Origin of the sequence: Streptomyces sp. WZ-12 (assembly GCF_028898845.1) — a bacterium.
Taxonomy (GTDB): Bacteria; Actinomycetota; Actinomycetes; order Streptomycetales; family Streptomycetaceae; genus Streptomyces.
The window spans coordinates 5025450-5137217 of sequence record NZ_CP118574.1 but is presented as its reverse complement, the minus strand read 5'-3'; the positions used below and the strand labels follow the sequence as shown (position 1 = coordinate 5137217).

114 protein-coding genes and 4 tRNA genes (1 of these 118 cut by a window edge) are annotated in these 111768 nt (G+C 70.9%); 18 read left to right on the top strand and 100 right to left on the bottom strand.

Translation table 11 applies throughout. From position 1 onward, the window contains the following. Positions 1–193: 193 nt before the first annotated feature. Both PV796_RS22325 and PV796_RS22320 read left to right on the top strand, forming a co-directional pair. Positions 194–1627, top strand: a complete 1434-nt coding sequence (locus tag PV796_RS22325) for an FtsW/RodA/SpoVE family cell cycle protein (protein ID WP_274919179.1) — start codon at positions 194–196, stop codon at positions 1625–1627. Between the two features lie 77 nt (positions 1628–1704). Further along, complete coding sequence (locus PV796_RS22320; RefSeq protein WP_274915106.1) at positions 1705–2892, top strand: class I SAM-dependent methyltransferase; 1188 nt, start codon at positions 1705–1707, stop codon at positions 2890–2892. A 16-nt stretch (positions 2893–2908) separates the two neighbouring features. Here the strand turns inward: PV796_RS22320 and PV796_RS22315 are convergent, their stop codons facing one another. The 4 genes from PV796_RS22315 to tsaB form a co-directional block, all read right to left on the bottom strand. Continuing rightward, positions 2909–3256 (bottom strand): hypothetical protein, encoded by a 348-nt coding sequence (locus PV796_RS22315; protein WP_376566815.1) that lies wholly within the window; start codon positions 3254–3256, stop codon positions 2909–2911. 117 nt (positions 3257–3373) lie between these two features. Further along, positions 3374–4513, bottom strand: a complete 1140-nt coding sequence (gene tsaD / locus PV796_RS22310; protein WP_274915104.1) for a tRNA (adenosine(37)-N6)-threonylcarbamoyltransferase complex transferase subunit TsaD — start codon at positions 4511–4513, stop codon at positions 3374–3376. A 2-nt stretch (positions 4514–4515) separates the two neighbouring features. Beyond that, on the bottom strand, positions 4516–5043 hold the full coding sequence (locus PV796_RS22305) for a GNAT family N-acetyltransferase (RefSeq protein ID WP_274919178.1): 528 nt from the start codon (positions 5041–5043) through the stop codon (positions 4516–4518). 50 nt (positions 5044–5093) lie between these two features. Beyond that, positions 5094–5753 carry a tRNA (adenosine(37)-N6)-threonylcarbamoyltransferase complex dimerization subunit type 1 TsaB gene (gene tsaB, locus PV796_RS22300; protein WP_274915103.1) on the bottom strand — a complete coding sequence of 220 codons (660 nt, stop codon included), beginning with the start codon at positions 5751–5753 and terminating at the stop codon, positions 5094–5096. Between the two features lie 120 nt (positions 5754–5873). On the opposite strand from tsaB, the gene PV796_RS22295 reads away from it, so the two are divergent. After that, positions 5874–6452 (top strand): hypothetical protein, encoded by a 579-nt coding sequence (locus PV796_RS22295; protein ID WP_274915102.1) that lies wholly within the window; start codon positions 5874–5876, stop codon positions 6450–6452. 73 nt (positions 6453–6525) lie between these two features. On the opposite strand, the gene PV796_RS22290 is transcribed toward PV796_RS22295, so the two are convergent. From PV796_RS22290 to glmS, 7 genes are all read right to left on the bottom strand, one after another. Further along, positions 6526–6768: a hypothetical protein gene (locus tag PV796_RS22290; protein ID WP_274915100.1), complete on the bottom strand. Its 243-nt coding sequence runs from the start codon at positions 6766–6768 to the stop codon at positions 6526–6528. 178 nt (positions 6769–6946) lie between these two features. Next, positions 6947–7483, bottom strand: coding sequence for a tRNA (adenosine(37)-N6)-threonylcarbamoyltransferase complex ATPase subunit type 1 TsaE (gene tsaE, locus PV796_RS22285; protein ID WP_274915099.1), 537 nt, complete (start codon positions 7481–7483; stop codon positions 6947–6949). Positions 7484–7540: 57 nt separating this feature from the next. Then, on the bottom strand, positions 7541–8848 hold the full coding sequence (locus PV796_RS22280) for an alpha/beta fold hydrolase (RefSeq protein WP_274915098.1): 1308 nt from the start codon (positions 8846–8848) through the stop codon (positions 7541–7543). Next, positions 8845–10044, bottom strand: a complete 1200-nt coding sequence (gene alr, locus PV796_RS22275; RefSeq protein ID WP_274915096.1) for an alanine racemase — start codon at positions 10042–10044, stop codon at positions 8845–8847. Before alr ends, PV796_RS22280 begins: the two co-directional genes overlap by 4 nt. Positions 10045–10232: 188 nt before the next feature. After that, positions 10233–11672: an NAD(P)H-hydrate dehydratase gene (locus tag PV796_RS22270; RefSeq protein ID WP_274915095.1), complete on the bottom strand. Its 1440-nt coding sequence runs from the start codon at positions 11670–11672 to the stop codon at positions 10233–10235. A gap of 71 nt (positions 11673–11743) precedes the next feature. Continuing rightward, positions 11744–12115: a holo-ACP synthase gene (locus PV796_RS22265; RefSeq protein WP_274919177.1), complete on the bottom strand. Its 372-nt coding sequence runs from the start codon at positions 12113–12115 to the stop codon at positions 11744–11746. Position 12116: 1 nt separating this feature from the next. Next, a complete protein-coding gene (gene glmS / locus PV796_RS22260) occupies positions 12117–13964 on the bottom strand; it encodes a glutamine--fructose-6-phosphate transaminase (isomerizing) (protein WP_274915094.1) in 1848 nt (615 codons plus the stop codon). A gap of 186 nt (positions 13965–14150) precedes the next feature. Here glmS and coaA point away from each other — a divergent pair, with 186 nt between their 5' ends. Then, entirely contained in the window at positions 14151–15146 is a 996-nt protein-coding gene (gene coaA, locus PV796_RS22255) for a type I pantothenate kinase (protein WP_274915093.1), read from the top strand. A gap of 68 nt (positions 15147–15214) precedes the next feature. Here coaA and glmM read toward each other — a convergent pair whose 3' ends face one another. The 3 genes from glmM to rplM all read right to left on the bottom strand — a co-directional run bounded on the left by glmM (position 15215) and on the right by rplM (position 17698). Then, on the bottom strand, positions 15215–16573 hold the full coding sequence (gene glmM, locus PV796_RS22250) for a phosphoglucosamine mutase (RefSeq protein ID WP_274915092.1): 1359 nt from the start codon (positions 16571–16573) through the stop codon (positions 15215–15217). Positions 16574–16700: 127 nt separating this feature from the next. Next, a complete protein-coding gene (rpsI, locus tag PV796_RS22245) occupies positions 16701–17210 on the bottom strand; it encodes a 30S ribosomal protein S9 (protein WP_274915091.1) in 510 nt (169 codons plus the stop codon). A gap of 44 nt (positions 17211–17254) precedes the next feature. Next, positions 17255–17698 carry a 50S ribosomal protein L13 gene (gene rplM, locus PV796_RS22240; protein ID WP_018538735.1) on the bottom strand — a complete coding sequence of 148 codons (444 nt, stop codon included), beginning with the start codon at positions 17696–17698 and terminating at the stop codon, positions 17255–17257. A gap of 405 nt (positions 17699–18103) precedes the next feature. On the opposite strand from rplM, the gene PV796_RS22235 reads away from it, so the two are divergent. Beyond that, complete coding sequence (locus PV796_RS22235) at positions 18104–18964, top strand: hypothetical protein (protein WP_274915090.1); 861 nt, start codon at positions 18104–18106, stop codon at positions 18962–18964. Between the two features lie 49 nt (positions 18965–19013). On the opposite strand, the gene truA is transcribed toward PV796_RS22235, so the two are convergent. The 47 genes from truA to PV796_RS22000 form a co-directional block, all read right to left on the bottom strand. Beyond that, entirely contained in the window at positions 19014–19865 is an 852-nt protein-coding gene (gene truA / locus PV796_RS22230) for a tRNA pseudouridine(38-40) synthase TruA (protein WP_274915089.1), read from the bottom strand. 84 nt (positions 19866–19949) lie between these two features. After that, entirely contained in the window at positions 19950–20408 is a 459-nt protein-coding gene (rplQ, locus tag PV796_RS22225) for a 50S ribosomal protein L17 (RefSeq protein ID WP_274915088.1), read from the bottom strand. A 209-nt stretch (positions 20409–20617) separates the two neighbouring features. Beyond that, positions 20618–21640, bottom strand: coding sequence for a DNA-directed RNA polymerase subunit alpha (locus tag PV796_RS22220; RefSeq protein ID WP_274915087.1), 1023 nt, complete (start codon positions 21638–21640; stop codon positions 20618–20620). Positions 21641–21748: 108 nt separating this feature from the next. Then, positions 21749–22375: a 30S ribosomal protein S4 gene (rpsD, locus tag PV796_RS22215; RefSeq protein WP_274915086.1), complete on the bottom strand. Its 627-nt coding sequence runs from the start codon at positions 22373–22375 to the stop codon at positions 21749–21751. A 27-nt stretch (positions 22376–22402) separates the two neighbouring features. Beyond that, a complete protein-coding gene (gene rpsK / locus PV796_RS22210) occupies positions 22403–22807 on the bottom strand; it encodes a 30S ribosomal protein S11 (RefSeq protein WP_004571845.1) in 405 nt (134 codons plus the stop codon). 64 nt (positions 22808–22871) lie between these two features. Next, positions 22872–23252 carry a 30S ribosomal protein S13 gene (rpsM, locus tag PV796_RS22205; protein ID WP_018538741.1) on the bottom strand — a complete coding sequence of 127 codons (381 nt, stop codon included), beginning with the start codon at positions 23250–23252 and terminating at the stop codon, positions 22872–22874. 198 nt (positions 23253–23450) lie between these two features. Beyond that, positions 23451–23564 (bottom strand): 50S ribosomal protein L36, encoded by a 114-nt coding sequence (gene rpmJ, locus PV796_RS22200; protein ID WP_003956441.1) that lies wholly within the window; start codon positions 23562–23564, stop codon positions 23451–23453. Positions 23565–23623: 59 nt separating this feature from the next. Further along, positions 23624–23845, bottom strand: a complete 222-nt coding sequence (gene infA / locus PV796_RS22195; protein WP_003956442.1) for a translation initiation factor IF-1 — start codon at positions 23843–23845, stop codon at positions 23624–23626. 173 nt (positions 23846–24018) lie between these two features. After that, a complete protein-coding gene (map, locus tag PV796_RS22190) occupies positions 24019–24855 on the bottom strand; it encodes a type I methionyl aminopeptidase (RefSeq protein WP_274915085.1) in 837 nt (278 codons plus the stop codon). Positions 24856–24960: 105 nt separating this feature from the next. Beyond that, entirely contained in the window at positions 24961–25614 is a 654-nt protein-coding gene (locus tag PV796_RS22185) for an adenylate kinase (protein ID WP_274915084.1), read from the bottom strand. Further along, positions 25614–26927, bottom strand: a complete 1314-nt coding sequence (gene secY / locus PV796_RS22180; protein WP_274915083.1) for a preprotein translocase subunit SecY — start codon at positions 26925–26927, stop codon at positions 25614–25616. Before secY ends, PV796_RS22185 begins: the two co-directional genes overlap by 1 nt. A gap of 225 nt (positions 26928–27152) precedes the next feature. After that, entirely contained in the window at positions 27153–27608 is a 456-nt protein-coding gene (gene rplO / locus PV796_RS22175) for a 50S ribosomal protein L15 (protein ID WP_274915082.1), read from the bottom strand. A 1-nt stretch (position 27609) separates the two neighbouring features. After that, a complete protein-coding gene (gene rpmD / locus PV796_RS22170) occupies positions 27610–27789 on the bottom strand; it encodes a 50S ribosomal protein L30 (RefSeq protein WP_274915081.1) in 180 nt (59 codons plus the stop codon). Next, a complete protein-coding gene (gene rpsE / locus PV796_RS22165; RefSeq protein ID WP_274915080.1) occupies positions 27789–28391 on the bottom strand; it encodes a 30S ribosomal protein S5 in 603 nt (200 codons plus the stop codon). Before rpsE ends, rpmD begins: the two co-directional genes overlap by 1 nt. A 47-nt stretch (positions 28392–28438) precedes the next feature. Next, a complete protein-coding gene (gene rplR, locus PV796_RS22160; RefSeq protein WP_274915078.1) occupies positions 28439–28822 on the bottom strand; it encodes a 50S ribosomal protein L18 in 384 nt (127 codons plus the stop codon). Between the two features lie 3 nt (positions 28823–28825). Further along, positions 28826–29365, bottom strand: a complete 540-nt coding sequence (gene rplF, locus PV796_RS22155; RefSeq protein ID WP_274915077.1) for a 50S ribosomal protein L6 — start codon at positions 29363–29365, stop codon at positions 28826–28828. A 21-nt stretch (positions 29366–29386) separates the two neighbouring features. After that, complete coding sequence (gene rpsH / locus PV796_RS22150) at positions 29387–29785, bottom strand: 30S ribosomal protein S8 (RefSeq protein WP_274915076.1); 399 nt, start codon at positions 29783–29785, stop codon at positions 29387–29389. Positions 29786–30025: 240 nt separating this feature from the next. Beyond that, positions 30026–30211, bottom strand: a complete 186-nt coding sequence (locus PV796_RS22145) for a type Z 30S ribosomal protein S14 (RefSeq protein ID WP_003956452.1) — start codon at positions 30209–30211, stop codon at positions 30026–30028. 5 nt (positions 30212–30216) lie between these two features. Next, positions 30217–30777 (bottom strand): 50S ribosomal protein L5, encoded by a 561-nt coding sequence (gene rplE, locus PV796_RS22140; protein ID WP_274915075.1) that lies wholly within the window; start codon positions 30775–30777, stop codon positions 30217–30219. Next, entirely contained in the window at positions 30777–31100 is a 324-nt protein-coding gene (gene rplX, locus PV796_RS22135; RefSeq protein ID WP_274915074.1) for a 50S ribosomal protein L24, read from the bottom strand. Before rplX ends, rplE begins: the two co-directional genes overlap by 1 nt. 3 nt (positions 31101–31103) lie before the next feature. Further along, positions 31104–31472, bottom strand: coding sequence for a 50S ribosomal protein L14 (gene rplN, locus PV796_RS22130; protein ID WP_003974257.1), 369 nt, complete (start codon positions 31470–31472; stop codon positions 31104–31106). 100 nt (positions 31473–31572) lie between these two features. Next, positions 31573–31857 (bottom strand): 30S ribosomal protein S17, encoded by a 285-nt coding sequence (gene rpsQ / locus PV796_RS22125; protein ID WP_274915073.1) that lies wholly within the window; start codon positions 31855–31857, stop codon positions 31573–31575. After that, the gene (gene rpmC / locus PV796_RS22120) at positions 31857–32081 is read right to left on the bottom strand and encodes a 50S ribosomal protein L29 (RefSeq protein WP_046927445.1); all 225 of its coding nucleotides are present in this window, start codon (positions 32079–32081) and stop codon (positions 31857–31859) included. Before rpmC ends, rpsQ begins: the two co-directional genes overlap by 1 nt. Further along, the gene (rplP, locus tag PV796_RS22115) at positions 32081–32500 is read right to left on the bottom strand and encodes a 50S ribosomal protein L16 (RefSeq protein ID WP_016571059.1); all 420 of its coding nucleotides are present in this window, start codon (positions 32498–32500) and stop codon (positions 32081–32083) included. The genes rpmC and rplP overlap by 1 nt, the downstream gene beginning before the upstream one ends. A 5-nt stretch (positions 32501–32505) precedes the next feature. Further along, entirely contained in the window at positions 32506–33330 is an 825-nt protein-coding gene (gene rpsC / locus PV796_RS22110) for a 30S ribosomal protein S3 (RefSeq protein ID WP_189300222.1), read from the bottom strand. Further along, complete coding sequence (rplV, locus tag PV796_RS22105; RefSeq protein ID WP_004571827.1) at positions 33330–33677, bottom strand: 50S ribosomal protein L22; 348 nt, start codon at positions 33675–33677, stop codon at positions 33330–33332. Before rplV ends, rpsC begins: the two co-directional genes overlap by 1 nt. A 44-nt stretch (positions 33678–33721) precedes the next feature. Continuing rightward, positions 33722–34003: a 30S ribosomal protein S19 gene (rpsS, locus tag PV796_RS22100; protein WP_004571826.1), complete on the bottom strand. Its 282-nt coding sequence runs from the start codon at positions 34001–34003 to the stop codon at positions 33722–33724. Between the two features lie 12 nt (positions 34004–34015). Beyond that, positions 34016–34852, bottom strand: a complete 837-nt coding sequence (rplB, locus tag PV796_RS22095; RefSeq protein ID WP_016571056.1) for a 50S ribosomal protein L2 — start codon at positions 34850–34852, stop codon at positions 34016–34018. A 39-nt stretch (positions 34853–34891) separates the two neighbouring features. Next, positions 34892–35215: a 50S ribosomal protein L23 gene (gene rplW / locus PV796_RS22090; protein ID WP_274915072.1), complete on the bottom strand. Its 324-nt coding sequence runs from the start codon at positions 35213–35215 to the stop codon at positions 34892–34894. Then, positions 35215–35865: a 50S ribosomal protein L4 gene (gene rplD / locus PV796_RS22085; RefSeq protein WP_274915070.1), complete on the bottom strand. Its 651-nt coding sequence runs from the start codon at positions 35863–35865 to the stop codon at positions 35215–35217. Before rplD ends, rplW begins: the two co-directional genes overlap by 1 nt. Positions 35866–35873: 8 nt before the next feature. After that, positions 35874–36518: a 50S ribosomal protein L3 gene (gene rplC, locus PV796_RS22080; RefSeq protein WP_016571053.1), complete on the bottom strand. Its 645-nt coding sequence runs from the start codon at positions 36516–36518 to the stop codon at positions 35874–35876. Positions 36519–36532: 14 nt separating this feature from the next. After that, on the bottom strand, positions 36533–36841 hold the full coding sequence (gene rpsJ / locus PV796_RS22075) for a 30S ribosomal protein S10 (RefSeq protein WP_003948644.1): 309 nt from the start codon (positions 36839–36841) through the stop codon (positions 36533–36535). 423 nt (positions 36842–37264) lie between these two features. After that, the gene (gene tuf, locus PV796_RS22070; RefSeq protein WP_274915069.1) at positions 37265–38458 is read right to left on the bottom strand and encodes an elongation factor Tu; all 1194 of its coding nucleotides are present in this window, start codon (positions 38456–38458) and stop codon (positions 37265–37267) included. 157 nt (positions 38459–38615) lie between these two features. Beyond that, positions 38616–40736: an elongation factor G gene (fusA, locus tag PV796_RS22065; protein WP_274915068.1), complete on the bottom strand. Its 2121-nt coding sequence runs from the start codon at positions 40734–40736 to the stop codon at positions 38616–38618. Between the two features lie 39 nt (positions 40737–40775). Then, positions 40776–41246, bottom strand: a complete 471-nt coding sequence (gene rpsG / locus PV796_RS22060) for a 30S ribosomal protein S7 (RefSeq protein ID WP_018538761.1) — start codon at positions 41244–41246, stop codon at positions 40776–40778. A gap of 2 nt (positions 41247–41248) precedes the next feature. Beyond that, a complete protein-coding gene (gene rpsL / locus PV796_RS22055) occupies positions 41249–41620 on the bottom strand; it encodes a 30S ribosomal protein S12 (RefSeq protein ID WP_003948652.1) in 372 nt (123 codons plus the stop codon). Positions 41621–41966: 346 nt separating this feature from the next. Further along, positions 41967–42446 (bottom strand): DUF1707 and DUF4190 domain-containing protein, encoded by a 480-nt coding sequence (locus tag PV796_RS22050; RefSeq protein ID WP_274915064.1) that lies wholly within the window; start codon positions 42444–42446, stop codon positions 41967–41969. A 202-nt stretch (positions 42447–42648) separates the two neighbouring features. Then, positions 42649–46548, bottom strand: coding sequence for a DNA-directed RNA polymerase subunit beta' (locus PV796_RS22045; RefSeq protein WP_274915063.1), 3900 nt, complete (start codon positions 46546–46548; stop codon positions 42649–42651). A 98-nt stretch (positions 46549–46646) separates the two neighbouring features. Then, complete coding sequence (gene rpoB / locus PV796_RS22040; RefSeq protein WP_274915062.1) at positions 46647–50132, bottom strand: DNA-directed RNA polymerase subunit beta; 3486 nt, start codon at positions 50130–50132, stop codon at positions 46647–46649. A gap of 628 nt (positions 50133–50760) precedes the next feature. Then, positions 50761–51147, bottom strand: coding sequence for a 50S ribosomal protein L7/L12 (gene rplL / locus PV796_RS22035; RefSeq protein ID WP_274915061.1), 387 nt, complete (start codon positions 51145–51147; stop codon positions 50761–50763). Between the two features lie 118 nt (positions 51148–51265). Further along, positions 51266–51796 carry a 50S ribosomal protein L10 gene (rplJ, locus tag PV796_RS22030; protein ID WP_274915060.1) on the bottom strand — a complete coding sequence of 177 codons (531 nt, stop codon included), beginning with the start codon at positions 51794–51796 and terminating at the stop codon, positions 51266–51268. A gap of 361 nt (positions 51797–52157) precedes the next feature. Further along, positions 52158–52970 (bottom strand): hypothetical protein, encoded by an 813-nt coding sequence (locus PV796_RS22025; RefSeq protein WP_274919175.1) that lies wholly within the window; start codon positions 52968–52970, stop codon positions 52158–52160. 213 nt (positions 52971–53183) lie between these two features. Then, positions 53184–53900 (bottom strand): 50S ribosomal protein L1, encoded by a 717-nt coding sequence (gene rplA / locus PV796_RS22020; RefSeq protein ID WP_274915059.1) that lies wholly within the window; start codon positions 53898–53900, stop codon positions 53184–53186. A gap of 82 nt (positions 53901–53982) precedes the next feature. Then, positions 53983–54417 (bottom strand): 50S ribosomal protein L11, encoded by a 435-nt coding sequence (gene rplK / locus PV796_RS22015; RefSeq protein ID WP_016571043.1) that lies wholly within the window; start codon positions 54415–54417, stop codon positions 53983–53985. Positions 54418–54582: 165 nt separating this feature from the next. Further along, a complete protein-coding gene (gene nusG / locus PV796_RS22010) occupies positions 54583–55467 on the bottom strand; it encodes a transcription termination/antitermination protein NusG (RefSeq protein WP_274915058.1) in 885 nt (294 codons plus the stop codon). A gap of 71 nt (positions 55468–55538) precedes the next feature. Continuing rightward, positions 55539–55835, bottom strand: coding sequence for a preprotein translocase subunit SecE (gene secE, locus PV796_RS22005; protein ID WP_274915056.1), 297 nt, complete (start codon positions 55833–55835; stop codon positions 55539–55541). Between the two features lie 107 nt (positions 55836–55942). After that, positions 55943–56015 (bottom strand) — tRNA-Trp (locus PV796_RS22000). A 182-nt stretch (positions 56016–56197) separates the two neighbouring features. Here PV796_RS22000 and PV796_RS21995 point away from each other — a divergent pair. Further along, positions 56198–57433 carry a pyridoxal phosphate-dependent aminotransferase gene (locus tag PV796_RS21995; protein WP_274915054.1) on the top strand — a complete coding sequence of 412 codons (1236 nt, stop codon included), beginning with the start codon at positions 56198–56200 and terminating at the stop codon, positions 57431–57433. Between the two features lie 134 nt (positions 57434–57567). Then, positions 57568–58596: an adenosine deaminase gene (locus PV796_RS21990; RefSeq protein ID WP_274915052.1), complete on the top strand. Its 1029-nt coding sequence runs from the start codon at positions 57568–57570 to the stop codon at positions 58594–58596. Positions 58597–58623: 27 nt separating this feature from the next. Here PV796_RS21990 and PV796_RS21985 read toward each other — a convergent pair whose 3' ends face one another. The 6 genes from PV796_RS21985 to PV796_RS21960 form a co-directional block, all read right to left on the bottom strand. Next, positions 58624–59688: a UDP-N-acetylmuramate dehydrogenase gene (locus PV796_RS21985; RefSeq protein WP_274915050.1), complete on the bottom strand. Its 1065-nt coding sequence runs from the start codon at positions 59686–59688 to the stop codon at positions 58624–58626. A 58-nt stretch (positions 59689–59746) separates the two neighbouring features. Next, on the bottom strand, positions 59747–60181 hold the full coding sequence (locus PV796_RS21980; protein WP_274915049.1) for a MaoC family dehydratase: 435 nt from the start codon (positions 60179–60181) through the stop codon (positions 59747–59749). Position 60182: 1 nt separating this feature from the next. Next, positions 60183–60638, bottom strand: coding sequence for a MaoC family dehydratase N-terminal domain-containing protein (locus PV796_RS21975; RefSeq protein ID WP_274915047.1), 456 nt, complete (start codon positions 60636–60638; stop codon positions 60183–60185). A gap of 85 nt (positions 60639–60723) precedes the next feature. Continuing rightward, the gene (gene rpmG / locus PV796_RS21970; protein WP_006604855.1) at positions 60724–60888 is read right to left on the bottom strand and encodes a 50S ribosomal protein L33; all 165 of its coding nucleotides are present in this window, start codon (positions 60886–60888) and stop codon (positions 60724–60726) included. Between the two features lie 88 nt (positions 60889–60976). Continuing rightward, a tRNA-Met gene (locus tag PV796_RS21965) sits at positions 60977–61049 on the bottom strand. Positions 61050–61096: 47 nt separating this feature from the next. Beyond that, a tRNA-Thr gene (locus tag PV796_RS21960) sits at positions 61097–61169 on the bottom strand. Positions 61170–61351: 182 nt separating this feature from the next. On the opposite strand from PV796_RS21960, the gene PV796_RS21955 reads away from it, so the two are divergent. After that, positions 61352–62605 carry an amidohydrolase family protein gene (locus tag PV796_RS21955; RefSeq protein ID WP_274915044.1) on the top strand — a complete coding sequence of 418 codons (1254 nt, stop codon included), beginning with the start codon at positions 61352–61354 and terminating at the stop codon, positions 62603–62605. A 71-nt stretch (positions 62606–62676) separates the two neighbouring features. Then, the gene (locus PV796_RS21950) at positions 62677–63339 is read left to right on the top strand and encodes an SDR family oxidoreductase (protein WP_274915043.1); all 663 of its coding nucleotides are present in this window, start codon (positions 62677–62679) and stop codon (positions 63337–63339) included. A gap of 416 nt (positions 63340–63755) precedes the next feature. On the opposite strand, the gene PV796_RS21945 is transcribed toward PV796_RS21950, so the two are convergent. Beyond that, a tRNA-Tyr gene (locus PV796_RS21945) sits at positions 63756–63837 on the bottom strand. Between the two features lie 189 nt (positions 63838–64026). Here PV796_RS21945 and PV796_RS21940 point away from each other — a divergent pair. Further along, complete coding sequence (locus PV796_RS21940) at positions 64027–64515, top strand: YajQ family cyclic di-GMP-binding protein (RefSeq protein WP_274915042.1); 489 nt, start codon at positions 64027–64029, stop codon at positions 64513–64515. 165 nt (positions 64516–64680) lie between these two features. Here PV796_RS21940 and PV796_RS21935 read toward each other — a convergent pair whose 3' ends face one another. The 15 genes from PV796_RS21935 to PV796_RS21865 all read right to left on the bottom strand — a co-directional run bounded on the left by PV796_RS21935 (position 64681) and on the right by PV796_RS21865 (position 80140). Beyond that, positions 64681–65298, bottom strand: a complete 618-nt coding sequence (locus PV796_RS21935) for a hypothetical protein (protein ID WP_274915041.1) — start codon at positions 65296–65298, stop codon at positions 64681–64683. Positions 65299–65415: 117 nt separating this feature from the next. Further along, positions 65416–65808: a YccF domain-containing protein gene (locus PV796_RS21930; protein ID WP_274915040.1), complete on the bottom strand. Its 393-nt coding sequence runs from the start codon at positions 65806–65808 to the stop codon at positions 65416–65418. 118 nt (positions 65809–65926) lie between these two features. After that, a complete protein-coding gene (gene htpX, locus PV796_RS21925; RefSeq protein WP_274915039.1) occupies positions 65927–66793 on the bottom strand; it encodes a zinc metalloprotease HtpX in 867 nt (288 codons plus the stop codon). A 224-nt stretch (positions 66794–67017) separates the two neighbouring features. Continuing rightward, positions 67018–68541, bottom strand: a complete 1524-nt coding sequence (locus tag PV796_RS21920; RefSeq protein WP_274915038.1) for an NADH-quinone oxidoreductase subunit N — start codon at positions 68539–68541, stop codon at positions 67018–67020. Continuing rightward, positions 68541–70184: a complex I subunit 4 family protein gene (locus PV796_RS21915; RefSeq protein ID WP_274919173.1), complete on the bottom strand. Its 1644-nt coding sequence runs from the start codon at positions 70182–70184 to the stop codon at positions 68541–68543. Before PV796_RS21915 ends, PV796_RS21920 begins: the two co-directional genes overlap by 1 nt. Before the next feature lie 17 nt (positions 70185–70201). Continuing rightward, entirely contained in the window at positions 70202–72283 is a 2082-nt protein-coding gene (locus PV796_RS21910; RefSeq protein ID WP_274915037.1) for an NADH-quinone oxidoreductase subunit 5 family protein, read from the bottom strand. After that, positions 72280–72657, bottom strand: coding sequence for an NADH-quinone oxidoreductase subunit NuoK (gene nuoK, locus PV796_RS21905; protein WP_274915036.1), 378 nt, complete (start codon positions 72655–72657; stop codon positions 72280–72282). The genes PV796_RS21910 and nuoK (PV796_RS21905) overlap by 4 nt, the downstream gene beginning before the upstream one ends. After that, entirely contained in the window at positions 72657–73247 is a 591-nt protein-coding gene (locus tag PV796_RS21900) for an NADH-quinone oxidoreductase subunit J family protein (protein WP_274915035.1), read from the bottom strand. The genes nuoK (PV796_RS21905) and PV796_RS21900 overlap by 1 nt, the downstream gene beginning before the upstream one ends. After that, complete coding sequence (locus PV796_RS21895; RefSeq protein WP_274915034.1) at positions 73244–73828, bottom strand: NuoI/complex I 23 kDa subunit family protein; 585 nt, start codon at positions 73826–73828, stop codon at positions 73244–73246. The genes PV796_RS21900 and PV796_RS21895 overlap by 4 nt, the downstream gene beginning before the upstream one ends. A gap of 2 nt (positions 73829–73830) precedes the next feature. Then, on the bottom strand, positions 73831–74796 hold the full coding sequence (locus PV796_RS21890; protein ID WP_274915032.1) for a complex I subunit 1/NuoH family protein: 966 nt from the start codon (positions 74794–74796) through the stop codon (positions 73831–73833). Next, on the bottom strand, positions 74793–75962 hold the full coding sequence (locus PV796_RS21885; protein ID WP_274915031.1) for an NADH-quinone oxidoreductase subunit C: 1170 nt from the start codon (positions 75960–75962) through the stop codon (positions 74793–74795). The genes PV796_RS21890 and PV796_RS21885 overlap by 4 nt, the downstream gene beginning before the upstream one ends. Next, positions 75959–76609 carry an NADH-quinone oxidoreductase subunit B gene (locus tag PV796_RS21880; RefSeq protein ID WP_274915030.1) on the bottom strand — a complete coding sequence of 217 codons (651 nt, stop codon included), beginning with the start codon at positions 76607–76609 and terminating at the stop codon, positions 75959–75961. The genes PV796_RS21885 and PV796_RS21880 overlap by 4 nt, the downstream gene beginning before the upstream one ends. Then, positions 76600–77001 (bottom strand): NADH-quinone oxidoreductase subunit A, encoded by a 402-nt coding sequence (locus PV796_RS21875; RefSeq protein ID WP_274915029.1) that lies wholly within the window; start codon positions 76999–77001, stop codon positions 76600–76602. Before PV796_RS21875 ends, PV796_RS21880 begins: the two co-directional genes overlap by 10 nt. A 261-nt stretch (positions 77002–77262) precedes the next feature. Further along, complete coding sequence (locus PV796_RS21870) at positions 77263–78870, bottom strand: hypothetical protein (RefSeq protein WP_274915027.1); 1608 nt, start codon at positions 78868–78870, stop codon at positions 77263–77265. A 148-nt stretch (positions 78871–79018) separates the two neighbouring features. Continuing rightward, complete coding sequence (locus tag PV796_RS21865; protein ID WP_274915026.1) at positions 79019–80140, bottom strand: secretion protein snm4; 1122 nt, start codon at positions 80138–80140, stop codon at positions 79019–79021. 147 nt (positions 80141–80287) lie between these two features. Here PV796_RS21865 and PV796_RS21860 point away from each other — a divergent pair, with 147 nt between their 5' ends. The 6 genes from PV796_RS21860 to rarD all read left to right on the top strand — a co-directional run bounded on the left by PV796_RS21860 (position 80288) and on the right by rarD (position 88500). Further along, the gene (locus PV796_RS21860) at positions 80288–81508 is read left to right on the top strand and encodes a sensor histidine kinase (RefSeq protein ID WP_274915025.1); all 1221 of its coding nucleotides are present in this window, start codon (positions 80288–80290) and stop codon (positions 81506–81508) included. A gap of 175 nt (positions 81509–81683) precedes the next feature. After that, positions 81684–83063, top strand: a complete 1380-nt coding sequence (locus tag PV796_RS21855; RefSeq protein ID WP_274915024.1) for a sensor histidine kinase — start codon at positions 81684–81686, stop codon at positions 83061–83063. A 187-nt stretch (positions 83064–83250) separates the two neighbouring features. Then, positions 83251–83910, top strand: coding sequence for a response regulator transcription factor (locus PV796_RS21850; RefSeq protein WP_342456964.1), 660 nt, complete (start codon positions 83251–83253; stop codon positions 83908–83910). 305 nt (positions 83911–84215) lie between these two features. Next, the gene (locus tag PV796_RS21845) at positions 84216–86168 is read left to right on the top strand and encodes a 2-oxoacid:acceptor oxidoreductase subunit alpha (RefSeq protein WP_274915023.1); all 1953 of its coding nucleotides are present in this window, start codon (positions 84216–84218) and stop codon (positions 86166–86168) included. After that, positions 86161–87255 (top strand): 2-oxoacid:ferredoxin oxidoreductase subunit beta, encoded by a 1095-nt coding sequence (locus PV796_RS21840; protein WP_274915022.1) that lies wholly within the window; start codon positions 86161–86163, stop codon positions 87253–87255. Before PV796_RS21845 ends, PV796_RS21840 begins: the two co-directional genes overlap by 8 nt. Positions 87256–87474: 219 nt before the next feature. After that, positions 87475–88500 carry an EamA family transporter RarD gene (rarD, locus tag PV796_RS21835; protein ID WP_274915020.1) on the top strand — a complete coding sequence of 342 codons (1026 nt, stop codon included), beginning with the start codon at positions 87475–87477 and terminating at the stop codon, positions 88498–88500. 46 nt (positions 88501–88546) lie between these two features. Here rarD and PV796_RS21830 read toward each other — a convergent pair whose 3' ends face one another. From PV796_RS21830 to PV796_RS21815, 4 genes are all read right to left on the bottom strand, one after another. Then, positions 88547–89491 (bottom strand): ABC transporter permease, encoded by a 945-nt coding sequence (locus PV796_RS21830; RefSeq protein WP_446750616.1) that lies wholly within the window; start codon positions 89489–89491, stop codon positions 88547–88549. Next, the gene (locus PV796_RS21825) at positions 89478–90515 is read right to left on the bottom strand and encodes an ABC transporter ATP-binding protein (protein WP_274915018.1); all 1038 of its coding nucleotides are present in this window, start codon (positions 90513–90515) and stop codon (positions 89478–89480) included. The genes PV796_RS21830 and PV796_RS21825 overlap by 14 nt, the downstream gene beginning before the upstream one ends. 163 nt (positions 90516–90678) lie before the next feature. Next, positions 90679–91926: a LolA family protein gene (locus tag PV796_RS21820; RefSeq protein WP_274915016.1), complete on the bottom strand. Its 1248-nt coding sequence runs from the start codon at positions 91924–91926 to the stop codon at positions 90679–90681. Positions 91927–92256: 330 nt separating this feature from the next. Continuing rightward, positions 92257–93270 carry a polyprenyl synthetase family protein gene (locus PV796_RS21815; RefSeq protein ID WP_274915015.1) on the bottom strand — a complete coding sequence of 338 codons (1014 nt, stop codon included), beginning with the start codon at positions 93268–93270 and terminating at the stop codon, positions 92257–92259. A gap of 854 nt (positions 93271–94124) precedes the next feature. Between PV796_RS21815 and fahA the strand changes: the two genes are divergently transcribed. Together fahA and PV796_RS21805 are read left to right on the top strand one after the other, a co-directional pair. Next, positions 94125–95342 carry a fumarylacetoacetase gene (gene fahA, locus PV796_RS21810; protein WP_274915014.1) on the top strand — a complete coding sequence of 406 codons (1218 nt, stop codon included), beginning with the start codon at positions 94125–94127 and terminating at the stop codon, positions 95340–95342. Positions 95343–95530: 188 nt separating this feature from the next. Continuing rightward, positions 95531–96019, top strand: coding sequence for a hypothetical protein (locus PV796_RS21805; RefSeq protein ID WP_274915013.1), 489 nt, complete (start codon positions 95531–95533; stop codon positions 96017–96019). Between the two features lie 90 nt (positions 96020–96109). Here the strand turns inward: PV796_RS21805 and nuoN are convergent, their stop codons facing one another. The 13 genes in view from nuoN to PV796_RS21740 are tightly spaced (at most 13 nt apart) and all read right to left on the bottom strand, a layout consistent with a single transcriptional unit that may run on beyond the window. Further along, entirely contained in the window at positions 96110–97762 is a 1653-nt protein-coding gene (gene nuoN / locus PV796_RS21800; protein ID WP_274915011.1) for an NADH-quinone oxidoreductase subunit NuoN, read from the bottom strand. Further along, a complete protein-coding gene (locus PV796_RS21795) occupies positions 97759–99447 on the bottom strand; it encodes an NADH-quinone oxidoreductase subunit M (RefSeq protein WP_274915009.1) in 1689 nt (562 codons plus the stop codon). The genes nuoN and PV796_RS21795 overlap by 4 nt, the downstream gene beginning before the upstream one ends. A gap of 3 nt (positions 99448–99450) precedes the next feature. Beyond that, positions 99451–101334: an NADH-quinone oxidoreductase subunit L gene (nuoL, locus tag PV796_RS21790; RefSeq protein ID WP_274915008.1), complete on the bottom strand. Its 1884-nt coding sequence runs from the start codon at positions 101332–101334 to the stop codon at positions 99451–99453. A gap of 13 nt (positions 101335–101347) precedes the next feature. Continuing rightward, complete coding sequence (gene nuoK / locus PV796_RS21785) at positions 101348–101647, bottom strand: NADH-quinone oxidoreductase subunit NuoK (RefSeq protein WP_016573026.1); 300 nt, start codon at positions 101645–101647, stop codon at positions 101348–101350. Further along, on the bottom strand, positions 101644–102507 hold the full coding sequence (locus PV796_RS21780) for an NADH-quinone oxidoreductase subunit J (RefSeq protein ID WP_274915005.1): 864 nt from the start codon (positions 102505–102507) through the stop codon (positions 101644–101646). Before PV796_RS21780 ends, nuoK (PV796_RS21785) begins: the two co-directional genes overlap by 4 nt. Continuing rightward, positions 102504–103109: an NADH-quinone oxidoreductase subunit NuoI gene (gene nuoI / locus PV796_RS21775; RefSeq protein ID WP_274915003.1), complete on the bottom strand. Its 606-nt coding sequence runs from the start codon at positions 103107–103109 to the stop codon at positions 102504–102506. Before nuoI ends, PV796_RS21780 begins: the two co-directional genes overlap by 4 nt. Then, complete coding sequence (gene nuoH / locus PV796_RS21770; protein ID WP_274915002.1) at positions 103102–104487, bottom strand: NADH-quinone oxidoreductase subunit NuoH; 1386 nt, start codon at positions 104485–104487, stop codon at positions 103102–103104. The genes nuoI and nuoH overlap by 8 nt, the downstream gene beginning before the upstream one ends. Further along, positions 104484–107063 (bottom strand): NADH-quinone oxidoreductase subunit G, encoded by a 2580-nt coding sequence (locus tag PV796_RS21765; RefSeq protein ID WP_274915001.1) that lies wholly within the window; start codon positions 107061–107063, stop codon positions 104484–104486. Before PV796_RS21765 ends, nuoH begins: the two co-directional genes overlap by 4 nt. After that, positions 107060–108442 (bottom strand): NADH-quinone oxidoreductase subunit NuoF, encoded by a 1383-nt coding sequence (gene nuoF / locus PV796_RS21760; RefSeq protein ID WP_274915000.1) that lies wholly within the window; start codon positions 108440–108442, stop codon positions 107060–107062. The genes PV796_RS21765 and nuoF overlap by 4 nt, the downstream gene beginning before the upstream one ends. After that, on the bottom strand, positions 108442–109287 hold the full coding sequence (nuoE, locus tag PV796_RS21755; RefSeq protein WP_446750615.1) for an NADH-quinone oxidoreductase subunit NuoE: 846 nt from the start codon (positions 109285–109287) through the stop codon (positions 108442–108444). Before nuoE ends, nuoF begins: the two co-directional genes overlap by 1 nt. Then, positions 109284–110618, bottom strand: coding sequence for an NADH-quinone oxidoreductase subunit D (locus PV796_RS21750; protein WP_274914999.1), 1335 nt, complete (start codon positions 110616–110618; stop codon positions 109284–109286). The genes nuoE and PV796_RS21750 overlap by 4 nt, the downstream gene beginning before the upstream one ends. Then, positions 110618–111409, bottom strand: a complete 792-nt coding sequence (locus PV796_RS21745; protein ID WP_274914998.1) for an NADH-quinone oxidoreductase subunit C — start codon at positions 111407–111409, stop codon at positions 110618–110620. Before PV796_RS21745 ends, PV796_RS21750 begins: the two co-directional genes overlap by 1 nt. After that, positions 111406–111768: the 3' portion of a NuoB/complex I 20 kDa subunit family protein gene (locus tag PV796_RS21740; RefSeq protein WP_274914997.1), read on the bottom strand. 228 nt of this gene lie beyond the right edge of the window; 363 of the gene's 591 nt are visible here — the last part of the coding sequence; the start codon falls outside the window, past its right edge — the gene reads right to left on this strand; its stop codon occupies positions 111406–111408. Before PV796_RS21740 ends, PV796_RS21745 begins: the two co-directional genes overlap by 4 nt.

The window sequence follows — 111768 nt, the reverse complement described above, 5'->3', positions numbered from 1 at the left end:
TGGAGTCGGACACACCTTCCCGCTCGGCCGCAACCAGGCCCGTGGCTGCCCCGTCTTGTCCCCGGGACCGCTGACACCGGGCCGCGACCCGGCCGCCCTGCGGCCCTGACCCATCGATGGCGGAGGAACCGTGCGTGGACTGACCAGCGCTCCCCGGGATTCCGGGGGACCGGAGAGCGACGCCGAACGCACCATGACGTTCGCCGCGCTGGCCCAGGCCCCGAACCGTCGGCGGACTGAGGCCTGGCTGCTGGGCTTTGTGGTGCTCATCACCGTCTTCGGCTACGCCTACACCGAGTTGTCCATGAAGGGGCAGCTCCCCGGCGGGCTGGCCGGCTTCGCGGTGAGCATGTTCTTCATCGCGCTGGTGCCGCACCTGGTCGTCCGCCGGTTCGCGCCGCGCGCCGATCCGCTGATCCTGCCGTTGGCGACCATGCTGACCGGGATCGGGCTGGTGCTGCTGCACCGGCTGGACATCACCTACGCGGAGAAACCCCGGCTGAAGATCGCGCAGGCGGCGACCGGGCAACTGGTGTGGACAGTGATCGGGGTCGCGGTCTGCATCGTGATCCTGATGGTGCTGCGCGATCACCGGTTCCTGCAGCGCTACATCTATCTGACGATGGCCGTCGCGCTGGTGCTGTTGATGGCGCCGGCGTTCTTCGGCGCTGACCAGTTCGGCGCCAAGCGCTGGATCATGGTCGGGCCGCTGTCGATGCAGCCCGGCGAGTTCGTGAAGATCATGATCGTGGTGTTCTTCGCGGGCTATCTCACCGTGAACCGCGATGCGTTGGCGCTGTCCGGGCGCCGGGTGATGGGCATGCAGTTGCCGCCGGGCCGGCAGCTCGGGCCGATTTTCACGATCTGGGTGATCAGCCTGCTGGTGCTGGTCTTCGAGCGCGACCTGGGCACCTCGCTGATCTTCTTCGGCGTCTTCGTGATCATGCTCTACATGGCCACCGAGCGCACCAGTTGGGTGGTCTGCGGTCTGCTGATGGCCGTGGTCGGCGCCGCCGTCGTCGGCTCGACCGAGCCGCACGTCAAGGGCCGTGTGATGGCCTGGCTGCACCCGATGGACATCTTCCTGCCGGAGAACAAGCGACCGCCGGGCCTGATCTCCGACCAGGCCGCCCAGGCACTGTTCAGCTTCGGCAGCGGCGGCATCGGCGGCACCGGGCTGGGCCAGGGCCACCCCGAGCTGATCGGCTTCGCCGGCAACAGCGACTTCATCCTCACCACCGTCGGCGAGGAGCTGGGCCTGGCCGGGGTGATGGCCGTGCTGCTGCTCTACGGGCTGCTGGCCCAGCGCGGCCTGCGGGTGGGCCTGACCGCCCGCGACCCGTTCGGCAAGCTGCTGGCCGTCGGCCTCGCCGGTGCGCTGCTGCTCCAGGTCTTCGTCGTCACCGGCGGCGTCACCGGGCTGATCCCGCTGACCGGTAAGGCCCTGCCGTTCCTCGCCAAGGGCGGTTCGTCACTGGTCGCGAACTGGGTGATGGTGGCGTTGCTGCTACGGGTCAGCGACAGCGCCCAGCGGCGCCGGGAGCCGGTCCGTCCGGCCCCGGAGCGGCCGGACGCGGACGCCACCCAACGGGTGCCGCGGATCACCGGGAACGAATCCGGGGCCTGACGACGCCAGGACCGCCCCCGTGCCGGCCCGCGGACCATCCGCGGGCCGACGCGGGCGCGTGGCCCACAATGGTGCCGATGACCGACCTCGACACCTTCTCCGCACTGCTCGCCCCCGAGGGGCAGCAACTCCTGGCCGCGCTGCGGGACTACGACCCGGCGGACGAGCTGGCCACCGCCACCCGGCTCCGCCGCGACCACCCCGCCCCGCTGGTCTCCGCCGCGCTCGGGCAGGCCCGGCTGCGGCAGCGGGCGGCCGCGAAGTTCGGCGCGGACGCCGCGCTGATGTACTTCACGCCCAACGGGGTCGAGCAGTCCACCCGCGCCCCGGTGGCCGCCCACCGCGCCGCCCGGCTCAGCGCGCTGGGCGTGCGGACCCTGGCGGACCTGTGCTGCGGGATCGGCGGCGACGCGCTGGCGCTGGCCCGGGCCGGGGTCCGGGTGCTGGCCGTGGACCGCGACCCGCTGGCCTGCGCGGCGGCCCGGGCCAACGCCGAGGCGCTGGGGCTGGCGGACCGGATCGAGGTGCGGTGCGCGGACGTCACGGAGGTCGACACCGCCGGGTACGACGCGGTGTTCGTGGACCCGGCGCGGCGCACCAAGGCCCGCGGCGGCCGTGTCTTCGACCCGGAGGCGTACTCGCCGCCGCTGTCCTGGGCGGTCGGGGCGGCCCGCACGGCGCCGTTCGCGGCGTTGAAGATCGCGCCCGGGGTGCCGCACGAGGCGCTGCCCGAGGACGCCGAGACGGAGTGGATCTCCGACGCGGGGGACGTGAAGGAGGCCGTCCTGTGGTTCGGCACCGGCCGGGGCGGCGCCCGCCGCGCCACCCTGCTGCCCGCCGGGGACTCCCTGGTCGGCGCTGGTCTGCCTGATCCCGCGCCGGGGACGGTCGGCGGCTGGCTCTACGAGCCGGACGGCGCGGTCATCCGCGCCCACCTGGTCGCGGACGTCGCCGAGCAGGTCGGCGGCCGGCTGATCGACCCGACGATCGCCTACGTGACCGCGGACCACCTGGTGCCGACGCCGTACGCGACCGCCTACGCGGTCACCGACGTGCTGCCGTTCAACGTCAAGAAGCTCAAGGCGCTGCTGCGGGAGCGCGGGGTGGGCGTCGCGGTGATCAAGAAGCGCGGGTCCGCGGTGGAGCCCGAGGAGCTGCGCCGGAAGCTCAAGTTGGCCGGGCCGCACTCCTGCACGGTCTTCCTCACCCGCGTCGCCGGGGCGCCCACGATGCTGCTGGGGCACCCGGCGGCCGAGGGCGCCTGACCGACCGGCGGCCCGCTCAGACCAGGTCGGTCAACTCCTCGGCGTAGACCCGGGAGAGCGGCTGCGGGCCCACGTACTGCTGGCAGCTGCACTGCCGGGCCTCGTAGCGGACGGGCTTCTTCTCGGCGTCCCAGGCGACGGCGGACTCGACCGTCTCGTGGCAGCGGCCCTGCTTGTCGTGCTTGGCGAGGTGGTGCTCGCAGCCGCACACCGGGACGGGCGGCTGGTCCGCGGCCTCCAGGGCCAGGCGGTCCTCGCGCCGGGCCTCGATGAGGGCCAACTTCCGCTGGTGCCGGGTCTTCAGCGCCGTGCGGACCGTGTTGCGGGCCGCGCCCGCGGCGTAGACCGCCGGTCCGGCCAGCATGAAGAGATACCACCAGTTCACCGCGCGCCCCCGCTTCCCCGTGCGTGACCCGGGCGCTTCCCCCGCGCCCGGCCACCAGGATACGGGCCGCGCCGGGGCCCAACGGGCGCCGGACGCCTACGAGTACAGGTTGTCCTTGCTCAACTCGTGGAAGTGGTCGTGGTCATGGGCGTGCCCGTGGCTGTGACCGTGGTCGTGGCCGTCCGGGGCCGGGACGTGGGTCTCGGTGACCGGCAGCGAGGAGTCCGCGGAGAGCTCCCAGGCGGAGGCCGGGCGGTTGCGGGCCACCATCTCGGCGCCCAGGGCCGCGACCATCGCCCCGTTGTCGGTGCACAACTTGGGCCGCGGCACCCGCAGTCGGATGCCGGCGTCCTCGCAGCGGCGCTCGGCCATCGCCCGCAGGCGGGAGTTGGCCGCCACCCCGCCGCCGATCATCAGGTGGTCCACGCCGTTGTCCTTGCAGGCCCGCACGGCCTTACGGGTCAGCACGTCGACGACCGCCTCCTGGAACGACGCCGAGACGTCCGCCACCGGGACCTCCTCCCCGGCCGCCCGCTTGGCCTCGATCCAGCGGGCCACCGCGGTCTTCAGGCCGGAGAAGGAGAAGTCGTAGCGCGGGTCGCGGGGGCCGGTCAGCCCGCGCGGGAAGCGGATCGCCTCCGGGTCGCCCTCGCGCGCGTAGCGGTCGATGACCGGGCCGCCGGGGAAGCCGAGGTGGAGCACCCGCGCCACCTTGTCGAACGCCTCGCCGGCCGCGTCGTCGATGGTCGAGCCGAGCGGGCGGACGTCGGAGGTGATGTCCGGGGCCAGCAGCAGCGAGGAGTGGCCGCCGCTGACCAGCAGCGCCATCGTCGGCTCCGGCAGCGGGCCGTGCTCCAGCTGGTCGACGCAGATGTGCGAGGCGAGGTGGTTGACGCCGTAGAGCGGCTTGCCCAGCGCGTAGGCGTACGCCTTGGCGGCCGAGACGCCCACCAGCAGCGCGCCGGCCAGGCCGGGGCCCGCGGTGACCGCGATGCCGTCCAGGTCGGAGGGGGCCACCCCGGCCTCCTTCAGGGCGCGCTGGATGGTGGGAACCATCGCCTCCAGGTGCGCGCGGGAGGCCACCTCGGGCACCACCCCGCCGAAGCGGGCGTGCTCGTCGACGCTGGAGGCGACCGCGTCGGCGAGCAGGGTGTGACCGCGGACGATGCCGACGCCGGTCTCGTCGCAGGAGGTCTCGATGCCGAGGACGAGCGGTCCGCCGCGGGAGTCAGCCATGTTCACGTTCCTTGTACGGAGGGTGCTTCGGAGGAGGTCTGGGAGGGGCGGCGCATCACCAGTGCGTCGACGTTGCCGGGTTGGTAGTAGCCGCGGCGGAAGCCGATCGGCTCGAAGCCGAAGCGCTCGTAGAGGCGCTGGGCGCGGGCGTTGTCGACCCGCACCTCCAGCAGCACCTCGTGGCACTCGAAGGCGGTGGCGGCGCCCAGCAGCGCGGCCAGCAGCCGGCCGCCGAGTCCGGTGCCCCACTGGTCGCGGGCGGTGGCGATGGTCTGGACGTCGCCGGTGCCGTCGATCGCGGCCAGACCGCCGTAGCCGACGATCCGGCCCGCCCGCCCGTCGCCCGGCAACCGCCCCTCAACGATGCCGCTGCGCGGCGGCGCCTCCACTTCGGCGACGAGATAGCGGCGGGTGGCCAACGGGCCGCGGGCGTGGGCGAGTTCGGACCAGAACATCCCCGGTGACCAGGCGTCCTCGGGGAACAGGTCGCGCTCCAGCTCCAGTACGCCGGCCAGGTCCCACCACCGCATCTCCCGCAGGGTGGCGGGGGATGCGGTCACGGTCGCGTCCGCGGGACCGCTCACTTCGGGGTGACCACCTTGTAGTTGGCGGGCACCTGGGCGTCGGGGCGGCGCAGGTACAGCGGGCGCGGCGGCAGCAGCTCCTCGCCGGCGGCCAGCTTGGCGGCGGCCAGTTCGGCGAGCGCGGCGGCGGACTGGTGCGCGGGGCCGTCCCGGTGGACGCCGGTGAAGACGGTGTCGTAGAGCAGCGCGCCGGCGCCGACGGCCGGGACGCCGGCGACCTGCTCGGCGATGTCGGCGGGGCGGTCGACGGCGGGCTCGGTCAGCCGGGTCCGGGCGTCCGCGAAGCGGGCCCAGTAGACCTCCTTGCGGCGGGCGTCGGTGGCCACGACGAACGGCTCGGTCAGGCCCGAGGCGTGGGCGATGCCGTCCAGCGAGCACAGGCCGTGAACGGGCACGTCCAGCGCCGCCCCGAAGGTGGTGGCGGTCACCAGCCCCACCCGCAGCCCGGTGTACGGGCCGGGGCCCACGCCGACGACGATGTCGGTGACCTCGGCCAGCTTGTGCCCGGCCTCGGCCAGCACCCGGTCGACGGTCGGCAACAGCAGTTCGCCGTGCCGGCGTGCGTCCACTTCGCCGGCGGCGGCGAGGGTGCGGGAGCCGTCGTGGAGCGCGACGGTGACGGCGGGGGTGGCGGTGTCAAGAGCTAGCAGCAGCACGCCTTAAAGACTACGGCGCGGCGGGCGGTGCCCGTTCCGGTGCTACCGTCGGTCCCCAGTCAGCCCAAGCCCACAGCCTGCCCGTTCGCGGGCGGGAGCGTACGGAAAGGTGGCACCGCGGTGCCCGCTAAGAGCAGCACGATCGTCACCGGTCTCACCGCGGCCGCCCTGGTCGTGATCGGCCTGCTCGGCTACCAGGCGTCCGCCGCCGCGTCCGGCCCGCTCGCTCCGGTACGGGGCGACGCGAAGGCCGCCGCCCACCAGCCGGCCGCCACCGACCAGCACGACAAGAAGGACAAGCCGCCGGCCCCGGCGCCCGTTCCGGAGCAGTCCGGCACCGGCAAGCGCGTGGTCTACGCGCTGGGCGCCAAGCGGGTCTGGCTGGTCGGCGCGGACGGCACCGCGCAGCGGACGTTCGCGGTCGCGCCGAGCGCGGTGAGCCCGACGCCGGGGACGTACCCGGTCACCTCGCGGTCGGTGAGCGTGACCGGCTCGGACGGGGTGGCGATCGAGCACGTGGTGCGGTTCGCGGCCGTGAACGGCGTGGTCATCGGCTTCAGCGCGGCGGTCGACGGCTCGACGCCCGCGCCGACCGGCCCGAACGCGAAGAAGACCGGCGGCATCCGGGAGTCGCGCGAGGACGGCGCGGCGCTGTGGGACTTCGCGCTGCGCGGCGTGCGGGTCGTCGTCGTTCCCTAGCCGCTCGCTCAGGGGCCGCGTCCGCCGACGCGGCCGGCCGCCTTGCGGGCCCCGCTCGCTTCGCCCCTACGGACTACGCGGCGTCGCGCCCCGGAGTAGACGGGGCGGACGCCTGCCCAGCGCTTTCCCCCACATCGTGCCGTTCGCCCGCTTTTTCCTTTTCTGCGCGCGGCCCCTCCGCGACGTCCGGCGGCGTGGAGACGGCGGTGGCCGCGGCGCAGGCCGCGAGCAGTTCGTTCATCGTCGGCGCCGCGCGGCGCGCCTCCTGCTCGGCGCGCCCGGCCGCCGGGGTGGGGGCGGACTGGTGGGGGGACATGGACGCCTCCCGGGCTCCTGGGGCAAGCGACTGGGGTCAGGCTCTACTTAGGCACACCTAACCAGGGCTCTCACACCCATGTGACCATGCCCGGCACCCGCCGCGCAACATCTTGCCGACGGCTTGTCGGAAACTACCGGGCCGGCTGGCCCGATCAAACGCCCTTCGGGCCCGCCCGTCAGCAGGTCTCCAGCTCGGGAAGGCCGGCGTCCGCCCAGCGCGCGCCGATCCCGGTGACCGTCACCTCGCGGACGTCGTCCACGTCCTCCTCCGGGTGCCCCACCAGCCCACCGGGAGCGTCAGCGCCCACGGCCCGCCCGATGACGACGTGCAGCCGGTCCTCCGACAGCTCCTCGACCTTGCCGTCGCCCCACTCGACGACCACCACCGACTCCGGCAACGAGACGTCGAGGTCCAGGTCCTCCATCTCGTCCAGGCCACCGCCGAGCCGGTACGCGTCGACGTGCACCAGCGCCGGGCCACCGGTGAGCGACGGGTGCACCCGGGCGATGACGAAGGTCGGCGAGGTCACGGCACCCCGCACGCCCAGGGCCTCGCCCAGGCCGCGGGTGAGCGTCGTCTTCCCCGCGCCCAGCTCGCCGGTGAGCAGCACCAGATCGCCGGGGCGCAGCAGCGGCGCCAACCGGCGGCCCAACTCCTGCATCTGCTCGGGGGACTTGACGGTTACGCGGGCAGTAGCGGCAGTGGTGCTCATGCCGCAAATGGTACGGCCCGGACGGGGCGGGGGTCCCGCGTCCGGGCCGGCGGCGCCCTAGGCCCGCGCCGAGCGTGACCTGCGGGCCGCCGCGCCCGCCCGCTCCACCAGGGCCACCAGGTGGTCGTTGACCAGCTCGGGCCGCTCCAGCATCACCAGGTGCCCGGCGTCCGGCACGCACACCAGCTCGGCGTCGGGCAGCACCTCGGCGATGGTCCGGCTGTGCTCGGCCGGGGTGATCAGGTCCTCCTCACCAGCCAGCACCAGCGCGGGCACCGCGTCGTACGCCACCAGCGCCTCGGTCTTGTCGTGCACCGCGAACGCCGGGAAGAACTCGGCGACCACATCGATCGGCGTCGCCTCGATCAGCCGCTCCCCGAACCGCGCGATCGCCGGGTCCACGTCCGGACCGCCGAACGAATACCGCTTGATCAGCCCCGCGAACAGATCCGCGGTGGCCCGCCGCCCGCGCTCGACGATCTCGCTCTGCCGCCCCAGCGCCCGCAGCACCCCGGGCGCCAGCCAGTGGAACGCCTTCGAACCCATCGACGGCAGCCCGAACCCGACCTCGCTCAGCCGGCCCGCCGACGTCCCGATCAGCGCCACGCCGACCACCCGCTCCGCGACGTACTCGGGGAACTGGTCGGCCAGCGCCATCACCGTCATCCCGCCCATGGAGTGCCCGACCAGCACGATCGGCCCCTCGGGCACCGCGGCGTCCAACACCGCCTTCAGGTCCCGGCCCAGCAGGTCGATGGTGACCGGCTCGGTGCCGTCGATCTGCCCGTGGCCGCGCGCCGAGCGGCCGTGGCTGCGCTGGTCCCAGTGGACGGTGCGGACCGCGCCGCGCAGCACGGCCCGTTGGAAGTGCCAGGAGTCCTGGCTGAGGCAGTAGCCGTGACTGAAGACGACCGTGGGCGCCGGCGAACGTCGCCCCAGGGCCGCCGCGAGCCGCTTGTGCAGCCCGCTCCGGGCCTCCTGGACCGCCCGGACCTCCTTGCCCGCGCGGGCGCCCGGCGCACCGTTCACGGCCGCCCTGCCACCCCGGGACGGCCTCGGGGCCGGGCCATCCGCGACCTCGTCGACCTCGTAGTACAGCGCGGTCCCGTCCTCGGCGACCGCCGTGCCCGGGGTGCCGCGCAACGTCCCGTACGGGCCGACCGCGTCCAACGCCAGCCGGGCCCGCCGGCGCATCCCCCGACCGACCGTCAGCCGCTCCATGGCCACCCCGGCCGCCGCGCCCGCCGCGACCACGCCGATCGCCAGGCCCGCGAGGCCCGCCTGACGGCCTGCCTTGGCCCAGTTGCCCGCCGCCTCCGCGGCCGTCTCGACGGCCTGCGCCGCGGCCTCGGTCCCCTCGGTCATGCCATGCCCCCCGTCAGCGCCGTGTCACCTTCCCGCCGGTCCCCGACCTGCGTGGGGACCTCGCTGTCCACATAGACGCGCGGCACCCGCTTCCCGATCCGGGTGACGATCTCGTACCCGATCGTCCCGGCCGCCCGCGCCCAGTCCTCCGCGCTCGGCTCGCCGCGGTCCCCGGGCCCGAACAGCACCGCCTGCTCGCCGACCTCGGCCCGGTCCCCGCCCAGGTCGACCACGAACTGGTCCATCGCGACCCGCCCCGCGATCGTCCGCCACTTCCCGGCGACCAGCACCGGCCCCGTCCCCGAGGCATGCCGCGGAATGCCGTCGGCGTACCCCAGGGGCACCAGCGCCAGGGTGGTCTCCCCCGGCGTCGTGTAGTGGTGCCCGTACGACACCCCGTGCCCACCCGGCACCCGCTTCACCGACGCCAGCGACGCCTCCAGCGTCATCACCTGCCGCAGCCCGAAGTCCTCCGGAACACCGACCTCCGGGCTGGGCGAGACGCCATAGATCCCGATCCCGCTGCGGACGAGGTCGAAGTGGGCCTCGGGGAGGGTGAGCAGCGCGGGGGTGTTGGAGATGTGCCGCACCTCCGGGCGCAGCCCGGCCGCCTCGGCGACCGCCAGCGCCCGGTGGAACTCGGTCAACTGGGCGGCGATCGACGGGTGTCCGGGCTCGTCGGCGCAGGCGAAGTGCGACCAGACGCCGGTGACGGTGAGCGCCCCCTCGGCCTCGGCGGCGCGGGCGGCGGCGGTCAGCTCCGTCCAGTCCGCGGGCGGACAGCCGTTGCGGCCCAGGCCGGTGTCGATCTTCAACTGCACGCGCGCGGTGCGCCCGCAGCGCCGCGCCGCCTCCGCGACCTCGCGCAGCGCCCACATCCCGCTCACCGAGACGTCCACGTCCTGCTCGATCGCCCGGCCCCAGGGCCCGCCCGGCGTCCACAGCCAGCACATCAACCGGCCGCGGTCGCCGGCCTCCCGCAGCGCGAACGCCTCCTCGGGCAGCGCCACGCCCACCCAGCCCGCGCCGGCCTCACGGGCCGCACGGGCACAGCGGACCGCGCCGTGCCCGTAGCCGTCGGACTTCACGACGGCCATCAGCTCTGCCCCGGGGGCGCGGTCCCGCAGTGCACGGACGTTCGACCGCACGGCGGCGAGGTCGATGGCGGCACGGGCGCGCTTAGCTGTCTCGTTCATCCCCCTCAGTGTCGCAGGCGACCCGGCCCCAGGGGCCGGGTGACGCCACAGCCGTCCCACGTTTGTGGGCCTTCCCCCATCGAAGGCGCGACGCTTTGGGGGATTCCGCTGGGCCTGTCCGCCTTTCCTCGGGCCGGGCGCGGTCCGCTGCCTGGTGCGCCGCCGCCTCCTCGGGAAGTCAGGAGAGGTCAGGAACAGACGTTGGCCCAAGCCTCCCCCAACGCCCCCGCGACCTCCGACGCCGCGATCGGCTGGCCGTGCGGGCCGGCCGCGAGGCGGCCGGCGAGGCCGTGGAGGTAGGCGCCCACCGAGCCCGCATCGCGCGGGGCGAGGCCCGCGGCGAGGAGGGCCCCGGTGAGGCCGGAGAGGACGTCGCCGCTGCCGGCCGTGGCGAGCCAGCCCGTCCCGGTGGGGTTGACCCGCACCGGGACGCCCGGCGCCGGGTCCGCCACCAGCGTCGTCGAGCCCTTCAGCAGCACCGTCGCCCCGTACCGCGCCGCCACCTCCCGTACGGAGCCCAGCCGCGCCGCCTCGACCTCCTCGCGACCGCGCGCCAGCAGCGCCGCCGCCTCCCCCGCGTGCGGCGTCAGCAGCGTCCCGGCCGCCCTCCGCCGGAGCCGATCGGGCGTCAGGAAGCGCAGCCCGTCCGCGTCGACGAGCACCGGGACGTCCGCGTCCAGGACAGCCAGGACGTCGTCCAGCGCCCCCGGCTCGTCGCCGAGGCCCGGGCCGACCACCCAGGACTGGACCCGGCCGGCCTTCCCCGGCGGGCCGGCGTGCACCAGCGTCTCCGGGAACCGCGCCAACACCGCGTCCGTCGCCGGCCCGACGTACCGCACCGCCCCGGCACCGCCCCGCAGCGCGCCCGCCACCGCGAGCACCGCGGCCCCCGGATAGCGCGCCGACCCGGCGACCACCCCGACCACGCCCCGCCGGTACTTGTCGCTCTCGGCGGCCGGGCGCGGCAGCAGCTCCGCGACGTCCGCGTGCTGAAGCGCCGTCACCTCGGCGCTCTCCGGCGGGGTGAGCCCGATGTCCACCAGCCGCAGCGCGCCGGCCCGTTCGCGCGCCGGGTCGATCAGCAGGCCCGGCTTGTACGCGCCGAACGTGACGGTGACGTCGGCCCACACGGCGTCCCCGTGCACCTCACCGGTGTCGGCGTCCACCCCGCTCGGCAGGTCGACGGCCACCACGGTCGCGTGGTCCCACGCGGCGCGGGCCAGCCGGGCGGCCTCCGGGCGCAGCCCGCCGCGGCCGCCGATGCCGACGATGCCGTCGAGCACCAAGTCGGCGCGTTCGACGGCCCGGAGCGGGTCGGTGGCGATCCGGCCGCCGGCGGCGCGGAGGGCGGCCAGGCCGCCGGCGTGGGCGCGTTCGGGCGCGAGCAGCACCGCGCTCACGCCGGCGCCGCGCCGCGCCAACCGGGCGCCGGCGTACAGCGCGTCCCCGCCGTTGTCGCCGCTGCCCACCAGGAGCACCACCCGGGAGCCGTAGACCCGGCCCAGCAACTCGGCGCAGGCGACGGCCAGTCCGGCCGCCGCCCGCTGCATCAGGGCCCCGTCGGGCAAGCGGGCCATCAGCTCCTGCTCGGCGGCCCGCACGGTCTCCACGCTGTAGGCAGTCCTCATGCGGCCAGTGTCACACCGGGGTGTGGCCGGGCGGCGCAACGCGCGCCCGACCGCCCGCGCGTGCCCGGGCGCTACGCTTCGGCGATCACCACCGCGGAGGCGACGCCCGCGTCGTGACTGAGCGACACGTGCCAGGCCCGCACGCCGAGTTCGGCGGCCCGGGCGGCGACCGTGCCGCGGACCCGCAGCCGCGGCTGCCCGCTGTCCTCGACGTAGACCTCCGCGTCCGTCCAGTGCAGTCCGCCCGGTGCGCCCAGCGCCTTGGCCACCGCCTCCTTGGCGGCGAACCGGGCCGCCAGGGAGGCGATGCCGCGCCGTTCGCCGCTCGGCAGCGTCAACTCCCCCTCGATGAAGAGCCGGTGCGCCAGCTCCGGCGTCCGCCGCAGCGCCGCGTCGAACCGGTCGATCTCCGCGACGTCGATCCCAACCCCGATGATCACCAGGTCACTCCACCGTGACCGACTTGGCGAGGTTGCGCGGCTGGTCGACCTCGTTGCCTCGGGCGGTGGCCAGCTCGCACGCGAACACCTGGAGCGGTACGGAGGACACCAGCGGCTGGAGCAACACCGGCGTACGGGGCACCCGGACGAGGTGGTCGGCGTACGGGACGACCGCCTCGTCACCCTCCTCCGCGATGACGATGGTGCGGGCGCCGCGGGCCCGGATCTCCTGGATGTTGGAGACGATCTTGTCGTGCAGGACGGACCGGCCGCGCGGCGACGGGACGACCACGACGACCGGGAGGTCCTCCTCGATGAGCGCGATCGGGCCGTGCTTGAGCTCGCCGGCGGCGAAGCCCTCGGCGTGCATGTACGCCAGTTCCTTGAGCTTGAGGGCGCCCTCCAGGGCCACCGGGTAGCCGACGTGTCGGCCCAGGAAGAGCACGGTGTTCTTGTCGACCAGGGAGCGGGCCAGTTCGCGGACCGGCTCCATGGTGCCGAGCACCTGCTCCACCTGCGTGCCGATGGCGGCCAGTTCGCGGACCACGGCCCGGATCTCGTCGCCCCACTTGGTGCCGCGGACCTGCCCGAGGTAGAGCGCGACGAGGTAGACGGCGACCAGTTGGGTCAGGAACGCCTTGGTGGAAGCGACCGCGACCTCCGGGCCGGCGTGGGTGTAGAGCACCGCGTCGGACTCGCGGGGGATCGTCGACCCGTTGGTGTTGCAGATGGCGAGCACCCGCGCGCCCTGTTCGCGGGCGTGCCGCAGCGCCATCAGGGTGTCCATGGTCTCGCCGGACTGGCTGATGGCGATGACCAGGGTGCGGTCGTCGAGGATCGGGTCGCGGTAGCGGAACTCGCTGGCCAGCTCGGTCTCGCAGGGGACCCGCGTCCAGTGCTCGATGGCGTACTTGGCGATCATCCCGGCGTGGTAGGCGGTGCCGCAGGCCACGATGACGACCTTGTTGACCTCCCGCAGCACCGCCGGCGGGATCCGCACCTCGTCGAGCGAGAGCACGCCGGCGGCGTCGACCCGGCCCAGCAGGGTGTCGGCGACCGCCTTCGGCTGCTCGGCGATCTCCTTGAGCATGAAGTAGTCGTAGCCGCCCTTCTCGGCGGCGGAGGCGTCCCAGTCGACGTGGTAGGCGCGGACCTCGGCGGGCGCGCCGTCGAAGTCGGTGACCGTCACGCCGTCCCGGCGGAGCTCGACGACCTGGTCCTGGCCGAGTTCGACGGCCTCCCGGGTGTGGGCGATGAACGCCGCCACGTCGGAGGCGAGGAACGCCTCGTCCTCGCCGATGCCCACCACCAGCGGGGAGTTGCGGCGCGCCCCGACGACCAGGTCCGGCGCGTCGGCGTGTACCGCGACGAGGGTGAAGGCGCCCTCCAGCCGCCGGCACGCCTGCCGCATCGCCTCGGGCAGTTCGCCGCACGAGGAGTACGCCTCGGCGAGCAGGTGCGCGACCACCTCGGTGTCGGTCTCGGAGGTCAACGCGTGGCCGCGGTCGATGAGTTCGGTGCGCAGCGCGGCGAAGTTCTCGATGATGCCGTTGTGGACGACGGACACCCGGCCGGCGTTGTCCAGGTGCGGATGCGCGTTGACGTCCGTCGGGCCGCCGTGCGTGGCCCACCGGGTGTGGCCGATGCCGACCGTGCCCGAGGGCAGCGGACGATCGGCCAACTCCTTCTCCAGATTGGCCAGTTTCCCGGCCTTCTTGGCCGCCGCCAGTCCGCCGTCGGCCAGGACCGCGACGCCGGCCGAGTCGTAGCCGCGGTACTCCAGTCGCTTCAGCCCGGCCAGCACCACCTCTAGGGCGCTCTGCCCGCCCACGTAACCCACGATTCCGCACATGGGGGGCAGCCTACGCGCCGGCCTCGCCCCCGCGCCGTACGGGCGCGCACCGCGACCCGGCCCCGCAATCCCCCGCTCTCGCCCGGTCCCGGCACCCGTCGCGCGGACCCGCAGGTCGGACCGTGCGGGCCGGCCGCACCGCCACCCCGCCGCAGCCCGCCCGCCCGCGCGGCGGACAATGGGCCCGTGTCTTTGACGACGGATCCGCACGCGCAACCACGACGCCGCACCGACAGCTCGCCGTACGTCGATCTGACGCGCGCGGAGTGGAGCGCCCTACGGGAGAAGACCCCGCTGCCGTTGACCGCCGAGGAGGTCGAGCAGCTGCGCGGGCTCGGCGACGTCATCGACCTCGACGAGGTGCGCGACGTCTACCTCCCGCTGTCCCGGCTGCTCAATCTCTACGTCGGCGCCACCAGCAATCTGCGCGGGGCGCTCAACACCTTCCTGGACGACACCGGCAACGGCCACGGCTCGCAGCCCGGCACCCCCTTCGTGATAGGCGTGGCCGGCAGCGTGGCGGTCGGCAAGTCCACCACCGCCCGGCTGCTCCAGGCACTGTTGGCCCGCTGGCCGGAACATCCGCGGGTGGAGCTGGTCACCACCGACGGCTTCCTCTATCCCAACGCCGAACTGCACCGGCGCGGCCTGATGTCCCGCAAGGGCTTCCCGGAGTCCTACGACCGTCGGGCGCTGACCCGCTTCGTCGCGGACGTGAAGTCGGGCCGGGCGGAGGTCACCGCGCCGGTCTACTCGCACCTGATCTACGACATCGTGCCCGACGAGCGGTTGACCGTGCACCGGCCGGACATCCTGATCGTCGAGGGCCTCAACGTCCTCCAGCCGGCGCTGCCCGGCAAGGACGGCCGCACCCGGCTGGGCCTGGCCGACTTCTTCGACTTCTCGGTCTACGTGGACGCCCGGTCCGAGGACATCGAGCGCTGGTACCTCGGCCGCTTCCGCAAGCTGCGCCGGACGGCGTTCCAGAACCCGTTCTCGTACTTCCGCAAGTACACCCAGGTCTCCGAGGAGGAGGCGCTGGACTACGCGCGGATGATGTGGCGCACCATCAACCGCCCGAACCTGGAGCAGAACGTGGCGCCCACCCGCGGCCGCGCCAACCTGGTGCTCCGCAAGGGCCCGGACCACAAGGTGCAGCGGCTGTCCCTGCGGAAGCTGTAGACAACGCGGCGGGGGCGCCCGGGCGACAGCACAACTGTCGCCCGAGCGCCCCCGCCGCGCGAACTCCGTTATCCCAGAGCGGACTTGACCGCGTCGGCGAGCCGCTGCGCGACCGCCCGCGCCTGCTCGATGTCGGCGGCCTCGACCATCACCCGCACCAGCGGCTCGGTGCCGGAGGGCCGCAGCAGCACCCGCCCGGTGGCGCCCAGTTCCTGCTCGGCCTCGGCGACCGCCGCGGACACCTCGGGGGAGCTGCCCACCCGGGACTTGTCGACGTCGGGGACGTTGATGAGGATCTGCGGCAGCCGCTCCATGACGCCGGCGAGCTCGGCCAGGGTGCGGCCGGTCGCGGCGACCCGGGCCGCCAGCATCAGGCCGGTCAGCGTCCCGTCGCCGGTGGTGGCGTGGTCCAGCACGATGACGTGACCGGACTGCTCGCCGCCCAGCGCGAAGCCGTGCGCCTTCATCTCCTCCAGGACGTAGCGGTCGCCGACCGCGGTCTGGACGAGGGCGATGCCGGCGCGCTCCATGGCCAGCTTGAAGCCCAGGTTGGACATGACGGTGGCGACGACGGTGTCCTCGCGCAGCGTGCCGGCCTCGTGCATGCCGAGCGCCAGGACGGAGAGGATCTGGTCGCCGTCGACCTCGTTGCCGGCGTGGTCCACGGCCAGGCAGCGGTCGGCGTCACCGTCGTGGGCCACGCCCAGGTCGGCACCGTGCTCGACGACGGCGGCGCGCAGCTTGTCGAGGTGGGTGGAGCCGCAACCGTCGTTGATGTTCAGGCCGTTGGGCTCGGTGCCGAGGGTGATCACCTCGGCGCCGGCCCGCGCGAACGCCTCGGGCGAGACCCGGGCCGCCGCACCGTGCGCCCCGTCGATGACGATCTTCAGCCCGTCCAGGCGGTTGGGCAACACGCCGACCAGGTGCGCGACGTACTTGTCGAAGCCCTCGTCGTAGTCGGTGACCCGGCCGACGCCGGAGCCGGTCGGCCGCTCCCACGGCTCACCGGAGCTGTGCGCCCGGTAGGTCTCCTCGATCCGGTCCTCCAGCTCGTCGGCCAGCTTGTGGCCGCCGCGCGCGAAGAACTTGATGCCGTTGTCGGGCATCGGGTTGTGGCTGGCGGAGAGCATCACGCCCAGGTCGGCGCCGAGCACCCCGGTCAGGTACGCGACCGCCGGGGTCGGCAGCACGCCCACCCGCAGCACGTCCACCCCGGCGCTGGCCAGGCCCGCGACCACCGCGGCCTCCAGGAACTCCCCGGACGCCCGCGGATCGCGACCGACCACGGCCGTCGGCCGGTGCCCTGCAAACGTCCCCGCCTCGGCCAGCACGTGTGCCGCCGCGACCGACAGGCCGAGCGCCAGCTCCGCCGTCAGATCCGCATTGGCGACGCCGCGCACACCGTCCGTGCCGAAGAGTCGTCCCACTGGTGTCCTCCATTACGATCCACCAGGCGCCGCTCCGGACGCCCGCCACCTAGTGACTAAACGAACGCCCCGGCAGCACGGAAGTGCCACCGGGGCGTTCGCCTGGGCTGCCTCGTGCAGCGCGCGATTAGCGCTTGCTGTACTGCGGAGCCTTGCGGGCCTTCTTGAGACCGGCCTTCTTGCGCTCGACCGCACGGTCGTCACGCTTGAGGAACCCGGCCTTCTTCAGGGCGGGACGGTTGGCGTCCACGTCCGCCTCGTTCAGCGCACGGGCCACGCCCAGGCGCAGCGCACCGGCCTGGCCGGAGATGCCGCCGCCGGCGATGCGGGCGATGACGTCGTAGCGGTTGTCCAGTTCGAGCACCTTGAAGGGCTCGTTGACTTCCTGCTGGTGCACCTTGTTCGGGAAGTAGCCCTCAAGGGTGCGGCCGTTGATCTTCCACTGGCCGGTGCCCGGAACGATCCGGACGCGGGCGATGGCGTTCTTGCGGCGACCCAGGCCGGCGGCCGGCTGCGGCTCACCGAAGCGGGACGCGAGGGACTCGGAGGTGTACTCGCCCTCCACGACCTCGGTCTCGGTGGTGTACTGCTCGACCTCGACCTCGTCCAGCGGGGTCTCGGGGGTGGTCTCAGCCACGATGCTCCTCAGATTCTCTCTGTCGTCTTAGGGGGTGGCCGGACTTACTGCGCGACCTGGGTGATCTCGAACGGGACCGGCTGCTGAGCAGCGTGCGGGTGCTCGGCGCCCGCGTAGACCTTCAGCTTCGAGAGCATCTGACGGCCGAGGGTGTTCTTGGGGAGCATGCCCTTGATGGCCTTCTCGACGGCCTTCTCGGGGTTCTTGTCCAGCAGCTCGTCGTAACGGACGGAGCGCAGACCACCCGGGAAGCCGGAGTGGCGGTAGGCCATCTTCTGGGTGCGCTTGTTGCCGGAGAGGTGCACCTTGTCGGCGTTGACGATGATGACGAAGTCACCGGTGTCGACGTGAGGGGCGTAAACCGGCTTGTGCTTACCCCGCAGGAGGGAGGCGGCCTGGCTGGCCAGGCGACCGAGAACGACGTCCTGCGCGTCGATGATGTGCCACTGGCGCTGAACGTCGCCGGGCTTGGGGCTGTACGTACGCACGTCTTAGCCTTCGCTTCGTGAGTTGGGTATCCCCTGGTCCTTGAGGGACCGCGGGGAAGGGTCCTGTCCTGGCACCACGGCCACTCACACAGCGAGGCGGCACTACGGGCGACGCAACCCGATCGTCCACTGCTGGTCAGCGGCCCTGTAAGCCGGCGTAAGGCCCCTCACGTGAGATGGAGCAAGCCCATACGCATAACGAACTAGCAGGATACTGACCCGACCCCGTACGGGTCAAAACACGCCCCGGACGGGCGTGCGACCTGCCCTCTCTCCCCCACCGACAGCACGGCTCCGCCCCCGCCAGACCCCCTCCGTCGCCGCCCTTCACGCTCCGCGGGGCCCCGCGAACGGGATGCCCTCCGACCCCCCACACGGACGACCGTGCGCATTAAGATGCGCGGCATGAGTTTTGGGCAAGGGGGGCCGTTCGGCGGCCAGGGGGGTTCCACCCCGAACTGGGAGGCGCTGGCCGACGAGAGCGAGGCCCGCGGCCGCCGCAAGCGCTGGCTCATGATCGGCGGCGGGGCGGTCGCCGCGCTCGCGGTCGCCGGCATCGTCGCCGCCGCCGTGATCACCAGCAGCGGCTCCTCCGACGGCAACCCCTCGGCCCACCCCAGCGCGTCCGGCCAGTCCGCCCTACCGGACGACAAGCCGTCCTTCCCCGACGTCTCGGTCCCGCCCCCGCCCAACCCGCAGGACTACATCTCCGACCCCAAGAAGGACACCGCGCCGCTCACCCCGGACAGCCTCTTCCCCCAGAAGGCCATGGTCGTCGGCGAGCACAGCTACCCGAAGGCCAGCGCCGCCAGCACCGGGGACTGCACCGCCGGCGCCCAGGGCGCCCTGGTCTCCTCGCTCAGCCACAACGGCTGCAAGCAGCTCCTGCGCGCCACGTACACCCAGGGCGGGGTCGCGGTCACCATCGGCGTCGCGGTCTTCGACTCGCCCGCCAAGGCCGCCGCGGTGATGAACGAGGGCAAGCCCAACCTCATGCCGCTGCCCGGCGGCGGGGTCCCCGCTAACTTCTGCCAGGGCAGCAAGTGCCGGATGACCACCAACGCCACCGGCCGCTACGCCTACTTCACCATCGCCGGCTTCACCAACGGCAAGGACGTCGGCGGGAACGACGCGTCCCAGCAGATCAGCCGGGACGGCGGCGCCTACGCCTTCACGCAGATCGCCCAGCGCGGCAAGGACCAGGCCGCCAGGGCCGCCGCCGAGCAGCTCAAGGAGGCCGAGCGGAAGGCCGGCCGGGCCTCCTGACGCCGTAGCGCCGGCCCGCCCGCCGTGGCGGCGCGGGCCGGGCACCGCCTCAGCAGCAACCGTCCGCGGGCAGCGACCGCTTGTTGCGCGCCTCCTTGTTGCGGGCCATCAGCAGCTCGTCGGCCGGGTAGCCGACCTCCTCCAGCGTCAGCCCGTGCGGCCGCACCACGTGCACCGCGGAGTCCCGCACGCCGGCGGCCAGCACCTTGCCCGGCCAGTCCACCGGCCGGTGCCCGTCGCCCACGAACAGCAGCGCCCCCACCAGCGACCGCACCATGTTGTGGCAGAACGCGTCCGCCCGCACCGTCGCCGTGACGATCCCGTCCGCGCCCCGCTCCCAACTCAGCTCCTGGAGCGTGCGGATGGTGGTCGCGCCGTCCCGCCGCTTGCAGTACGCGGCGAAGTCGTGCTCCCCCAGCAGCGCCCGGGACGCCTCGTTCATCGCCGCCACGTCCAGGTCCCAGTCGTGCCACAGCACATGCCCGCGCAGCAGCGGATCGACGCCGCCGTGCTGGTCGCAGACCCGGTACGCATAGCGCCGCCAGATCGCCGAGAACCGGGCGTTGAAGCCGTAGGGCGCCTCGGCGACCCGCCACACCCGGACGTCCTTGGGCAACCGCCCGGCCAGCCGCCGCAACAGCTTGTCGGCGTGCTCGGCCCACAGTTCCGCCGGCAGGTCCACGTGCGCCACCTGCCCGCGCGCGTGCACCCCGGCGTCGGTCCGCCCGGCGACGGTGAGCTCGTAGGTCTCACCGGACCGCGTCACGGTCCGGATCGCGTCCTCCAACTCCCCCTGGACCGTGCGCCGTTCGCGCTGCTTGGCCCACCCGGAGAACTCCGTGCCGTCGTACGACAGGTCCAGCCGCACCCGGACGAACCCGGGCTCCACTTCGTCACTCACACCAGCAATCCTCTCAGGCCGGGCACAGACGAAAGCGGGCCCGCCCCCAGGGGGGCGGACCCGCTCACCGCTTCAGCGCCGGACTCAGGCGTCCTTCGACTCCTCGGTGGCGGCGGCCTCGTCGGCCTCCTTCACCGCGCGCTTGGTCGCGGCCTCGGCCTCGGCAACGGTCGCCTTCTTGGCGATCTCGCCCTCGACCAGCTCGATGACGGCCATCGGGGCGTTGTCACCACGGCGGTTGCCGATCTTGGTGATGCGGGTGTAGCCACCCGGACGCTCCGAGAACCGCGGCGCGATCTCGGTGAAGAGCGTGTGCACGACGCTCTTGTTCGTGATCAGCTCCATGACCTGACGGCGGTTGTGCAGGTCGCCCTTCTTCGCCTTGGTCACCAGACGCTCGGCGAACGGACGCAGACGACGGGCCTTGGCCTCGGTCGTGGTGATGCGGCCGTGCTCGAAGAGGTTGGTCGCCAGGTTCCGCAGGAGCGCCTTCTCGTGCGAAGCGCTGCCGCCCAGACGGGCACCCTTGGTGGGCTTCGGCATGGTGTTTCTCCTTCATTGCTGCACCGGCCGTATCAGGTACCGGTGTCAGTTCCCACGAGGCGGCCGCCCCGCGGAAGTCACCAGCCGGCCCGAGCGTCGCGAGGACGCCCGAGCCGGAAAGTCTCAGCCCGTCCGGCGTGCGAGGACGAGCCTCGGCCGGACACGGCGGGAGGGCCGAGCGCGCTCGACCACCCCGCCGTCGGGGCGGATCAGTACTGCTCGGTCTCGACGAAGCCCTGGTCCGCGTCGTCGTCCGCGCCGAACGCGTCGGCGGCGGCGGTCGGGTCGAACCCGGGGGGCGAGTCCTTCAGGGCCAGGCCCATGCCGGCCAGCTTCGCCTTGACCTCGTCGATCGACTTCGCGCCGAAGTTGCGGATGTCGAGCAGGTCCGCCTCGGAGCGCGCCACGAGCTCACCCACGGAGTGGATGCCCTCGCGCTTGAGGCAGTTGTAGGAGCGGACGGTGAGCTCCAGCTCCTCGATCGGCAGCGCCAGGTCGGCGGCGAGCGCGGCGTCCGTCGGGGACGGGCCCATGTCGATGCCCTCGGCGTCGATGTTCAGCTCACGGGCGAGGCCGAACAGCTCCACCAGGGTCTTGCCGGCCGAGGCCATGGCGTCGCGCGGACGCATCGCCTGCTTGGTCTCGACGTCGACGATCAGCTTGTCGAAGTCGGTGCGCTGCTCGACACGGGTCGCCTCGACCTTGTACGTGACCTTGAGCACCGGCGAGTAGATCGAGTCGACCGGGATCCGGCCGATCTCCTGGCCGACCTGCTTGTTCTGGACGGCGGAGACGTAGCCGCGACCGCGCTCGACGGTCAGCTCCATCTCCAGCTTGCCCTTGCCGTTCAGCGTGGCCAGGACCAGGTCGGGGTTGTGCACCTCGACACCGGCCGGCGGCGCGATGTCCGCGGCGGTGACGACGCCGGGGCCCTGCTTGCGCAGGTACATCACGACCGGCTCGTCGTGCTCGGAGGAGACGACGAGCTGCTTGATGTTGAGGATCAGGTCGGTGACGTCTTCCTTGACGCCGGGCACGGTGGTGAACTCGTGCAGCACGCCGTCGATGCGGATGGACGTGACCGCCGCACCCGGGATCGAGGAGAGCAGGGTCCGACGCAGGGAGTTGCCGAGGGTGTAGCCGAAGCCCGGCTCCAGCGGCTCGATGACGAACCGGGAGCGGTACTCGTCGACGACCTCTTCGGTCAACGAGGGGCGCTGAGCGATCAGCATGATGTGTTTCCTTCAGTCGTGGACGCCCGCTATTTGACGTCCGCTGTACTGACAAGGGTACGGGCGGTACGGCGCCATCGGCTCCGTACCGCCCCCACCGGTCAGCTCTTACTTGGAGTAGAGCTCGACGATCAGCTGCTCCTGCACCTGGGTGTCGATCACCTGGCGCTCGGGCAGGCTGTGCACGAGGATCCGCAGCTGCCCGGGGACCGCCTCCAGCCATGCCGGAACGGTCTTCTCGCCGGCCTCGGCCTTGGCCACCTCGAAGGGGGTCAGGGCGCGAGAGCCCTCGCGGACCTCGATGACGTCGTGCACGGCCACGCGCGCCGACGGGATGTCGGTCTTGCGGCCGTTGACCTGGATGTGTCCGTGACGCACCAGCTGACGGGCGTGGTCGCGGGACTTGGCGAAGCCGGCCCGGTAGACCACGTTGTCGAGGCGGGTCTCAAGGATGCGCAGAAGGTTCTCACCGGTCTTGCCGGTCTTCTGGTTCGCTTCCTTGTAGTAGTTCACGAACTGCTTCTCAAGGACGCCGTAGATGCGGCTGCACTTCTGCTTCTCGCGAAGCTGCAGCAGGTACTCGCTGTCCTTGGTGCGCCCGCGACCGTGCTCACCCGGGGGGTAAGGACGGATCTCGATCGGGCACTTTGCGCTCTCGCACTTGCTCCCCTTGAGGAAGAGCTTCTGCTTCTCCCGACGGCAACGCTTGCAGTCGGCCCCGGTGTAACGCGCCATTGTCTAGTTGTCTCCTACTTCAGTGGGTCAGACGCGGCGACGCTTGGGCGGGCGGCATCCGTTGTGCGGGGTGGGGGTGACGTCCTGGATGGAGCCCACCTCAAGACCGGTCGCCTGCAGCGAACGGATGGCGGTCTCGCGGCCCGAGCCCGGACCCTTGACGAAGACGTCGACCTTGCGCATGCCGTGCTCCTGCGCGCGGCGGGCGGCCGACTCGGCGGCCATCTGCGCGGCGAAGGGGGTGGACTTGCGCGAGCCCTTGAAGCCGACGTGGCCGGCAGAGGCCCAAGAGATCACGTTCCCGGTCGGGTCGGTGATCGAGACGATCGTGTTGTTGAACGTGCTCTTGATGTGAGCGTGCCCGTGGGCGACGTTCTTCTTCTCCTTGCGGCGCACCTTCTTGGCGCCGGCCGTACGGCCCTTCGGAGGCATTCAATAACTCCCGTGGAGGTGGTCGGTCCTACAGCGAAGACCGCTGGCGGGGTCCTGCTGAGGACTACTTCTTGCCCGGCTTCTTCTTGCCGGCGATCGCGCGACGCGGACCCTTGCGGGTACGGGCGTTCGTGCTGGTGCGCTGACCGTGCACCGGCAGGCCGCGGCGGTGACGCAGACCCTGGTAGCAGCCGATCTCGACCTTGCGGCGGATGTCGGCCTGGATCTCGCGACGGAGGTCACCCTCGGTCTTGAGGTTGTTGTCCACGTACTCGCGGATCTTGACGAGGTCTTCCTCGGTCAGGTCGCGGACCCGGGTGTCCGGGTTCACGCCGGTCGCGGCGAGGGTCTGCTCCGAGAGCGTGCGCCCGATACCGAAAACGTAGGTGAGGCCGACCACCACGCGCTTGTCGCGCGGGAGGTCAACGCCTGCGAGGCGTGCCATTGATGTGGCTCCTGATGGCTATTCGGAGGTCTTCCGCAGCACCGTTCCCGTAAGACTCTGCGGCATTACGAGCCGGGTCCCCGGCCTCCGAGCCGGGGGTGTCGTCCCCTCGCGCCGGGCGCGGGGGTCGGGTGACTGCGTATGTACGTGTACTTCTTGCGTCGCGCGAACTGCGAAGTTGCAGGTGGTCGGCGTGCGTCAGCCCTGGCGCTGCTTGTGGCGCAGGTTGTCGCAGATGACCATGACCCGGCCGTGGCGGCGGATCACCTTGCACTTGTCGCAGATCTTCTTGACGCTCGGCTTGACCTTCATGGGTGTGAGGTTCTCCGGGTCAGTGCCAATGCCCCACGGGAGCGGGGCTTCGGCAAGATCTACTTGTAGCGGTAGACGATTCGGCCACGCGTCAGGTCGTAGGGAGAGAGCTCCACGACGACCCGGTCATCCGGGAGAATGCGGATGTAGTGCATCCGCATCTTGCCGCTGATGTGCGCGAGGACCTTGTGACCGTTCTGGAGCTCCACCTTGAACATCGCGTTCGGCAGAGACTCGATCACGGTGCCCTCGATCTCGATGGCACCTTGCTTCTTGGCCACGCTTCGCCTTTCGGATCGGCTACCTTGATCGACTCATGTGCACGGCCGGCACCCTATGTGCGGGCACACGGATGCACGAGAGCCGACGCGTCAGTCTACGTCAGTGCCTGAGAAAAGACGAATCCAGGGTTCTTGCCCGCGGACGAAGATCCTTATGCGCCAAGGCCGATGACTTAGCCCAGGGGGTCGGGCGCCGCGGTGATGCCGAGGAAGGCCAGCTTGGCCTTGCCGCCGTCGGGCGCGGTCAGCACCAGCGGGCCGTCCTCGGTCAGCGCGACCGAGTGCTCCCAGTGCGAGGACCAACTGCCGTCGTTGGTCTTCACCGTCCAGTCGTCGTCCAGGACATGGGTCTTGGCGGTGCCGAGGTTGACCATCGGCTCGATGGCGATGCAGAAGCCGGGCACCAGCTTCGGGCCCCGACCGCGCTTGCGGTCGACGTAGTTCAGCAGGTGCGGGTCCATGTGCATCTGCGAGCCGATGCCGTGGCCGCCGTAGTCCTCGACGATGCCGTACTTGCCGCTGGCCGGCCGGGGTTGGCGACGGATGTAACCCTCGATCGCCTTGGAGATGTCCACCAGCCGGTTGCCCTTGGCGACCGCGGCGATGCCGGCCCACATCGACTCCTCGGTGACCCGGCTGAGTTCGACCAGCTCGGCGGAGTGGCCGGAGCCGACGAAGGCGGTGTACGCCGCGTCGCCGTGCCAGCCGTCGATGATCGCGCCGCAGTCGATGGAGATGATGTCGCCGTCGGCCAGGACCGTGTCGGCGGACGGAATGCCGTGCACCACAACGTCGTTGACGGAGGTGCAGATCGTGGCGGGGAAGCCGCCGTAGCCGAGGAAGTTGGACTTCGAGCCGTGCTCGGCGAGCACCTTGCGCGCGGCCTCGTCCAGGTCCTTGGTCGTGGCGCCCGGCACCGCGACCTCACGGGTCGCGGCGTGGATGGCGGCGACCACCAGCCCCGCCTCGCGCATCTTCGCGATCTGCGCGGGGTTCTTGATCTCCAGCATGCCGGTGCCTACCGCCTTCGCTCTCGTCCGCGGGTCCGTCCCGCCCACCCAACACTACGGCCGCGGCGCCCGTGTGGGACACCGCGGCCGTACCGAGTTGCTCGCTTATTCGCCGCGCCCCAGGGCGGTCATCGCCCGCTGGGTGACCTCCGCGACCTTGCCGAGGGCCGGGATCGTGACGACCAGGTCCTGGGCCTTGTAGTAGTCGATGATCGGCTCGGTCTCCGAGTGGTAGACCTCCAGCCGCTTGCGGACGGTGTCCTCGCGGTCGTCCTCGCGCTGGTACAGCTCGCCGCCGCACGCGTCGCAAACGCCCTCGGCCTTGGGCTGGTTGTACTCAACGTGGAAGACGTGACTGGAGTCCTTGCGGCAGATCCGCCGGCCGGCGATCCGCTTGACCACCTCGTCCTCGGGGACCTCCAGGTCCAGCACCGCGTCCAACTTCAGGCCCTGGCCCCGCAGGTACGCGTCCAGCGCCTCGGCCTGGCCGAGGTTGCGCGGGAAACCGTCCAGCAGGAAGCCCTCGGCCGCGTCGGCCTGTCCCATGCGGTCCTCGGCCATCCCGATGGTGACCGAGTCCGGGACGAGGTTGCCGGCGTCCATGTAGGACTTGGCCTCGACGCCCAGGGGCGTGCCCTTCGAGATGTTGGCCCGGAACAGGTCCCCGGTGGAGATGTGCGGGATCGCCAGGTCCTTGGCGAGGTACGCGGCCTGCGTACCCTTACCGGCTCCCGGGGGTCCGACGAGGACGATTCGCATCAGCGGAGGAACCCTTCGTAGTTGCGCTGCTGAAGCTGGCTCTCAATCTGCTTCACGGTCTCCAGACCCACACCCACGATGATCAGGATGCTCGTCCCGCCGAACGGGAAGTTCTGGTTCGCGTTGAACAGCACCAACGCCACTGTTGGTACGAGCGCGATCAGCCCCAGGTACAGCGAGCCCGGCCACGTGATCCGGTTGAGCACGTAGCTGAGGTACTCGGCCGTCGGGCGACCAGCCCGGATGCCCGGGATGAAGCCACCATACTTCTTCATGTTGTCGGCAACTTCTTCGGGGTTGAAGCTGATGGCCACGTAGAAGAAGGCGAAGAAAACGATGAGCAAGAAGTACGCGGCGATGTAAACCGGGTGATTTCCCTTGGTGAAGTTGGTGGCGATCCACGTCGCCCAGCCCGCCTTCGAACCGCTGAACTGAACGATGAGGGCCGGGATGTAGAGCAACGACGACGCGAAGATGACGGGAATCACACCCGCCTGGTTCACCTTCAACGGGATGTACGTGGACGTACCGCCGTAAGACCGGCGACCGATCATGCGCTTCGCGTACTGCACCGGGATCCGCCGCTGCGCCTGCTCGACGAAGACCACCAGGGCGACCATCGCCAGGCCCACCGCGATCACCGAGAAGAACTCGATCCAGCCGTCGGCCAGCTTGCCGGTCAGCTTGATCTGCCACAGCGCGCCCGGGAAACCGGCGGCGATCGAGATGAACATCAGGATGGACATGCCGTTGCCGATGCCGCGGTCGGTGACCAACTCACCGAGCCACATGATCAGGCAGGTGCCGGCGGTCATCGTGATCACCATCGTGATGGTGGTGAAGATCGAGTCGTTGGGCACGATCTGGCTGGCGACCGGGCAGCTCTGGAAGAGCGCACCGCTGCGGGCGGTGGCCACCAGGCCGGTGCCCTGCAACACGGCCAGCGCCACGGTCAGATAGCGGGTGTACTGGGTGATCTTCGCCTGGCCGGACTGCCCCTCCTTCTTGAGGGCCTCCAGCCTGGGGATCACCACGGTCAGCAGCTGGAGGATGATGCTCGCCGTGATGTACGGCATGATCCCCAGCGCGAAGATCGTGATCTGCAGCAGCGCTCCACCGCTGAACATGTTCACCAGGGCGAACAACCCGCTGTTGCCGCCGGCCTGCTTCATGCAGGTCTCGACGTTCGCGTAGTTCACCCCTGGGACCGGGACGTGCGCCCCGATCCGGTAGAGCACGATGATGCCCAATGTGAACAGCAGCTTCTTGCGCAGGTCGGGCGTCTTGAACGCTCGGGCGAACGCGGTGAGCACGGTGCCTCCTGCGCCCCCCGCCCCATGCGGTCGGGAGGTGACGGTCTTGAGGATCGACGAATTAGCGGCTGTACCGCGCGGAGTCGGCCCGCACGGCGGGTGCCGGGGCAACCCCCGGGCAAATCAAACAGTGCAGGCCACCTTACCGGCGACCGTACCCCCGTGGAACGACCAACCGGGGATGCCCCAATCGATGGGCATCCCCGGTCAGTTGAACCAACGAACTCAGAGGAGTTCGGTGACGCTGCCACCGGCAGCGGTGATCTTCTCCTTGGCGGAACCGGAGACGGAGTCCACCGTCACCTGGAGCGCCACGGAGATCTCGCCCTGGCCCAGGACCTTGACGAGCTCGTTCTTGCGCACCGCGCCCTTGGCGACCAGGTCGGCCACCGTGACCTCGCCACCCTGCGGGTAGAGCGCGGCCAGCTTCTCCAGGTTCACGACCTGGAACTGCTTGTGGGCGGGGTTCTTGAAGCCCTTCAGCTTCGGGAGGCGCATGTGGAGGGGCATCTGCCCACCCTCGAAGCGCTCCGGAACCTGGTAACGGGCCTTGGTGCCCTTGGTACCACGACCAGCGGTCTTACCCTTGGACGCCTCACCACGACCGACACGGGTCTTGGCGGTCTTGGCGCCCGGGGCGGGCCGGAGGTTGTGGACCTTCAGCGGGTTGGTCTCCGCCATGTCAGTCGACCTCCTCGACCGTCACGAGGTGACGCACGGTGTGAACCATGCCGACGACCTCGGGACGGGCATCCCGGACGACGCTGTCGTTCAGGCGCTTGAGGCCGAGCGAACGGAGCGTGTCACGGTGGTTCTGCTTGCTACCGATGTAGGACTTGGTCTGGGTGATCTTGATGCGCATTACGCGTTCACCCCGGCACGCGCCCGCAGCAGAGCGGCGGGAGCAACGTCCTCCAGCGGCAGGCCACGACGGGCGGCGATCTCCTCGGGCCGCTGCAGGCCCTTGAGTGCCGTCACCGTGGCGTGCACGATGTTGATCGGGTTCGACGAACCGAGCGACTTGCTCAGCACGTCGTGGATGCCCGCGCACTCCAGGACGGCGCGCACCGGGCCACCGGCGATCACACCGGTACCGGGGGAAGCCGGCTTGAGCAGGACGACGCCCGCAGCCTTCTCGCCCTGGATCGGGTGCGGAACGGTACCGGCGATACGGGGGACCTTGAAGAAGTTCTTCTTGGCCTCTTCCACGCCCTTGGCGATGGCAGCCGGAACTTCCTTGGCCTTGCCGTAACCGACACCTACGGTGCCGTCACCGTCGCCCACCACGACGAGCGCGGTGAAGCTGAAGCGACGACCACCCTTGACAACCTTGGCGACGCGGTTGATCGCGACAACGCGCTCAACGTACGCGGTCTTCTCGGCGGCAGCGCCACCGTCGCGACCCTTCCGGTCCCGCCGCTCGCCGCCACCGGCACCGCTGCCGCGGCGCTGGGGTCCAGCCATTGGATTTACCTCTCTCTGTTACGTCCGCTAGCTCCGGAACCGGGGCTTTAGAACTTCAGCCCGGCTTCGCGGGCGGCGTCGGCCAGAGCGGCAATCCGCCCGGCGTACTGCTTGCCACCGCGGTCGAACACGACGGCCTCGACACCGGCGGCCTTGGCACGCTCGGCGACCAGGGCGCCAACCTTCTGGGCCTGCGCGCTCTTGTCACCCTCGCCACCACGGATCGACGCGTCCAGGGTCGAAGCCGACGCCAGGGTGTGACCCTGAACGTCGTCGATGACCTGGGCGAAGATGCCGCGGTTCGACCGCGTCACGACCAGACGGGGACGCTCCTGCGTACCCGAAATCCGCTTGCGGATGCGGATGTGGCGACGCTTGGCGGCAGCGCGCTTGTAGGCGTTGCCCTTAGCGATCTTCACACCGTATGCCATGGCTTACTTACCAGCCTTTCCGACCTTGCGGCGGATGACTTCGCCCTCGTACTTGACGCCCTTGGCCTTGTACGGGTCGGGCTTCCGCAGCTTGCGGATGTTCGCGGCGACCTCGCCGACCTTCTGCTTGTCGATGCCCTCGACGCTGAACTTCGTCGGCGACTCGACCTTGAAGGAGATGCCCTCGGGCGCCTCGATCAGGATCGGGTGGCTGTAGCCCAGGGAGAACTCCAGGTTGGAACCCTTGGCCTGGACGCGGTAACCGACACCGCTGATCTCAAGCTTCTTCGCGTAGCCCTGGGTCACGCCGGTGATCATGTTCGCCACCAGCGTGCGGGACAGGCCGTGCAGGGCCTTGTTCTGACGCTCGTCGTTCGGACGGGAGACGGCGATCGAGCCGTCCTCACCCTTGGCGACCTCGATGGGCGCCGCGACGGTGTGCGAAAGGGCACCCTTGGGGCCCTTCACGTTGACCGTGCGGCCATCGATGGTGACGTCCACACCAGCGGGAACCTGGATGGGCAGCTTGCCAATGCGCGACATTAGCTATTCCTCCGTTCCCTGTTACCAGACGTAGGCGAGGACTTCCCCACCCACGCCCTTCTTCTGCGCCTGCTGGCCGGTCAGGAGACCGTGGGACGTGGAGATGATCGCCACGCCCAGGCCACCGAGGACCCGCGGCAGGTTGGTGGACTTGGCGTAGACCCGCAGACCCGGCTTCGAGATCCGCTTGATGCCGGCGATCGAACGCTCGCGGTTCGGACCGAACTTGAGCTCCAGGACGAGGTTCTTGCCAACCTCGGCGTCCTCGACGCGCCAGCCGGTGATGTAACCCTCCTGCTGGAGGATCTCCGCGATGTGCGACTTGATCTTGCTGTGCGGCATCAACACGGTGTCGTGGTATGCCGAGTTCGCGTTCCGCAGACGGGTCAGCATGTCTGCGATGGGATCAGTCATGGTCATGAATTGGCCTTCGGCCTCTCTCGCCGGGGTTTCCTATCTGCGCCATCCCTCTCCCCGATCAGGGTCGGGACGGGTGCGGCACGGGGACCTACGGCGTAGTAAGCGACGTTATGCGGGTGGGTACCCGCGGTCGGTCTCGGGCGGCGGGGCGCCCAAACCCTTCCAGCCTACGGGAAGTGGGTCCGGGCGCCCGCCGACCGATTGCTTACCGAGAGCCTCCGGTAATCCCCAACTGGGGGATTACCAGGAGCTCTTGGTCACGCCCGGCAGCTCGCCACGGTGAGCCATCTCACGAAGGCACACGCGGCAGAGGCCGAACTTGCGGTAAACGGAGTGCGGACGGCCGCAGCGCTGGCAGCGGGTGTACGCGCGCACACCGAACTTCGGCTTGCGAGCAGCCTTGGCAATCAGAGCCTTCTTCGCCATCTCGCTCACGCCTCCTTGAACGGGAAGCCGAGGTGACGAAGGAGGGCGCGGCCCTCGTCGTCGTTGGTCGCCGTGGTGACCACGGTGATGTCCATACCCCGGGTGCGGTCGATCTTGTCCTGGTCGATCTCGTGGAACATGACCTGCTCGGTGAGACCGAAGGTGTAGTTGCCCCGACCGTCGAACTGCTTCGGGGACAGACCACGGAAGTCGCGGATGCGCGGCAGCGCCAGCGACAGCAGGCGGTCCAGGAACTCCCACATGCGGTCACCGCGGAGGGTGACGTGGGCGCCGATCGGCTGGCCCTCACGCAGCTTGAACTGCGCGATGGACTTCCGGGCCTTGGTGACGGCCGGCTTCTGGCCGGTGATCGTGGTGAGGTCGCGCACGGCGCCCTCGATCAGCTTGGAGTCGCGGGCGGCGTCGCCCACACCCATGTTGACCACGATCTTGGTCAGACCGGGGATCTGCATGACGTTCTCGTAGGAGAACTCGTCCTTCAGCTTCCCGGCGATCTCTTCGCGGTAGCGCGTCTTCAGACGCGGCGCGTTGGTGGTGGCAGTCATCAGATGTCCTCACCGGTCCGCTTGGCAACGCGGATCTTGTTGCCCTCGTCGTCGAAGCGGTACCCGACGCGGGTGACGACCTTGTTGCCGTCCTTCTCCACGACCAGCTGAACGTTGCTGACGTGGATGGGGGCCTCGGTCGTCACGATGCCGCCGGTCTGCGAACCACGAGCGGTCTGTCCGGCCTTGGTGTGCTTCTTGACCCGGTTGACACCCTCGACCAGGACGCGGTCCTCGCGGGGGTAGGCCGCGATGACCTTGCCCTGCTTGCCCTTGTCCTTACCGGTGATGACCTGGACCAGGTCGCCCTTCTTGATCTTCATCGGTTACAGCACCTCCGGCGCGAGCGAGATGATCTTCATGAACTTCTTCTCGCGCAGCTCACGGCCCACGGGGCCGAAGATACGGGTGCCGCGGGGGTCGCCATCGTTCTTGAGGATGACGGCCGCGTTCTCGTCGAAGCGGATGTACGAGCCGTCCGGACGGCGGCGCTCCTTGACGGTGCGAACGATGACGGCCTTGACGACGTCACCCTTCTTCACGTTGCCGCCGGGGATCGCGTCCTTGACGGTGGCAACGATGACGTCACCGATGCCCGCGTAGCGTCGACCCGAGCCACCGAGAACACGGATGGTGAGGATTTCCTTCGCACCCGTGTTGTCGGCGACGCGAAGCCGAGACTCCTGCTGGATCACGTCTATCTCCTGAATGTCTGCCGGTTCCCGGCAGGTGTTTCGCGAGGAAACACCTGCCGAGCCTGGCGGAACTGTTCCTAGGGGGTCCCCCTAGGAGGGATTACTTGGCCTTTTCGAGGATCTCGACGACGCGCCAGCGCTTCGTCGCGGACAGCGGCCGGGTCTCCATGAGGAGGACACGGTCGCCGACGCCCGCGGCGTTCTGCTCGTCGTGCGCCTTGAGCTTGTTGGTACGGCGGATGACCTTGCCGTACAGCGCGTGCTTAACGCGGTCCTCGACGGCGACGACGACGGTCTTGTCCATCTTGTCGCTGACGACCAGACCCTCGCGGGTCTTGCGGAAACCGCGCTCGGTCTTCTGCTCAGTCACATTCTTCTCGCTCATCAGGCGCTCTCCACCGTCTCGATGCCGAGCTCGCGCTCACGCATCAGGGTGTAGATCCGGGCGATGTCCTTGCGGACGGCCTTCAGCCGGCCGTGGTTTTCGAGCTGTCCGGTCGCCGCCTGGAAGCGGAGGTTGAACAGTTCTTCCTTGGCCTCACGGAGCTTGGCAACGAGGTCCTCGTTGTTCAGCTCGCGCAGCTCGGACGCCTTGGTAACGGCCGACATCACGATTCACCTGCCTCGCGCCGAACGATGCGGCACTTCATCGGAAGCTTGTGGGCGGCGCGGGTCAGCGCCTCCTTGGCAACCTTTTCGTTCGGGAAAGACAGCTCGAACATCACCCGACCGGGCTTGACGTTCGCGATCCACCACTCCGGCGAACCCTTACCGGAACCCATGCGGGTCTCGGCCGGCTTCTTCGTCAGCGGGCGGTCGGGGTAGATGTTGATCCACACCTTGCCGCCACGCTTGATGTGACGGGTCATGGCGATACGAGCGGACTCGATCTGCCGGTTCGTCACGTAGGCCGCGGTAACGGCCTGGATGCCGTACTCACCGAAGGCCAGCTCGGTACCGCCCTTGGCCATACCGTTCCGCTTCGGGTGGTGCTGCTTGCGGTGCTTGACCCTGCGAGGGATCAGCATGTCGGTCAGCCCTCCGTTCCAGGGTTCTCCGCCGGAGCAGCGGCAGCGGCCTCGGCCTTGGGGGCCTCGGCAGCGGCGCTCTGCTGCTGCGGCTTGCGGCCGCGACCGCCACGCTCGCCACCGCGACGCGGACGCTCGTTGCCACCACCGCGAGCCGGGCGGTTGCCCGCACGGGCGGCGGCGTTCTCGGCGCGCACCTCGGCGATGTTCTTGACGTCGCCCTTGTAGATCCAGACCTTCACGCCGATGCGGCCGAAGGTGGTCTTGGCCTCGAAGAAGCCGTAGTCGACGTTCGCGCGGAGGGTGTGCAGGGGCACACGGCCCTCGCGGTAGAACTCCGAGCGGGACATCTCGGCGCCGCCGAGACGGCCACCACACTGGATCTTGATGCCCTTGGCGCCGGCCTTCATCGTCGACTGCATGCTCTTGCGCATGGCGCGACGGAAGGAGACGCGGGACGAGAGCTGCTCGGCGACGGCCTGGGCCACGAGCTGAGCATCGGTCTCGGGGTTCTTGACCTCAAGGATGTTCAGCTGGACCTGCTTGCCGGTCAGCTTCTCCAGCTCACCGCGGATGCGGTCGGCCTCGGCGCCGCGGCGGCCGATGACGATGCCCGGGCGAGCGGTGTGGATGTCAACGCGGACGCGCTCACGGGTGCGCTCGATCTCCACCTTGGAGATACCGGCGCGCTCCATGCCCTTCGTCATCATGCGACGAATGGCGACGTCTTCCTTGACGTAGTCCTTGTACAGCTTGTCGGCGTACCAACGCGACTTGAAGTCGGTGGTGATGCCGAGCCGGAACCCGTGCGGGTTTACCTTCTGGCCCATTACCGGGTTCCTTCCTTGCTGCTGACGACCACGGTGATGTGGCTGGTCCGCTTACGGATCCGGTAGGCACGGCCCTGGGCACGCGGACGGAACCGCTTCAGGGTCGGGCCCTCGTCCACGTACGCCTCGCTGATGACCAGCGAAGAGGCGTCGGTGTGGTCGTAGTTGTGCGCGGCGTTGGCAATGGCGCTGTCCAGCACCTTGCCCACCGGCACGCTCGCGGCCTGCGGGGCGAAACGCAGGACCGCCTGAGCCTCCGTGGCATCCATGCCACGGATAAGGTCCACCACGCGGCGGGCCTTCATGGGCGTGACGCGGATGTACCGCGCCTGGGCCCTGGCTTCCATGGTTGTCCCTTCGGTGTCAGTCATAGTCTTCGCACTCCGGTCGATCAGCGACGACGCGACTTGCGGTCGTCCTTCTCGTGGCCGCGGAAGGTGCGGGTCGGCGCAAACTCGCCGAGCTTGTGGCCGACCATCGACTCGGTGACGAACACCGGGACGTGCTTGCGGCCGTCGTGCACCGCGATCGTGTGGCCGAGCATGGCCGGGACGATCATGGAGCGGCGGGACCAGGTCTTGATGACGTTCTTGGTGCCGGCTTCGTTCTGAACATCCACCTTCTTGGCGAGGTGGTCGTCGACGAAGGGCCCCTTCTTGAGACTGCGCGGCATCTAAACCCGCTCCTAGCGCTTCTTGTTCGTCTTGCGGCGGCGGACGATGTACTTGTTGCTGGCCTTCTTCGGCGAGCGCGTACGACCCTCCTTCTTGCCCCAGGGCGAGACCGGGTGGCGACCACCGGAGGTCTTGCCCTCACCACCACCGTGCGGGTGGTCAACCGGGTTCATCACGACACCACGCACGGTCGGGCGGACGCCCTTCCAGCGCATGCGGCCGGCCTTGCCCCAGTTGATGTTCGACTGCTCGGCGTTGCCGACCTCGCCGACGGTGGCGCGGCAGCGAACGTCGACCAGGCGGATCTCGCCGGACGGCATACGCAGGTGGGCCATGGAGCCCTCACGCGCCAGCAGCTGCACGGAGGCACCCGCGGAGCGGGCGAACTTCGCGCCGCCGCCGGGCCGCAGCTCGATGGCGTGGATGGTCGTACCGACCGGGATGTTGCGCAGCGGGAGGTTGTTGCCCGGCTTGATGTCGGCGCCAGCGCCGTTCTCAATCCGGTCACCCTGCTGCAGGCCGCGCGGCGCGATGATGTAGCGCTTCTCGCCGTCGGCGTAGTGCAGCAGCGCGATGCGCGCGGTGCGGTTCGGGTCGTACTCGATGTGCGCGACCTTGGCCGGCACGCCGTCCTTGTCGTGACGACGGAAGTCGATCACGCGGTAGGCGCGCTTGTGGCCACCGCCCTGGTGGCGAACGGTCACACGACCGGCGTTGTTACGGCCGCCCTTGCTGTGCAGCGGGCGGACCAGCGACTTCTCCGGCGTGGACCGCGTGATCTCGACAAAGTCGGCGACGCTGGAGCCACGACGGCCCGGGGTCGTCGGCTTGTACTTGCGGATACCCATTTCTCAGTCCTCGTCCGATTCCGGACGACTCGGACTCCGTTAGGAGACCGGGCCGCCGAAGATGTCGATACGGTCGCCCTCGGCGAGGGTCACGATGGCGCGCTTGGTGTTGGCGCGCTTCCCGAAACCGGTCTTGGTGCGCTTGCGCTTACCCTGCCGGTTGATCGTGTTGACCCCGGTGACCTTGACCGAGAAGACCGCCTCGACGGCCTGCTTGATCTGGGTCTTGTTCGCGCCGGGCGCGACGATGAACGTGTACTTGTTCTCGTCCAGCAGCGCGTAGCTCTTCTCGGAGACAACCGGCTTGACGAGGACGTCACGCGGGTCCGAGAAGGTCTTGCTGGTGACGACGGCCTCAGTCATCAGGCGTCGCTCCCTTCGGTCTCAACGGCCTTGGGGCCAGACACGAAGGACTCGAAAGCGGCCTTGGTGAAGACCACGTCGTCGGAGACGAGCACGTCGTACGTGTTCAGCTGGCCCGGCTCCAGGATGTGGACCTGGGGCAGGTTGCGGGCGGACAGCCACGCGGCCTCGTCGGAGCGCTCGGCGATCAGCAGGACGTTCTTGCGGTCGCTGACCTTGCCGAGCAGGCCCTTGGCGGCCTTGGTGGACACCGCGCCGTCGACCACGCCGGAGACGACGTGGATGCGGCTGTGGCGGGCCCGGTCGGAGAGGGCACCGCGCAGGGCGGCGGCCTTCATCTTCTTCGGGGTCCGCTGGCTGTAGTCACGCGGCACGGGGCCGTGAACGACGCCACCGCCGGCGAACTGCGGCGCGCGGGTCGAACCCTGGCGCGCGCGGCCGGTGCCCTTCTGGCGGTACGGCTTCCTGCCACCGCCGCGGACCTCGCCACGGGTCTTGGTCTTGTGCGTGCCCTGACGGGCAGCGGCCAGCTGCGCGACGACGACCTGGTGGATCAGCGGAACGCTGACCTTCGCGTCGAAGATCTCCGCGGGGAGCTCGACGGTCCCGGCCTTGTCGCCTGCCGGCGAAAGGATGTCAATGGTGCTCATCGGTTACCTCAGGCCCCCTTGGCCGCGGTACGGACCAGGACGAGGCCGCCGTTCGGACCAGGAACTGCGCCCTTGATGAGCAGCAGACCCTTCTCCGCGTCAACGGCGTGGACGGTCAGGTTCTGGGTGGTGACCCGCTCATTGCCCATACGGCCGGCCATCCGCATGCCCTTGAACACGCGGCCCGGGGTGGCGCAGCCACCGATGGAGCCCGGCTTGCGGTGCACGCGGTGGGCACCGTGGGACGCCTTGCCGCCATGGAAGCCGTGACGCTTCATGACACCGGCGAAGCCCTTGCCCTTGCTCTTGCCGGTCACGTCCACCTTGACGCCGGACTCGAAGGTCTCAGCGGTCAGCTCCTGGCCGAGGGTGTACTCGCCGGCATCGGCGGTACGGACCTCGACGAGGTGGCGACGGGGGGTGACGTCGGCCTTCGCGAAGTGGCCCTTGAGGGGCTTGTTCACCTTGCGCGGGTCGATCTCGCCGAAGGCGATCTGGACGGAGTCGTAGCCGTCCTGGTCATTGGTGCGCACCTGGGTAACGACGCAGGGGCCGGCCTTCACCACGGTCACCGGGACGACACGGTTGTTCTCGTCCCAGACCTGGGTCATGCCGAGCTTCTCGCCCAGGAGCCCCTTGATCTGCTTAGCCATCTCTTCCGCGCCTCTCAGAGCTTGATCTCGATGTCAACGCCGGCCGGAAGGTCCAGGCGCATCAGCGAGTCAACGGTCTTGGGCGTCGGGTCGAGGATGTCGATCAGGCGCTTGTGCGTGCGCATCTCGAAGTGCTCGCGCGAGTCCTTGTACTTGTGCGGCGACTTGATGACGCAGTACACGTTCTTCTCAGTGGGCAGCGGCACCGGGCCCGCGACCGACGCACCAGTGCGGGTCACCGTCTCGACGATCTTCTTCGCCGAGGAGTCGATGACCTCGTGGTCGTAGGCCTTGAGCCGGATGCGGATCTTCTGTCCCGCCATGGCTACTTCGTAGTCCTGTCTCTCGTAACGCTCTGGGACCCGATGGGGTCGATACTCTTCTCCGACCCACGCGGTCGGGCGTGTCGCACCCCTTCTCGTAGCTCTCCACAAGGGAGATCTCTCAAGGAGGAGAGCGTGGGGAAGAACACCCACCGGGCGCCTGGCCGAGGCACCCCGCTGACGCTTCCCGGAAGATTCCCGTACTTCCACCCCTGAAAAGGGGCGACGAATACCTGGGACTCGCTTCCGGTCCCCCCGGCGGGAGGCGCGCAGCATTGGCACTCAACCGAGCAACCTGGACAGTGTGCCATACGGGGGTTGCGTAAGGCCAATCGAGGCCCAACTGTCAAGAAGCCCCGCCCACCTGATGGTGAGCGGGGCCTCTCAAGTGCTCCGGGGAGCTACCGGGTCAACCGGATCAACTTACTTGACGATCTTGGTGACCTGGCCGGCGCCGACGGTCCGGCCACCCTCACGGATGGCGAACTTCAGGCCCTCTTCCATCGCGACGGGCTGGATGAGGTCCACCTTCATCTCGGTGTTGTCGCCCGGCATGACCATCTCGGTGCCCTCGGGGAGGGTCACAACACCGGTCACGTCAGTCGTACGGAAGTAGAACTGCGGACGGTAGTTGTTGAAGAACGGCGTGTGACGGCCACCCTCGTCCTTGGACAGGATGTAGGCCTGCGCCTCGAACTCGGTGTGCGGGGTGACCGAGCCCGGCTTGATGATGACCTGGCCGCGCTCGACGTCCTCGCGCTTGATGCCGCGGAGCAGCAGACCGACGTTCTCACCGGCCTGGCCCTCGTCGAGCAGCTTGCGGAACATCTCGATGCCGGTGACGGTCGTCGAGGTCTTGTCCTGCTTGATGCCGATGATGTCAACCTGCTCGTTGACCTTCAGGACACCGCGCTCGATACGACCGGTGACGACGGTGCCACGACCGGTGATCGTGAAGACGTCCTCGATCGGCATCAGGAACGGCTTGTCAACGTCGCGCTCCGGCTGCGGGATCGACTCGTCGACGGCCTTCATCAGCTCAAGGATGGAGTTGCCCCACTCCTTGTCGCCCTCAAGGGCCTTCAGAGCGGAGACCTTGACGACCGGAACCTCGTCGCCGGGGAACTCGTACTCGGAGAGGAGCTCACGGACCTCAAGCTCGACGAGCTCCAGGATCTCCTCGTCGTCCACCATGTCGGCCTTGTTCAGGGCGACAACGATGTACGGAACGCCGACCTGGCGGGCCAGGAGCACGTGCTCCTTGGTCTGCGGCATCGGGCCGTCGGTCGCGGCGACCACCAGGATCGCGCCGTCCATCTGGGCGGCACCGGTGATCATGTTCTTGATGTAGTCCGCGTGACCGGGGCAGTCAACGTGGGCGTAGTGACGCGTCTCGGTCTGGTACTCGACGTGCGCGATGGAGATGGTGATACCGCGCTGGCGCTCCTCAGGAGCCTTGTCGATCTGGTCGAAGGCCGAGGCCTCGTTCAGGTCCGGGTACGCGTCGTGCAGCACCTTGGTAATGGCGGCCGTGAGGGTCGTCTTACCGTGGTCAATGTGACCGATGGTGCCGATGTTGACGTGCGGCTTAGTCCGCTCGAACTTCGCCTTCGCCACTGGGGTCCTCCTGTGGAGTGGTTCTGTACGCCTTACTCATCGGCGCCAGGTGATCTTTGCTGGATAGCCCGGGGCCCGGAGGCATTCCCCCGCTGTTGCGGCGGAATGCCCCGGCAGGCTCCGGAGTCAAGCCTAGAGCGTGAACTCGGGGGGTGAGTTACTCGCCCTTGGCCTTGGCGATGATCTCCTCGGCGACGTTCTTGGGAACCTCGGCGTAGGAGTCGAACTGCATCGAGTAGCTCGCGCGACCCGACGTCTTGCTGCGGAGGTCTCCGACGTAGCCGAACATCTCCGAGAGCGGAACCAGGCCCGTGACGAGCTTGGCGCCGGCGCGGTCCTCCATGGACTGGATCTGACCACGGCGGGAGTTGATGTCGCCGATCACGTCGCCCATGTAGTCCTCGGGCGTGGTGACCTCGACCTTCATCATCGGCTCCAGCAGGGCCGGGCTGGCCTTGCGGGCGGCCTCCTTGAAGGCCATCGAGCCGGCGATCTTGAACGCCATTTCCGACGAGTCGACCTCGTGGAAGGCGCCGTCGAGGAGCGTGACCTTGACACCGGTCAGCGGGTAGCCGGCGAGAACACCGAACTCCATGGCCTCCTGGCAGCCCGCGTCCACGGACGGGATGTACTCCCGCGGGATGCGGCCACCGGTGACCTTGTTCTCGAACTCGTACCCGTCGCCCTCAAGCGGCGCGATGGCGATCTGCACCTTCGCGAACTGGCCGGAACCACCAGTCTGCTTCTTGTGCGTGTAGTCGAGGCGCTCGACCGGCTTGCGCAGGGTCTCGCGGTACGCGACCTGCGGCTTGCCGACGTTGGCCTCGACCCGGAACTCGCGCTTCATACGGTCGACCAGCACGTCGAGGTGCAGCTCGCCCATACCCGCGATGATGGTCTGGCCGGTCTCCTCGTCGGTGTGCACCTGGAACGAGGGGTCTTCCTCGGCGAGACGCTGGATCGCGACGCCCAGCTTCTCCTGGTCGCCCTTCGACTTGGGCTCGATGGCGACCTGGATGACCGGGGCCGGGAACTCCATCGACTCAAGGATCACCGGGTTCGCCGCGTCGCAGAGGGTCTCACCGGTGGTGGTCTGCTTCAGACCCATGACGGCGACGATGTCGCCGGCACCCACCGCGTCGATCTCCTCACGCTTGTTCGCGTGCATCCGGTAGATCTTGCCGATGCGCTCCTTCTTGCCCTTCACCGAGTTCTGCACCTGCGAGCCGGCCTCAAGGCGACCCGAGTACACGCGGATGAAGGTGAGCTTGCCCAGGTGGGGGTCGCTCGCGATCTTGAACGCCAGGGCGGACAGCGGCTCGTCCTCGGACGGCTTGCGCTTGACGACCTCGTCCGCGTTGCCGACCGCGTGGCCCTCGATGGCCTCGACGTCCAGCGGGGAGGGGAGGTAGCGCACGACCGCGTCGAGCAGGGGCTGCACGCCCTTGTTCTTGAACGCGGTGCCACAGAACACCGGGGTGACGGTGGTGGCGTCAGCCTTGCCGGAGGCGATGGTGATCCGACGGATCGCCGCGTAGAGCTGCTCCACGGTGGGCTCCTGGCCCTCCAGGTACAGCTCCATGACCTCTTCGTCGTTCTCGGCCACGGCCTCAAGGAGCTTGCCGCGCCATTCGTCGGCAGCCTCGATGTGCGTTTCCGGGATGTCGACGGTGTCGTACATCTCGCCCTTGGCGGCCTCGGCCGACCAGACCAGGGCCTTCATGGTGACGAGGTCGACGACGCCCTTGAAGTCGGCCTCGGTGCCGATCGGGAGCTGCATCACGATCGGGGTCGCGCCAAGGCGGTCCACGATCATGTCGACGCAACGGTGGAACTCGGCGCCCGTGCGGTCCAGCTTGTTGACGAAGCAGATGCGCGGAACGCCGTAGCGGTCCGCCTGACGCCAAACGGTCTCGGACTGGGGCTCGACACCGGCGACGCCGTCGAACACCGTCACCGCACCGTCGAGCACGCGCAGCGAACGCTCCACCTCGACGGTGAAGTCGACGTGGCCCGGGGTGTCGATGATGTTGATGGTGTTGTCGACGTCGTCCAGCGGCCAGTGGCAGGTCGTCGCGGCAGACGTGATGGTGATGCCACGCTCCTGCTCCTGCTCCATCCAGTCCATCGTGGCAGCGCCGTCGTGGACCTCACCGATCTTGTAAGAAACACCGGTGTAGAACAGGATCCGCTCGGTGGTGGTCGTCTTGCCCGCGTCGATGTGGGCCATGATCCCGATGTTGCGGACCTTGGCCAGGTCAAGCGAAGTGGTAGCCATAGTGGCTCAGTCTTCTCTCGGTCTCGATGTGGGTTGCGACTACCAGCGGTAGTGCGCGAAGGCCTTGTTGGACTCGGCCATCTTGTGCGTGTCCTCACGCTTCTTGACCGAAGCGCCGAGGCCGTTGGAGGCGTCGAGCAGTTCGTTCATGAGGCGCTCGGTCATGGTCTTCTCGCGGCGGGCGCGGGAGTAGCCCACGAGCCAGCGGAGCGAGAGGGTGGCGGCGCGGCCGGGCTTGACCTCGACCGGGACCTGGTAGGTCGCGCCACCGACACGGCGGGACTTGACCTCAAGGGTCGGCTTGATGTTCTCCAGCGCGCGCTTCAGCGTGATGACCGGGTCGGTGCCGGTCTTCTCGCGCAGACCCTCCATGGCGCCGTAAACGATGCGCTCAGCGGTGGAGCGCTTGCCGTTCAGCAGCACCTTGTTGATGAGGGAGGTCACCAGAGGAGAGCCGTAGACCGGGTCGATGATGACCGGGCGCTTCGGGGCGGGGCCCTTACGAGGCATTCTTACTTCTCCTTCTTGGCGCCGTAGCGGCTGCGAGCCTGCTTGCGGTTCTTGACGCCCTGCGTGTCGAGGGAGCCGCGGATGATCTTGTACCGAACACCCGGCAGGTCCTTCACACGGCCGCCGCGCACGAGCACGATGGAGTGCTCCTGCAGGTTGTGGCCCTCACCCGGAATGTAAGCGGTGACCTCGATCCCGCTGGTCAGACGCACACGCGCGACCTTACGCAGGGCCGAGTTCGGCTTCTTCGGGGTGGTCGTGAACACACGCGTGCAGACGCCACGGCGCTGGGGCGAACCCTCAAGTGCGGGCGTCTTGTTCTTCTCGACCTTGTCCTGCCGGCCCTTACGGACCAGCTGCTGGATCGTAGGCACTACTTCTCCGGTTTCTGTGTGCCAGTCTCGGTAAAGCTAACCTGGAACGCTCCCCGACCCACGCGGTCGGGTGTGTCGAATACTGCAGACCTGCCTCGCTGGAACGAGGGCGGCGGCAGATTGCGGTGTCAAAACCCGGCTTCCGTGCTGCCGGGACTCTCCGGTCGGTACCAACGGGAGAAGGCGCGCACGGCAGCCCAGGGACACCCCAGGCACAAGGTCAGAGCGTACCTAGCGCATTGGCTGCGGTCAAAACAAATGCACACGCGAAGGACACGCCGGACTCCCCCCGCGCTGCGGCCACCGTAGTGCGTCCCCGGCACCTACGGAAGAAGGCGCATGCCCCTCAGGAGTGGGCCACCGCGACCAGCGCCATCACCAGGAAGAACAGCGCCCAGGCTCCGATTCCGAGCCAACCGATCACCAGCCCGGCGATCGCCTGGCCGTCCCCCCGCTCCCCCGTGCGCCGGATCTCGGCCCGCGCCTTGTGCCCCAGGATCACCGCGGGGACCGACGTCACTCCCCAGGTGAACGGCGCGAGCAACCCGCAGACCAGGGCGCCCGTGGCGGAGCCGTTGGTCGACTGCGGCATCGGCATCTGCATCGGGAGGAACGTCGCGGGCACCGCCGGCCGCGGCGCGAACTGCGCCTGGGGAACCGGCCCTTGGGGCAGGTCCGCGACCAACATCTGCAGTTCCGCGTGGGTTTGGGCCTGGTACGCGCGGGAGATTCGCTGCTCGTACTCGGGCTGGGCGAGCCGCCCCTCCGCGAAGCCCGCCTTCAACACGTCGACCGCCCGCTCGCGATCGGCGTGCGAGGCACGCATGGCCGGCGCCTGATAAGGGTTTTGAGCAGGTTGCCCACCCTGCCACGGCTGGAATGCCATGTCGCGAACCTCCCCCCGCTCAACAGTTGTCCCCATCCTCTCATCACAGACGCGGCAATGGGAGAACAAGTTCCTTCAGGTGCGCGAACGCCGCAGGGCGGCCACCCCGTGGGGTGACCGCCCTGCGGACGGAACGGCGTGCTTACTGGTTGTACGGACCGTAGTCGTAGTCCTCCAGCGGGACCGCCTGGCCGGAGCCGGTACCGAACGGCGAGTAGTCGATGTCGTCGTAACCGACGGCCGAGTACATCGCGGCCTTGGCCTCTTCGGTGGGCTCGACCCGGATGTTGCGGTAACGGGACAGACCCGTACCGGCCGGGATGAGCTTACCGATGATGACGTTCTCCTTGAGGCCGATGAGGCTGTCGGACTTGGCGTTGATCGCCGCGTCCGTCAGGACTCGGGTCGTCTCCTGGAAGGAGGCGGCCGACAGCCAGGACTCCGTCGCCAGCGAGGCCTTGGTGATACCCATCAGCTGCGGACGGCCGGAGGCCGGGTGGCCGCCTTCCGCCACCACGCGACGGTTCTCGCCCTCGAACTTCGAGCGCTCCACCAGCTCGCCCGGCAGCAGCTCCGCGTCGCCGGACTCGATGATCGTCACGCGGCGCAGCATCTGCCGGATGATGATCTCGATGTGCTTGTCGTGGATCGCCACGCCCTGGCTGTTGTAGACCTTCTGGACCTCGCCGACCAGGTGGACCTGGACGGCACGCTGGCCCAGGATCCGCAGCACGTCGTGCGGATTGATCGCACCGACGGTCAGCGGCTGGCCGACCTGCACGTGGTCACCCTCGGTCACCAGCATGCGGGCACGCTTGGAGACGGGGTAGGCCGTCTCGTCGCTGCCGTCGTCCGGCGTGACGATGACCTTCTTGGTCTTCTCGGTCTCCTCGATCCGGACGCGGCCGGCCGCCTCCGAGATCGGGGCGACGCCCTTGGGCGTACGGGCCTCGAAGAGCTCGACGACACGCGGCAGACCCAGGGTGATGTCGTCACCGGCCACACCACCGGTGTGGAAGGTACGCATCGTCAGCTGGGTGCCGGGCTCACCGATGGACTGGGCGGCGATGATGCCGACCGCCTCACCGATGTCGACCAGCTTGCCGGTGGCCAGCGAACGGCCGTAGCAGAAGGCGCAGGTGCCGACCGCGGACTCACAGGTCAGGACCGAGCGGGTCTTGACCTCCTCCACGCCGTGCGCGATGAGCTGGTCGATCAGCACGTCACCGAGGTCGACGTTGGCCGGGGCGACGACCTTGCCGTCGACCACGACGTCCTCGGCGAGCATCCGCGCGTACACGGAGGACTCGACGTCGTCCGCCTTGCGCAGGATGCCGTCGGCGCCCTTCGAACCGATCCGCAGCTTGAGGCCGCGCTCGGTGCCGCAGTCCTCCTCGCGAATGATGACGTCCTGGGAGACGTCGACCAGACGACGGGTGAGGTAACCGGAGTCGGCGGTACGCAGAGCGGTGTCCGCCAGACCCTTACGGGCACCGTGGGTGGAGATGAAGTACTCCAGCACGGACAGGCCCTCGCGGAACGACGCCTTGATCGGACGCGGGATGGTCTCGTTCTTCGCGTTCGACACCAGACCACGCATACCGGCGATCTGCCGCATCTGCATCATGTTTCCTCGGGCACCCGAGTCAACCATCATGAAGATGGGGTTGGTCTTGGGGAAGTTCTCGTTCATCGCCTCGGCGACCTCGTTGGTCGCCTTGGTCCAGATGTTGATCAGTTCCTGAGTGCGCTCGTCCTTGGTGATCAGACCGCGCTCGTACTGCTTCTGGACCTTCTCGTCCTGGGCCTCGTAGCCGGAGACGATCGCCTTCTTGGCCTCCGGCACGACGATGTCGGAGACGGCGACGGTGACGCCGGAGCGGGTGGCCCAGTAGAAGCCGGACGCCTTCAGGTTGTCGAGCGTCGCCGCCACGATGACCTTCGGGTAGCGCTCGGCCAGGTCGTTGACGATCGCGGAGAGCTGCTTCTTGCCCACCGAGTAGTCGACGAACGGGTAGTCCTCGGGCAGCAGCTCGTTGAAGAGCGCGCGGCCCAGGGTCGTGCGCAGCCGGAAGCTGTCGCCCTGCTGCCACTCCGGCTCGCCCTCCGCCGGGGCCGGCGGGGTCCAGCCGCGGGGCGGCACGGTACCGATCGGGAAGCGGATGTCGACCTTCGCCTGGAGCGAGAGCTCGCGGGCGTCGAACGCCATGATCGCCTCGGAGACCGAAGCGAACGAGCGGCCCTCGCCCTTGACCTCGCGCTCCTCCTCGTCGGTGGTGAGGAAGAACAGACCCAGCACCATGTCCTGGGTCGGCATGGTGACCGGCCGGCCGTCGGCCGGCTTGAGGATGTTGTTCGAGGACAGCATCAGGATGCGGGCCTCGGCCTGCGCCTCCGCGGAGAGCGGCAGGTGGACGGCCATCTGGTCACCGTCGAAGTCCGCGTTGAACGCGGTGCAGACGAGCGGGTGGATCTGAATGGCCTTGCCCTCGACCAGCTGCGGCTCGAAGGCCTGGATGCCGAGGCGGTGCAGGGTGGGCGCACGGTTCAGCAGCACCGGGTGCTCGGCGATGACCTCTTCGAGGACGTCGTAGACCACGGTGCGGCCGCGCTCGACCATGCGCTTGGCCGACTTGATGTTCTGCGCGTGGTTGAGGTCCACCAGGCGCTTCATCACGAACGGCTTGAACAGCTCCAGCGCCATCGCCTTGGGCAGACCGCACTGGTGCAGCTTGAGCTGCGGGCCGACGACGATAACGGAACGGGCCGAGTAGTCGACGCGCTTACCGAGCAGGTTCTGACGGAAGCGGCCCTGCTTGCCCTTGAGCATGTCGGACAGCGACTTCAGCGGACGGTTGCCGGGGCCCGTGACCGGGCGACCGCGACGGCCGTTGTCGAAGAGCGCGTCGACGGCCTCCTGGAGCATGCGCTTCTCGTTGTTCACGATGATCTCGGGCGCACCGAGGTCGAGAAGGCGCTTCAGGCGGTTGTTGCGGTTGATGACGCGGCGGTACAGGTCGTTCAGGTCGGAGGTCGCGAAGCGGCCACCGTCCAGCTGCACCATCGGACGCAGGTCCGGCGGGATCACCGGGATGCAGTCCAGCACCATGCCCTTGGGGCTGTTGCGGGTCTGCAGGAAGGCGGAGACGACCTTGAGGCGCTTGAGCGCACGGGTCTTCTTCTGGCCCTTGCCGGTCCGGATGATCTCGCGGAGGCGCTCGGCCTCCTCGTCCAGGTCGAAGGTCTCCAGGCGCTTCTGCAGCGCGGCGGCGCCCATGGAGCCGTCGAAGTACGTGCCGAAGCGGTCACGCAGCTCGCGGTAGAGGAGCTCGTCGCCCTCCAGGTCCTGGACCTTGAGGTTCTTGAAGCGGTTCCAGACCTCGTCGAGGCGGTCGATCTCGCGCTGCGCGCGGTCGCGGAGCTGCTTCATCTCGCGCTCGGCGCCCTCGCGCACCTTGCGGCGGACGTCCGCCTTGGCGCCCTCGGCCTCCAGCTCGGCCAGGTCGGTTTCGAGCTTCTTGGCGCGGGCCTCCAGGTCGGAGTCGCGGCGCTGCTCGATCTGCTGGCGCTCGACGGAGACGTGGGCCTCCAGCGAGGGCAGGTCGCGCGTACGGCGCTCCTCGTCCACCCACGTGATCATGTAGGCGGCGAAGTAGATGACCTTCTCAAGGTCCTTGGGAGCGAGGTCCAGCAGGTAACCCAGCCGGCTCGGGACGCCCTTGAAGTACCAGATGTGGGTCACGGGCGCGGCCAGCTCGATGTGGCCCATCCGCTCACGACGCACCTTGGCGCGAGTGACCTCGACGCCGCAGCGCTCGCAGATGATGCCCTTGAAGCGGACGCGCTTGTACTTACCGCAGTAGCACTCCCAGTCCCGGGTGGGACCGAAGATCTTCTCGCAGAAGAGCCCGTCCTTTTCCGGCTTGAGGGTGCGGTAGTTGATGGTCTCCGGCTTCTTGACCTCACCGTGGGACCACTGACGGATGTCGTCAGCGGTGGCGAGGCCGATCCGCAGCTCGTCGAAGAAGTTGACGTCGAGCACTATGCGTCAATCCCTCTCAGGGTCGTATCTAGATGGTCTGTACGGGGTCCGGGGAGGGGCCGGGAGCTCCTGGGGAAAGGAGCTCCCGACCAGACCCGTCAGACCTCTTCGACGCTGCTCGGCTCGCGCCGGGACAGGTCGATGCCGAGCTCCTCCGCAGCGCGGAAGACGTCCTCGTCGGTGTCGCGCATCTCGATGGACATGCCGTCCGAGGACAGCACCTCCACGTTGAGGCACAGGGACTGCATCTCCTTGATGAGCACCTTGAAGGACTCGGGGATGCCGGGCTCGGGGATGTTCTCGCCCTTGACGATGGCCTCGTAGACCTTCACGCGGCCGGTGACGTCGTCGGACTTGATCGTCAGCAGTTCCTGGAGAGCGTACGCGGCGCCGTAAGCCTCCAGCGCCCACACCTCCATCTCACCGAAGCGCTGGCCACCGAACTGAGCCTTACCGCCCAGCGGCTGCTGGGTGATCATCGAGTACGGCCCGGTCGAGCGGGCGTGCAGCTTGTCGTCGACCAGGTGGTGGAGCTTGAGGATGTACATGTACCCGACCGAGATCGGGTCCGGGAACGGCTCACCGGAGCGGCCGTCGAACATCCGGGCCTTGCCGGACGGGAGGACCATGCGGTCGCCGTCGCGGTTCGGGCGGGTGTTCTCCAGCAGACCGGCCAGCTCGTCCTCGCGGGCGCCGTCGAAGACCGGGGTCGCGACGTTGGTGCGCGGCTCGACCTGGTCGGCGGCGATGGACTGCAGCCGCTGGGCCCACTCCTCACCGAGGTTGGAGACGTCCCAGCCCTGGCTGGCGAGCCAGCCGAGGTGGATCTCCAGGACCTGTCCCGGGTTCATTCGGGACGGGACACCCAGCGGGTTGAGGATGATGTCGACCGGGGTGCCGTCCTCCATGAACGGCATGTCCTCGACCGGCAGGATCTTCGAGATGACGCCCTTGTTGCCGTGCCGGCCGGCGAGCTTGTCACCGTCGGTGATCTTGCGCTTCTGCGCGACGTAGACGCGGACGAGCTGGTTCACGCCCGGGGGCAGCTCGTCGCCCTCCTCGCGGTCGAAGACGCGGACGCCGATGACCTTGCCGATCTCGCCGTGCGGCACCTTCAGCGAGGTGTCGCGGACCTCGCGCGCCTTCTCACCGAAGATCGCGCGCAGCAGGCGCTCCTCGGGGGTCAGCTCGGTCTCGCCCTTGGGCGTGACCTTGCCGACGAGGATGTCGCCGGCGACGACCTCGGCACCGATGCGGATGATGCCGCGCTCGTCGAGGTCGGAGAGGACCTCCTCGGAGACGTTCGGGATGTCCCGCGTGATCTCCTCGGGGCCGAGCTTGGTGTCACGGGCGTCGACCTCGTGCTCCTCGATGTGGATCGAGGAGAGGACGTCGTCCTGCACGAGGCGCTGCGACAGGATGATCGCGTCCTCGTAGTTGTGACCCTCCCACGGCATGAACGCCACGAGCAGGTTCTTGCCGAGCGCCATCTCGCCCTCGTCCGTGGACGGACCGTCGGCGAGGACCTGGCCCTCGATGACCCGCGCGCCCTCGTCCACGACGACCTTCTGGTTGAAGGAGGTGCCCTGGTTGGAGCGGGTGAACTTGGCGACGCGGTACGTGGTGTACGTGCCGTCGTCGTTGGCGACGGTGATGTAGTCCGCGGAGACCTCCTGGACCACACCGTTCTTCTCGGCCTTGATGACGTCGCCGGCGTCGACCGCGCAGCGGTACTCCATGCCCGTACCGACCAGCGGCGACTCCGCCTTGATCAGCGGAACGGCCTGGCGCATCATGTTCGATCCCATGAGCGCGCGGTTGGCGTCGTCGTGCTCAAGGAACGGGATCATGGCGGTCGCGGCCGACACCATCTGGCGCGGCGAGACGTCCATGTAGTGCACCTCGTCGGCGGGGACGAGGTCGACCTCGCCGCCACGGCGACGGACCAGCACACGCTGCTCGGCGAAGCGCAGGTCGTCGGTGAGCTTGGCGTTGGCCTGGGCGATCAGGAAGCGGTCCTCCTCATCTGCGGTGAGGTAGTCCACCTCCTCCGTGACCTGGCCGTCGACGACCTTGCGGTACGGCGTCTCGATGAAGCCGAAGACGTTGACGCGGCCGTAGGACGCGAGCGAACCGATCAGACCGATGTTCGGGCCTTCGGGCGTCTCGATCGGGCACATGCGGCCGTAGTGCGAGGGGTGCACGTCACGGACGTCCAGACCGGCCCGCTCACGGGAGAGACCACCCGGGCCCAGCGCCGACAGACGACGCTTGTGGGTCAGACCCGACAGCGGGTTGGTCTGGTCCATGAACTGGGAGAGCTGGCTGGTGCCGAAGAACTCCTTGATGGAGGCGACGACCGGCCGGATGTTGATCAGGGTCTGCGGCGTGATCGCCTCGACGTCCTGGGTGGTCATGCGCTCGCGCACGACGCGCTCCATACGGGCGAGACCCGTACGGACCTGGTTCTGGATCAGCTCGCCGACGTTGCGCAGGCGACGGTTGCCGAAGTGGTCGATGTCGTCGGTCTCGACGACGATCGTGTTGCCGTTGTCGGCGACCGTCTCGACCTCACCGGCGTGCAGCTTCACCAGGTACTTGATCGTGGCGATGACGTCGTCCACGGTCAGCACGCCGGCGTCCAGCGGCTCGTCGCCGCCCAGCTTCTTGTTGACCTTGTAGCGGCCGACCTTGGCCAGGTCGTAGCGCTTGGGGTTGAAGTAGAGGTTCTCCAGCAGCGTCTGCGCGGCCTCACGCGTCGGCGGCTCGCCCGGGCGCAGCTTGCGGTAGATGTCGAGCAGCGCGTCGTCCTGGCCCTGGGTGTGGTCCTTCTCCAGGGTGGCGCGCATCGACTCGTACTCGCCGAACTCCTCCAGGATCTGGTCGGTGGTCCAACCGAGAGCCTTGAGCAGGACGGTCACGGACTGCTTGCGCTTGCGGTCGATGCGCACACCGACCATGTCGCGCTTGTCGATCTCCATCTCCAGCCAGGCACCCCGGGACGGGATGATCTTGGCGGAGAAGATGTCCTTGTCGGACGTCTTGTCGATGGAGCTGTCGAAGTACACACCCGGCGAGCGGACCAGCTGCGACACCACGACACGCTCGGTGCCGTTGATGACGAAGGTGCCCTTGTTGGTCATGAGCGGGAAGTCGCCCATGAAGACCGTCTGGGACTTGATCTCGCCGGTCTCGTTGTTGGTGAACTCCGCGGTGACGAACAGCGGAGCGGCGAAGGTGAAGTCGCGCTCCTTGCACTCGTCGATGGAGTTCTTCGGAGGCTCGAAGCGGTGGTCGCGGAACGTCAGCGACATCGACCCGGAGAAGTCCTCGATCGGGGAGATCTCTTCGAAGATCTCTTCAAGACCGGACTTGGTGGGAACTTCCTGCCCACTCTCCAGCGCAGCCTCGACGCGACCCTTCCATGCGGCATTGCCGAGCAGCCAGTCGAAGCTTTCGGTCTGCAGCGCAAGGAGGTTCGGAACCCCGAGGGGCTCCTTGATCTTCGCAAAAGAGATGCGCAGCGGGGCGGTGCTGTCGCCGTTGTTCGTATTGGCAGTCGAGGCGTTGCGCGAGGCGGCCAAGAGGGGGTCCTTCCGAGGGCTCGGACTCACTACGCGCGTACCGGTCCCGAATCGAGCAGAGCGATCGATATGCCCAGGTCAGGGCGGGTCAATGAGCCTTGCTCGGGTTCGGGCATGCCCCTGGTGACGGGCAGGGAGCAGCTAACAGGCAGCGCAAAGGGTCAGTGTAGCCACATGGCCCACTGATGTCCAGAGCGAGTTTCCGGAGACCGGTACCGCACCGCGTCCCGATCTTCTCCCTCCGGGAGGTCATGCCCTCCGCAGCGGAGGAGCGCCTCGTTGTTCTTCACTTCGCCCAATGCCCTGCGCCTGCCGAAAAGCCCTGCGCCGATGGCGCACACCGATGCTTCCCTCTTCGTCGGCGATCCATGCCTCGAACCTGGACCGCTTCTGCGTCGCGTCCCGAGAATTGCGCGCCGCGTCCGGTTCGTCAAGGCCCCCCGCCTCTGGGCGATCGTCACATGGAGGTGCGTCCGGACAACGAAGATCACCATACTCGCTCTCCGGCGCCTGACAACGCAGCCGGGGCGGGTACGCGGAAGGGCGACCACCCGCATGGGTGATCGCCCTTCGCAGTGTCCGCGTTACACCCGGGGTGCCGCGGACGGGAGTCAGAGACTCACCAAGGTCACTTGACCTCGACGGAGGCGCCGGCGCCCTTGAGGGACTCGGCGGCCTTCTCGGCGGCGTCCTTGGCAACCTTCTCCAGGACCGGCTTCGGGGTGCCGTCGACCAGGTCCTTGGCCTCCTTCAGGCCGAGGGAGGTCAGCTCGCGCACGACCTTGATGACCTGGATCTTCTTGTCGCCGGCGCCGGTCAGGATGACGTCGAACTCGTCCTTCTCCTCAACGGCGGCAGCCTCGCCACCGGCGGCACCGCCGGCAACGACGACCGGCGCGGCAGCGGCGGCGGTGACGTCGAACTTCTCCTCGAAGGCCTTCACGAACTCGGAGAGCTCGATGAGGGTCATGCCCTCGAACTGGGCCAGCAGCTCGTCCTGGGTGAGCTTCGCCATGATGGCGGTCCTTCCACTAATCGGCAGGTGCCGGATGTACTGGGTGAGGCGGGCGTACGTCGAGCCCGCTGATGACCCTTGCCGCACTCAGGCGGCGAGGATCAGATAGCGAGCCGAATTACTCGGCACCGCCCTGCTCGGCCTGCTTGGCGCGCAGCGCGTCCACGGTGCGGACGAGCTTCGACGGCAGCGCCTGGAAGACGGAGGCAGCCTGGGACTGCTTCGCCTTGAAGGCACCGGCCAGCTTGCTGAGCAGAACCTCGCGGGACTCAAGGTCCGCAAGCTTCTTGATCTCGTCGGCGGAGAGCGCCTTGCCGTCAAGGACGCCGCCCTTGATGACGAGGTTCTGGTTCTCCTTGGCGAAGTCACGAAGACCCTTCGCCGCCTCGACCGGGTCACCGGTCACGAAGGCGACGGCCGTCGAGCCACTGAGGTGCTCGTCCAGCGCAGAGATCCCGGCCTCCTTGGCCGCGATCTTGGTCAGCGTGTTCTTCACCACACGGTACTGAGCGTTGTCACCGAGCGAACGGCGCAGGTTCTTGATCTGCGCAACGGTGAGCCCGGTGTACGCGGTCACAACAGCGCCATTGGAGCTACGGAACTTCTCCGTGATCTCCTCGACGGCTGCGACCTTCTCGGGGTTCGCCATGAGCCTCGGCCTCCTTCCGGGTGATGAGGACCGCGCAGAAGGGGCTGGGCAAAGCAAACGCCCCGGCGCAGGCGCGCACGGGGCGATTCTCGACCGGACAGAAGACTGCCTGGGAGTTCCCATTCACAACCTGCGCGGGCCGTCCGCAGCTAGCGGATCCTTCGGCCACCACGCGCCCGGGTACGGACACGCGGAGACAACCAGCGGTCTTTGGCTTCCGGGACACCGTACGGGAACGGCCCGCGCAAGAGCAAATCGGCTGGACGGGGCATCGGGGACACGCCCCGGGCCCCGCCCGGCCGACGCCGGATGCGGGCGTCGAGCCCGGACTCCCCCGGGCTCAACTCACCGAATTTCGGGCTTACTTGACCTCCGTGGTGTCGCTCGCCGGCGGCGGCGTCACCGAGACCTTGGTGCCGTAGTCGGAGTAGTAGACCGTCGAGTCGTACGGCGACGTCTTGCTGTCCATCTGCTCGCGCTTCTTGACCAGCAGGTTGTCCGAGCTGACCCAGAGGTCGATGGTCTCGGTCGTGGCACCCATCTGCTGGAGCTGCCGCTCCAGGGCCTTCAGGTCCGCCTCGCTGACGTTCTTCGTCTGCATGCGGGTCAGCTCGCTCACCGAGAGCGTGCCGTTGTAGTGGGTCGCCTGGACGCCGCGGACGTCCTCCTTGCCGACCTGCTTGACCTTGCCCGAGGCGATCAGCAGATCCACCGACCGGCCCGGGTTGTTGTTGTTCATCATGTCCTTCATCAGGGCACCGGCCGCGCCCAGCTTCTTGGCCAAGACGTCGTAGTCGTACTTGACCCAGCTCTTGCCGCCCATGGGCATGCCCATGTTCATGTACATCGCGTCCGGCGTGTACAGGGCCTTCGCGGGCTTGCCGGAGCCGCCCATCGGGCCGCCGGCCTGGGTGATGTCCACCGACATGTGCATGCCGGACGACCAGTCCATCGCGCCCTTCATGGTCGTGGACATCGTGCCGTTCTTGGTGGTGCCCTCGACCTTGGCGGAATTCTTGCCGTTCGTCTGCTGCGAGACCGTCTTCAGCGAGGCCAGCGCGGCCTCCAGCGGAGACTTCGCCCCCGAAGCGTCGTTGCTGCCACCGCTGGCGCTGCCGCCGGTTCCGTTGCCCTTGTCGCCGCCGCCGTTACAGGCGGTCAGACCGGCCATCATGACAACTCCCGCCGCGACGGCGGCGGCTATACGCGTGCTGCGCACTTGAGGCTCCCCCTTTGAATTCCTTTATGGACCTCGCAGGGGACTGTAGTGCAGGCCACTGACAGCACACACGGCAACCCTGTTATGAACGCGTCAGGCCCCGCTCTCCGTACGGAAAGCGGGGCCTGACGGCAAGCGTCACGCGCTACGGGGCATCGATCGCGAGGATCAGATGGCCTCGTCCTCGACGAGGAGGTTGCGGGTGCGGTTGGGGTCCACCGGGACGCCGGGGCCCATGGTGGTGGAGACCGTCGCCTTCTTGATGTAGCGGCCCTTGGCGGCGGACGGCTTCAGACGGGTGATCTCCTCCAGCGCCGCGGCGTAGTTCTCCACCAGCTTGGTGTCGTCGAAGGACACCTTGCCGATGATGAAGTGGAGGTTCGCGTGCTTGTCCACGCGGAACTCGATCTTGCCGCCCTTGATGTCGGTGACAGCCTTGGCGACATCCGGGGTGACGGTGCCGGTCTTCGGGTTCGGCATCAGACCACGGGGACCGAGCACGCGGCCGAGGCGGCCGACCTTGCCCATGAGGTCCGGAGTGGCGACGACGGCGTCGAAGTCCAGGCGGCCCTTGGAGACCTCGTCGATCAGTTCGTCCGAGCCGACGATGTCGGCGCCGGCGGCCTCCGCGGCCGCAGCACGGTCACCGGTCGCGAAGACCAGGACCCGGGCGGTCTTACCGGTGCCGTGCGGGAGGTTCACGGTGCCACGGACCATCTGGTCGGCCTTGCGCGGGTCAACGCCCAGACGCATGGCGACCTCGACGGTCGAGTCGAACTTGACGGACGCGGTGTCCTTGGCGAGACGGACGGCCTCAAGCGGGGCGTACAGCCGCTCCCGGTCGATCTTCGCGTCCGCGTTGCGAAGAGTCTTGCTGCGCTTCACTTCTGCTCCTGATGCAGTGGGTGGAGTCGTGGTACGGACCAGCGCCTGGCCCTTCCACGGAGGTGCCGTTAGGGGCTGGGGTTCAGCCCTCGACCGTGATGCCCATGGAGCGGGCGGTGCCGGCGATGATCTTCGACGCGGCGTCCAGGTCGTTGGCGTTCAGGTCGGGCATCTTGGTGGTGGCGATCTCGCGGACCTGCGCCTCGGTGATCTTGGCGACCTTGGTCTTGTGCGGCTCGCCGGAGCCCTTCTCCACGCCCGCGGCCTTCAGGATCAGCTTCGCGGCCGGCGGGGTCTTGGTGACGAAGGTGAAGGAACGGTCTTCGTAGACCGTGATCTCCACCGGCACGACCATGCCACGCTGCGACTCGGTCGCGGCGTTGTAGGCCTTGCAGAACTCCATGATGTTGACGCCGTGCTGACCCAGCGCGGGGCCGACCGGCGGGGCCGGGTTGGCGGCACCAGCCTGGATCTGGAGCTTGATCAGCCCCGTGACCTTCTTCTTCTTGGGAGGCATGCTCTCTCCGGGTCCTAGTGAGAGGTGGTTCGCCCCGATCCGGGTCATCCGGATGGAGGCATACCGCACAACGATAACGGGTACCGTCCTGCGGCCAAAAACCGCGCAGGTCAGACCGGCTAAGCGCCGGTCTGACCTGGTCGGTGGCTATGGGTCCGGAAGAACCTAGTTCTTCTGGATCTGGTCGAAGCTGAGCTCGACCGGGGTCTCGCGGCCGAAGATCTCGACCAGGCCCTTGACCTTCTTCGAGTCGGCGTTGATCTCGTTGATCGTCGCCTGGAGGGTCGCGAACGGACCGTCGGTGACGGTGACGGAGTCGCCCACCTCGAAGTCCAGGACCTGGACCTCGACCTTGCGGGACGGCGCCGGCTTGCCCTCGGCCGCGGCGGCCTCCTTGGCGGCCTTCTCCTCGGCCTCCGGGGCGAGCATCTTGACGATCTCGTCCAGGGTCAGCGGGTACGGGTCGTAGGCGTTGCCGACGAAGCCGGTGACACCGGGGGTGTTGCGCACCACGCCCCAGGACTCGTTCGTCAGGTCCATGCGCACCAGGACGTAACCCGGCAGTTTGTTCTGACGGACGGTGCGGCGGTCACCGTTCTTGATCTGCACGACCTCTTCCTGCGGCACCTCGGCCTGGAAGATGTAGTCCTCGACGTTCAGCGAGACGGCGCGCTGTTCGAGGTTGGTCTTCACGCGGTTCTCGTAGCCCGCGTAGGTGTGGATGACGTACCACTCGCCGGGGAGTCCGCGCAGCTCGTCACGGAGGGCGGCCACCGGGTCGACCGGCTCCTGCTCCTCCGCGTCCTCGGAAGCCTCGACGGCCTCCTCGTCCTCGACGTGCACGGCGTCCACCTCGGCGGGCTCGCCGGCGGCGGCGTCCTCGGCGTCCAGCTCGTCGACGTCGTCGGCGTCGGCGACGACGTCCGCGGCGCCCTCTTCGTCAGCGATGGCCGCAGCGTCCCCCTCGACCTCGGCCGAGACGGCCTCGTCAACCTCGGCCTCTGCGGCCGCGACGGGCTTGGCGGCGTCGTTCAGGTTCGGGTCAGACACGTGGCTGCTTCTTCCTTGCTTCAAGGGGTTGAACGTGCGAAGGGCCGCCCGCGGAAGGCACCCCCGCGGGATCAGCCGAAGACGTACCCGACGACTCGGTTGATTCCCAAGTCAATCACGGTTACGAGACCAATGATGATGGCCACGAAGACGATCACCACGGTGGTGTACGACGAGAGCTGACTGCGCGTGGGCCAGACGACCTTGCGGAGCTCCGCGATGACCTGGCGGTAGAAAAGCGCGAGGCGCGCGAAGGGCCCCTTCTTGCCGCGCTTGCCGCCGCGGCGGGGCTTCTTCTGGGATTCCGGGGTATCGGCCTCGGAGCGACCGCGCTCAGGCATGTCGATGGAGCCCAGGGCGTCCGTCACTCGTCCTCACCTGAATCCGGGTCGTGGCCGCGCCGCGCTCGGCCCGGCCGCACGGCGGTGCATTTCGTACGTACGCGTGCACGCACTCGGTGATGTGGTGCGTGTAGCAGGGCCGGAGGGACTTGAACCCCCAACCGCTGGTTTTGGAGACCAGTGCTCTACCAATTGAGCTACGACCCTTTGTGGTTCCCCCAACCTACCGCATGCGGGCGACTGCTCTACGTCGTGCGCCGCGGCGACCCGGTGGGAGCCAACGGTCAGCGAGTGTACGTGGTTCGCGGCCGGGCGTCGAACAGGAACCTCGCGCACCGGCCCCGCAAACCCGTGTACCGGGCCTCCTGGAGGTCTGCGACGATGCCTCTATGAGCGCTGCAACTCCCTCCGCATCGTCCCCCTCCGACCGCCGGGTCTCCGTCCGGGTCGGTTCGATCTCCGAGTCCGCCACCCTCGCCGTGGACGCCAAGGCCAAGGCCCTCAAGGCCGCCGGGCGCCCGGTGATCGGCTTCGGCGCCGGAGAGCCCGACTTCCCCACGCCCGGCTACATCGTCGAGGCGGCGGTGGAGGCCTGCCGCAACCCGAAGTTCCACCGCTACACCCCGGCGGGCGGTCTGCCCGAGCTGAAGAACGCGATCGTCGAGAAGACCCGGCGCGACTCCGGCTACGAGATCGAGGCCGCGAACGTCCTGGTGACCAACGGCGGCAAGCAGGCCATCTACGAGGCGTTCGCCGCGATCCTGGACCCGGGTGACGAGGTCATCGTCCCGGCGCCGTACTGGACCACCTACCCGGAGTCGATCCGGCTGGCGGGCGGCGTGCCGGTCGACGTCGTCGCCGACGAGACCACCGGGTACCGGGTGAGCGTCGAGCAGTTGGAGGCGGCCCGCACCGAGCGCACCAAGGTGGTGCTCTTCGTCTCGCCGTCGAACCCCACCGGCGCGGTCTACCCCCGCGAGCAGGTCGAGGCGATCGGTCGCTGGGCCGCCGAGCACGGCCTGTGGGTGCTGACCGACGAGATCTACGAGCACCTGGTCTACGGCGACGCGGAGTTCTCGTCGCTGCCGGTGGTCGTGCCGGAGCTGCGCGACAAGTGCATCGTCGTCAACGGCGTGGCGAAGACGTACGCGATGACCGGCTGGCGGGTGGGCTGGGCGATCGGCCCCAAGGACGTCATCAAAGCGGCCACCAACCTCCAGTCGCACGCCACCTCCAACGTCTCCAACGTGGCGCAGGCCGCGGCCATCGCGGCGGTCAGCGGCGACCTGGCGGCCGTCGAGGAGATGAAGGTGGCCTTCGACCGGCGCCGGCGGACCATCGTGCGGATGCTCAACGAGATCGAGGGCGTGCTCTGCCCGGAGCCGGAGGGCGCGTTCTACGCGTACCCGTCGGTGAAGGGGCTGTTGGGCAAGGAGATCCGCGGCAAGCGCCCGCAGACCAGCGTCGAGTTGGCCGGGCTGATCCTGGAGGAGGCGGAGGTCGCCGTCGTCCCGGGTGAGGCGTTCGGCACCCCCGGCTACCTGCGACTGTCCTACGCGCTGGGCGACGAGGACTTGGTCGAGGGCGTCTCCCGGATCCAGAAGCTGCTGGCGGAGGCCAAGTAGCCGGTGCCGTAGGGCATTTCGCGCCATCGGCGGGTGCGGGGTCGGGCGTCGCCCGGCCCCGCACACCCTTGCGGGGGTCCCTTCGTTCGGGGCGGGGCCTATGCCGCCGGCGCGAGGTGCGGCAGTATCTGCGGATGGAGCGTGTTCGTGATCTGCGTCAACTGCCGAAGGCCCATCTGCACCTGCACTTCACCGGCTCGATGCGCCCGGCGACCCTGCTGGACCTCGCCGACAAGTACGGCGTCCACCTGCCGGACGCGCTCACCAGCGGGCGGCCGCCCCGGCTGAGCGCCACCGACGAGCGCGGTTGGTTCCGCTTCCAGCGGCTCTACGACATCGCCCGGTCGTGCCTGCGCTCCCCCGAGGACATCCAGCGGCTGGTGCGGGAGGCCGCGGAGGAGGACGTCCGGGACGGTTCGCGCTGGCTGGAGATCCAGGTCGACCCGACCTCGTACGCGCCGCGGCTGGGCGGCCTGATCCCGGCGCTGGAGGTCATCCTGGACGCGGTGGACCGGGCGTCCCGGGACACCGGGCTGGCGATCCGCGTCCTGGTGGCGGCGAACCGGATGAAGCACCCGTTGGACGCCCGCACCCTGGCCCGGCTCGCGGTGCGCTACGCCGACCGCGGCGTGGTCGGCTTCGGGCTCTCCAACGACGAACGCCGGGGCCTCGCGCGGGACTTCGACCGGGCCTTCGCCATCGCCCGGGACGGCGGGTTGCTCTCGGCACCGCACGGCGGGGAGCTGGCCGGGCCGGCGAGCGTCCGGGACTGCCTGGACGACCTGCACGCGTCCCGGATCGGGCACGGGGTGCGGGCCGCGGAGGACCCGGTGCTGCTGCGCCGGCTGGCGTCCCGCGGGGTGACCTGCGAGGTGTGCCCGGCCTCCAACGTGGCGCTGGGCGTCTACGGCAAGCCGGAGGACGTGCCGCTGCGGACGTTCTACGAAGCGGGCGTGCCGATGGCGCTGGGCGCCGACGACCCGCTGCTGTTCGGCTCCCGGTTGGCGGCCCAGTACGAGATCGCCCGCGCCTCGCACGGGTTCACCGACGCCGAACTGGCGGAGCTGGCCCGGCAGTCCGTACGGGCCTCCCGGGCGCCGCAGGAGGTGCGGCGGGCGGTGCTGGCGGATGTGGACGCGTGGTTGGCCGCGCCGGCGCCGTAGCGGGCCGGTGCGGCCGTCCGCGGTCCCTCAGAGGCTGACGCCGACCGTCACCGGCTCGTTGACGAGGGTGACCCCGAAGGCGTCCCGGACGCCGTCGCGGACCTCGCGGGCGAGGGCGAGCAGGTCCTCGGTGGTGGCCCCGCCGCGGTTGGTGAGGGCGAGGGTGTGCTTGGTGGAGATCCGGGCCGGGCCGCTTCCGTAGCCCTTGGTGAAGCCGGCCCGGTCGATGAGCCAGGCCGCGGAGGTCTTCACCCGGCCGTCGCCGTCGGGGAAGGCGGGCGGGGCGGCGTCCGGGCCGAGGCGGTCGTGGACCCGGCGGACGAGCTCGGCGTGCTCGGCCTCGGTGAGGACCGGGTTGGTGAAGAAGGAGCCGGCGGACCAGGTGTCGTGGTCGTCGGCGTCCAGCACCATGCCCTTGCCGGCCCGCAGCGCCAGGACGGTCTTGCGGGCGACCGCGAGCGGCACCCGCTCCCCGACGCCGACGCCGAGCGCGCGGGCCGTCTGGTCGTAGCGCAGGGGCGCGGAGAGGCCGCCGGCGTCCTCCAGGGCGAGCCGCACCCGCAGCACGACGAACCGCTCGGGGTGCTGCTTGAAGCGGCTGTGGCGGTACGAGAAGCCGCACTCCTCGTTGGTGAGGGTGACCGTCTCACCGGTGCGGCGGTCGTAGGCGACGACCTCGGTGAGGGTCTCGGAGACGTCCTGCCCGTAGGCGCCGACGTTCTGGACCGGGGTGGCGCCGGCCGAGCCGGGGATGCCGGCCAGGCACTCGACGCCGGCCAGTTGGGCCTCGACGGTGCGGGCGACGGCGTCGGACCAGTTCTCGCCGGCGGCGAGCTCCAGGGACGTGCCGTCGAGGGCGAAGCCGCAGGTGGCGATGCGCAGGGCGGTGCCGTCGAAGCCCTTGTCGCCGATGACGAGGTTGCTGCCGCCGCCGATGATCAGCAGCGGGGTGCCGGCCTCGTCGGCTTCGCGGACGGCGGCGGTCACCTCGTCGTCGGTGGTGGCCGTGACGAGCCGGTTCGCGGGACCACCGAGGCGGAAGGTGGTCAGCGGGGCGAGGGGGGCGTTGTCTGCTACGTGACGTTCCTGCACCCAGCCAAGGGTACGGGGCGGCCCGGCGATGCCGGGCCGGCCGTCCCGTCCGGCTGCCTCAGGCGAGCCTGACCACGGCGCGGGACATGCCCAGCACCTTCTGGCCGGCGCTCCTGGCGATCAGGTCGACCCGGACCGTGCGCTCCGCGTCGTCCAGCTTGGCCGCAACGGTGCCGGTGACCTCGATCAGCGCGCCGGTCTCGTCGTTGGGCACCACGACCGGCTTGGTGAAGCGCACGCCGTACTCGGCGACCGCGCCCGGGTCGCCGACCCAGTCGGTGACCACCCGGACCGCCGAGGCCATGGTGAACATGCCGTGCGCGATGACGTCCGGCAGCCCGACCTCCTTGGCGAATTTCTCGTTCCAGTGGATCGGGTTGAAGTCCCCGGAGGCACCGGCGTATTGGACGAGGGTGGCGCGGGTCACCGGGAAGTTCTGCGCGGGCAGTGCGGTGCCGACCTCGACGTCGTCGTAGGCGATCTGCGCGGTCATCTCAGGCCGCCTCCTCAGCGGGCCGGGCAACGAGTTTGGTGAATGCGGTCACAACGTGCTCGCCGGCCTCGTCGCGCACCTCGCCACGGATGTCGATGACCTCGTTGCCGGCCATGGTCTTGATGGCCTCGATGGTGGAGGTCACGGTCAGCCGGTCACCGGCGCGCACCGGACGCCGGTAGGCGAATTTCTGGTCGCCGTGGACCACGCGGCTGTAGTCCAGGCCGAGTTGCGGGTCGGCGATGACGAATCCGGCGGCCTTGAATGTGATGGCGAACACGAAAGTCGGCGGCGCGATCACATCGGAGTGGCCGAGCGCCTTGGCGGCTTCGGCGTCCGTGTAGGCGGGGTTGGGGTCCCCGATCGCCTCGGCGAATTCGCGGATCTTTTCCCGGCCGACCTCGTACGGGTCGGTGGGCGGGTATGTGCGTCCGACGAATGACTGGTCGAGCGCCATGGGCTCGCAACCTCCCTGGACTGATGGTGCCAATGCCGCGAGGCCGCCCCCAGAGAATGGGGACGGCCTCACAGACGAGCCTGAGTTATCGCGTCTCGCGGTGCGCAGTGTGCGAGTTGCAGCGGGGGCAGTGCTTCTTCATCTCAAGACGGTCCGGGTCGTTACGCCGGTTCTTCTTGGTGATGTAGTTCCGCTCCTTGCACTCCACGCAGGCCAGCGTGATCTTCGGGCGGACGTCGGTGGCAGCCACGTGAGTGCTCCTTGACGAACGGATAGATGAACGAACGCATAGAAGAGTAGCCGACCGGAGGACCGACCCCACAATCGGCTACTGTTAGTAGCGGTGACCGGACTTGAACCGGTGACACAGCGATTATGAGCCGCTTGCTCTACCGACTGAGCTACACCGCTGTGATGCGAGAGTTACCCGTCCGAGGACGGGGTCCCTCACACATCAGAGCCCCAAAACGGAATCGAACCGTTGACCTTCTCCTTACCATGGAGACGCTCTGCCGACTGAGCTATTGGGGCGAGCGATGAAGACATTACACGGCCCGCCGCCAAACGTGAAATCCAGATCCGCATCGCGCCCCAACAGCCCCGCGCACCACGCTGGTACGACTATTTCGCGCCTGCGCGAAGCTCTCCGGGGCGCACCCTAGGCTCGGACCCACGCTGCGTGATCTTGCACGCCCGGGGCTTCTAGGAGCGCGATGTCCGACAGCAGTTCGCCGCAGCCGGGGAAGCCCGGGGGCGCCGGCCGGTACGCCCGGCCGGATTCCGGCGCGCTGGTCCTGTGCGGCGCCCGGCTCGCCGACGGCCGCACCGTGGACGTCCGGCTCGGCGGCGGACGGATCGAGGCGGTCGGCACCGCCGGCAGCCTCGCCCCGCAGGGCGCCCGGGTGGACCTCGCCGGCTATCTGCTGCTCCCGGCCCCCGCCGAGCCGCACGCGCACTGCGACACCGCGCTGACCGCGGACGCCGACGGGCCCGCCTCCGACTCCGCCGAGGACGTCCAACGCCGCACCACCGAGGCGGCGCTGTTGCAGCTCGGGCACGGGGCGACCGCCTCGCGCAGCCACGTGCGGATCGGCGGCGTCCAGGGGCTGCGGGCGCTGGCGGCGGTGCTCCAGGCGCGGCGGACGCTGCGCGGGCTGGCGGACCTGGCGGCGGTGGCGGTGCCCCGGGTGCTGACCGGGGTGGCCGGCGCCAACGGGCTGGCGATGCTGCGGGACGCGGTCGACATGGGCGCCACGGTCATCGGCGGGTGCCCGGACCTGGACCCCGATCCGGCCGGGTACGTGGAGTCCGTCCTGGAGGTGGCCGGTGAGCACGGCTGCCCGGTGGACCTGCACACCGATGGTGACGATCCGGCGCGACTGGCGCGGTTCGCGGCGATGTGCGGCGGGCTGCGGCCGGGGGTGGCGATCGGGCCGTGCGCCGGGATGGCGCGGATGCCGCGCAGCGTGGCGGCGCGGGTGGCGGAGCAGTTGGCGGCCGCCGACGTCGCCGTCGTCTGCCTGCCGCAGGGCGACTGCACCGGTCTGGAGCGGAACGGCACCCGGGTGTCGCGGCCGGCGCCGGTGCGGCTGCTGCGGGCGGCCGGGGTGCGGGTGGCGGCCGGCAGCGGGGCGTTGCGGGACGCGGCCAACCCGGTGGGGCGGGGCGACCCGTTGGAAGCCGCTTACCTGCTGGCCTCGTTGGGCGAGGCGACGCCGGAGGCGGCCTACGAGACGGTGAGTTCGGCGGCGCGGGAGACGCTGGGGCTGCCCGAGGTCCGCGTCGAGGCGGGTTTTCCGGCGGAGTTGCTCGCGGTGCGCGGGGAGCGGATCGCGGGGGTGCTCTCGCTGGCGTACAGCCGGATCGTGGTGCACCGGGGGCGCGTGGTGGCGCGCACCAGCGCGGTGCGCGAGTACTGCGATTCGGTGGACGTGGCGCTGGAGTTGCCGCGCCAGTCGCAGCGCTAGGACCGGCCCCGGGGCCGCCGCACCGGCCGGTCCTCGGGTGTGCCGGGGCGGTTCGGCGTACGGTCGGCAGCATGCGCATTGTCATCGCAGGTGGACATGGTCAGATCGCGCTGCGGCTGGAGCGGTTGCTGCACGCGCGCGGGGACGAGGTCGCGGGGATCGTCCGGCGGCCGGAACAGGCCGGCGATCTGCTGGCCGCGGGCGCCGAACCGGTGGTCTGCGACCTGGAGTCGGCGTCGGTGGCCGATGTCGCCCGGCATCTGGAGGGCGCGGACGCGGCCGTCTTCGCGGCGGGCGCCGGGCCGGGCAGCGGCGCCGCGCGCAAGGACACCGTGGACCGCGGTGCGGCAACGCTGTTCGCGGACGCGGCCGAGGCGGCCGGGGTGCGGCGCTTCGTGGTCGTCTCGGCGATGGGCGCGGACCGGGAGCCCCCAGAGGGCACCGACCCGGTCTTCGCGGCCTATCTGCGGGCCAAGGGCGCCGCGGACGCCGACGTCCGGGCCCGCGGCGGGCTGGACTGGACGATCCTGCGGCCCGGCCGGCTCACCGACGACCCGGGCGCCGGCCAGGTGACGCTGGCCGACGCGACCGGGCGCGGGGCGGTGTCGCGGGACGACGTGGCGGCCGTCCTGGTGGCGCTGCTGGACGAAGTGGGCACCATCGGGCGGACGTTGGAACTGATCGGCGGGGACGTGCCGGTGGCGGACGCGGTGCAGAACGTGGCGTCGCACTGAGGCGTCCGGCGGCGGGCCCGCCGGGGCGCCCTGAGCGCGCGCCTGCCGCCCTCGGACGGCCGGCGGGCCGCGCCGGGGCTCGCCGGCGACGCACGGCGCTCAGCGGCGCCGTGACGCCCGCGCGGGCCCGCGCTCCGGGGCGGTTGCGCGCCAGGCCAGCAGGGGGGGGCATCCGGCGCTCGCCTTCAGGGCGAAGGGACCGGTCACGGGGACGTCCAGCGCCCCGCCGGCCACCGGGGACACGCCCGGGACATGAGCCCCGGGCCGCCCGGAAAATTCACCCGCCGCGGCCCCGCGACACCTAAAGGGCCAGGGCGTCGCGCCGGAGCGGCGGGCGGCTCCACGGCCGCATCGATCGGCAACACGAAGAAACCCCCGGATCGCATCTCTACGATCCGGGGGCTTTTTCTAGGCTGTGGCGGCGCCAGGATTCGAACCTGGGAAGGCGAAGCCGGCAGATTTACAGTCTGCTCCCTTTGGCCGCTCGGGCACACCGCCGGGTTGTGTTGCGTGGAGTCCCGCTGTGGGGCGGCGCTCCTTGGCAACGACGTAAACCATACCCGATGACAGGGGGTGCTTTGCCACTCGCTTCCCGGGCGCCGGATCTTGGCCGGGTGACTAGGCTTGGCGGGCGGCCCGGGAAGGGCCGCATCTCTGATGGATCTACGTACGAGGAGCCAACTCACGATGGCCGACTCCAGTTTCGACATCGTCTCGAAGGTCGAGCGGCAGGAGGTCGACAACGCCCTCAACCAGGCCGCCAAGGAGATCTCGCAGCGCTACGACTTCAAGGGCGTGGACGCGTCGATCCAGTGGTCGGGCGAGAAGATCGAGATGCGGGCCAACGCCGAGGAGCGCGTGAAGGCCGTGCTGGACATCTTCCAGTCCAAGCTGGTCAAGCGCGGGATCTCGCTGAAGGCCCTGGAAACCGGCGAGCCGCAGGCATCGGGCAAGGAGTACAAGATCTCCGCCTCGATGCAGGAGGGCATCTCGCAGGAGAACGCGAAGAAGGTCGCCAAGATCATCCGCGATGAGGGGCCGAAGGGCGTCAAGGCGCAGGTGCAGGGCGACGAGCTGCGGGTCAGCTCCAAGAGCCGGGACGACCTCCAGACGGTGCAGCAGCTACTGCGCGGCAAGGACCTGGACTTCGCGATCCAGTTCGTCAACTACCGCTGATCGCGGCCCCGGTGGGGCGTGCGGTACGCAGGGAAGCCGATGGGGCGGCGCGACACGGGGACGCGCCGCCCCATCGGCGTTGCCGGGCAAGGGAGTTGGCCCGGGGGCCGCGCAACGGCCGTGCGCCCGGCGGGCGGAGAGCCCATCGGGCGCGTGCGGCGCGGCTTACGGGTGGTACTTCTCCTCGACCGTCTCGGCGGCGCCGGACTTGCGGTCCATGGTGACGCGGACGGTCACGCTGCTGGTCTTGGCGGCCTTCTCCAGCTGCTCCTCGGTGCACTTGGAGGTGCCGTAGCCGTCCTTGCCGATGGTCACGCGGCCGTCGTCGATGGAGCAGATCGCGGCCGCGCCGAGGATCCGCGTGTCGTTGGCGACGTAGAACGCCTGGTCCATGCCGCCGCCCTCGGGCTTGACGATCAGCTTGCCGGGCGCGAGGTACTCCAGCTTGCCGACGAAGGTGCGGTGGTTGCCCGCGTGGGCGACGCCGCCGCCGGCGGGGGCGGAGGTGTGGCCGGTGTGGCCGCCGCCCCCGGAGGTGGCGCCCCGGGCGGCGGACGGCGCCGTCTTGCCGCCGTTCTGGCCCTGCGCACCGGAGTTGTCCGCGGCCTGGTTCGAGGCGTGCTGCGCGTCGGGCGGGGCCGGGGAGCCGGCGGGGGCCGCCGCCCCGGAGTCCGGCCCGCAGGCCGTGGCCCCCAGGCCAAGCGCCGCGGCGGCGACGAGGGCGGCGGCGAGGCGGCGGCCGGCGCGGCCGCGGAAGCGGTTGGTGGCGGTGGCGGTGTTCATCGGGTCTCCCGTTGCGGTTGCTCTCGTCTCGTTCCCGGACGGCAATCAGCTTCGAGGACGGGGCTGGCGTTCCGCTAACGGGTGGCTAATGCAAGGAACGGCGCCGCCCGCCGCCGGTTAACGGGTGGCGAACGGCTGGTCGGTGGGGACGATTTCGCGGCCCAGGGGGAGCAGCGAGAGCGGGACCATCTTGAAGTTGGCGATGCCGAACGGGATGCCGATGATCGTCACGCACAGGGCGATGCCGGTGATGATGTGGCCGAGCGCCAGCCACCAGCCGGCGAAGATGACCCAGATGACGTTGCCGATCACCGAACCGGCGCCGGCGTCGCGCCGCTCGACGGTCGTCCGGCCGAACGGCCACAGGGCATAGCCGGCGATGCGGAACGACGCGATGCCGAACGGGATGGTGATGATCAGGATGCAGCAGATGATTCCGGCGACGACGTAGCCGATCGCCATCCAGAGACCGCTGAGGATCAGCCAGAGGACGTTGAGGATGAACTTCATGATCGGCAGCCTTCCAGGGGCGGGGTGGTGAGTGGTTCCGCCGTCCAAGACGCGAGCGACCTGGTGGAACGTTGCGCTGCCGGGGAACCAGTCCCCGAAGGGGTGACCTGGGGCGCCGTCAGGGGCGGTGGTGGCCGGCCATCTGTTCCAGGCGGGCGATGCGCTCGGGCATCGGCGGGTGGGTGGAGAAGAGGCGGGTCAGGCCCTCTCCGGGGCGGAACGGGTTGGCGATCATCATGTGGCTGGCGGTCTCCAGACGGGGCTCGGGGGGCAGCGGGAGCTGCTGGGTGCCGCGCTCCAGCTTGCGGAGCGCGGAGGCCAGCGCGAGCGGGTCGCCGGTGAGTTGGGCGCCGGAGGCGTCGGCCTGGTACTCGCGGGAGCGGCTGACGGCGAGCTGGATCAGCGAGGCCGCGATCGGGCCGAGGAGCATGATCAGCACCATCCCGATCAGGCCCGGACCCTCGTCGTCGTCGGAGCGGCCCACCGGGATCAGCCAGGCGAAGTTGACCAGGAACATCACGACCGAGGCCAGCGCGCCGGCGACGGAGGAGATCAGGATGTCGCGGTTGTAGACGTGGCTGAGCTCGTGGCCGATGACGCCGCGCAGCTCACGCTCGTCGAGAATCTGGAGGATGCCGTCGGTGCAACAGACCGCTGCGTTACGGGGGTTGCGGCCGGTGGCGAAGGCGTTGGGCGCCTGGGTCGGGGAGATGTAGAGGCGGGGCATGGGTTGGCGGGCGGCGGTGGAGAGCTCGCGGACCATGCGGTAGAGCTGTGGCGCCTCGAACTCGCTGACCGGGCGGGCCCGCATCGCCCGCAGGGCCAACTTGTCGCTGTTCCAGTACGCGTAGGCGTTGGTGCCCACGGCGATCAGGACGGCGGCGATCAGGCCGGTGCGGCCGAAGAAGCTGCCGATGACGATGATGAGTGCGGACAGTCCCCCGAGGAGTACGGCGGTCCTGAGCCCGTTGTGCCGGCGGTGCACGGTACGCCCTCCAGGTGGTGCGGCAGGGGAACCCTTGGCTGCGTTTCTCCACTCTCCAGTGGACCCTTACTCACTGGTCAACGCGAGAGGGGCGGGCGGGGTTCCCCGGGCCGTGCCTGGTCAGGGGCGGATGGGGGTGCCCTTAGGGGTGACCGGTCGCGGCGGGCGGGCTTCCGGCTGCCGTACCGGGCGCCGCGGGCCCGCCCGAGGGGCGGTGCGGGGCTCTACAGGAGGGCGCCGGCGGCGAAGCGGAGGACGAGCTGGGGGGCGCCGGAGAGGACGACGCCCAGCGCGGTCGCCAGCGCCAGGGCGGTGCCGAGGGCGGCCGGGATCCGGGCCGGGGGCTGCTCGGGGGTCCCGTCGGCCGGGGCCTTCGCCGGGCGGAAGAGGACCGCCGTCCACTGGAGGTAGTAGTACAGCGCGATCACGACGTTGACGGCCATGACGACGGCGAGCCAGCCCAGGCCGGCGTCGACGACCGAGGAGAAGACCGTCACCTTGGCGAACAGGCCGATGATGCCCGGGGGCAGGCCCGCCAGGCAGAGGAGGAAGAAGCCGAGGGCGAGCGCCACCAGGGGGCGGCGGTGGTAGAGGCCCCGGTAGTCGGCGAGGCGGTTGGCGGGGCTGGTGCGGGCCACCAGGGCGGCGACGGCGAACGCCCCGAGGTTCACCGAGGCGTACATCAGGGCGTAGGCGACGGTGGCGCCGATGGCGTGCGCGGGGTCGTGGGCGTAGCCGGCGGCGGCGATCGGGACCAGCAGGTAGCCGGCCTGCCCGACGGAGGACCAGGCCAGGAGGCGGACGGCGCTGTGGGCGCGGGCCGGGTCCTGGCGCAGCGCCGCGGCGTTGCCGACGGTCATGGTGAGCGCGGCCAGGACGGCCAGGGCCGGGCCCCAGACGTTCGCGTACGCGGGGAAGCCCTGGACGGTGACGAGGATCAGGCCGGAGAAGCCGACGGCCTTGCCGACCACGGAGAGGTACGCGGCGATCGGCAGCGGGGCGCCGACGTAGGTGTCGGGCACCCAGAAGTGGAAGGGGGCGGCGGCGGTCTTGAAGGCGAAGCCAACCAGGGTGAGGGCGACGCCGGCGGCGGCCAGGGTGGCCAGCCGCGGGTCCGGGAGGGCGGCGAGGGCGTGCGCCACCCGGGACAGGTGCAGGCTCCCGGTGGCCGCGTAGACGAAGCTCACGCCGAGGAGCATCACGGCGGTGGCGGCCACCGAGGAGAGGAAGAACTTCAGCGCCGCCTCGGAGGAGAGCCGGTCGCCGCGGCGCAGCCCGACCAGGGCGAACGCGGGCAGCGAGGCGACCTCCAGGGCGATGACCAGGGTGGCCAGGTCCCGGGCGGCGGGCAGCAGGGCGGCGCCGGCGGCCGAGGAGAGCAGCAGGAACCAGTACTCCCCCGCGGGCAGGTCGTGGTCCTTGAGGGTGTCGATGGACAGCAGGGCGGTCAGCAGGGCGCCGCCGAGCACCAGGAACTGGACGATCAGGGTGAAGTGGTCGGCCGCGTAGCTGCACGCCTGCGGCTGGCCGGTCAGGCAGAAGGTGCGGCGGTGGCCGTCCAGGAGGGGCAGCAGCAGGAGCGCGGCGGCAACCAGGCCGGCGGTCGCGCACCAGCCCAGCAGGTGCTTGCGGCCGGCCGGCAGGAAGAGGTCGGCGACCAGCACCACCAGGGCGACGGCCGCGGTCAGGGTGGGCGGCGCGATGGCGAGCCAGTCGACGGACTGGACCAGCGAGGTGGCCTGACTCATCACTTACCGCCTCCGAGGAGCTGCTGGACGGCCGGGTTCGTGAGGCCGAGGAGGGCCGCGGGCCACAGTCCGGCGAGGACGGTGAGCGCGGCGAGGGGGCCCCAGGCCGCGTACTCGTAGCGGGCGAGGTCGGGGACGGCGGGGGCGGTGGCCGGCCCGCCGGTCGCGCCGGGGGCGGCCGCGGCCTTGAGGGTGCCGCCCATGCAGACCCGGCGGACGACCAGCAGCAGGTACGCGGCGGTCAGCAGGGTCCCGAGGCCGGCCAGCGCCATGTACGTGAGGAAGGCGGGACGGCTGAGGCCGGCGGCCGGGTGGTAGGCGCCGAACATCGCCAGCATCTCGCCCCAGAAGCCGGCCAGTCCGGGCAGGCCGAGGGAGGCGACGGCGGCGAAGGCGAGCAGTCCACCGAAGCGGGGGGCGCGGCCGTAGAGGGCGGCGCCGGTGGCGACGGGGAGGGGCGCGGCGGAGCCGCTCGTTGAGGGGCGGTGGTCGGGCGACGGGCGGGACAGGGTGTCCAGGTCGGTGCTGCCCAGGCGGTCCTTGAGGCCGCCGACGAGGAAGAAGAGCAGGCCGGTGATCAGGCCGTGCGCGATGTTGGCGAACAGCGCGCCGTTAACGCCGGTGGGGGTCATGGTGGCGATGCCGAGCAGGACGAAGCCCATGTGGCCGACGGAGCTGTAGGCGATCAGGCGCTTGAGGTCTCCCCCGCCTCCGGAGCGGACCAGGGCGAGGCAGGCCAGCGAGCCGTAGACGATGCCGACGGCGGCCAGCGCGCCGAGGTAGGGCGCGAGGGTGTGCAGGCCGTCGGGGGTGATCGGCAGCGCGATCCGGACGAAGCCGTAGGTGCCCATCTTCAGCAGGACGCCGGCCAGCAGGACCGAGCCGGCGGTGGGGGCCGCGGTGTGCGCGTCCGGCAGCCAACTGTGCAGCGGCCACATCGGGGACTTGACGGCCAGTCCGATGCCGACGGCGAGCACCGCGATGACCTGAACGGTGTGGCTGAGCTGGGCTTTCGGGCCGTTGTCAGTGGCCAGTGCGACCATGTCGAAGGTGCCGGATTTCAGCCCGATGAGGAGGAGGCCGAGCAGCATCACGACGGAGCCGAGCAGCGTGTAGAGGATGAACTTCCAAGCGGCCGCCTGGCGTCCGGCGCCGCCCCAGCGGGCGATGAGGAAGTACATCGGGATGAGGACCATCTCGAAGGCGAGGAAGAACAGCACCAGGTCCTGCACCGCGAAGGTCGCGAGGGTGCCGGATTCCAGGACGAGGAGCAGCGCCACAAATGCCTTGGGGGACGGGCCCGTTGGCATCGTGAAGTAGCTGTAGAGGGCGCAGAGGAAGGTCAGCAGCGCGCTCAGGACGAGGAGGGGGAGCGAGATGCCGTCGATGCCGAGGTGCACACGGATGCCGAGCGCCGGGATCCAGCTGAGGTCGGTGGTGGCCTGCATACGCGCCGGGTGACCGCGGTCGAAGCCGGCGGCCAGCGCGAGGGTCGCGGCGAGCACCACGCCGGTGACGGTCACGCCGTGGCGCAGCACGGCCTGGTCGGGGTTCTTCCCCTTCAGGCCGGGCGGGGCCGGCAGCAGGGCGGCGAGCGCGCCGATCAGGGGGAGGACGACGGAGCCCGCGAGGAGGATCTGCATGGCGGTGTGGTTCACGGTCAGGCTCCCGTGCCCGTAGCGACGAGGACGGCGGCGATGGCCAGGACGAGCGCGCCGGCCAGCAGCGCCCCGAGGTAGGTCTGCACGTTCCCGGTCTGGGCGCGGCGGACCGCGGCACCCAGCCAGCGGGGGGCGGTGCCGGCGCCGGCGACGTAGGTGTCGACGACCGCGCGGTCCAGGAAGCGGACCAGGGTCGCGGCCGCCCGGGTGGGCCGGACGAACAGCGCGGAGTAGACCGCGTCGAGGTGGAAGCCGGCGGCGGCGTGGCGGTGCAGCGGGCCGAGGAGGAGCCGGCCGGGGTCGGCCGGGTCCGCGGCGCCGCCGGAGGTCGGGGGGTGGCTGACGATGGCCAGTTCCTCGGCGAGGGCGGGGGCGGCGTCGGCGGCCAGCGGCGCCACCGTCCCGGGGGTGCGGGCGGCGGGGGCGGGCGAAGGGGGCGCCGCGGAGCGGCTCGTTGCGGGGCGGCGGGCGGCCGACGGGTGGGTATGGCGCCAGGCGGCGTAGGTCATCAGGCCGCCGATGAGGGCCACACCGGTGCCGAGGACGGCGGTGGTGGTGGTCGGGGCGAGCGAGCGCCCGTCGAACCAGGCGGGCAGGAGGGGGGTGGCCAGTCCGAGGCCGACGGTGGGGATGAAGAGCACCCACAGGACGCCGGTCATGGCGCGTGGTTGGGGGGACGGGGTCTTTCCTGCTCGATCGGAGTCGAGAGCTCGGGGGCGATCGGGGACCTCGGGGCCGGTGCCGTGGAAGGTCAGCAGCCACAGTCGGGTGGCGTAGGCGGCGGTGAGGAGGGCGGTGAGCAGACCGGAGAGCAGCACGGTCCAGCCGGCGGCGCCGGGGATGCCGGTCGCGTGGCCGGTGGCGGCGTGCTCGGCGGCGCCCAGCACGGCCTCCTTGGAGAAGAAGCCGGCGAACGGCGGGATCGCGGCGAGGGCGAGCAGGGCGACGCCCAGCGTCCAGGCGGCGTCCGGGATGCGGCGGGCCAGGCCGCTCATCCGGGACATCGCGGAGAGCGAGTTGGTGCCGGCGGCGTGGATGACCACGCCCGCGCCGAGGAAGAGGAGGGCCTTGAACGCACCGTGCGAGAGCAGGTGGAAGACGGCGGCGCCGCGGTCGCCGACGGCCAGCGCGCCGGTCATGTAGCCGAGTTGGCCGACGGTGGAGTAGGCCAGCACGCGTTTGATGTCGTCCTGGGCGAGCGCGGCCAGGGCGGAGCCGACCATGGTCACCGCGGCCAGGACGGCGAGCACGATCAGCGCCGCCGCGGAGGCGGCGAAGACCGGGAGGAGGCGGGCGACGACGTAGACACCGGCGGCGACCATCGTCGCGGCGTGGATGAGCGCGGAGACCGGCGTCGGGCCGGCCATCGCGTCCGGCAGCCAGGTGTGCAGCGGGAACTGCGCCGACTTGCCCGCGACGCCGGCCAGCAGCAGCAGCGCGATCAGCGTCGGGTGGTGCAGGCCGTCGCGCGCGATGTGGCCGAGGATGCCGGTGATCCGGAAGGTCCCAGTGTCGGCGGCCAGCGCGAAGATGCCGAAGAGGAACGGCACGTCGCCCAGCTTGGTGACGAGGAACGCCTTGAGGGAGGCGGTGCGGGCGGCCTCGGTCTCCCAGTAGTGGCCGACGAGGAAGTACGAGCAGATGCCCATGACTTCCCAGCCGACCAGCAGCACCATCAGGTCGCCGGTGTAGACGACCAGCAGCATCGCGGAGGTGAAGAGCGAGACCAGCGCGGCGTAGGAGGGGTAGCGCGGATCGTCGCGCAGGTAGGCCGTGGAGTAGATCTGCACGCAGGTCGCCACGGTGCCGACGAGGACGGCGATCAGGGCGGCGAAGCCGTCGATGTGCAGCGCCAGGTCGATGGGGAGCGAGCCGGTCGGGGTGAGCCGGGTGGCGACGTCGGTGGCCGGGCCGCCGCCCTGGCCGACGGCGACGGCGACGGTCAGGACCGCCGCGGCGAGCGTCGGCAGCACCGCCAGCGGGCGGACGAAGCCGGGCGAGCGGCGCCCCACGAGGAGGCCGGCGACGGCCCCGAGGAAGGGCAGGAGGGGTACGAGTACGGCGGTGGTCGTGAGCGTCACGCGGTGGCCTCCGCCCCGGTGTCCGAGGGGGTCGCGGCCGATCCGTCCGCGGTGTCCGGGCCGGCCGGCCGCTCGGCGAGGTCGCGGAGCCGGTCGATGTCGGAGCTGCCGCGGTTGCGGTAGACGAGCAGCACGATCGCCAGCCCGATGCCGATCTCGGCGGCGGCGACGGCGATGGTGAAGAGGGTGAGCGCCTGGCCGGCGTGCAGGGTGTCGCGGAGCCAGACGTCGAAGGCGACGAGGTTGAGGTTGACGGCGTTGAGCATCAGCTCGACGGACATCAGCACCAGGATCGCGTTGCGGCGCGCGAGCACGCCGTACAGGCCGGTGCAGAAGAGGAGGACGGCGAGGACCGCCGGGTAGGCGAGGTGCATCAGTGCCGCCCCTCCCCCGCGGCGGGGGCCGAGCTCTCGGCGGCGCCCTTGGCGCCGCCGCCCCGGCGGGACAGCACGATCGCCCCGACGAGCGCGGCGAGCAGCAGGACGGAGAGTGCCTCGAAGGGCAGCACCCAGAAGCGGAACAGGCTGCGCCCGGAGACCTCGGGGGAGCCCTGGACGGCTCCGTCGAGGTCGATCCAGGTGGCGCGGAAGGCGTCGACGACGACCCAGACCAGGGCCGCGGCCGAGGCGCCGGCCACGGTGAGCGCGGCCCAGCGGTTGCCCGAATCGGCGTCCGGCGAGGGGCCGATGGGCGCCTTGGTGAGCATCAGCCCGAAGAGCAGCAGCACGACCACCGACCCGACATAGATCAGCACCTGCACCCAGGCGATGAACTCGGCGGTGAGCAGGAGGTACTCCACGGCGATCCCGCCGAGGGCGACCACCAGCCACAGCGCGGCGTGCACCAACTGCCGGGAGGTGACGGTCACCAGCGCCGCGCCGAGGGTGGCGAGGCCGACGAGGACGAAGGCGATCTCGACGCCGGTGGGCGAGAGGAAGCCGTGGCTTGCGGCGGCGAGCGTCACGTTCCCTCCTCTTGGGTGGTGTCGGTGGCGGTGGTCTGCTGTTCCTGTGCGGCGGCGGCCTGTTGGGCGGCCAGCTTGTCCGCGGTCTTACGGGCGGCGGCGATCTCCTTGGGCTCCTCTGCCGCCGGGTCCAGCGCGGGCGGCTCGGGCACCGTCCACATCCACTCGCGCAGCTTGTCGCGCTCGTGGGTCAGCTCGCGGATGTCGGTCTCGGCGTACTCGAACTCCGGCGACCAGAACAGCGCGTCGAAGGGGCAGACCTCGATGCAGATCCCGCAGTACATGCACAGCGCGAAGTCGATGGCGAAGCGGTCGAGCACGTTCCGGCTGCGTTCGCGGCCCCCGGGGGCGGCCGGCGGCACCGTCTCCTTGTGGGAGTCGATGTAGATGCACCAGTCGGGGCACTCGCGGGCGCACAGCATGCAGACCGTGCAGTTCTCCTCGAACAGCCCGATGACGCCGCGGGTGCGGGGCGCGAGGTCGGGCTGGACGTCCGGGTACTGCGCGGTGACGGACTTCCGCGTCATGGTGCGGAGCGTGACGGCCAGGCCCTTGGCGAGGCCGGATCCGGGGATGCCCATGGCTAGGAGATCACCACCTTGATGACGCCGGTGAGGGCGATCTGGGCGAGTGCGAGCGGGATCAGGACCGTCCAGGCCAGCTTCTGGAGCTGGTCCTCGCGCAGCCGCGGGTAGGTGACCCGCAGCCAGATGACGACGAAGCACAGGCCCACGGTCTTCACCAGCGTCCACAGCCAGCCCAGGCCGTCGGCGCCGAACGGGCCGTGCCAGCCGCCCAGGAAGAGGACCGCGGTCAGCGCGCTGAGCACGACGATGCCGGCGTACTCGGCGAGCAGGAAGAGCGCGAAGCGCAGGCCGGTGTACTCGGTGTACGCGCCGAAGATGATCTCGGAGTCGGCGACCGGCATGTCGAACGGGGGCCGCTGGAGCTCGGCGAGTCCGGCGGTGAAGAACACCACGCCGCCGATGAGCTGCCAGGGCACCCACCACCAGTGGAAGGCATCGAGGATGCCGGGCAGCGAGAGGGTGCCGGCGGCCATCGCGACGGAGGCGGCGGCCAGCAGCATCGGCAGCTCGTAGGCGAGCAGTTGCGCGGCCGTTCGCAGGCCGCCGAGCAGGGAGTACTTGTTGGCCGACGCCCAGCCCGCCATCAGCGAGCCGAGCACGCCGACGCCCATGACGGCGAGCACGAAGAAGATGCCCGCGTCCAGGGCCTGCCCGACGGCGTTGCCCGGCCCGACGGGGATGGCGACCAAGACCAGCAGGTACGGCAACAGGGCGACCGCGGGCGCGAGTTGGAAGATCCGTCGGTCGGCGTCGGCCGGGACGATGTCCTCCTTCTGCGCGAACTTGACGCCGTCGGCGACGAGTTGGGCCCAGCCGTGGAAGCCGCCGGCGTACATGGGGCCGAGGCGGCCCTGCATGTGGGCCATGACCTTGTGCTCGGTCTGGCCGACGACCAGCGGGAAGACCAGGAAGACCACGAAGACCGCGAGCAGGCGCAGCACCAGGGCGAGGGTGTCGCTCATGGGGTGTCGCCTCCTTCGTCGTCGGTGCGGTCGGCGTCGGTGCGGTCGGCGTCGCCGGGGTGCCGGGGGGACGCTTCCGGTGCGGGCTGGGGCTTCTGCGGCGGCGGCTCGGGGCCGTCCTGCGGCTCCGCCCCGGCCTCGTCGAACGCCGGGCGGGCGTGGTGCCAGGGCGCGTCGGAGGGGCGCGGGGGCGCGGGGTCCTTGGGCGCCGGGCCCTTGGAGGCGAGATCCTCGGGGCCGGGGTCCTCGGGGGTGGTCCCGGTCGCCGGCTGTTGGCTGGCCGAGCCCTGGCTCACGGAACGGTTGCGGCGGGGCGGCCGGTCCGGGCGGGCGGCGCGGGCCGGGCGTTCGGCCGGCGCACCGGTCGCGGCGTCCGCCCCCGTGCCCGCTCCGGCGGTCGTCTCGGTGCCCGCCGTCTGCTGGCTCGCCGAGCCGGCGCTCACGGAACGGGTGCGCCGGGGCGGGCGCTCGCCGGCGGCACCGGCCGCCCGTGCGCCCCGGGCCGGTCGCGCCGGGGCGGCCGGCAACTGGCCCTTGAGCGGCCCCCATTCGTTGGGGTCCGGGACCCCCGGCGGCAACATCTGCCGCCGCTTGGGCCCCCCGTGCTCGGATTCGCCCGGCTCCTTGGCGCCGGGCCACGCCTTGGCGACCCGCGCCGCCAGCACGAAGTCCTTGCGCAGCGGGTGGCCCTCGAAGGTCTCCGGCAGCAGCAGCGGCACCAGGTGCGGATGGCCGGTGAAGTCCACGCCGAACATCTCGTGGGTCTCCCGCTCGTGCCAGCCGGCGCCCGCGAAGACGCCCACGGCGGTGGGCAGCGCGGGCGCGTCGTGCGGCACCGTGGTCCGCACGACCAGCCGGCGGACGGCGCCGGGGCGCGTCACGTCGACGAGGTGGGCGCAGATCCGGAAGCCGGTGCCGGGCTCGTCCACGGCGCTCAGCCAGTCGAAATAGGTGCAGCCGAGGGCGTCGCGGGCGGTGGTCAGCGCGGCGGTCCAGGCGTCGGCCGGGACGTCGACGGTCAGCAGGTCGTAGGCGAGTTCCGCGGTGGCGCCGGCGCCGAAGAGCTCACCGGCCGGGCCCGGCAGCCAGCCGACGACCGGCTCGGGAGCCGGCTCGGCGGTCACGTCCCCGGCCGGCTGCTCGGGCTGTTCCGGCTGCTGCGTCATCGGGGCTCCTCCCCCGCGTGCGACGAGGCGGCCGGGGCGGCCGGCGGGGCCACCAGGCCGCTGCGGAGGGCGGCGGCGGACGGCCGGGCGGTGCGCGGGTAGCGCTCGCCGAGCGACTCGCGGGCGATCTTCTCCTGGAGCTTGAGGACGCCCTGGAGCAGCGCCTCCGGCCGCGGCGGGCAGCCGGGGACGTACACGTCGACCGGGATGATCTGGTCCACGCCCTTGGTGACCGAGTACGAGTCCCAGTACGGGCCGCCGCAGTTGGAGCAGGCGCCGAAGGAGATGACGTACTTCGGCTCGGGCATCTGCTCGTAGAGCCGCTTGACCGCGGGCGCCATCTTGTCGGTGACGGTGCCGGAGACGACCATCAGGTCGGCCTGGCGCGGGCCGGGCGCGAACGGGATCACACCGAGCCGGATGAAGTCGTGCCGGGCCATGGACGCGGCGATGAACTCGATGGCGCAGCAGGCCAGTCCGAAGTTGAAGACCCACAGGCTGTAGCGGCGGCCCCAGTTGAGGACCACCTTCATGGGTTCGGGCGCGAGCCGGGCCAGCGCGCCGAGGCGCCGGGGCTCCGGCAGGGGCACGGGGGTGGCGCTCCCGGGCGCGGCCTCGGGGCCGGTGGGGGCGGGGGTCACGTCCATTCCAGGACGCCCTTCTTGTACGCGTAGAGCAGGCCGACGGCGAGGAAGCCGAGGAAGACGAACATCTCCACCAGCGTCACACCGCCGAATCCCGGGGCGGCGAAGACCGTCGCCCAGGGGAAGAGGAAGATCGAGTCGACGGCGAAGACGACGTAGAGGAAGGCGTAGACGTAGTAGCGGACCTGGGTGTGGGCCCAGCCCTCGCCGACCGGGTCGACGCCGCACTCGTACGTCAGCAGCTTCTCGGGGGTGGGCACCACGGGCCGCAGCAGCCGCCCGGCCCCGAAGGCCACGGCGACGAACAGCACGCCGACCACGGCGATGATCCCGACGGCCGAGTAGCCCTGGAAATAGTCCGCGGCGACGGTGGTGCGTACGGTCGCGTCCAGCACGTCCGCCCCTCGCTCCCTGACTGCGCTTCTTGAAACGACTTTTACACGATCTGTACGGACCGGAGTCTAGGCCCTGCGCCGACCCCGCTCCGCAGCCGCATCGTCGCGGGGAGCCGGGGTTGCCCCGGCTTCGCCCTACCTGGGTGGCCGGCAGCGTAGACGGACGACCTGGTCGTCTCACGCGGTGTCTCACGCTGCGGACGGGGAGCGTCCGATGGGCGGGATCGGAGTGCGGTCGGGGCGGGGGGGCGGCAGCCGCGGTCAGTGCGAGGTGCCGCCGCCGTACGGGGTGCGGGGGTCGGTGGGCCGGGGTGGCGCCTGGGGGTGCGGGGGCATCTGGGGGTGTGGGGACACCGGCGGCTGTTGGGGCTGGGGGTAGCCCTGCGGCGCCGGGGTCGGGGCCGCGTAGGGGGCGGTCCCCTGGGTGGGCGGCTGCGGCGGCGCCGGTCGGTGCTGCTGCGGTTGCTGGTGTTGTTGCTGTTGCTGTTGGCGGCGGGACGGGTCGCGGGAGACCGCGCGGTGCATGACCTCGGCCGCGATCCGCGCCGCGGCCTCGCGGGTGCGGGCCCCCAGCAGCTCGGTGCGGATGGCGCCGCCCGCCGCCAGGTGGCGGTCGTAGGGCAGCGGCAGCACCGCGGCGCCGCCGGCGCCCAGATGCGCGGCGGCCTTGCGGACGTCGACGCCGCTGTCCGGCGAGGAGTGGGTGAGCACCACGACCGCGGTCGGCAGCAGGCCGGGGTGCAGGCCGCCGATCCAGTCCAGTACGGAACGGGTGGCGGCCACGCCCTCCGGGGTCGCCGGGGTGACCAGGACCCGGGCCTGGGTGGTCACCAGCGCGGTGCGCGCGACCTCGGCGGGCAGCGTCTCGCAGTCCACCACCGTGGCGGCGAAGTGCCGGCGCAGGGAGGTCATCAGCACGCGGTAGGCGTCGATGTCCAGGCGGGTGCCGATGGCGCCCTGGCTGCCGGGCAGCAGCCAGCCGCCGCCGGCGAACGGGAGGAGATAGCCCGTCAGATCCGTGATCAGCATCGACGGGTCGAGGATCTGCGCGAGGTCGGAGCCCGACCAGCGGACCTCGCGGGCGCCGAGCCGGTGCGGGAGGGTGCCCAGCGCCGGGTCGGCCTCGACGGCGAGCACCGGGTCGGGGCGGTAGTGCGCGAAGGTCAGCGCGAGCAGGGCGGCGACGGTGGACTTGCCGGCGCCGCCGCGGATGCTGGACACCGCGATCTGCCGGCCGCTGGAGACCGGCTGCTGGATGGCGGACGCGGCCCGGGTCAGGGCGGCGGACTCGGCGGCCGGCGAGGAGGCGAACACCCGGCGCAGGGCCCGGCCGGCGCGCCGGGGCAGCGGGTCACCGCGACGCGGCCGGGGCTGCCCGTCGGCCAACTCGGGCGGCAGCAACGGCACGGAGACGGGCGTGCGCGCGGGCATCCCGGCGCGCCCGTAGGAACCGGGGGCGGGCCCGGGGGCCGGTGCGGGCGCCACCGGGGGCAGCGGGGCGGCTGCCGGGGCCTGGGCCACCGGAGGGGCGGACGGGACCTGCGGGGCGGGCGCCGGAAGCGGGACAGTCGCCGCCGGAGCCGAACTGGCCGGCGCCACGGCCGGGTTGACGGGCGCGGGACCGGGCGCGGGCGCCGCTGGGGACGGGTGCACCGGCGCCGGCGGCGGATCGAACGGAGACGGTCCGGCCGTGACCGGCACCGGTCGGGTCGGCACCGGGGCAGGGGCCGGGCCCGGTGCCGGGGCGGCCGGCGGCATCGGCACCGCGGCGGGCAGCGCGCCCGGCGCCGCACCCGTCGCCGCCGAACCGCCCGCACCGTCGCCGCCGCCGGAACCGCCCGAAGCGGGGGCACCGTTGCCGTTCGCCACGTCCACTACCCTTCCCCCCACGCCTTCCGTGCTCGCCGCAGTCACCGCCCCCGCCTTCCCAACTCCCCCGGCCGGCCGGAACGTTCCCGCGCCGCCTGGTCTTCACAGGAACTCCCCGTCGCCTCCGCCGCCACCGGGCCTCTCCTCGTCACGCGCCACCCAGCAGCGTCCCGTAGAGCCCGAACGCGCCGAGGCCCACCGGGATCAGCGCCACCGTGCTCACCGACTCCACCACGTCCAGCCAGCGCCGCAGCCGGTTGCGCAACGGGTCCGGGAGGCGGACGGCGAGCGCCACCAGGGGCAGCGCCGCCAGCAGCCCGAGCGCGGTCAGGGCGAGCGCCGGGGCGTCGCCGTCCGTCGCGCAGAGCAGAACGAGCCGTACGCACACGGCCGTTCCGGCGGCGAGCAGGGCGAGGACCTGCACGGCCAGGGGGTAGGCGCGGGCCCGGGAGAACAGCACGACGGCGAGCAGCAGGGCGGTGAGCACCGTCCAGGGGCCGGGCGCGCCCGCGACGAGGACGCCGGCCGCGCCGGCGGAGGCGGCCGTCGCCACCGTGGCCGGGGCCAACCCCTGGTGGGTGGCGGCCAGCGCGGCGGCCACCTGGTGGCGGCTGACCGGGGTGCCGCCCGCGTGCTTCTCGTCCCATCCGGTCAGTCCGGCCGTGCGCAGGGCCAGCCGGGGCAGCGCCCCGAGGGCCAGGACGGCGAGGAAGCCGAGGACGACGCCGGTGCGGACCGGGTCGGTCAGGGCCAGCGCCAGCTCCCAACCGGCCACCGCGAGCGCGACCGCGGCCGCGCCGGTGAGGCCGCCGCGCCCCAGCCGGGTGCGGAGGCCGAGCAGCGCCAGGGTGGCCGCGGCGGTGAGTCCGGTGGCGGCGAGCCGGGCGGCGCCGGGCGCGGCCTGCCAGGCGGCGAGGAGGCCGAGGGTGCCGCCGGTCAGCAGCAGGGCGGTGCCGACGGGGCGGCGGCCGGGCGCCGCGGTGAGCGCCGCGCCGCCGCCCGCGCACCCGACGGCCGCGGCGCCCAACCAGGAGGCGGCGTCGGCGCCGTACCAGGTGCTCGCGCAGATCCCGGCGACGGCGGCGAGCAGCACGCTGGCCAGGACCGCGGTCCGGTTCCGGCCGCAGTCGTCCCAGCGCCGGCCGGCGGCGGCCGGGGGGCCGGCGGTGCCGGCGGGTCCCGTCGTGGGCCGGCCGGCGTCGCCGCGCCGGCCCGGGCCCGCGGCCGCACCCGCCGTCCCACTCGTCATGTCCACGCGGCCGTTTCGCACCGCAACACCATACGGGCCCGCCGCCGCGCGCTGTCCACAGCGTCCCGCGCCAACCCGGGCCCCGCGCACGGCAGGTGGGGCAAACCCCCCACTCGCCACCCGACGAACCCCATGGCAGTCGGCCGCGGACCCCGGCAAGCTGGGCGTATGACGGAAAGATCCCAGCGCACTGCCGCCGACGACGCCGAAGGGGTGGCGCTCCCGCCGCCGCGGGCCCCACTCAGCGGCCGGACCTGGCGGGAGATCGGCTATCTGCTGGTCAACCTCCCGCTGGACGTCGCCGCGTTCGCGGTGCTGGTGGTGTGGCTGGTGCTGGGGGCGGGGCTCTCGCTCACCGTCGTCGGACTGCCGCTGCTGGCCTCGGGCCTGATGGCCTGTCGGCTCTACGGGAAGCTGGAGCGGGCCCGGGCGCGCGCCTGGCTCGGGGTGGTGGTGGCCGAGCCGAGCCCGCCGCACGCCCGGGAGCGCGGCTTCTTCGGGTGGCTGTGGGCGCGCCTGACGGACCCGGTGGCCTGGCGGCACGCGCTGTTCGCCGTGGTCCGGCTGCCGTGGGGGATCTTCACCTTCACGGTGACCCTGGTGTCGCTGTTCGTGGCCTGGCCGGTGCTGCCGTGGCTGGCGCGCTGGCTGTCCAACGCGGACCGGGTGATGGTGCGCGGACTGCTGTCCCCGTCCGACGAGTTGGAGCGGCGGATCGCCGAGCTGGAGTCGGACCGGATGGTGGTCACCGACACCGCGGCGGCCGATCTGCGCCGGATCGAGCGGGACCTGCACGACGGCGCGCAGGCCCGGTTGGTGGCGCTCGCCATGGGCCTCGGCCTGGCGAAGGAGAAGCTGCTGGAGGGGCAGGCCGACGAGACCGTGGCGGCGATGGTGGAGGAGGCGCACGGCGAGGTGAAGCTGGCCCTCCAGGAGCTGCGCGACCTGGCCCGCGGCATCCACCCGGCGATCCTCACCGACCGCGGACTGGGGCCCGCGCTGGCCTCGTTGGCCGGGCGCTGCACGGTGCCGGTCACCACCTCCGTGGACCTGGCCGAGCGGCCCGCCCCGGCGATCGAGGGGATCGTCTACTTCACCGTCTCCGAGCTGCTCCAGAACGTCTCCAAGCACAGCGGGGCGCGGCGCGCCTCGGTGGAGGTGTGGCGGTCCCGGGACCGGCTGCTGCTCCAGGTGCACGACGACGGGCGGGGCGGGGCGCGGCTCGACGGCGGCAGCGGGATGGCCGGACTGGCGGACCGACTGGGGGCCGTGGACGGGCTGTTCGTGCTGGACTCGCCGGAGGGCGGGCCGACCCGGGTGACCGCGGAGGTGCCGTGGCGGCAGCGGCCCTCGGGTGCCGCGGAGCGGCGGGGCGCCGGCGGGCGCTGACCGCGGCGGCCGGTGCCGGGGTGGGGAAAACCCCCGGCGGAAGACTGCGAGCAGCCTCATGGCCCGGGCGCCGGCGGTGCCCGACGCTGGACGGAGCCGGCAGGGGCCGGCAGCGCCACCCGGAATCGGCGCCGGGCCGGCGCCGGACGCCACGGCAGAAGGACGACGACGAGACATGGACACCGCGTATCTGGCGCACCCCGCCCACCCGCCGCGGCCCGACGGCCCCCGGGTGCCGGTGGGCCTGCGCGCCCCCTTCGCCGGGCGCACCTGGCGCGAGTTCCTCCACCTCTGTCTGAGCCTGCCGATCGCCTGCCTGACGTTCGGCTACGCGGTCACCGTGGTCGCGCTGAGCGCCGGGCTGCTGATCACGTTCCTGGGCGTCCCGGTGTTGGCCGGCGGGCTGGCCGGCGGCCGGGGGCTGGGCGCGCTGGAACGGGCCCGGGCGCGGGCGCTGTTGGGGCTTCAGGTGGCCGCGCCGGAGCCGCTGCGCCCCGCGAAGCCGGGGCTGATGGCGTGGGTGGGCGCGGTCCTCAAGAGCGGGGCGTCCTGGCGGCATCTGCTCTATGCGTTCCTGGTCTTCCCGTGGGCGCTGTTCGCGTTCGTCCTGGCGGTGACGTTCTGGACGGTGGGGTGGGCGCTGCTGACCTTCCCGCTGTGGTTCTGGCTCGTGCGCCCGTACGCCGCGCTGCCGGGCGTCCAGTTGTGGGGCGACGGCACCACCGTCCTCTATGTGAGCCCGGCGGTGGCGGCCGCGGTGAGCGGCGGGGTCGGGCTGCTGATGGTGCTGGCCGGGCCGTGGCTGTTCCGCGGGCTGACGCAGGTGGACCGGCTGCTGGTGCGCGGGCTGTTGGGACCGTCGTCGCTGGCCACCCGGGTCATCGAGCTGGAGTCGGACCGCGGGGTGGTGGTGGACACCGCCGCCGCCGACCTGCGGCGCATCGAGCGGGACCTGCACGACGGGGCGCAGGCCCGGCTGGCGGCGCTGGCGCTGGATCTGGGGCTGGCCAAGGAGAAGTTGGCGCAGGACCCGCGCGCGGCGGCGGCGATGGTGGACGAGGCGCACGGCGAGGTGAAGATCGCGCTCCAGGAGCTGCGCGACCTGGCCCGCGGCATCCACCCGGCGATCCTCACCGACCGCGGCCTGGGCCCGGCGCTCTCCGCGCTGGCCGGGCGCTGCCCGGTGCCGGTCGCGGTCGAGGTCGACCTGGACCGCCGCCCGGCCGCGGCCATCGAGGGCATGGCCTACTTCACCGTCTCCGAACTGCTCCGGAACGTCGCCGAGCACAGCGGCGCGGACCACGCCGCGGTGGATGTCTGGCACCACGAGGGGGGCGGGCCCGCAGGGCCCTCGGACACGGGCGGTGGTGGGCGACGGGCGGGCAGGCTGATGCTGCTGGTGTCGGACGATGGCCGGGGCGGCGCGAGCACCGCCGCCGGCGGCGGGCTGGCCGGGCTCGCCGAGCGGCTGGCCGCCGTCGACGGCCTGCTGGCGGTGGACTCGCCGGCCGGCGGCCCCACCGTCGTCACCGCCGAGTTGCCCTGGCGCGGCTGACGGCGGCGCGTACGGCCCGCGCGGGTGGGACCGGGACGGGGGTCCGGCCCCACCCGCGCGCGTGCCCCGCTCCCCTACTTCCCCCTCGCCCACCCGCCCCGGTCCGGATGCTGGGATGCTGGGGGCAGCAGGCTGGACCGTAGGGAACGTGCGGAACGTGGGGGGAATCGTCGTCGTGGAGGACAGGGTGCGGGTGGTCATCGCCGAGGACTCGGTGCTGCTGCGGGAAGGGCTGACGCGGTTGCTGACCGACCGCGGGCACGAGGTCGTGGCGGGCGTGGGCGACGGCGAGGCGCTGGTGCGGACGGTGGCCGAGCTGGCCGGCGCGGGCACTCCGCCGGACGTGGTGGTGGCCGACGTGCGGATGCCGCCGACCCACACCGACGAGGGCGTGCGGGCCGCGCTCCGACTGCGCCGGGACCACCCGGAGGTCGGGGTGCTGGTGCTGTCGCAGTACGTCGAGGAGCAGTACGCCACCGAGCTGTTGGCCGGGTCGAGCCGGGGCATCGGCTATCTGCTCAAGGACCGGGTCGCCGAGGTGCGGGAGTTCGTGGACGCGGTGGTCCGGGTGGCCGGCGGCGGCACCGCGCTGGACCCGGAGGTGGTGGCCCAGTTGCTGGGCCGCAGCCGCAAGCAGGACGTGCTGGCCCATCTGACGCCGCGGGAGCGCGAGGTGCTGGGGCTGATGGCCGAGGGCCGGACCAACTCCGCGATCGCCCGGCAGCTCGTGGTCAGCGACGGCGCGGTCGAGAAGCACGTCAGCAACATCTTCCTCAAGCTGGGCCTGACGCCGAGTGACGGGGATCACCGCCGGGTGCTCGCGGTCCTCACCTACCTCAACTCCTAGCGGGCTGACACTCTGTCGGATATCGGCGATGTCCCGATCTGCCGGCGGTCGGGGCCCCGGCGTAGAACGATGGTCCTAGCACCAATGGATGAGGGCGCCGGGTGAGGGAGACGGGGTGACGGGGGCAGTAATTCGATGACAAACCATGACAGAACGGTGTCTCATCCCGGCGTCCATCATGTGACCGGTCCAGGGAAGGGCACCCTTACCCACGTACGATGGTTATGGGACAACCGGTCGGTACGACCCGTCCCACGCCCTGCGTCCGGCGGGGTCGCCGTACCCCTTGAGGGAGGTCCGAAGCAGTGACCAGCCAGGTCAGTAGCACAGCCGAACAGGCCGACGGAGCGCTTGTCGGGGAACAGCGCGCGTCCGGCGACGGCGGCGCGGGCAAGGAGGTCCAGCGCCTGGACCGGGTGATCATCCGGTTCGCCGGCGACTCCGGTGACGGCATGCAGCTCACCGGTGACCGTTTCACGTCCGAGACGGCGTCGTTCGGCAACGACCTGTCGACGCTGCCCAACTTCCCCGCCGAGATCCGCGCCCCCGCCGGCACGCTGCCCGGCGTCTCCAGCTTCCAGCTGCACTTCGCCGACCACGACATCCTCACCCCCGGCGACGCGCCGAACGTCCTGGTGGCGATGAACCCGGCCGCGCTGAAGGCCAACATCGGCGACGTGCCGCGCGGCGCGGAGATCATCGTCAACACCGACGAGTTCACCAAGCGCCCGATGGCGAAGGTCGGCTACGCGACCAACCCGCTGGAGGACGGCACGCTCTCGGCGTACAACGTCCACCCGGTGCCGTTGACGACGCTGACCATCGAGGCGCTCAAGGAGTTCGGGCTCTCCCGCAAGGAGGCCGAGCGCAGCAAGAACATGTTCGCGCTGGGCCTGCTGTCGTGGATGTACCACCGGCCCACCGAGGGGACCGAGAAGTTCCTGCGGGCGAAGTTCGCGAAGAAGCCGGACATCGCGGAGGCGAACGTCACGGCCTTCCGGGCGGGCTGGAACTTCGGCGAGACGACGGAGGACTTCGCCACCTCCTACGAGGTCGCGCCGGCCACCACGGCCTTCCCGACCGGCACCTACCGCAACATCTCCGGCAACCTTGCGCTCTCCTACGGCCTGGTCGCCGCGTCCCACCAGGCCGACCTGCCGCTCTACCTGGGCTCGTACCCGATCACCCCGGCCTCGGACATCCTGCACGAGCTGTCCAAGCACAAGAACTTCGGCGTGCGGACGTTCCAGGCGGAGGACGAGATCGCGGGCATCGGCGCGGCGCTGGGCGCGGCGTTCGGCGGCTCGCTGGCGGTGACCACCACCTCCGGGCCCGGTGTGGCGCTGAAGTCGGAGACCATCGGCCTGGCGGTCAGCCTCGAACTCCCGCTGCTGATCGTCGACATCCAGCGCGGCGGCCCGTCCACCGGCCTGCCCACCAAGACCGAGCAGGCCGACCTGCTGCAGGCGATGTACGGCCGCAACGGCGAGGCGCCGGTGCCGATCGTGGCGCCGAAGACGCCGGCCGACTGCTTCGACGCGGCGCTGGACGCGGCCCGGATCGCGCTCACCTACCGCACCCCGGTCTTCCTGCTCTCCGACGGCTACCTGGCCAACGGCTCGGAGCCCTGGCGGATCCCCGAGGTCGACCAACTCCCCGACCTGCGCGTGCAGTTCGCCAGCGGCCCCAACCACGAGCTGGCGGACGGCACCGAGGTGTTCTGGCCCTACAAGCGCGACCCGGAGAGCCTGGCCCGCCCCTGGGCGCTGCCCGGCACGCCCGGCCTGGAGCACCGCATCGGCGGCATCGAGAAGCAGGACGGCACCGGCAACATCTCCTACGACCCGGCCAACCACGACTTCATGGTCCGCACCCGCCAGGCGAAGGTGGACGGCATCGCCGTCCCCGACGTCGAGGTCGACGACCCCAAGGACGAGTCCGGGAGCGGCGCGGACACCCTGGTGGTGGGCTGGGGTTCCACCTACGGGCCGATCACCGCGGCGGTGCGGCGGGTCCGGGGCGCGGGGCAGCGCATCGCTCAGGCGCACCTGCGCCACCTCAACCCCTTCCCGGGGAATCTCGGCGAGGTCCTCGCGCGTTACGACAAGGTGATCGTGCCGGAGATGAACCTCGGCCAGCTCGCCATGCTGCTGCGCGCGAGGTACCTCGTCGACGCACGCATCCACACCCAGGTCAGCGGGATGCCGTTCAAGGCCGAGCAGCTCGCGGAGGTCTTTAAGGAGGCCATCAATGACTGACACGGCCGCGGCGACGCCCGCGCCGGTCGAGGCGCTCTCCCTGGTGCCCAAGGCCACGGCGAAGCAGTCCATGAAGGACTTCAAGTCGGACCAGGAAGTGCGCTGGTGCCCCGGCTGCGGCGACTACGCCGTCCTCGCCGCCGTCCAGGGCTTCATGCCGGAGCTCGGCCTGGCGAAGGAGAACATCGTCTTCGTCTCCGGCATCGGCTGCTCCTCCCGCTTCCCGTACTACATGAACACCTACGGGATGCACTCCATCCACGGCCGCGCCCCGGCCATCGCCAGCGGGCTGGCGTCCTCGCGCCGCGACCTGTCGGTGTGGGTGGTCACCGGCGACGGCGACGCCCTCTCCATCGGCGGCAACCACCTCATCCACGCCCTGCGGCGCAACGTCAACCTCAAGATCCTGCTGTTCAACAACCGGATCTACGGGCTGACCAAGGGCCAGTACAGCCCCACCTCCGAGCTCGGCAAGATCACCAAGTCGACGCCGATGGGCTCGCTGGACGCGCCGTTCAACCCGGTCTCGCTGGCGCTGGGTGCCGAGGCGTCCTTCGTGGCCCGCACCGTCGACTCCGACCGCAAGCACCTCACCTCGGTGCTGCGCGCGGCCGCCGCCCACCCGGGCACGGCCCTGGTGGAGATCTACCAGAACTGCAACATCTTCAACGACGGTGCCTTCGAGGCGCTCAAGGACAAGGACCAGGCGCAGGAGGCGGTGATCCGGCTGGAGCACGGGCAGCCGATCCGGTTCGGCGCCCCCGCGGCCGACGGCCTCGGCGCCAAGGGCGTCGTCCGCGACCCGGCCACCGGCGACCTCAAGGTCATCGACGTCACCGAGGAGGGCGCCGACGCCGTGCTGGTGCACGACGCGCACAGCCCCTCCCCCACCACGGCCTTCGCGCTGTCCCGGATCGCCGACCCCGACACCCTCTACCGCACCCCGATCGGCGTGCTGCGGGACGTCGAGCGGCCGGTCTACGACGCGTTGATGGCCGAGCAGTTGGACACCGCCGTCGAGCAGAAGGGCAAGGGCGACCTGTCCGCCCTGCTGGCCGGCAGCGACACCTGGACGGTCGTCGGCTAGCCGCACACCCGGGCCGGATCAGGCCACACCCCCGGCGGGTGTCCGCAGCGAGCGCGCAGGCGCGCTCCGGCGGGCGCCCGCCGCGGCGTTGAGGGGGGGGCACGGGCCACGCCCCACCGACCCGCCCCTGATGTCATGACCGTATTTCGGAACGCGCATGACATCAGGGGCGGGCGGCGCTACCTTGCACAGGATCGACCGCACCCTCTGGAGGGCCCCTTGCCGTCTCGAACCGACCAGCGCGCGGGCCTGTCGTACGGCCTCGCCGCCTACACCATGTGGGGCCTACTGCCGCTCTACTGGCACCTGTTGGACGCCGCCGCGCCGGCCGAGATCCTGGCCCACCGCATGGCCTGGTCGCTCCCGGTGGCCCTGGTCATCCTGGCCGCGCTGCGCCGCTGGTCCTGGATCCGCCCGCTGCTGCGCCAGCCCAAGAGGCTCGGGCTGGTGCTGGTCTGCGCCGTGGTGATCTCGCTGAACTGGTTCCTCTACATCTGGGCGGTCAACACCGGGCACGTCCTGGAAGCCTCGCTCGGCTACTTCATCAACCCGCTGGTGAGCATCGCGTTCGGGGTGCTGGTGCTGCGCGAGCGGCTGCGGCCCCTCCAGTGGGCAGCGGTGGGCGTCGGCACCCTGGCCGTGGTCGTGATGACCGTCGCCTACGGGCGGATGCCCTGGATCGCGCTCGGGCTGGCGCTGTCGTTCGCCACGTACGGGCTGGTGAAGAAGGGCATCAAGCTGGACGGCATCGAGGGCTTCAGCGCCGAGACCGCGCTCCAGGCACTGCCGGCGCTGGGCTTCCTGATCTACCTGGGCGTGCGCGGGCAGTCCGTGTTCGTCAGCGGCGGGACCGGGCAGGCGCTGCTGCTGGCGGGGTGCGGCGTCGCGACCGCGGTGCCGCTGATCTGCTTTGGCGCCTCGGCGGTGCGGCTGCCGCTGACCACCCTCGGGATGCTCCAGTACCTGGCGCCGACCTTCCAGTTCCTGCTGGGGCTCACGGTCTTCCACGAGGAGATGCCGGCCGAGCGCTGGGCCGGCTTCGTGCTGGTCTGGGCCGCGCTGGCGATGCTGACCTGGGACGCGCTGCGGACCGCCCGACGGGGGCGGGCCGCGCTGGCCGCCGCGGGGGCACTGGCGGGCGAGAAGGCGGCGACGGAGGCGGCGGGGGTCGGGCGCGCCGCGGCGGAGCCGGCGGCTCCTTCGGCCGCCGCCCCGCCGGCCGGCGCCGGGGAGGCGGGCCGGTAAGCCGCCGGGCGCGGGCGGGCGGCGGGCGGCGGGCCGGGTCAAGCCGTCAGGTCGTGATGTCGCGGGTGGTGAACCGCGCCCAGGCCGCCGACCCGAACACCGCGGCGTAGAGCGCCTGGAGGCCGAGGTCCCGCCAGATCCCGTCCCAGTAGACCGGGTCGCGGAGCAGGTCGGCGAAGGACAGCCAGTAGTGCGGGAAGAGGTACGGCTGGACGGCCTGGAGCTGCGGTATGCCGTCCAGGATCTGGGCGGTGAGCACCAGGCCGACCGTCGTGGCCATGGCGGCGACGCCGCTGTCGGTGAGGGTGGAGACGAACAGGCCGAGGGCCGCCACCCCGAGCAGCGAGAGCGCCACGACGCCCGCGACGGCCAGCGCCCGCAGCAGCCCCTCGCCGAAGGATATGGACGTCCCCGACAGCAGCGTCACCTTGCCCAGGGGGAACAGCAGCGCGCCGGTGATCAGCGCGGAGAGCGCCACGACGAGGGTGCCCAGCACGCAGAACGCCATGATCGTGGCGAACTTGGCGAGCAGCAGGCGGCCGCGGCCGGCGGGGGCGACGAGGAGGTAGCGCAGCGTCCCGGTGTGCGCCTCGCCGGCGACCGCGTCGCCCGCGATCACCCCGACCGCCATCGGCAGGAACACCGGCAGCGTCACCGCGAGGGCGGTGAAGACGAGGAAGAGGCCGTTGCCGGCGATCCCGGCGAGGAACGCCGGGCCGCGGTCGTCGCCGGAGCCCCGGGTCTGGATCCGCACGGCGATGCCGACCAGGACCGGGACGGCGGCCAGCACCGCCAGCAGGACCAGGGTGCGCCAGCGCCGGAACGTCGTGGCGAGCTCGCTGCGCAGCAACTCCGGTGACCAGCGCGCCCGGTGGGCCCGGCGCGCCTCCGACGAGGGCGAGGGTGCGGGCGGGGGTGGTGGCGGGGGCACCATCGCCGCCACCACCCCGGCCCGTCGCGCCGGTCGCTCCGCCATCTCATCCCGCGACATCGAACCCCTCCCCGGTGAGCTGGACGAAGACGTCCTCCAGGGACGCTCGTTCGGTGCCGAAGGCCCGGACCCGGACCCCGGCGCGGACCAGCGCGGCGTTCAGCTCCGCCGGGTCCGGTGGCGTGGAGTCGGCCGCCGGCGCCGCGCCCCGGGGCACGGCCGCGGGCAGTTCGCCCATGACGCGGTCGCCGTCGGCCCGCAGCCCGGTCAGGCCGCGCTCCCCGAGCACCCGGATCGCCTCGGCGGGATCGGGCGTGGCCACCACCAGCCGGGCGCGGGCGGCCGGGCCGAGCACGGTGGAGGTGAGGCCGGCGACCGGGCCCTGGACGACCAGCCGGCCCCGGGCCATCACCGCGGCATGGGTGCAGACCTGCTCGATCTCGTCGAGGAGGTGGGAGGAGAGGAAGACCGTGGTGCCGTCCGCCGCCAACTCCCGTACCAGGGTGCGGATCTCCCGCATGCCCTGCGGGTCCAGGCCGTTGGTCGGCTCGTCCAGCACCAGCAGTTCGCGCGGCTGGAGCAGGGCGGCGGCCAGCCCCAGGCGCTGCTTCATGCCGAGGGAGTAGGCGCGCGCCTTCTTGCCGGCCGCGGTGGCCAGGCCCACCCGCTCCAGCGCCCGGCCGACCCGCTCGCTCCGGGTGCGGGGGTCGGCCGCCGGGTCGGCGGCGTCGAACCGGCGCAGGTTGTCCCGGCCGCTGAGGAAGCCGTAGAGCGCCGGGCCCTCGATGAGCGCGCCGACCCTGGGCAGCACCTGGCGGACCGCGCCGGGCATCGTCCGCCCGAGGACCCGGGCGGTGCCGGCGGTCGGCTCGATCAGCCCCATCAGCATCCGGATGGTGGTGGTCTTGCCGGAGCCGTTGGGGCCGAGGAACCCGAAGACGCTGCCGCGCGGCACGGCGAGGTCCAGGCCGTCCACCGCGGGCCGGCCGCCGCGGTAGGTCTTGGTCAGCCCGCGGGTCTCGATCACCCGCTCCGCGTCCCGCGGCGCCGCGTGCTCCTCGTCCGCGGATGGTGGTGATGGCATGGTCCCCCCAACTCCTCGCGCATGACGGCCCCTTGGGGTCACGCCCCTGTGGAGCACCCGACAGGGCGTGCGGACCGTTCACCGGCCCGTGTGGACCGCGTACGGGCCGCGCCGTGCCCCCGGGCGGGGGACGCGGCGCGGCCCAGCCGCCGCCCCTGGCCCGTTACTTCTTCGCGGCGTCGGCCGCGGCTATCAGGGCCTGCTTGTCGACGGCGCCCACATAGACCGTGCCGTCGTCGGTGAGCAGGGCGTTGACCAGTCGGGTGCTGAAGAGGTGGCCGGAGCCGAACGAGCCGGTCACCTTGGAGCCCAGGCTGTCCATCAGCTTGCCGGCCTCGCCCTTGGCGAGCTGGTCCTTGCCGCCGGGCCCGCCGGGGGCCTTGAGGGTGGCGATGGACGTCCAGCCCTCGCCGAGCACATGGAACCCGCCGACGTCCTGCGAACCCTTGTGGTCCTTGAGGCCGTTGAGGTCGCCGAGGTCCTTGCCGTGCTGGCGGGCGGCCTTGCCCGCGGCCCCCTCGCCGTTCTCCACCTTGGCGCCCTTGGGCGGCGTGAAGGCGAAGGTGTCCGCGGCCGGGCGGGCGAAGTCGACGCGGGTGTAGCCGACGTCGATCGCGGCCGGGCCGCCGCTCTTGGGGGTGAGGGTGAACTTCAGCGGGACGCCGTTGGCGGCGTCCACCGCGACCCGGATCGAACCGACCGTGGAGCCGGCCTGCTTGGGCGTGAGGACGAGTTGGTACGCGTCCCGCCCGGCGACCTTGGCGGTGTCGCCGACCGTCACCGAGGTGGTGTCCCCGGCCGCCTTCAGCGCCTGCTTGGCGAGCTCCTGCGGGGTGGCGTTCTGCACGTCCTTGGGCAGGTCGCGCGGGGTGCCGTGGTGGGCGCCCTTGGGGGCGGTGTGGTGCACGACGGTGTTGCTGCCGCTGTCGTACGCCCAGACGTCCTTGCCGTTGTGGATGAGGGTGTAGTCGGCGGACTGGCCCACGAGCGACACCCGCTGCTTCTCGGGGCCGTCGGCGGCGACCCGCAGGGTGTGCGTCCCGGACGCCAGCTCGGTCAACTTGCTCTGCGGCGAGGCGGAAGCGCCCGCTCCGCCGCCCTTCACGCCGCCGCCGAAGCCGCCGGCACCCACGCCGCCCGGCAGGGCGGGCAGGCCGAGGTCGGTGGTGACCTGGACCGTGCCGGAGAGCTGCTGGACGTCGGACTTGGCGATCTTCGCTATCAGGTCCTGGGCGGAGATCTTCGGCAGATCCGGGGAACCGGATCCGGCGAACGCCGGGACCAGCCCGATCGTCGCGGCCGTCACCCCCGCCACCGCGACCGGCACGGCGTACCGCACCGCCTTACGGCGCTTCGCGGAGCGCCCGCCGTCCCATTCCCCGGCGACCTCAGTCGGTTCGTTCCCTACCATCTGGCCTACCTCCGTCGTGTGCGGCGGTGTGGTGTCGCGCACGCTCCCCCAGCAGGCGCTGGTGTGCCCCAGTCCGCCGGACCATGATGGCCCGCTCCGCCGCTTCGTGGTGTTTCCATCCCACCAAATCTCGCGCACGACAGCGTCAACCCGCAGGGCCAACTCCGCGTACTGCTGTGGGATGACACCGGAGCACCGCCCGGCGGCACACGTACGACCGCGGGCGCAGCACCCCGGCGGGGATGCCGTAGGGGAAGCCCTAGGGGACGTCAGGGAAGGCAGGGAAAGACGGAACGTCCGGGCCCGGCCCCGACGTTCGGTGCCGGCGGCTCAGCCCGCCCGGTGCACCACCGTGTCGCACAGCCCCTCCAGGGCCGTCTTCGCCAAGCACTCCGGCAGCGGCGCCAGCGACGCGCGGGCCTCCTCGGCGTAGCGCACGGTGTCCCGCCGCGCCTGCTCCAGCGCCGGGTGGGCGCGCAGCCCGGCCAGCGCCTCGGCGTGCCGCGCGTCGTCGGTGAGGTCGCCGGCCAACAGCTCGCACAGCGCCCGGTCCTCGGCGGTGCCGGCGTCGGACTCGGCGAGCGCCCGCAGCCGCAGCACCGGCAGCGTCGCGATGCCCTCGCGCAGGTCGGTGCCGGGCGTCTTGCCGGACTCGTGCGAGTCGCTGGCGATGTCCAGCACGTCGTCGGCGAGCTGGAAGGCCGTGCCCAGCCGCTCGCCGTACTGGGTGAGGGTGTTGACGATCGTCTCGTCGGCGCCGGACATCATCGCGCCGAAGCGGCAGGCGACGGCGACCAGCGAGCCGGTCTTGCCGGCGAGCACGTCCAGGTAGTGCTCGACCGGGTCGCGGCCGTCGCGCGGGCCCGCGGTCTCCAGGATCTGGCCGGTCACCAGGCGCTCGAACGCCTCGGCCTGGATCCGGACCGCGTCGGGACCGAGGTCGGCGAGGATGTGCGAGGCGCGGGCGAAGAGGAAGTCGCCGGTGAGGACCGCGACGGAGTTGCCCCAGCGGGCGTTGGCGCTGGCGACGCCGCGGCGCACCTCGGCCTCGTCCATCACGTCGTCGTGGTAGAGCGTCGCCAGGTGCGTCAGCTCCACGACGACGGCCGAGGGGACCACGCCGGGGCTGAAGGGGTCGCCGAACTGGGCGGCCAGCATCACCAGCAGCGGACGGAACCGCTTGCCGCCGGCGCGCACCAGATGCTGCGCGGCCTCGGTGATGAACGGCACATCGCTCTTGGTGGCCTCCAGTAGGCCCTCCTCGACAGCCGCCAACCCGGCCTGGACATCGGCTTCGAGAGCCTTGTCCCGCACGCTCAGCCCAATGGGCCCGACGACGGTCACGAGGGGTACTCCTGTCTGCTGACGATCAAACGGAATGTCGATCTGTCGCTGTCTTCACCATTGGCCAGCGTATCCGGTCACGGTTGGATCACCGCGAGCGCCCGCCCCCCGAACCACTCGGCCAGCACAGAAGCCGTCCCGCGGGTCTGTTCTTGATCGATTTCCGGCCCGGCCTTCCGTGGGGACGGTGGGACGACAGGGGCAGCAGATGCCTCAAGAGCCCCTGGCATCCCAGTGGTGACCGGCGGAACGGGCACCCGGCAGAAGTCCGGCCGACCCTCGTCGGGCCCGCGCCGTTCACTCTCCATCGGTAGCGGACGGCGGGCGGGCGCCCCCGTCCCGCTCCGCGGAGCCGTGGAGGAGCCGTGGGAGAGTCGTGAACGTCGCAACCGCCCGGCGCACCCTCGGGCCAAGACGCCCCCAAGACCGGTGCGCCCACCGGGCCGGCACCCCCATCGGCCCGAACGGCGAAGCACGGCACGGCACTTCCCCCACCACTCCGGAACTCCCCTACCCTCCCGAGCCATCCCCCGCGGCTCCCGCGCTCCCCGGCGCCCCTGAGCACCTCCGGCAATCCGCGGCAATCCACGGCAACTCACAGCAATTACCGGCAATGAGCGGCAATTCATGGCATCCGCGGCCCGACGCACCGCGGGCGACCGCCCCGCCCGCCATTTCCCGGTCACCGACCGCACGTTCCCCGCCGAGGGCCGCCCCGTTGATCGCCACCGGTCGTACCCTGATCGACGGACCCACCGGCACCCCGGAGCGCCCGCCCCCGCGCACACCGCAGTTCGGGCGGGGGCGCCCCACCGGCCGCCCACCGGCGACGACGAACGCGAGGAGCAGTCCCCATGCCCGAGCAGAACCCGTTCGACCTGGCGGAAGGCGACCCCTTCGGCCCGCACACCCTTCCCTACGGCGTCTTCAGCACCGCCGACGCCCCCGGCCTGCGCCGGCTCGGCGTCCGCTACGGCCGCCACGTCCTCGACCTGGCGTCCCTCCCGGACGCCGTGCCGGGCCTGGTGCCCGCGCCGCACGCCGCGCTGCTCGGCGCCGCCACCCTCAACCCCTTGCTGGCCGCGGGCCGCCCCGCCTGGCAGGAGGTCCGCGCGGCCGTCCGCACCGCCCTGACCGACCCCGCGCACCGCACCGCGGTGGCCCCGCTGCTGCGCCCGTTGGACGGCGTCACCCTGCACCTGCCCTTCGAGGTCGCCGACTACGTCGACTTCTACTCCAGCGAGCACCACGCCACCAACGTCGGCCGGATCTTCCGCCCCGACGGCGCCGCCCTGCCGCCCAACTGGAAGCACCTGCCGATCGGTTACCACGGCCGGGCCGGCACCGTCGTGGTGACCGGCACCCCGGTGGTGCGGCCGCACGGCCAGCGCAAGGGCCCGCAGGACCCGGCGCCGGTCTTCGGCCCGTCCACCCGCCTGGACATCGAGGCCGAGGTCGGCTTCGTCGTCGGCACGCCCTCCGCGCTGCACGCGCCGGTGGGCCTGGCCGACTTCCGGGACCACGTCTTCGGCGTCTGCCTGGTCAACGACTGGTCCGCCCGCGACCTCCAGGCATGGGAGTACGTGCCGCTCGGCCCGTTCCTCGGCAAGTCCTTCGCGACCTCGGTCTCCGCCTGGATCACGCCGCTGGACGCCTTCGACGCGGCCCGGACGGCGCCGCCGACCCGGGACGTGGCGCCGCTGCCGTACCTGGACGACGCCGACGCCGAGCCGGGCGGCCTGGACCTGCGCATCGAGGTGCGGCTCAACGGCGAGGTGATCTCCCGCCCGCCGTTCGCGTCGATGTACTGGACGGCCGCCCAACAGTTGGCCCACATGACGGTCAACGGGGCGTCGCTGCGCACCGGCGACCTCTACGCCTCCGGCACCGTCTCCGGGCCCGAACCCGACCAGCTCGGCTGCCTGTTGGAGCTCACCAAGGGCAACGGCCCCTACCTCCAGGACGGCGACGAGGTCACCCTCACCGCCTGGGCGCCCGGCCCGGACGGGGGCCGGATCGGGCTCGGCGAGGTCACCGGCCGGGTGCTGCCGGCCGCCCAACTCCCGGCGTGACCCACCGCCCGGCGCCTCCGCCCGTCCCCGCGGAGCCGGCGGCGGAGGCGGCCGGGCGGAGCGCACGGCGGGCCATCGAGCGCGCCATACGGGAGGAAAGGGGCGCGACGGTCAACTGGCCGCACCACGCGCCCCGTTCCGCTGCTAGCCTCACGTCTCCCTGTCCCACGACGACGGAGGAGACGTACGTGCGCAAGGCAGCGCAGTTCGCCGGGGTGGCCGCCATCGCCGCGCTCCTGCTCAGCGGTTGCGGAAGCAGCGGCGAGCGCGGCAAGGACGCGGGCACCCCCAGCACCTCACCCAAGTCCACCCCCTCGGCCCCGACCGGTGGCGACGGCAAGGCCGCGCAGCCGGGCGCCATCGAGGGCGCCTGGAAGAGCGGCTCCTCCGCCAGTCCGCTGGTCCTGGTGGTCGCCAAGGGCACCGCCGCGTTCAGCAAGGGGCACCAGTCCGCCTGCATGGGCAAGGTGGAGAAGATGGGCGGCGCGACCATGGCCGTCCTCAAGTGCACCGACGGCTCCACCAGCCACACCATGGGCGTCCTCGAACCGGGCGCGGACGGCAAGACCCTGACCGTGAAGTGGAAGGGCGGCCCGACCGAGCACTACACCAAGGCCGACGACGGCAGCGTGAAGGTGCCGGAGATGCCGAAGCTGCCGGAGATGCCCAAGAGTTGACCGCGCGGCCGACCGACCGGCGCGCAAACGGCCGCCGTCCGGCGCCCCCTTGGGGCACCGGACGGCGGCCGCGCGTGGTGCGTCGGCGGGTCAGCGGATGAAGAGCCCCGCGTGCCCGGCCAGATCGAGGAAGTACTGCGGTGCCACGCCCAGCACCAGTGTGGCCGCGACGCCGACCGCGATGGCGCCGGACGTCAGGACGCTGGGCACCGCGACCGTGGGGCCGTCGGCCTTGGGCTCGCTGAAGAACATCAGCACGATCACCCGGATGTAGAAGAACGCCGCGATCGCCGAGGAGATCACACCGATCACCACCAGCCAGCCCGCGCCGCTCTCCGCCGCCGCCTTGAACACCGCGAACTTCCCGGCGAACCCGGACGTCAGCGGGATGCCCGCGAAGGCCAGCAGGAAGACCGCGAAGACCGCGGCCACCAGAGGCGAACGCCGCCCGAGCCCGGCCCACTTGGACAGGTGGGTGGCTTCGCCGCCGGCGTCCCGCACCAGCGTCACCACGGCGAACGCGCCGAGCGTGACGAAGGAGTAGGCCGCCAGGTAGAAGAGCACCGAGGAGATGCCGTCCTCGCTGGCGGCGATGACACCGGCCAGGATGAACCCGGCGTGCGCGATGGAGGAGTAGGCCAGCAGCCGCTTGATGTCGGTCTGGGTGATGGCCAGGATCGCGCCGCCCAGCATCGTCAGGATCGCCACGCCCCACATCACCGGCCGCCAGTCCCAGCGCATCCCCGGCAGTACGACATAGAGCAGCCGCAGCAGCGCGCCGAACGCGGCGACCTTGGTGGCGGCCGCCATGAAGCCCGTCACCGGCGTCGGGGCGCCCTGGTAGACGTCCGGCGTCCACATGTGGAAGGGCACCGCACCGACCTTGAACAGCAGCCCCATCAGCACCAGTGCCCCGCCGATCAGCAGCAGCGCGTCATTGCCCATCGTGCCGGCCAGCGCCGGATCGACCCGCTGGGCGCCGCCCGAGATCACCTCGGCGATCCCGGCGTAGCTGACGGTGCCGGCGTAGCCGTAGAGCAGGGCGACGCCGAACAGCAGGAACGCCGAGGAGAAGGCGCCGAGCAGGAAGTACTTCACCGCGGACTCCTGCGAGAGCAGCCGCTGGCGGCGGGCCAGCGCGCACAGGATGTAGAGCGGGAGGGAGAAGACCTCCAGGGCGATGAAGAGGGTCAGCAGGTCGTTGGCGGCCGGGAAGACCAGCATGCCGCCGACCGCGAAGAGCAGCACCGGGAAGACCTCGGTGGTGGTGAACCCGGCCTTGACCGCGGCCCGTTCGGCCTCGCCGCCGGGGACGGCCGCGGCCTGCGCGGCGAAGGAGTCCACCGGCTTCCCGTCGGCCGCCGGGTCCAACCGGCGCTCGGCGAAGGTGAAGACCGCGATCAGCGACACCAGCAGGATGGTGCCCTGGAGGAACAGCGCCGGGCCGTCCACCGCGATCGCGCCCATCGCCGCCAGATGCGCCTTGGACGAGCCGAATCCGCCCGCCGCCAGGCCGATCACCGCGGCGAACGCGGCGGCCAGCGCCACCACCGACAGCAGCACCTGGGCGTAGTACCGGCTGCGGCGCGGCCAGAACGCCTCGACCACGATGCCGAGCACCGCGGCGCCGAGGACGATGAGCGTCGGCGATAGTTGGACGTACTCGATCTTCGGGGCCGGGATCCTGCCCGGCGTCCCGGCCGCCACCGTCCACAGGCTGTGGACACTTGCCACGGACCTCACTTCGCGGCCTCCACATCTTGGGTCTGCGCGGGCTGGCCGTGCCGGCCAGCCCCGGGCACGGCGTCCACCTGCACGGTGGGCCTGGGGTCCTTCTTGTCCACAACGGACAGGGTGTGCTGGACCGCCGGGTTGACGATGTCGGTGAGCGGCTTGGGGTACACCCCGAGGAAGAGCAGCAGCGCGATCAGCGGCGCGACCACCACCAGCTCGCGCGCCCTGAGGTCGGGCATCTTGGCGACCTCCGCCCTGACCGGGCCGGTCATCGTCCGCTGGTAGAGGACGAGGACGTAGAGCGCGGCCAGCACGATGCCGAGGGTGGCGATGATCCCGATCACCGGATAGCGGCTGAACGTGCCGACCAGGACCAGGAATTCGCTGACGAAGGGCGCCAGGCCGGGCAGCGACAGGGTGGCCAGACCGCCGACCAGGAAGGTGCCGGCCAGGACCGGGGCGACCTTCTGCACGCCGCCGAAGTCCGCGATCAGACGGGAGCCGCGGCGGCTGATCAGGAAGCCGGCCACCAGCATCAACGCGGCGGTGGAGATGCCGTGGTTGACCATGTAGAGCGTCGCGCCGCCCTGGCCCTGGGACGTCATCGCGAAGATGCCCAGGATGATGAAGCCGAAGTGGGAGATCGACGCGTAGGCGATCAGCCGCTTGATGTCCCGCTGGCCGACCGCGACCAGCGCGCCGTAGACGATGCTGATCAGCGCCAGCACCAGGATCACCGGGGTGGCCCAGCTACTGGCCTCCGGGAAGAGCTGGAGGCAGAAGCGCAGCATCGCGAACGTGCCGACCTTGTCGACGACCGCGGTGATCAGCACCGCGACCGGGGACGTGGCCTCGCCCATGGCGTTGGGCAGCCAGGTGTGCAGCGGCCACAGCGGCGCCTTCACCGCGAAGGCGAAGAAGAAGCCGAGGAAGAGCAGCCGCTCGGTGCCGGTGCCGATGGTCAGCGCGCCGGACGCCCGGGCCTGCACGATCTGGGTGAGCGAGAAGGTGCCGGTGCCCAACTGGTGGGCGGTGACGGCGTACAGCCCGATCACCGCGGCCAGCATGATCAGGCCGCCGACGAGGTTGTACAGCAGGAACTTCACCGCGGCGTACGACCGTTGGGCGGCGGCCTGCTGCTCGCCGCGCCCGCCGGCGCGGTCCCCGAAGCCGCCGATGAGGAAGTACATCGGGATCAGCATGGCTTCGAAGAAGAGGTAGAAGAGGAAGACGTCGGTGGCCTCGAAGGAGAGCACCACCATCGCCTCGACCGCCAGGATCAGCGCGAAGAAGCCCTGGGTGGGCCGCCAGCTGTAGCGGCGCTGGCCCGCGGCGGAGCCGCTGTCGGGCGCGGCCGCGCCCTCCAGGGGGTCGGCGTCGTGCCAGCCGGCCAGCATCACGAACGGGATCAGCAGCGCGGTCAGGGCGATCAGGGCGACCGCGATGCCGTCCACGCCGAGGTCGTAGCGGACCCCGAAGTCCCGGATCCAGGCGTGCGATTCGGTGAGCTGGAACGGGCCCTTGGCGCCGGGGTCGAAGCGCACCGCGATCACCAGCGCGAGCGCCAACGTGGCCAGCGAGAACAGCAGCGCCAGCCACTTGGCGACGGTGCGCTTGGCGGCGGGCACCGCGGCGGTGGCGATCGCACCGATCGCCGGCACCGCGGCGGTCGCCGTCAGCAGGGGAAACGACATGGCTCAGACACCCCTCATCAGCAGGGTCGCGGCGACGAGAACGGCGGCCCCGCCCAGCATCTGGGCCGCGTACGAGCGGACGAAGCCGGTCTGCAACTGCCGCAGCCGGCTGGAGAGTCCGCCCATCGAGGCCGCCGTGCCGTTGACCGCGCCGTCCACCAGGGAGTGGTCGAGATAGACCAGCGTGCGGGTCAGATGCTCGCCGCCGCGCACCAGGACGACGTGGTTGAAGTCGTCCTGGAGCAGGTCGCGGCGGGCGGCCCGGGTCAGCAGCGAGCCGCGCGGGGCGGTCGCCGGGACCTCCTTGCGGCCGTACATCAGCCACGCGAGGCCGGCGCCGAGGACCAGCACCACCATCGTGGCGGCGGTGACCACGCCGGCGCTCACCGGGGAGTGGCCCTCCGCGAAGGAGGTGACCGGCTCCAGCCAGTGCACGAAGGCGTCGCCCACGCTGAACAGGCCGCCGGCGAAGACCGATCCGACGGCCAGCACGATCATCGGGAGCGTCATCGACCTCGGCGACTCGTGCGGATGGAACTCCGCCGGGTCCCACCGCTTCTCGCCGAAGAACGTCATCAGCATCACCCGCGTCATGTAGAACGCGGTGATCGCGGCGCCCAACAGGGCCGCGCCGCCGAGGATCCAGCCCTCGGTGCCGCCGCGCGCGAACGCCGCCTCGATGATCTTGTCCTTGGAGAAGAAGCCGGACAGGCCGGGGAAGCCGATGATGGCCAGATAGCCGAGCCCGAAGGCGACGAAGGTGATCGGCATGTGCTTCCGCAGGCCGCCGTAACGGCGCATGTCCACCTCGTCGTTCATCCCGTGCATCACCGAGCCGGCGCCGAGGAACAGCCCCGCCTTGAAGAAGCCGTGGGTGACCAGGTGCATGATCGCGAAGGCGTAGCCGATCGGGCCCAGCCCGGCGGCCAGGACCATGTAGCCGATCTGCGACATCGTCGAGCCGGCCAACGCCTTCTTGATGTCGTCCTTGGCGCAACCGACGATCGCACCGAACAGCAGGGTGACCGCGCCGACCGCGACCACCGCGGCCTGGGCGGCGGGCGCGGCGTTGAAGATCGCCCCGGAGCGGGTGATCAGATACACCCCGGCGGTGACCATGGTGGCGGCGTGGATCAGCGCCGACACCGGGGTCGGGCCCTCCATCGCGTCGCCCAGCCAGGACTGGAGCGGCACCTGCGCCGACTTGCCGCAGGCGGCCAGCAGCAGCACCAGCCCGATGGCGGTCAGCTTCCCCTCGGAGGTGTGGCCGACGGCGCCGAGCACCGGGCCGAACGCGAAGGTGCCGAAGGTGGTGAACATCAGCATCACCGCGATCGACAGGCCCATGTCGCCGACGCGGTTGACCAGGAACGCCTTCTTCGCGGCGGTGGCCGCGCTGGGCTTGTGCTGCCAGAACCCGATGAGCAGGTACGACGCCAGGCCCACGCCCTCCCAACCGACGTACAGCAGGAGGTAGTTGTCGGCGAGGACCAGCAGCAGCATCGCCGCCAGGAAGAGATTGAGGTAGCCGAAGAAGCGGCGGCGCCGCTCGTCGTGCTCCATGTAGCCGATCGAGTAGAGGTGGATCAGCGAGCCGACACCCGTGATCAACAGGACGAAGGTCATCGACAACTGGTCGAGCTGGAAGGCCACATCGGCCCGGAAGCCGCCGACCGGGATCCAGCTGAACAGGTGTTGGTGCAGGGTGCGGTGCTCGGCGCCGCGGCCGAGCAGGTCGACGAAGAGCACCACCCCGATGGCGAACGACGCCACCGCGAGCAGCGAGCCGATCCAATGGCCGGCGCGGTCCAGGCGTTTGCCGCCGCACAACAGCAGGGCCGCACCGACCAGCGGTGCCGCGACGAGCAGCGCGATCAAGTTCTCCACTTTGTGCGACCCCTTACAGCTTCATCAGGCTGGCGTCGTCGACCGAGGCCGAATGACGGGTGCGGAAGATCGACACGATGATGGCCAGGCCGACCACGACCTCCGCCGCGGCGACGACCATCGTGAAGAAGGCGATGATCTGGCCGTCGAGATTGCCGTGCATCCGCGAGAAGGTGACAAAGGCGAGGTTGCAGGCGTTCAGCATCAGCTCGATGCACATGAACACCACGATGGCGTTCCGCCTGATCAGCACGCCGGCCGCGCCGATGGTGAACAACAGGGCGGCGAGGTAGAGGTAGTAGACCGGGTTCATTTCTGGGCCCCCTCCTTGGGCGCCGCGGGGCCGGGCCGCTTCTGCTCCGACTCCTCGACCGGACGGGACTCCCGCCCCAGCCACTCCTCGGACCGCCGCTCCAGTGCCTTCAGTTCGGCCAGCGACTGGCCGGAGACGTCCCGGACCTGGCCGCGCTCCCGCAACGTCGGACTGACCGTCAGCTCCGAGGTGGTGCCGTCCGGCAACAGGCCGGGGATGTCCACGGCGTTGTGCCGGGCGTAGACGCCTGGCGCCGGCAGCGGCGTGACCTGCTTGCCCTCGCGGATGCGGGCCTCGGAGAGCTCCCGTTGGGTCCGGGCGCGCTCGGTGCGCTCCCGGTGGGTGAGCACCATCGCGCCGACCACGGCGGTGATCAGCAGCGCGCCGGTGATCTCGAAGGCGAAGACGTACTTGGTGAAGATGAGCGCGGCCAGGCCCTGCACATTGCCGCCGGCGTTGGCCTCGCCCAGGCCGTTGAACTCCTTGAGCGAGGCGTTGCCGATCCCGGCGATCAGCAGGACGCCGAAGCCGAGGCCCAGCCCGGCGGCGAGCCACCGCTGGCCCTTGAGGGTCTCCTTGAGGGAGTCCGCGGCGGTGACGCCGACCAGCATCACCACGAAGAGGAAGAGCATCATGATCGCGCCGGTGTAGACCACGATCTGCACGATGCCGAGGAAGTACGCGCCGTTGGCCAGATAGAAGACCGCCAGGACGATCATGGTCCCGGCGAGCGAAAGGGCGCTGTGCACCGCCCGCTTCATCAGGATCGTGCACAGCGCCCCGGCCACCGCGACGATGCCCAGGAGCCAGAACTGCACGGCCTCCCCCGAGGAGGTCGTGGTGGCGGCGAGCCCCGTCATGCGTGCGCCTCCTTGCCCTGGGCGTCCTGCGGTGCGGCCGCGTCCTTGGGCCGCTCGCCGCGGGAGAGGGCGACCTGACGGACGGTGCCGGGCGCGGCCTCGGTCACCAGCCCGCTGTAGTAGTCCCGTTCGGTCATGCCCGGGTAGATCGCGTGCGGGGAGTCGACCATCCCCTCCGACAGGCCCACCAGCAGCTCTTCCTTGGTGTAGATGAGCGATTCCCGGGAGCGGTCGGCGAGTTCGTACTCGCCCGTCATGGTGAGCGCGCGGGTCGGACACGCCTCCACGCACAGACCGCACAGGATGCAGCGGAGGTAGTTGATCTGGTAGACGGCGCCGTACCGCTCGCCCGGGGAGTAGCGCTCCTCGTCGGTGTTGTCGGCGCCCTCGACGTAGATCGCGTCCGCCGGGCAGGCCCAGGCACACAGCTCGCAGCCGACGCACTTCTCCAGCCCGTCCGGATGGCGGTTGAGCTGGTGCCGGCCGTGGAAACGCGGCGCCGTCGGCTTCTTCTCCTCGGGGTACTGCTCGGTCAGCCGCTTCTTGAACATGGCCTTGAAGGTCACGCCGAAGCCGGCCACCGGGTTCTGGAACTCAGGCACCGTCGCCCCCCTTTCCGTCGCTCTCATTTCCCTCACTCACAGTGTCCACCCGGCCACTGACAATCAACTCCCCGTCCCGGCGCGGCCGTCGGCGCGGCACCGGTGGCAGGTGCTGCCCGGGCAGCGGCGGTACGGGGAAACCGCCGGCCGTCGGGTCGAAGGCGGCGTCCCCGTCGCCCTCCCGCTCCGGCTCGATCCGCCGGAAGAAGTCCACGAGCAGCGAGATCAGCAGCAGCGCCACCGCGCCGCCGCCCACGTAGAGCACGATCCGGGAGAAGTCGTAGCCCTCGTTCTTCAGCGCCCGGACGGTGGCGACGAGCAGCAGCCACACCACCGACACCGGGATGAGGACCTTCCACCCCAGCCGCATCAACTGGTCGTAGCGGACCCGGGGGAGCGTGCCGCGCAGCCAGATGAAGAAGAACAGCAGGAGCTGCACCTTGATGACGAACCAGAGCATCGGCCACCAGCCGTGGTTCGCGCCCTCCCAGAACGTCGAGATCGGCCAGGGCGCCCGCCAGCCGCCCAGGAAGAGGGTGGTCGCGACCGCCGAGACGGTGACCATGTTGACGTACTCGGCGAGCATGAACATCGCGAACTTGATGGACGAGTACTCGGTGTTGAAGCCGCCGACGAGGTCGCCCTCGGACTCCGGCATGTCGAACGGCGCCCGGTTGGTCTCCCCCACCATCGTCGCGATGTAGATGAGGAACGACACCGGCAGCAGCAGCACGTACCACCGGTTCTCCTGCGACTGCACGATGGTCGACGTCGACATCGACCCGGAGTACAGGAACACCGACGCGAACGCCGCGCCCATCGCGATCTCGTAGGAGATCATCTGCGCGCACGACCGCAACCCGCCCAGCAGCGGATACGTCGACCCGGACGACCAACCGGCCAGCACGATGCCGTAGATGCCGACCGACGCCGTGGCCAGGATGTAGAGGATGCCGATCGGGAGGTCGGTGAGCTGCATCGGGGTGCGGTGCCCGAGGATCGAGATCTCGTTGTCCGCCGGACCGAACGGGATCACCGCGATCGCCATGAAGGCCGGGATCGCCGCCACGATCGGCGCGAGGATGTAGACCGCCTTGTCGGCGCGCCGGACGACCAGGTCCTCCTTCAGCATCAGCTTGATGCCGTCGGCCAGGGACTGGAGCATCCCCCAGGGCCCGTGCCGGTTGGGGCCGATCCGCAGCTGCATCCAGGCGACGACCTTGCGTTCCCAGACGATCGAGAACAGCACCGTCAGCATCAGGAACGCGAAGCAGAACACCGCCTTGATGACGACCAGCCACCACGGGTCGCGCCCGAACATCGACAGGTCCTCCTGGGCGGCCAACGCGACCACCGGAAAACCGGGATGCTGCATCATGCGTCCTCCTCCTTGGCCGGCACCGGCGTACCGGGGACGGCGGAGACCTTCACCAACTCACCCGGGTGCGCCCCGGTGTCGGCGGCGACGCCACCCCCCACGGAATTCAGCGGCAGCCACACCACCCGGTCGGGCATCTGCGTGACCTCCAGCGGCAGTTGGACCGCGCCCGCCGGTCCGGTGACCGACACCAGATCGCCGTCCCGTACGCCGTTCTCCTCGGCGGTGGCCGGCGACAGCCGGGCGAGCGCGGCGTGCCGGGTACCGGCCAGCGCCTCGTCGCCCTCCTGGAGCAGCCCCCGGTCCAACAGCAGCCGGTGCCCGGCCAGGACGGCCTCGCCGCTCGCCGGACGGGGCAGCGACCGCCCCGTCTCCCGGGGTTCGCCCGCGTACGGGCCGCCCCAGGTGCCGAGCCGGTCCAACTCCCGGCGCACGGCGGTCAGATCCGGCAGCTCCAGGGCCGCGATGCCGTCGTCGACCGCGGTCATGGCGTCGGCCAGCATCTGCACCACCCGGGCGTCGGACGGGAGTTGCCGCCGGGTCATCTGGTCCGGCTTGAGCGCGGGCTCGAACAGGCGGGCCCGGCCCTCCCAGTTGAGGAACGTGCCGCCCTTCTCGACCACCGCCGCCACCGGGAGGACCACGTCCGCCCGCTGCGTCACCGCGGAGGGCCGCAGCTCCAGGCTGACCAGGAACCCGACCTCGTCCAGGGCCGTCAACGCCCGCGCCGGATCGGGCAGATCGGCCACCTCCACGCCCGCCACCAGCAGGGCGGCCAGCTCACCGGTGGCCGCGGCCTCGATCATCTGGCCGGTGTCCCGGCCGTGCCGGTGCGGCAGCGCGGCCAGGCCCCAGGCCGCGGCGACCTCGTCCCGGGCCACCGGGTCCGTCGCCGGCCGGCCACCGGGCAGCAGCCCCGGCAGCGCCCCGACCTCGACGGCGCCCCGCTCCCCCGCCCGCCGCGGCATCCACACCAGGTGCGCGCCGGTGGCGGTGGCGGTGCGCAGCGCGGCGGTCAGCGCCCCGGGCACCGTCGCCAGGCGCTCGCCGACGACGATCACCGCGCCGTCCGCGCGCAGCGCCTCGGCCGCGGCCCGCCCCTCGCCGTCCAGGCCCGCCCGTCGCCCGTCACCGCCCTCCCCGGGAAGGCGCTCCGCGCCTGCTGCCCCGTTGCCCGCGAGGGCGTCCAGCCACTCCGTCTCGGTGCCGGGCGCGGCCGGCAGCAGCCGCCCGCCGGCCTTGATCAGCCCCCGGGTGGCGTGGCTGGCCAGCCCCCAGGTGCGCTGGCCGTGCCTGCGGTGCGCCTTGCGCAGCCGCAGGAAGACGCCGGGCGCCTCCTCCTCCGCCTCGACGCCGGCCAGCAGGACGGCCGGCGCCTGCTCCAACGAGGCGTAGCTGACGCCCTCCCCCGTCCCCAGGTCCCGGCCGCGGCCGGCGACCCGGGCCGCGAGGAAGTCGGCCTCCTCGGCGCTGTGCGGCCGGGCCCGGAAGTCGACGTCGTTGGTGCCCAGCGCGACCCGGGCGAACTTGGCGTAGGCGTAGGCGTCCTCGACGGTCAGCCGGCCGCCGGTCAGCACGCCGGCCCGGCCCCGGGCCGCGGCCAGCCCGCGCGCCGCGGCGTCCAGCGCGGCCGGCCAGCTCGCCGGCTCCAGTTCACCGGAGTCGGCGTTGCGCACCAACGGGTGGGTCAGCCGGTCCCGCGCCTGCGCGTACCGGAAGGCGAACCGGCCCTTGTCGCAGATCCACTCCTCGTTGACCTCGGGGTCGTTCGCCGCCAGCCGCCGCAGGACCTTGCCGCGCCGGTGGTCGGTACGGGTCGCGCAGCCGCCCGCGCAGTGCTCGCACACCGACGGCGAGGAGACCAGGTCGAAGGGGCGGGAGCGGAAGCGGTAGGCGGCCGAGGTGAGCGCGCCCACCGGGCAGATCTGGATGGTGTTCCCGGAGAAGTACGACGCGAAGGGGTCACCCTCGCCGGTGCCGACCTGTTGGAGGGCGCCCCGCTCGACCAGCTCGATCATCGGGTCGCCGGCGATCTGGTTGCTGAACCGGGTGCACCGCGCGCACAGCACGCACCGCTCGCGGTCCAACAGCACCTGCGTGGAGATCGGCACCGGCTTGGTGAAGGTGCGCTTCTTGCCCTCGAAGCGGGTGTCGGGGTCGCCGACGGCCATCGCCTGGTTCTGCAGCGGGCACTCGCCGCCCTTGTCGCAGATCGGGCAGTCCAACGGGTGGTTGATCAGCAGCAGCTCCATCACGCCGCGCTGCGCCTTCTCGGCCACCGGGGAGGTCAGTTGGGTCCGGACAACCATCCCGTCGGTGCAGGTGATGGTGCACGAGGCCATCGGCTTGCGCTGGCCCTCGACCTCCACGATGCACTGCCGGCAGGCGCCCGCCGGGTCCAGCAGCGGATGGTCGCAGAAGCGCGGGATCTCGATGCCGAGGAGTTCGGCGGCCCGGATGACCAACGTCCCCTTGGGGACGGAGATCTCGATGCCGTCGATCGTCAGGGTGACGAGGTCCTCCGGTGGCACCGCCGCCGCCCCGCCCCCGTTGGGAGCATTGGTCGTGACGGTCATGCGTTCACCCCCAGGTGAGCGTCGTTGTCGGCCCAGAGGGTCGACTTGGCGGGGTCGAAGGGGCAGCCCTTGCCGGTGATGTGCTCCTCGTACTCCGCGCGGAAGTACTGCAGCGAGGAGAAGATCGGCGAGGCGGCGCCGTCGCCGAGGGCGCAGAAGGACTTGCCGTTGATGTTGTCGGCGATGTCGGCGAGCTTGTCGAGGTCCTCCGGCCGGCCCCGGCCGGCCTCCAGGTCCCGGAGCAACTGCACCAGCCAGTAGGTCCCTTCACGGCACGGCGTGCACTTGCCGCAGGACTCGTGGGCGTAGAACTCGGTCCAGCGGGTGACCGCCCGGACCACGCAGGTGGTCTCGTCGAAGCACTGCAGCGCCTTGGTGCCCAGCATCGAGCCGGCCGCGCCGACGCCCTCGTAGTCGAGCGGGACGTCGAGGTGCTCGTCAGTGAACATCGGGGTCGAGGAGCCGCCCGGCGTCCAGAACTTCAGCCGGTGACCGGGGCGCATCCCCCCGCTGAGGTCCAGCAGTTGGCGCAGGGTGATGCCCAACGGGCCCTCGTACTGGCCCGGGTTGGCGACGTGGCCGCTGAGCGAGTAGAGCGTGAAGCCCGGGGACTTCTCGCTGCCCATCGTCCTGAACCAGTCCTTGCCCTTGTTGAGGATCGCGGGAACCGAAGCGATGGATTCGACGTTGTTCACCACAGTGGGGCAGGCGTAGAGGCCGGCCACCGCGGGGAAGGGGGGGCGCAGACGGGGTTGGCCGCGACGGCCCTCCAGGGAGTCCAACAGGGCGGTTTCCTCACCGCAGATGTACGCGCCGGCACCGGCGTGCACCGTGACGTCCAGATCGAGGCCCGAGCCGAGGACGCCCTTGCCGAGGAAGCCCGCCGCGTACGCCTCGCGCACGGCCTCGTGCAGCCGGCGCAGGACGGGCACCACCTCACCGCGGAGATAGATGAAGGCATGGTTCGACCGGATGGCATGCGCCGCGATCACGATGCCCTCGATGAGGGCGTGCGGATTGGCGAAGAGCAGCGGGATGTCCTTGCACGTCCCGGGCTCCGACTCGTCGGCGTTGACGACGAGATAGTGCGGCTTGCCGTCGCCCTGCGGGATGAACTGCCACTTCATCCCGGTCGGGAAGCCGGCGCCGCCGCGGCCGCGGAGCCCGGAGTCCTTGACGTAGGCGATGACGTCGTCCGGGGCCATGGCCAGCGCCTTCCGGGCGCCCTCGTAGCCCTCGTGGCGCAGATAGGTCCCCAGCGTCCAGGACTCGGGCTCGTCCCAGAAGGCGGACAGGACGGGGGCGAGGACCTTCTCCGGGCTGGTGGCTCCCTGGGGGTGCGGCCGGGAGGCCCCGCCGAACTCGGCTGCCACGGTCATCACTTCCCCTCCTCGTGGTGCGGGCCGGCGGCCCCGTCACCGCGGGGCGGTGCCCCCGCGTCCGGGGCGTCGGGTGGGGCCCCGGCCCCGTCGGACGGGCGGTCCGCGGTGGCGCGCGGGGCGACGACGTGATCGGCGTGGCCCGGCGTCTCGCCCCTGGCCAGGCGGAGCCCGACCAGCGAGGCGGGGCCGGCGCCGCCGGTCGCCGCGACGGCGCCGGGCCGCTCGTCGGGGAAGCCGGCGAGGATCCGCGCGGTCTCCTTGAAGGTGCACAGCGGGGCGCCGCGGGTGGGCTCGACGGTCCGCCCGGCCCGCAGGTCGTCGACCAGCTTCCGGGCCGAGCCGGGCGTCTGGTTGTCGAAGAACTCCCAGTTGACCATCACGACGGGCGCGAAGTCGCAGGCCGCGTTGCACTCGATGTGTTCGAGGGTGACCTTGCCGTCCTCGGTGGTCCCGCCGTTGTCGACGCCGAGGTACTGCTTGAGGTCCTCGAAGATGGCGTCGCCGCCCATCACCGCGCACAGGGTGTTGGTACAGACCCCGACCTGATAGTCGCCACCGGACTCCCGGCGGTACATGGAGTAGAAGGTCGCCACGGCGGTGACCTCGGCGGTGGTGAGCCCGAGTTGCTCGGCGCAGAAGCGGATGCCGGTGCGGGTGACGTGGTCCTCCTCGGCCTGGACGAGGTGGAGCAGCGGCAGCAGCGCCGAACGGGAATCGGGGTAGCGGGCGATCACCTCCCGCGCATCGGCCGCCAGCCGGGCCTTGACGTCGGCCGGGTAGTCGGGGGCCGGAAGCTGGGGCATCCCCAGTTGGACGTCCTTGGGTGCCGGAGTGGCGTTCACCGGTCGACGCCTCCCATCACGGGGTCGATGGACGCGACGGCGACGATGACGTCGGCGACCTGGCCGCCCTCACACATCGCTGCCATGGCCTGCAGGTTGGTGAAGGAGGGGTCGCGGAAGTGCACCCGGTAGGGGCGGGTGCCGCCGTCGCTGACCGCGTGCACGCCCAGCTCGCCCTTGGGCGACTCGACGGCGGCGTACGTCTGTCCCGGCGGGACCCTGAAGCCCTCCGTCACCAGCTTGAAGTGGTGGATCAGGGCCTCCATCGAGGTGCCCATGATCTTCTTGATGTGGTCGAGGGAGTTGCCGAGACCGTCCGGGCCGAGGGCGAGCTGGGCGGGCCAGGCGATCTTCTTGTCGGCGACCATCACCGGCCCCGGCTCCAGCCGGTCCAGGCACTGTTCGACGATCCGCAGCGACTGCCGCATCTCCTCCAGCCGGATCAGGAACCGGCCGTAGGCGTCGCAGGTGTCGGCCGTCGGCACCTCGAAGTCGTACTCCTCGTATCCGCAGTACGGCTGCGCCTTGCGCAGGTCGTGCGGCAGTCCGGCCGAGCGCAAGACCGGGCCGGTAGCGCCGGTGGCCATGCAACCGGCCAGGTCGAGATAGCCGATGCCCTCCATGCGGGCCTTGAAGACCGGGTTGCCGGTGGCCAACTTGTCGTACTCGACGAGGTTCTTGCGCATCTTCTTGACGAAGGCGCGGATCTGCTCGACGGCGCCGGGCGGCAGGTCCTGGGCGAGGCCGCCGGGACGGACGTAGGCGTGGTTCATCCGCAGGCCGGTGATCAACTCGTAGATGTCGAGGATCAACTCCCGGTCCCGGAAGCCGTAGATCATGATCGTGGTGGCGCCCAGCTCCATGCCGCCGGTGGCGATGCACACCAGGTGCGAGGAGAGCCGGTTGAGCTCCATCAGCAGCACCCGGATCACGGTGGCCCTGTCCGGGACGTCGTCGGTGATGCCGAGCAGCTTCTCCACCGCCAGGCAGTACGCCGTCTCGTTGAAGAAGGGCGTCAGGTAATCCATCCGCGTCACGAAGGTGGTGCCCTGCGTCCAGGTCCGGAATTCGAGGTTCTTCTCGATGCCGGTGTGGAGGTAACCGATGCCGCAGCGCGCCTCGGTGACGGTCTCGCCGTCGATCTCCAGGATCAGCCGGAGCACGCCGTGGGTGGAGGGGTGCTGCGGCCCCATGTTGACGATGATCCGCTCGTCGTCGGACGTGGCGGCGGCCGCGGCGATCTCGTCCCAGTCGCCACCGGTGACGGTGTAGACGGGGCCCTCGGTGGTATCGCGGGGGGTTGCGCGGGACGTCTGGCTGGGAGTGCTCATCAGGTGTACGACCTCCGCTGGTCGGGAGCCGGGATCTGCGCGCCCTTGTACTCGACGGGGATGCCGCCGAGGGGGTAGTCCTTGCGCTGCGGGAAGCCCTGCCAGTCGTCCGGCATCATGATCCGCGTGAGCGCCGGATGCCCGTCGAAGATCAGGCCGAAGAAGTCGTAGGTCTCGCGCTCGTGCCAGTCGTTGGTCGGGTAGACGGCCACGATCGACGGCAGGTGCCGGTCGGCGTCGGGGACCGCGACCTCCAGCCGGAGCAGCCGGTTGTGGGTGATCGAGCGCAGGTGGTAGACGGCGTGCAGCTCGCGGCCGGTGTCGTCGGGGTAGTGGACGCCGCTGACGCCGGTGCACAACTCGAAGCGGAGCGCGGGGTCGTCGCGCAGGGTCCGGGCCACCGCCGGCAGGAACTCCCGCTGGACGTGGAAGGTGAGTTCGCCGCGGTCGACGACGGTCTTGTCGATGACGTTCCCGGGCACCAGGCCCCGTTCGTCGAGGGCGCCCTCCAACTCGTCGGCGATCTCGTCGAAGTCGCCGTAGCCTCCCCCACTCTCGACTTCGCTCGACCGGGAGGTGCCCCCAGTGGCGCCCGGCCCGCCGTACGGCCGGGTGCTGGCCCCGGGCAGGCGGACGGTGCGGACCAGCCCGCCGTAACCGGAGGTGTCCCCGCCGTTGTTGGCGCCGAACATCCCGCGGCGGGTGGCGATCACCTCGCCGGTGTCGTCGCGCTGCGCCGGGACGGCCTCCGTGGGGGCGTCCGGGTTCGGGGGGTTCGTCGGCTCGCTCACCGCAGCAGCCCCTTCTTCTCTGACCGGCAGGACGTCTCGGCGGAGCGGTCCATCTCGATCAGCGGGAGCGCCCTGAGCGCCGCCGCCTCCTCGTCGCGCGCCGCCTGCACCGCGTTGACCCCGAGCTTCCCGGCCTGGATCTTCTTGTGGAGCTTGAGGATGGCGTCCATGAGCATCTCGGGACGCGGCGGGCAGCCCGGTAGATAAATGTCGACGGGGACGATGTGGTCGACGCCCTGCACGATCGCGTAGTTGTTGAACATGCCGCCCGAGGAGGCGCAAACCCCCATGGAGATCACCCACTTCGGGCTCGGCATCTGGTCATAGACCTGCCGCAGGACGGGCGCCATCTTCTGGCT

Excerpts from the sequence above, each read along its gene's own strand:
- tsaD (WP_274915104.1), bottom strand. The coding sequence starts at position 4,513 with ATGGCTGACTCCCGCGGCGGACCGCTCGTCCTCGGCATCGAGACCTCC.
- rplQ (WP_274915088.1), bottom strand. The coding sequence starts at position 20,408 with ATGCCGAAGCCCACCAAGGGTGCCCGTCTGGGCGGCAGCGCTTCGCAC.
- PV796_RS21980 (WP_274915049.1), bottom strand. The coding sequence starts at position 60,181 with ATGACCGCGCAGATCGCCTACGACGACGTCGAGGTCGGCACCGCACTG.
- PV796_RS22270 (WP_274915095.1), bottom strand. The coding sequence starts at position 11,672 with ATGAGGACTGCCTACAGCGTGGAGACCGTGCGGGCCGCCGAGCAGGAG.
- PV796_RS21825 (WP_274915018.1), bottom strand. The coding sequence starts at position 90,515 with ATGCCATCACCACCATCCGCGGACGAGGAGCACGCGGCGCCGCGGGAC.
- PV796_RS21930 (WP_274915040.1), bottom strand. The coding sequence starts at position 65,808 with ATGAAGTTCATCCTCAACGTCCTCTGGCTGATCCTCAGCGGTCTCTGG.
- PV796_RS22145 (WP_003956452.1), bottom strand. The coding sequence starts at position 30,211 with ATGGCGAAGAAGGCTCTGATTGCCAAGGCTGCTCGCAAGCCGAAGTTC.
- PV796_RS21920 (WP_274915038.1), bottom strand. The coding sequence starts at position 68,541 with ATGAGTCAGGCCACCTCGCTGGTCCAGTCCGTCGACTGGCTCGCCATC.
- nuoH (WP_274915002.1), bottom strand. The coding sequence starts at position 104,487 with ATGATGCAGCATCCCGGTTTTCCGGTGGTCGCGTTGGCCGCCCAGGAG.
- PV796_RS22235 (WP_274915090.1), top strand. The coding sequence starts at position 18,104 with ATGAGTTTTGGGCAAGGGGGGCCGTTCGGCGGCCAGGGGGGTTCCACC.
- rplW (WP_274915072.1), bottom strand. The coding sequence starts at position 35,215 with ATGACTGAGGCCGTCGTCACCAGCAAGACCTTCTCGGACCCGCGTGAC.
- PV796_RS22025 (WP_274919175.1), bottom strand. The coding sequence starts at position 52,970 with ATGATGGCCGGTCTGACCGCCTGTAACGGCGGCGGCGACAAGGGCAAC.
- rplB (WP_016571056.1), bottom strand. The coding sequence starts at position 34,852 with ATGGGTATCCGCAAGTACAAGCCGACGACCCCGGGCCGTCGTGGCTCC.
- rplL (WP_274915061.1), bottom strand. The coding sequence starts at position 51,147 with ATGGCGAAGCTCACCCAGGACGAGCTGCTGGCCCAGTTCGAGGGCATG.
- PV796_RS22315 (WP_376566815.1), bottom strand. The coding sequence starts at position 3,256 with ATGCTGGCCGGACCGGCGGTCTACGCCGCGGGCGCGGCCCGCAACACG.
- rpmJ (WP_003956441.1), bottom strand. The coding sequence starts at position 23,564 with ATGAAGGTCAAGCCGAGCGTCAAGAAGATCTGCGACAAGTGCAAGGTG.
- PV796_RS21830 (WP_446750616.1), bottom strand. The coding sequence starts at position 89,491 with ATGTCGCGGGATGAGATGGCGGAGCGACCGGCGCGACGGGCCGGGGTG.
- PV796_RS21975 (WP_274915047.1), bottom strand. The coding sequence starts at position 60,638 with ATGGCGCTCGACCAGTCATTCGTCGGACGCACATACCCGCCCACCGAC.
- alr (WP_274915096.1), bottom strand. The coding sequence starts at position 10,044 with ATGAACGAGACAGCTAAGCGCGCCCGTGCCGCCATCGACCTCGCCGCC.
- fahA (WP_274915014.1), top strand. The coding sequence starts at position 94,125 with ATGCCCGAGCAGAACCCGTTCGACCTGGCGGAAGGCGACCCCTTCGGC.
- nuoK (WP_016573026.1), bottom strand. The coding sequence starts at position 101,647 with ATGAACCCGGTCTACTACCTCTACCTCGCCGCCCTGTTGTTCACCATC.
- PV796_RS21940 (WP_274915042.1), top strand. The coding sequence starts at position 64,027 with ATGGCCGACTCCAGTTTCGACATCGTCTCGAAGGTCGAGCGGCAGGAG.
- rpsG (WP_018538761.1), bottom strand. The coding sequence starts at position 41,246 with ATGCCTCGTAAGGGCCCCGCCCCGAAGCGCCCGGTCATCATCGACCCG.
- glmS (WP_274915094.1), bottom strand. The coding sequence starts at position 13,964 with ATGTGCGGAATCGTGGGTTACGTGGGCGGGCAGAGCGCCCTAGAGGTG.
- PV796_RS22305 (WP_274919178.1), bottom strand. The coding sequence starts at position 5,043 with ATGCGGTGGTGGGACCTGGCCGGCGTACTGGAGCTGGAGCGCGACCTG.
- PV796_RS22325 (WP_274919179.1), top strand. The coding sequence starts at position 194 with ATGACGTTCGCCGCGCTGGCCCAGGCCCCGAACCGTCGGCGGACTGAG.
- PV796_RS22050 (WP_274915064.1), bottom strand. The coding sequence starts at position 42,446 with ATGCGTGCCTCGCACGCCGATCGCGAGCGGGCGGTCGACGTGTTGAAG.
- PV796_RS21880 (WP_274915030.1), bottom strand. The coding sequence starts at position 76,609 with ATGGACGTGACCCCCGCCCCCACCGGCCCCGAGGCCGCGCCCGGGAGC.
- rplV (WP_004571827.1), bottom strand. The coding sequence starts at position 33,677 with ATGGAAGCCAGGGCCCAGGCGCGGTACATCCGCGTCACGCCCATGAAG.
- rpmC (WP_046927445.1), bottom strand. The coding sequence starts at position 32,081 with ATGTCGGCCGTTACCAAGGCGTCCGAGCTGCGCGAGCTGAACAACGAG.
- rpsM (WP_018538741.1), bottom strand. The coding sequence starts at position 23,252 with ATGGCACGCCTCGCAGGCGTTGACCTCCCGCGCGACAAGCGCGTGGTG.
- PV796_RS21885 (WP_274915031.1), bottom strand. The coding sequence starts at position 75,962 with ATGACGCAGCAGCCGGAACAGCCCGAGCAGCCGGCCGGGGACGTGACC.
- nuoK (WP_274915036.1), bottom strand. The coding sequence starts at position 72,657 with ATGCACCTCGCCTACCCGGCGGTCCTCGCCGTCCTCCTCTTCTGCACC.
- rplK (WP_016571043.1), bottom strand. The coding sequence starts at position 54,417 with ATGCCTCCCAAGAAGAAGAAGGTCACGGGGCTGATCAAGCTCCAGATC.
- PV796_RS21955 (WP_274915044.1), top strand. The coding sequence starts at position 61,352 with ATGTCCGACAGCAGTTCGCCGCAGCCGGGGAAGCCCGGGGGCGCCGGC.
- PV796_RS21820 (WP_274915016.1), bottom strand. The coding sequence starts at position 91,926 with ATGGTAGGGAACGAACCGACTGAGGTCGCCGGGGAATGGGACGGCGGG.
- PV796_RS21860 (WP_274915025.1), top strand. The coding sequence starts at position 80,288 with ATGACGGAAAGATCCCAGCGCACTGCCGCCGACGACGCCGAAGGGGTG.
- PV796_RS21750 (WP_274914999.1), bottom strand. The coding sequence starts at position 110,618 with ATGAGCACTCCCAGCCAGACGTCCCGCGCAACCCCCCGCGATACCACC.
- PV796_RS21890 (WP_274915032.1), bottom strand. The coding sequence starts at position 74,796 with ATGAGCGACACCCTCGCCCTGGTGCTGCGCCTGCTCGCGGTCTTCGTG.
- rpmD (WP_274915081.1), bottom strand. The coding sequence starts at position 27,789 with ATGCGCATCAAGATCACCCAGACCAAGTCCTACATCGGTAGCAAGCAG.
- rplD (WP_274915070.1), bottom strand. The coding sequence starts at position 35,865 with ATGAGCACCATTGACATCCTTTCGCCGGCAGGCGACAAGGCCGGGACC.
- rplF (WP_274915077.1), bottom strand. The coding sequence starts at position 29,365 with ATGTCGCGCATTGGCAAGCTGCCCATCCAGGTTCCCGCTGGTGTGGAC.
- PV796_RS21795 (WP_274915009.1), bottom strand. The coding sequence starts at position 99,447 with ATGTCGTTTCCCCTGCTGACGGCGACCGCCGCGGTGCCGGCGATCGGT.
- PV796_RS21990 (WP_274915052.1), top strand. The coding sequence starts at position 57,568 with ATGGAGCGTGTTCGTGATCTGCGTCAACTGCCGAAGGCCCATCTGCAC.
- PV796_RS21935 (WP_274915041.1), bottom strand. The coding sequence starts at position 65,298 with ATGAACACCGCCACCGCCACCAACCGCTTCCGCGGCCGCGCCGGCCGC.
- rpsH (WP_274915076.1), bottom strand. The coding sequence starts at position 29,785 with ATGACCATGACTGATCCCATCGCAGACATGCTGACCCGTCTGCGGAAC.
- nuoF (WP_274915000.1), bottom strand. The coding sequence starts at position 108,442 with ATGACCGTGGCAGCCGAGTTCGGCGGGGCCTCCCGGCCGCACCCCCAG.
- rpsK (WP_004571845.1), bottom strand. The coding sequence starts at position 22,807 with ATGCCTCCGAAGGGCCGTACGGCCGGCGCCAAGAAGGTGCGCCGCAAG.
- rpsD (WP_274915086.1), bottom strand. The coding sequence starts at position 22,375 with ATGGCGCGTTACACCGGGGCCGACTGCAAGCGTTGCCGTCGGGAGAAG.
- PV796_RS21765 (WP_274915001.1), bottom strand. The coding sequence starts at position 107,063 with ATGACCGTCACGACCAATGCTCCCAACGGGGGCGGGGCGGCGGCGGTG.
- rplJ (WP_274915060.1), bottom strand. The coding sequence starts at position 51,796 with ATGGCGAACCCCGAGAAGGTCGCAGCCGTCGAGGAGATCACGGAGAAG.
- PV796_RS21895 (WP_274915034.1), bottom strand. The coding sequence starts at position 73,828 with ATGGGCATCCCCGGATCCGGCCTCGCCAAGGGCCTGGCCGTCACGCTC.
- PV796_RS22280 (WP_274915098.1), bottom strand. The coding sequence starts at position 8,848 with ATGACCGAGGGGACCGAGGCCGCGGCGCAGGCCGTCGAGACGGCCGCG.
- rpsQ (WP_274915073.1), bottom strand. The coding sequence starts at position 31,857 with ATGAGCGAGAAGAATGTGACTGAGCAGAAGACCGAGCGCGGTTTCCGC.
- PV796_RS22290 (WP_274915100.1), bottom strand. The coding sequence starts at position 6,768 with ATGTCCCCCCACCAGTCCGCCCCCACCCCGGCGGCCGGGCGCGCCGAG.
- rplX (WP_274915074.1), bottom strand. The coding sequence starts at position 31,100 with ATGAAGATCAAGAAGGGCGACCTGGTCCAGGTCATCACCGGTAAGGAC.
- rplC (WP_016571053.1), bottom strand. The coding sequence starts at position 36,518 with ATGGCTAAGCAGATCAAGGGGCTCCTGGGCGAGAAGCTCGGCATGACC.
- rpsE (WP_274915080.1), bottom strand. The coding sequence starts at position 28,391 with ATGGCTGGACCCCAGCGCCGCGGCAGCGGTGCCGGTGGCGGCGAGCGG.
- rplO (WP_274915082.1), bottom strand. The coding sequence starts at position 27,608 with ATGGCGGAGACCAACCCGCTGAAGGTCCACAACCTCCGGCCCGCCCCG.
- PV796_RS22220 (WP_274915087.1), bottom strand. The coding sequence starts at position 21,640 with ATGCTGATCGCTCAGCGCCCCTCGTTGACCGAAGAGGTCGTCGACGAG.
- PV796_RS22320 (WP_274915106.1), top strand. The coding sequence starts at position 1,705 with ATGACCGACCTCGACACCTTCTCCGCACTGCTCGCCCCCGAGGGGCAG.
- rpsC (WP_189300222.1), bottom strand. The coding sequence starts at position 33,330 with ATGGGCCAGAAGGTAAACCCGCACGGGTTCCGGCTCGGCATCACCACC.
- PV796_RS21780 (WP_274915005.1), bottom strand. The coding sequence starts at position 102,507 with ATGACGGGGCTCGCCGCCACCACGACCTCCTCGGGGGAGGCCGTGCAG.
- PV796_RS21855 (WP_274915024.1), top strand. The coding sequence starts at position 81,684 with ATGGACACCGCGTATCTGGCGCACCCCGCCCACCCGCCGCGGCCCGAC.
- rplR (WP_274915078.1), bottom strand. The coding sequence starts at position 28,822 with ATGGCATACGGTGTGAAGATCGCTAAGGGCAACGCCTACAAGCGCGCT.
- rplE (WP_274915075.1), bottom strand. The coding sequence starts at position 30,777 with ATGACTGCCACCACCAACGCGCCGCGTCTGAAGACGCGCTACCGCGAA.
- PV796_RS21915 (WP_274919173.1), bottom strand. The coding sequence starts at position 70,184 with ATGCAGATCCTCCTCGCGGGCTCCGTCGTCCTCCCCCTGATCGGCGCG.
- PV796_RS21950 (WP_274915043.1), top strand. The coding sequence starts at position 62,677 with ATGCGCATTGTCATCGCAGGTGGACATGGTCAGATCGCGCTGCGGCTG.
- PV796_RS21995 (WP_274915054.1), top strand. The coding sequence starts at position 56,198 with ATGAGCGCTGCAACTCCCTCCGCATCGTCCCCCTCCGACCGCCGGGTC.
- rplP (WP_016571059.1), bottom strand. The coding sequence starts at position 32,500 with ATGCTGATCCCTCGCAGGGTCAAGCACCGCAAGCAGCACCACCCGAAG.
- fusA (WP_274915068.1), bottom strand. The coding sequence starts at position 40,736 with ATGGCTACCACTTCGCTTGACCTGGCCAAGGTCCGCAACATCGGGATC.
- PV796_RS21840 (WP_274915022.1), top strand. The coding sequence starts at position 86,161 with ATGACTGACACGGCCGCGGCGACGCCCGCGCCGGTCGAGGCGCTCTCC.
- map (WP_274915085.1), bottom strand. The coding sequence starts at position 24,855 with ATGCTGGAGATCAAGAACCCCGCGCAGATCGCGAAGATGCGCGAGGCG.
- PV796_RS22185 (WP_274915084.1), bottom strand. The coding sequence starts at position 25,614 with ATGCGAATCGTCCTCGTCGGACCCCCGGGAGCCGGTAAGGGTACGCAG.
- rpsJ (WP_003948644.1), bottom strand. The coding sequence starts at position 36,841 with ATGGCGGGACAGAAGATCCGCATCCGGCTCAAGGCCTACGACCACGAG.
- tsaE (WP_274915099.1), bottom strand. The coding sequence starts at position 7,483 with ATGAGCACCACTGCCGCTACTGCCCGCGTAACCGTCAAGTCCCCCGAG.
- rpsS (WP_004571826.1), bottom strand. The coding sequence starts at position 34,003 with ATGCCGCGCAGTCTCAAGAAGGGGCCCTTCGTCGACGACCACCTCGCC.